Source organism: Anaerotignum sp. MSJ-24, assembly GCF_018918145.1.
Lineage (GTDB): Bacteria > Bacillota > Clostridia > Lachnospirales > Anaerotignaceae > Metalachnospira.
In genome coordinates, this window is record NZ_JAHLPX010000004.1 from 1 (window position 1) to 115343 (window position 115343).

Below are 115343 nucleotides of genomic sequence, written 5' to 3' on the forward strand. Positions count from 1 at the left end.
CCTCGATGTCGGCTCATCGCATCCTGGGGCTGAAGTAGGTCCCAAGGGTTGGGCTGTTCGCCCATTAAAGCGGTACGCGAGCTGGGTTCAGAACGTCGTGAGACAGTTCGGTCCCTATCCGTTGTGGGCGCAGGAAATTTGAGAGGAGCTGTCCTTAGTACGAGAGGACCGGGATGGACGAACCGCTGGTGAATCTGTTGCATACCAAATGCACAGCAGAGTAGCTATGTTCGGAACGGATAAACGCTGAAGGCATCTAAGCGTGAAGCCGCCCTCAAGATAAGATTTCCCATTCGAAAGAAGTAAGACCCCTTGAAGACTACGAGGTAGATAGGTCAGAGGTGTACGCACAGTAATGTGTTTAGCTTACTGATACTAATAGGTCGAGGGCTTGACCAAAGAAAAGATGTGTGATAGAATTGATGAAGTAAGTACATGTTCGGTTTTGAAGGTGCTTGAAAGAGCATAAAATTTCTGGTGGCGATGCGCCTGTGGGAAACACCCGTACCCATCCCGAACACGACGGTTAAGACGCAGGCGGCTGATGATACTTGGCTGGAGACGGCCCGGGAAAGTAAGTGGCTGCCGGATTCCATTAAAAAAATCCCGGGGTGTAGCGTAGCTTGGCTAGCGCGCCTGATTTGGGATCAGGAGGTCGCAGGTTCAAATCCTGTCACCCCGATAACTCTTTATGGTTATGGTGGGTATAGCCCAGTTGGTTAGAGCGCCAGATTGTGGCTCTGGAGGCCGTGGGTTCGAGTCCCACTACCCACCCTTGTTTCTTTAATTTTATTATGGGTCACTAGCTCAGTCGGTAGAGCACTGGACTTTTAATCCAGGTGTCTCGGGTTCGAACCCCGAGTGACTCATATGCAGACGTGGCGGAATTGGCATACGCGCTAGACTAAGGATCTAGTCCGGGTAAACTGGGTAGGGGTTCAAGTCCCCTCGTCTGCACCATCTGCGCGAATGGCTCAGTGGTAGAGCATCGCCTTGCCAAGGCGAGGGCCGCGAGTTCGAATCTCGTTTCGCGCTTTTACCTATCATATTTGAATGATGGGCTGTCGCCAAGCGGTTAAGGCACAGGACTTTGACTCCTGCACTCGGTGGTTCAAATCCACTCAGCCCAGGATTCAAAAAACTTAATATTTTTAATGGGCTGTCGCCAAGTGGTAAGGCAATGGATTCTGACTCCATCATGCGCAGGTTCAAATCCTGCCAGCCTAGTTTTTTTACTCGTAATGAGTATAATATGTATTAAATATCATTCAGTTTACGCAGACGTGGCGGAATTGGCATACGCGCTAGACTAAGGATCTAGTCCGGGTAAACTGGGTAGGGGTTCAAGTCCCCTCGTCTGCATGGTATTTAGTTCATAATATCGGGGTGTAGCGTAGTTTGGTTAGCGCGCCTGGTTAGGGACCAGGAGGTCGCAAGTTCAAGTCTTGTCACCCCGATTTTTTTATGCTTATTTTTATATATAAACAAAACGATCATCTTTTTGATATGTACCCTCTTTACTGGACAAACCAGTAAGGAGGGTATTTTTATGCGTTATAGTTATGAGTTTAAAAGAAAATGTGTTGAAATGTATTATCAAGGAAATTATCCTGATACTCCGGAAGGCATTAGCACAAAACGATTTCGAAGTAATATTAGAGAATGGGTTCGGATTGAAGAAGCATGCGGTCCTGACGCTTTGCATCATAAGACACATAATAAAAATTGGACTCCGGAAGCAAAACTTGAACTTGTTGCTAAAGTAATAGCAGGAGCATCCATTAGATCTGTTTCCGTTAGTGCTGGCATTAATGGTGGAATGTTATGTCAATGGGTTCGCAAATACAAGATTTACGGTTATAATGGTCTTATATCAAAACAGAAAGGACGTAAATCGAAGAATCCCGATATGAAAAAGATCGGCACAAGAAAACCACCAAAACCTAATGAATCCGAGTACGAAGAATTAATCCGATTAAGAGCTGAAAATGAATATATGAAAGCTGAAATCGAAGTGATAAAAAAAGAGATCGCCTTGAGAGAAAAAAAGGAAGCTGCATGACTCAAGGCGAAAAAGCAGCAATCATCAAAGAATTGCGTGAAGAAGGATACCAACTAAAGCATTTTCTTAAAGCCATGCATATGGCTAAATCTACTTATTATTTTAAAATAAGTAAGAAAGATGTTGTTGTTGAACGCAATCAGAAACTACTGGAAGAAATAAAAAGTATTTTTGATTTACACAAACGCAGATATGGCGTAAGACGAGTTTATCAAGAACTTAAAAACCGTGGATATAAGGTAAACCATAAACGTGTACAGCGTCTTATGCATGAAGCAGGATTAGCCGGAAAACGTCCAAAAGAAAAATACCATTCTTATAAGGGTGAAGTGGGCAAGATTGCTGATAACATAATAAATAGAGACTTCAGTACAACTGCTCATTTACAAAAATGGACAACAGATGTATCTCAGTTCAATTTTTCATGGGGAAAGTGTTATATATCTCCGGTACTGGATATGAATACGAATGAAATCATTTCATACGATTTATCAATGAGTCCTAATCTTGAACAGATAGAAAGGATGCTAAATAGAGCATTTGAAAAATTTCCTTCGGTTGAAGGTTTAATATTTCCTTCTGATCAAGGCTGGCAGTATCAACATGCCTATTACAGAAAAACTTTACAGGAACATGGAATTATTCAGTCTATGTCACGAAAAGGTAATTGCTATGATAATTGTATTATGGAGACATTCTTTGGAAGATTAAAAAATGAGATGTACTATGGCTATGAAAAAGCTTATTCTTCTTTTGAAGAATTCTCAAAAGCTGTTGAAGAATATATAAACTACTACAATAACAAAAGAATTCAGGCAAAAACAAAATGGATGCCACCTGTGCAATACAGGATAGCATCCATGTGTTCAGCTTAGTTCGTAAATATGTGTCCAGAATTCTGGGTACATATCATTTTTAGATGGTCGTTTTGTTTTGCTCATATTAATTTTTTATGAAGTAAATTTATTGCATCGATACATTTGCTTTCATCAACCAATATACACAGCTTTGTTTCAGATAAGCTTATAGCGGTAAAATTGATGTTATTTGCTTTAAGCACTTCAACTATTTTTATAAGCACTTCCGGTTTGGTATGAAGTGAAGTTCCTACTATTGAAATTTTTGCTAAATCAGTCTGTACTTCTGTTTTAATCTGTTCATTGATTGATTTTACCTTGTTTAAAATACTTTCAATTTCAGACTGTTTTGCGGAAAATGAAATACATTTATCAGATATGGAAACCATATCAATAATAGTTTTATTAGTACTTAATAATTTTAACAAACTATAAACGTCATTTAAGTTACTTATTGTTATGTATGCCTGTAATTTTTCTGCTGTAATACCGCTTATTGGCTTAGAATTAATCTCCGAGCAGTCTGTAACCAATGTTCCGGGATTATCCGAGAAACTGGATTTAACAGATATATCAATGCCTGTGTTTTTTGCAAGCTCAACTGAACGGTTATGCAGTACCTTGGCACCTAACGAAGAATAGTTAAGCATTACGTTATAATCTATGGATTCCAATAAAACCGCATTAGGAACAATTCTCGGATCGGCTGTATATATGCCGTTTACATCTGTGTAAATTTCGCATTTGTCAGCTTTAAGTGCCGCAGCTATTGCAACAGCGGTTGTATCAGAGCCTCCTCTGCCAAGTGTTGTTATATCCATAGAATTATTTATACCTTGAAAACCGGCTATAATAACTATTTTTCCGAGAGAAAGCTCATGTTTAATTCGTTCTGTATTTATTCCTGTTATTCTTGCGTTTCCATAGTCATCCGTTGTAAAAATTCCTGCCTGCCATGCGTTTAAGCTTATTGCTTTATAGCCGAGTGATATAAGAGCCATGGACATAAGAGCGGCAGACTGTTGTTCACCGGTTGATAACAGCATATCGAGTTCACGTTTCGGAGCGTCGATAATTATATTGTTTGCAGTTTCAATGAGCATATCGGTAGTGTTTCCCTGTGCGGATACAATTACAACAACATTATTGCCTGAATCATAAGAAGCCGCAATTTTATTTGCGGCATTAAAAATTCGTTCTTTATCTGCGACTGAAGAACCACCATATTTTTGAACAATTAACAAAGTAATCACTCCGTAAAGATTTTTATTCTTCAACAAAGCTTGCACCGTCAATATCGGGCTTCAACAATTTTAAATCCCAATGGTCGGGCAGCTTTTTAAAAGCATCAAGCATATTTTTTTCAAATTCTTCTGCTTTGTCATCTGTTATGATTGCCATAAGAGTAGGACCGGCTCCGCTGAGATATTCAGCAATAGATCCATTTGCTCTTGCTACCTCAAAAACCTCGTCATAGTCTCTTATAAGACTTTTTCTGTACGGCTGGTGAATTGCATCGTCCATAGCAACACGAAGGTTATCGAGGTTTCCTGTCATCATAGAGGCAACCATAAGTCCTGTTCTTGATGAATTAAATATAGACTGACTTCTTGTATATGAATCCGGGAGTACTGCACGGGCCTTTTTGGTTGAAAGAGTGAATTCCGGTATCATAACGGCAAACAAAATATTTTTAGGTACATTTAATTTTACATATTTCATGCCCTCTGAATACATAGCACTTATTATCATATCGCCGAATATTGCCGGATTTGAATTATCCGGATGGCCTTCGAGTTTAGCCGCTTTTTGTGCAAGCTCTTCTTTTGAATAATTTTTACCGGATAATATATTTGCGGCGATAAGTCCGCCTACGATACAAGCGGCAGAGCTTCCTAAACCTCTTGTCATCGGAATGTGGTCGTCCTGTATAAGTCTTATTCCGGGCATAGGAATATTCTCGGCTTCGTAAAAATCCCTTATGGTACTGTATATTAAATTAGATTCATCTTTGGGAATGTTTTCATTTGTTTTAGACGAAATTTCAATTCCCGAAGGGATTGTTTCTACCCATATTTCATTGTAAAGCTGTAAAGCTATTCCGGCACAGTCAAATCCCGGTCCCATGTTCGCAGAAGTTGCTGGTACTTTTATATGTAACATAGTTATGTCCTCCGTTTATATTATTCTCTTGCGATTATTTTAAGTGAACGTACTCCGTCAATATTTGCAACTTTATTTACGAAATCACCAAGCTCCATTTTGAGGTTTTGCGTTTCGATGGTTATAGTTACGTTTGCTATACCGTTAATGGGAATAGTCTGGTTTATTGTGAGTATGTTTGCACCGGCGGAGGCCATCGAGTTAAGGACTGCGGAAAGTTTTCCGGCTGTATTATCAATATTTACTGAAAATGTTACATTTTTGCCTCGACTGTGTTCATAGAGAGGAAAAATAGCATCACGGTATTTATAAAATGCACTTCGGCTTATACCAACGGTATTTACGGCATCCTGTACAGTTCTTTCACGTCCGCTTTCAAGTAAATTTTTTACTTCCATTACTTTAATAAATATTTCAGGTAAAACATTTTTGTCAATTATATAAAAATTTTTGTCTTCCTTCATGTAATATCTCCTGTTCATATATAATAAACATTTGTTTTTGATACAAGGAATGATAGCACATAATAGAATTTTTTGCAACCGTTATATTATATGTTAAATAAATAATATAATCGTTTTAATATTTAAAGTCTTTTAAGGACATTATATATCGGTCTGATCTTTCACGCATAAGCTGCTCCTTGTCGGCAGAATATTCATCATATACAGCTATTACTTCTGCACCGGAAAGCTTTGCACCTATAAGTGAGTTTGGAACGTCCTCAAATATATAGCACTGCTCCGGCTTAAGTCCGATTGCTTTTGCGGCAGCAATGTATATATCGGGATGTGCTTTGTTTTTGCCGATATCATCACAATAGATAAAAGCATCAAAATATTCAAAAACACCGTTGTTTTTTAGAACCGCATATGTAAGCTCCTTGACATTTGAGGTAGCTATTGCTATGGAAAAGCTGTCTTTTTTCAATTTTTGAATAAGCTCCTTTGCACCATCTTTTAACTTGATAGCGTGAGAGTATTCATAATATGCAAAATCAAAAAGCTCTTTGACTATTTCTTCCGGTGTTTTTCCGAGATTGAAACGAGTTGTTATGTATTCGGCTCCTTCAAGAAACGAACGTGATGTAACTGTCTGCCAGTATTCTTCATCGGGAATAAAATTGTATTTTTTTGCAAGCATATAATCGGCTTTTTCCCATACATCCATTGAATCTACAAGAGTACCGTCAAGGTCGAAAATAACGCCTTTTTTATCCATAAAATTAATCTCCTATTCAGTATTGTAATCAATATAATCAGTTAATTATATAATTTTTATCCTAATACGGCAATTATAATATTATTACAATGGATTTTTTGCTTAATTTGTTCAAAAAGTGCTTTAAATAAACAATATTTATAAAAATATTATTTGTTTTAAATATTAATTAAATCTGCTATAATACTACATAATAAAATTCAGGAGGAAAACATGAACTCTGATTTTGACAGGATATTTCAAATATTTTCAGATAAATTTAACAGAACTTACTCAAATATAACAGGAAAACAAAAGAAGGAGATAGCATATCTTTCTCCGACTGTTTTCGGACGCTGGTATTACAGCGCACTTTTTCCCGAAACAATTTTGTCACCTTCCATGATATTGACAAGCCAGAAGGAAAATATCGAAGAAAACGGATTTTATGATTTTAATGTGCATTTTAAGCATTTGAATGAAAATATACTTGATTTTGAATTTACAAAATACTTTTATTCATGTGAATGCCATCCGGTTATAGATGATATAGAAATGCTTATGAAATATATATCACCGTCTTTAATGCTCAGGAATATGGATAAGCTTGAAAATTCGGATATAAAAGCATTGCAGAGAAAGCTTTCTGTTTCCGACAGATATTATATTGAGTATTTGTATGAGCTTGCCAGAAGACTTGGATTGCTTAAGCGTATACCGTCATTATTTGATGTATGTATACAGCCAGACAACGACAATGAGTTTTTTAGGCTTACAAATGAGGAAAAGTTCAAAAGAATTGTTGAAGAATCCTATTCAATATGTGCCGACGGCCTTAACAACGAAATTCCCTTTGACTTATGCGAAGTAGAGCCGGAAATGATTAAGGAATATTTGATTAAGCCTATTTCGGTTGACGATATTTTTGTCGAGCTTTACGGAAATTCTGATGTAGACTTAAAGGATATATGGGAAAAATCTGAAAAGGAACAGCTTTCGGAAACTGATGCGGCAATATTGTCAACGGTATTTTATGTAGGTATATATTTCGACAGATTTTTTATAAATATATTTGGAATGTATCTCAGACTTATAAGACCGGTATATTCATTCCCGTTGAATTTCAGGGAAATAATAAATGCTCTTTATACTACAATAACCATTGACGGCGAAAGAGAAAATGAGCTTTTTATGCCATGTACCTCTTACAGCCATACTCTTGTCGGAAAGAAATTTTTCAATACATTTTCGGATAATGATAAAAAATATCCGCCTATACCAATGGAAAGAATACTGATGTCACTTGAAGGGATAGACATACTTGATCAGGCGGCAAGAGAAACCGTTGAAAGTGAGTTTTCTAATGTAAAGATATATAAATTTAAAGCAATTCTCAACAGAGATAAAAGGCTGTGGAAGAAAATCGAAATGGAAGGCGATACATCTTTATGTGTTGCGGCAAGCCATGCCTTTATGATGTTTATGCAGACGGAAAATACGGATATTAAAATTAAGCTCGGAAGCAATAACAAGGTTACGGCACAATATATTGCATCACCGAAAAATTCGTATTATTCTGAAATAAATACTACGTTGATGGATATTATACCGATTGACGGAGATACGATTATTTTCGGCAGTGGAGATAAAACAATCGAAATGCACTGCTATGATATTGAAAAACCTTGCAGAGAAATTATATATCCGAGAATTACCGAGCAGAGCAATGAAATAACACAGCTTGAACATGATATGTACGCATTTGAATAAAACACTTATTTATGAAAAGAGGAATATAAATGGAAACATTAATGCATATGCACGGCGGCGACCTTGATGCAATAGAGCGTGAATACGGAATACCGAAAAACGAAATTTCGGATTTCAGCGGAAATATAAATCCGCTCGGTTTTCCGAAAAAAGCGGCGGCAAAGCTTGCCGAAAATATTGCAATGGTATGCCAGTATCCCGATAAAAATTATTTTGCTTTGAGAAAAAGCATAGGGGGATATACCGGAGCTAATCCTGAGCACATTGTTGTCGGAAACGGCTCAACGGAGCTTATATCAACATTTATTAAATCTGTAAACGCAAAGAGAACGCTTATTATGGGACCGGCATATTCAGAATATGAAAATGCGGTAAAAACAATAGGCGGAGAATATACATATTTTGAACTTAAGGAAGAGGAAAACTTTGAGCTTAATGTTGAGCGTCTTTTAACGGAGCTGGACGGAGATGTCGGTCTGTTCATTGCCTGCAATCCCAATAATCCTACGGGAACGGCAATCAAAACAACAGATATGGAAAAAATACTTATCCACTGCAAAACAAAGGGCATAAGCGTAATGACCGACGAAACATATATCGAGTTCAGCGATGAGATAGATAAAATCTGCTCAATACCGCTTGTTGAAAAATACGATAATATTTTTGTTATAAGAGGAATTTCTAAATTCTTTGCAGCTCCCGGACTCAGACTCGGTTACGGAATTACATCAAGCAAAAAATTCCATGATATGCTTGCACAGAACCAGGATCCGTGGTCTGTAAACATTCTTGCAAGCTATGCCGGAGAACAGATTTTTACCGATACGGAATTTATAGAAAAAACAAAAAAGCTTATATCGTCGGAAAGAAAGAGAATGTATGATGAAATAAGCTGTTGGAAAAATGTTAAGATATATAAATCGGCATCAAACTTTATGCTTGTAAAGCTCCTTACCGATAAAGTTGATGCGGCGGAGATATTTGATTATATGATTAGAGAAAAAATGGTCATAAGAGATGCGGCAAGCTTCACATTTCTTGATGAAAGCTTTTTAAGATTCTGTGTGCTTTCTCCCGAAGAAAATACAAAGTTCCTTACAGAGCTGAAAAAAATAGTGGAATAAAATTAAAGGTCGGAATTCCTTTTAAGAGGTTCCGACCTTTGATATTATTATATATTTATTTTTGTCCGTAGCTTTTCATCATTTCCTGCATTGCCGCAATGTTTTCGGGTGATATGCCTGCCGGTTTTCCGCCGGAGGCTTCTATCATATATAAAATCTGTGCGGTCATTTCCAGTATTTTAGCTGTCTTGAAGGCTGATTTCATATCCTTTCCGAGGCATACAGCACCATGTGAATTGAGCAGACAGGCGTTGGCTTTTTCTCCGACAGCCTCGGCACAGTTTTCCATAAGTTCACGACTGCCGGGAAGGGCATATTTTGAACAGCGTATTGTGTCGCCGAGCACCTGTGCCGCCTCATCGGTTATTATAGGAATATCTCTGCCCTGTGTTGCAAATACCATTGAATATATCGGATGAGTATGTATAATGGCGTTGACTTCGTTTCGCTTTCTGTATACGGCAAGATGAAGATCCTTTTCGATGGTCGGCTTTCTGAAACCGTCTTTTATGTTTCCGTCTATATCACATACAACAACGTCATCTTCTGTTATTGCGCTGTAATCCATGCCGCTGGGTGTAAGATAAACCAGACCTGTGCTTCTGTCCATTGCACTTATGTTGCCCCATGTTTCAACGGTAAGACCTGAACCGACCATTTTTTTGCCGCTGTCAACAATAAGCTTTTTATAATTTATTTCTTCAGACATTATTTTAAACCTCCGGCTTCGGCTTTCTTTTTGAATATTTCCTTGAATGATTCTTCGTAAGGATATGTTGCTATGCCGTATTCGGTAACGATACCTGTTATAAGGTCGCAGTCTGTAACGTCAAAGGCAGGATTGAATACCTTAACTCCTTCGGGAGCCATACGCTTTTTGTACCACATTTCCGTTACCTCGTGTGCGGGACGTTCTTCTATTTTTATATCCTTGCCTGTCTTGGTATTCATATCGATAGTCGATGTAGGTGCACATACATAGAAGGGCACATTGTATCTTTTTGCGGCAAGAGCAACCATAGATGTACCTATTTTGTTTGCCGCATCACCGTTGGCGGCAACTCTGTCACAGCCGACAAATACTGCGTTTACCCAGCCGTTACGCATTACTGTTGCGGACATATTGTCGCAGATAACCGTTACATCTATACCGGACTGGGAAAGCTCAAAGCTTGTCAGTCTTGCACCCTGTAAAAGAGGTCTGGTTTCATCAGAGAAAACGTGGAAATTATAACCTCTTTCCTGTCCGAGATACATGGGAGCGGTTGCTGTTCCGTATTTAACCGTTGCAAGCTTCCCGGCATTGCAGTGAGTGAGAAGACCGTCACCGGGTTTTACAAGAGTAAGACCGTATTCGCCGATAGCCTTGCATACACGAATATCTTCTTCTCGTATTTCGACTGCTTCTTTGTGGAGAGCCTCAACTATTTCGGGAATTATCTTATCGCTGTTTTTTGTTACAATGTCCTCCATTCTGCGTAATGCCCATGAAAGGTTTACCGCTGTCGGACGGGCAGAATCGAGATAATCCTTAGCCTTTTTGAATTCGGCATAGAATTCGTCATAGTTGTCAGCCTTTATTTCTCTTGCGGCAAGATATATGCCTATTGCGGCGGCAACACCGATGGCAGGTGCTCCTCTTACCTGGAGAAGATATATTGCATTCCATATTTCCTTCTGCGTTGTAAGATAAAGTATTTCCGTATGGTACGGAAGCTGTGTCTGGTCAATTATGACAAGGGCGTTCTTTTCTTCGTCAAGAGCGACTGTATCATAATCCATTATTGTTTTTTCCTCATTCATTTATATTCACTCCTTATAAGGGATATTTTTTGACTGCAATGTTTATTGCACGACGGTAATCATCTCCGCATTTAAAGCTTTCACGGTGCATTATATAATCCTTTGCAAGAGAAACAACTATTTTTTCGGCTCTTGCACGTTTGTTTTCGTCGCTTATTGTTGTTATATCCTTTACGTTTGCCATGCCTACAATACGTCTTATGGACTCTATTCCGGCACAGCCTGCCGTATCCGACAAAATGCCGCTGAGATACCATTCCTTAAAGCCCTTTGTTTTTGCCATTGTGTCGGTTACATATTCGTCGTATATTGCATTATATTTCTTGATAAATAAATCTATTGTGTCACATATGGAGTCTATACACCATGAGCAGAAACGCTGTTTTTCGTCCTTGTCCTCTATTTCCGCATCGCCGTTTGTCCATGCAAAGAAAAGATTTGCGATTACGTTTCCTATATCATAGCCCATAGGGCCGTAGAAAGCAAATTCGGGATCGAAGAAATAGGTATGTTCCTTGTTTATGAATACCGAACCGGTGTGGAGGTCGCCGTGTATAAGTGCCTGTGCGTTGTTCATAAATTCAAATTTGAGCTTGGCTGCCTCAAGTCTTAATGTCTCGTCATCATAAAGCTCCTTTTTCATAAATTCCGCATTGGGAGGAAATACATGGTTTCTGTTAAAGCAGTCCGTATAAGGCTCGGTATATACAAGATCTTCGGTAATTCCGCAGAGGTCTGGATTGATAAAGTTGCCGACAAGCTTTTTCTTTTCCTTGTGATCCATTACAATATCCGAGGTTCTTAAAAGACAGTTAGCCATGAAGGTGGTCACATGGTCTGCAAAAAGAGGATATACTTCATGATTTAAAAGACCTGTACGCATCATTGTGTGGCCTATCATATCCTGCATTATCATTGCACACATTGTTCCGTCGTAAAGATATATTTTTGGAACAAGCCCCTCTGCATAGGAATTCTGTATAGAAAGAATTTCCGATTCTATTCTGCCTCGGTCGGTGGAAACGCCCAAATCCGGCTTTATTCTTGTTTCAAGTCCGGCCTGCTTAACGATTATGCTTTTTCCGTTTTCGTCCTGTACTCTGAAAACATAGTTTATATTTCCGTCACCGATTTCCGTACAGCTTAATTTTGCATCTTCGGAAAAATATGTAAGCTTTGACTGTACATATTTGGGTACGTCCTCTGTGGTCATTAAAAAATATTTGCTGAAATCCGACATGGTAGTCCTCCCTTTGGTTTTTATGTATTTTCATAGCCTCGGTATTGAAGTGCCTCGGCCGCATGAGCAAGTGTTATTTTTTTACTTCCGTCAATATCCGCTATTGTGCGTGAAAGCTTAAGTATTTTGTGATATGCTCTCGCACTCAGCTTAAGATTTTCAAAAGCGGTTTTTACAAATTCCTCCGCATCTTTTTCAAGCACGCAGTATTTTGCCGTCTGTGCCGCAGAAAGCTGTGAATTGAAGAAAATTCCTTCTTTTTTGTATCGTCTGAGCTGTATATCTCTTGCGGCGGCAACACGTTTTTTGATGTCGGCTGAGGTTTCGCACACTTCGTTGCTGTTCAGCTCGTCGTATTTTACATCGGGTGTTTCTATAAAAATATCAATTCTATCCATAAGCGGCCCGGAAATCCTGTTTCTGTAACGGCTTATTTCGCCGTTGGAGCAATGACAGCGTTCATCTCCGAGATAGCCGCAGGGACATGGATTCATTGCGGCAACGAGCATAAATTCCGCCGGATATGTAACTGTACCGTTTACTCTGGATATTGTAACTTTTCTGTCCTCCATAGGCTGGCGGAGTGCTTCCAGAACATCTCGTCTGAACTCCGGAAGCTCATCAAGGAACAATACTCCGTAATGAGCAAGGCTTATTTCTCCCGGACGTGGATTTTTGCTGCCTCCGGTCAATGCCGCCGCTGATATTGTATGATGCGGTGAACGGAATGGTCGGCTTTTTATAAGTGCGTCGGAATTTTTTAACAGACCGGAAACACTGTATATTTTGGTTATTTCTATGCTTTCCTCAAAGGATAAATCCGGAAGTATGGACGGAAGTCTTTTGGCAAGCATTGTTTTGCCTGTTCCGGGGTGTCCGGAAAGCAGTATGTTGTGATAGCCTGCGGCGGCAATCTCCATTGCCCGCTTTACATAAGCCTGTCCCTTTACTTCGGAAAAATCGGGAAGTTTTTCGTCATCGCATGAAAAAATGCTGTCTGTATCCACCTTATATGCGTCTATATTTATTTTTCCGTTTAGAAAATCAACGAGCTGTTTTATGTCCTTGACGGGATATATTTCCGCACCTTTTACAAGGGCGGCCTCATCACGGTTATCGTACGGAACAATATATTTGTTGATTCCGTTTTTATAGGAGCTGTATACAATGGGAAGTATTCCGCTTATGGGATTGAGAGAACCATCAAGCGAAAGCTCACCTACAACCAATGTGTTTTCAAGACTCTCTTGTCTGATAATGTCCATACATACAAGCAGTCCGAGAGCTATTGGAAGGTCAAACGCCGGACCTTCTTTTCGGATATCTGCCGGAGCAAGATTGACGGTTATTTTCTGTGCAGGTATGGAATATCCGGAGTTTTTTATGGCTGTTCTTACACGTTCCTTAGATTCCTTAACGGCAGAGCCGGGAAGACCGACAATTTCAAAGGAAGGAAAGCCGTTGGACAAATCGGTTTCAACATTAACAGTGAAACCGTCTATTCCGATTACCGTACTGCTCAAAATTTTAGAAAGCATTGTTTAACCTCCGTATCTTTTATAAATATATAATAACAACTGTGTCAATATGGTGCAACATATCTGTGAAATATATATGAAAAAATTTTTGTGGTTGAATTTATTTTAAAAACAATATATTATAAAACTCATGCAAAGGTGCACCCGGATAAGTATTGTTTATGTTTTCTGACGGGAATGATGAATATGAAAGAAATAAATGAAGAATATTTTATAATGTGGCTGAGCCGTGTTCATGGAATGGATAATAATATTATGGATAGGCTCATAGAATATTTTGGATCCGCAAAGGGAGTATATAATGCCTCGATAGGCGATTTATATGATGTTTGTGGAATGAAAACCGCAGAAAATATTTACGGTATGATTAAAAACGAAAGCCTGATAAAATATATAAATGACCTGAAAAGAACCGGAGTTGATTTTGTTTCCAAGTATAACGAGCTTTATCCCGAAGGACTTAAATATATTGACGATAAGCCAATGGGAATATATTATAAAGGGAAACTGCCGGATAAAGATGAGCTGATGGTTTCCGTTGTAGGTTCAAGAAGATGTACCGAATACGGAAAGACCGCAACGCTTAAGCTTTCAACTGATCTGGCAAAGCACGGAATAACAATAGTCAGCGGACTTGCGGACGGAGTGGATTCCTACGCATCTATGGCGGCACTTGATGCCGGAGGAAGAACGATAGGCGTTCTCGGAACGGCGATAAATAAATGCTATCCGTCAACGAACAGAGGACTTTTCGGAGCTGTTATAGAAAACGGCGGCTGCATTATTTCCGAATATGCGCCCGATATGATTACGAACAAATACTGCTTTATACAAAGAAACAGGATTATTGCCGCATTGTCGGAAATACTGGTTGTTACCGAGGCGGCAGAAAAAAGCGGAACATCGACAACCGTTGAGGCTGCACTTGAATACGGCAAAAGCGTATTTGCCGTTCCGGGCAGTATATTCAGCAAATACAGCAAAGGCACAAACAAAATGATAAAGGAAGGTTGTCCGCCTGTTACCTGTGCGGAGGATATTTTGTTTGAGCTCGGTTTTGAACCCGAAGAGGCAGAGGAAAATAAGAATAAGAAAAAAGAAATCATTAAAAATATAAATGAAAACGGAAAAAGAATAGTTAAGGTTTTGGAAAACGGAGAGGCAAACATTGAAAAGCTTATTTCCGAAACCGGGCTTACGGCTGCGGCTCTCCAGGCAGAGCTTGCCATGCTTGAGGTAAAAGGAATTATCCGAAGACAGCCGGGCCAGAGATATATTCTTGTATTGTAGGAGGAAATTAAATTGGCAAAAAAAGCTGCTGAGAATACAGTGACAACAGAGGAAAAGACAGCAAAAACTACAAAAAAAGCTACTAAAACAAAAACAACGACAAAAAAGAAAACAGCGTCAAAAGTTAAAAAAGCAAAGAAAAAGCTTGTTATAGTCGAATCACCGGCAAAGGCTAATACAATAATGAAGTTTCTCGGTAAAAATTATGTCGTTATGGCATCTATGGGACATGTAAGAGATTTGCCGAAGAGCCAGCTCGGTGTTGATCTTGAAAACGATTATGAGCCTAAATATATAACAATAAGAGGAAAGGGAGAGCTTCTCAGTGCATTGAGAAAAGAAGCGAAAAATGCCGACCATGTTTATCTCGCAACTGACCCTGACCGTGAAGGTGAGGCAATAAGCTGGCACTTGATGACAGCGTTAAATCTTGACGAAGAAAAAACAGACCGTATCACATTCAATGAGATAACAAAGGATGCTGTCGAAAAATCAATCAAGAGTGCAAGAAACATAGATATGAATCTTGTTGATGCACAGCAGGCAAGACGAGTTCTTGATCGAATTGTCGGATATCCTGTAAGCCATCTTCTCTGGCAGAAGGTTAAGAGCAGATTAAGTGCCGGAAGAGTACAGTCCGTTGCACTCAGAATGATTTGCGAAAGAGAAGATGAAATAAGAAACTTTATTCCGGAAGAATACTGGACAATCAGTGCGGTTGTAACTGACGAGGATAAAAATAAGTTTGATGCAAAGCTTTACGGAACAACCGATGCAAAGATAGAGCTTAAGAGTAAAGAAGATACGGATAAGGTTCTCAATGCCATAAAGGACAACGATTTTGTTGTTAAGGAAATAAAAAGAACGGAAAAAAACAGAAAGCCTTATCCTCCGTTTACGACAAGTACATTACAGCAGGAAGCAAGTAAATATCTTAACTTTACGGCACAAAAAACAATGATGCTTGCCCAGCAGCTTTATGAAGGTATAGAAATAAAGGGCAACGGCACAGTCGGCCTTGTTTCATATATCAGAACGGACTCGGTTCGTATATCGGACGAGGCATATGAAAACGCATCGGAGTATATAAAAGAAAATCTCGGCGAAAAATATCTTCCTGACGAAAGAAACATATATAAAACAAAGAAAAACGCACAGGACGCACATGAGGCTATACGACCGACATATGCTACAATGACTCCCGATAAAATAAAGGAATCACTTTCAAATGACCAGTATAAGCTTTATAAGCTCATATGGGAGAGATTTATTTCAAGCCAGATGGCTCCTGCCGTATATGAATCTATGACGGTTACACTTGAAAACAACGGCTATCTTTTCAGAATTAATGCGTCGGTTATAGCATTCAAGGGCTTCCTTGAGGTGTATAACCGAGTTGAGGAAACCGAAAATATAATCAAATTCCCTAAGATAGAGGAAAATAAAAAGCTTTCTGCAAACAAAATACTTCCGGAGCAGCATTTTACACAGCCTCCGGCAAGATATACAGATGCTTCTCTTGTAAAAACTCTTGAAGAGCTCGGCATAGGACGCCCCAGTACTTATGCACCCATTCTTGCTACAATAATTGCAAGAAATTATGTCACAAAAGAGAAAAAAGCCATATTCCCGACAGAGCTCGGAGAAATAATAGATAATATACTTAAGGAATATTTCCCGGACATTGTAAACGTAGGCTTTACTGCTGAAATGGAGTCCGAGCTTGATAAGGTTGAGGAAGGCAAAGAGGAATGGAAAAAGGTTATCCGTGACTTTTATCCTCATTTCGGCAAAGAACTTACCAATGCAATGGAAAAGCTTGAAAAGATTGAGATTAAAGATGAGGAAACCGATGTTGTCTGCGAAAAATGCGGAAGAAACATGGTTATTAAATTCGGCAGATACGGAAAATTCCTTGCATGCCCGGGCTATCCCGAATGCAACAATGCAAAACCATATTTTGAGGCAGTAGATGCCGAATGCCCTAAATGCGGCGGAAGAATACTTAAAAAGAAATCTAAAAAAGGCAGAGTATATTACGGCTGTGAGCATAATCCCGAATGTGATTTTGTTTCATGGGATATGCCGGCAAAGGAAAAATGCCCTAAATGCGGTTCGTATATGGTCGAAAAGGGCAAAAATCCTGTAAGACTTCTCTGCTCAAACGAAAAATGCGGATATACGGAAGAAAAAAAGACAAATGATGAAGAATAATTCATTATTTGATAAAAAAATCGTTGTAATGGCGGCGGTTTAGTGGTATAATATCTGCCGTAACTGATGAAAATCAATAAAACACACATATCGGAATTAACCGCATGGTTGCTCTTATACGCAGGAGTTTGCCGGCTTATCCGATGTGGAGGTAAAAAACCAGGAGGTAAATCATGAGCGTAATTTCAATGAAACAGTTATTAGAAGCAGGTGTACATTTCGGACACCAGACAAGAAGATGGAACCCTAAAATGGCTCCTTACATCTTCGCAGAAAGAAACGGCATCTACATCATCGACCTTCAGAAGACAGTTAAGAAGGTAGACGAGGCTTATGCAGCAGTCAGCGACATCATCAGCGAAGGCGGAGAAATCCTTTTCGTAGGTACAAAGAAGCAGGCTCAGGAATCAATCAAAGAAGAAGCTGAAAGATGCGGAATGTACTATGTAAACGAAAGATGGCTTGGCGGTATGCTTACAAACTTCAAGACAATCCGTACAAGAATCGCAAGACTTATCGAACTCGAAAAGATGCAGGAAGACGGAACATTCGAAGTACTTCCCAAGAAGGAAGTTGCAGTTCTTCTTCATGAAAAAGAAAAACTTGACAAGAACCTCGGCGGTATCAAAGAAATGACAAGAATCCCCGATGTTATGTTTGTAGTAGATCCCAGAAAAGAAAAGATTGCTATCCAGGAAGCACATATCCTTGGAATTCCTGTTGTTGCTATCGTAGACACAAACTGTGATCCTGAAGAAGTAGATTATGTTATCCCCGGCAACGATGACGCTATCCGTGCCGTAAAACTTATCGCTTCAAAGATTGCTGATGCAGTAATCGAAGCAAAGCAGGGCGAACAGCAGACAGCTGAAAGCACAGAAGCAGAAGCTGCAGAATAATCTATTATTTTACAGGAGGACGTAAAAATGGCTATTACAGCAAGCATGGTTAAAGAACTCAGAGAAATGACAGGCGTTGGTATGCTTGACTGCAAGAAAGCTCTTGCAGAGACTGACGGCGATATGGAAAAGGCTGTTGAATACTTAAGAGAAAAAGGTCTTGCCGCTTCAGAAAAGAAGGCCGGACGTATTGCATCAGAAGGTGTTTGCCTTTCATATCTTTCAGAGGATAAGACAACAGGCGTTATCGTAGAAGTTAACTCAGAAACAGACTTCGTTGCAAAGAACCCTGTATTCAGAGAATATGTTCTTCAGGTTGCTGAGCAGATTGCAGGCTCAACAGCAGCAGACGTTGATGCACTTCTTAAGGAAACATGGAAGTTTGATACAACAATGACAGTTGCTGAAGCATTAAGCAGCAAGGTTGCAGTTATCGGTGAAAACCTTAAAATCAGAAGATTTGAGAAATATGTTAAGGAAGGTAAGGGTATTATCGTTTCTTATATCCACGGCGGCGGAAGAATCGGCGTTATGATTGACATCGATTGCGAAAACGCAACAGAAGCTGTTGAAGAAATGGGCAAGAACATTGCAATGCAGATTGCAGCTCTTAATCCTAAATTCATCGCAACAACTGATGTTCCCGCTGAATTCCTTGCTAAGGAAAAAGAAATTCTTACACAGCAGGCTAACAACGATCCTAAGAACGGCAAGAAACCCGCTAACATCATCGAAAAGATGATTGAAGGTAGACTTAACAAAGAATTAAAGGAAATCTGCCTTATCGAGCAGCCTTATGTTAAGGATGGCGACCTTACAGTTAAGAAGTATATCGAATCTGTAGCTAAAGAAGTTGGTGCTCCTATCGCAATCAAGAAGATGGTTCGTTTTGAAACAGGCGAAGGTCTTGAGAAGAAGGAAGAAAACTTCGCAGAAGAAGTTGCTAAAGCAGCTAAAGGCTGATAATTGAAAAATTGATTTTTACAGTCCTGTGATTAAGTTCATAGGACTGTTTTTTGTGCATAAATAAATTTGGTCGGACAATTTGTGATAAAATATAAACAAAGTTAAGGCTTTTTTATTGTATTTGTACCTGTTTTGTAGTAAAATATCGGTATAACAACAGAGAAAATATAAATTAGGTGATAGGTATGGGTACGGATAAAAAAGAAGAAATCATGGAGGAATCGGCGGTTGACCAGCTTAAGGGAAAAGCCTATTCTAAAGTGCTTAATTTTGTTAAAGAAAATATAAGCAACGGAAAATTTAAGGTCGGAGAGAAGCTTCCGACAGAGCGTGAGCTTTCCGAAAAGCTGGAGCTTAGCCGAAATTCTGTAAGAGAGGCTTTGCGTACTCTTGATAATATGGGGATGATAGAGTGCAGACAAGGCTCCGGAAACTATCTTACGGGAGATTTGAGAAAAAATATTGAGCAGTCATTTGCGATGATGTTCATGCTCAAGCAGATTGATGATAAACAGATAAGTATGCTCAGACGAGCTGTTGATATTCAGGCAATCAGACTTGCTGTAAGAAATATAAGTGATGAAGAAATAGAAGAGGTAAATAATTTCTTTGCACAGTATATGTCTATTGAAAGGGATAAGGCCGCATTTGTCGATAAGGAATTTCATCTTATGATTGCTAAATATTCCAAGAATGAATTGTTCGTTATCATTAATGATGCTTTGTCGGAAATAATGGATAAATTTATTTTTAAAGCACGTAACCTTGTCATAAAAAATCAGGGTGATGTTATCACTGTTATGCATGTTGAGATGATGAAGGCACTTATAGAAAGAAATGAACAGAAGGGCGTTCTTGCGGTTAATACCCATTATGATATAATCGATAGATATTTATAATAATTAATAATTATGGCGGCAGACATTTTATGTGTCTGTCGTTTTTTGGTATTGACTTACAGAATGCTATGTTATATCATAATTACAAATGAAATTGATATTTTCCCCTTTAATAATATCGATTAGTAATTCCTGCTTAGATTTTTCTAACAAAAAGCAACTCCCGGTTTGTTTTACAAACCGGGAGTTGCTTTACTTAGTATCTGATGGATTGGGGAATATGGATACTAATACTGATTCATGGATATATAATGTTCATTAACACTTATTAAAATCGTTTGTTTTAATTATTTCTCGAAAAGTTCTTTAACATCAAACATTGCTTCGTTGTTGAACTTGTGAGCTTCGTGTTTTTCTCTTACTTCATTGTTGTGAGGTGCGTTGAATAAAAAGTTTACGTCGAATGTGTTAGAATTTGTGAAATGTCTCATATAAATCATCCTTTCAATTTAAATATGTATTAAAAATTTTTATTAGTTACAAAGTATCTACGTTCTTTCGGCTGCTCAGTAAAATCTGTTGAGCAACGAATCTGTCTAAGAGATGCAGGTGATAAATTATTTCTGATGTCATAGTACCCGATTGATGTTGTTGTCATAACTTTCGCCTCACTTTCTTAGTTGTTCTACCAATTTCCTTTTGATGAGTTAATGGTACTACCATTGAACTGATTTGTCAATACTTTTTTTGTTAATTTTTAAGTTTTTTTATTTTTTATTTTTTAGGTTAAAATATACATAAAACATAAAGCGTTGCTTGGTATAATATGTACAAAACAAACATTGTTTTGAGTTTTATGCTTTTATATTAATACTTTACCATAATTTCTACACTGCGAAAGATTTGCTTGAATAGTAATTTACTGTTCAAATTGTCTATACGGTGTTCGGATTGGTTCAACCACATTCTGTGGCTTAAAATAATAAATGTAAAAGCTTGAATGCTATTGTTGCCATGATACATAACAGTATAAGCGTGTATGTATATGCAGATAATTTATAAGTCATGTCTTCAAGCTGTTTTTTGCCTTTTGCTTTTTTCATTATGTATTACTCCTTTGCTTTTACAAATGGGGAAGATATATGTGCGGGTGTGTTGCACATATATCATCAGGTGTATTTAAACGGATGTCTTATTCCGATAATTCTTTGTTAAAAATATCCCTGCTGTTTTTATTTAAGCTGTTGTGATTTCTTGAAGAAGCTTTAGTGGGCTTATCAAATAAATAGTCAAGATCAAATGTTGTTGATTTTGTAAATAAATTCTTTTCTCTCATAATAATTGCTCCTTTCATGTATATTGGTTCTACCAATTCTTTAATTAAATGGTACTACCAATTATCGAACTTGTCAATACCTTTTTTGAAAATATTTTAAAAAAGTAAAAGCTTTAATGCACTATATAAAATTCTTTGATTTGACCAGAAAATGGAGTATAATATCTATGACTTTGCATTTAAAAATAAATGCTTATTTTGGAGAAATGAATTATGAACAGTACTTTAAAAATCAATCAAAACGAACTCCTTTTTTCTAAAGCGGATTTGAAAAAGCTTATTTTTCCTCTGCTTATCGAACAGCTTCTGACTGTTACGGTCGGCGTTGCCGATTCGGTTATGGTTGCTTCCGTCGGTGAAGCGGCTGTTTCGGCGGTATCTCTTGTCGATTCGATAAATATACTTCTTTTTTATATATTTTCATCGATTGCAACAGGCGGAGCTGTTGTTGCCGGACAGTATCTCGGCGGCAAAAGACCGAAGGATTCATGTCGTACCTGTGACCAGCTTTTAAATCTTCTCGTTATTGTTTCGGTTGCGATAATGATATTAATGTATGTTGGCAGAGGCTTTATACTGAATACACTTTTCGGACGGATAGAGCCTGATGTTAAGCATTATGCGGATATTTATCTTCTTATAGTTTTTGCGAATATTCCGTTTGTTGCTATTTATTGCTTTGGAGCGGCTATGTTCAGAGCTATGGGAAATACAAAAATATCCATGAATACCTCGATGCTTATGAATGTAATAAATATTGCCGGTAATGCGATACTTATTTACGGTTTCCACAGAGGAGTTGAAGGTGTTGCTATTCCTACGCTTGTTTCGAGAATTGTGGCGGCAGTTGTAATAGTAAGGCTTTTGAAAAACCAATCGCTTACAATACATATGAGTGAGAAACTCAATCCTAAGCTTGAAGGCGAAATGGTCAAAAGAATATTGTGTATCGGTATTCCCAACGGAGTTGAAAACAGCCTTTTCCAGCTCGGTAAAATTATTCTTTTGAGCTTTGTTTCGGGACTCGGAACAGTTTCCGTTGCGGCAAATGCTGTCGGAAATACAGTATGCACCTTCCAGTGTATGCCGGGTATGGCAATAGGCTATGCGGTTGTTACGGTTGTAAGCCATTGCGTCGGTGCGGACAGATACGATCAGGCTAAGTATTATACTAAAAAATTACTTAAGATTACATATATATTGATGATTATTGTAAATGTTGTTATACTTGCACTTCTTCCGGAGGTTGTTAAGCTCTATAACCTTTCGCCGGAAACCGGAGCGCTTGCCGAAAAGATACTTACGCTTCATGGCAGCTTTGCAATGGTAATATGGCCGCTTTCGTTTACGCTCCCCAATACATTAAGAGCCGCAAACGATGCAAAATATACAATGATAGTAAGCGTTATTTCAATGTGGACAATAAGAATAGGTCTTGGTATGCTTATGGGAGCATATTTCAATCTCGGCGTTATTGGCGTATGGATTGCAATGATTATCGACTGGTTTGTAAGAATTATATTCTTTGTTACCCGTTACAGAAACGGAAAGTGGATGAACTTAAAGCTTATTTAAAGAGAGGTTTATATGGAAAGAGCAAGCGGAATACTCTTGCCGGTGTTTTCTCTTCCCGGTGAATACGGAATAGGAACATTCGGAAAAGAGGCATATAAATTTGTAGATTTTTTGAAAAAATCCAAGCAGAAATACTGGCAGGTGCTTCCATTGGGAGAAACAGGCTGTGGAAATTCGCCGTATTCAAGCTATTCGACATTTGCACTGAATCCGTATTTCATTGATCTGGACGAGCTTATTAATGAAGGTCTGCTTACAAAGGACGACTGCAAATGCCTTGATACAGATGAGAAATATGTTGATTATGAGCGGCTTGATAAGCATAAGCTTGATGTGCTTAGAACAGCATATAAAAATGCAGACAGTGAATTGCTTTCATTGAGCAAAGAATTTGAAAAAGAGAATATATGGCTGCATAGCTATGCCTTATATATGGCACTTAAGGAAGAATTCAATATGCTTCCGTGGAACGAATGGCAGGACAATATTCGTTTGAAAAACAAAGAAACGGTTGCGTATTACGAAAATCTGCTTTCTGACAAAATACGATTTTATGTCTTTGTGCAGTATATAGCGTTCAGCCAGTGGAACAGGCTGAAAAAATACGCCAATGATAACGGAATAAAAATAATAGGTGATCTTCCTATATATGTTGCAATGGATTCAGCAGACGTATGGGCTGAAACCGAAAATTTTGCATTTGATAAAAATTATAAGCCGCTTGATGTTGCCGGAGTACCTCCCGATTATTTTTCGGAGGAAGGACAGCTTTGGGGCAATCCTTTATACGACTGGGACAAAATGAAAGAGGACGGCTACGGCTGGTGGATAAGAAGAATAGACGGTGCAAACAAGCTTTTTGATATAATAAGGATAGACCATTTCAGAGGTCTTTCGGCATACTGGGCAGTACCGTCCGATGAAAAGACAGCAAAAAACGGAGAATGGCGGAAAGGTCCCGGAATAGATTTTATTAATCGAATGAAGGGATGGTTCGGCGGAATAAATATAATAGCCGAGGATTTAGGCATACTTGATGATGATGTTAGAGAACTGCTTAAACAATCAGGCTTTCCGGGCATGAAGGTACTTGAGTTTGCTTTTGATTCAAGCAGAAACAGTGATTATCTTCCGCATAAGTATGATAGAAACTGTGTCTGCTATTGCGGCACACATGACAATGCTACATTAAAGGAATGGCTTACGGAAGGCGATAAGGAAGAAACGGACTTCGCAAAGGAATATTTCCGCATAGACGATAATTCGAATTTTAATTACGGGATTATTTTCGGAGGAATGGCGTCGGTTGCGGATTTGTTTGTTGCCCAGATGCAGGACTATCTGGAGCTTGGAGGCGAAAGCCGGACAAATATACCGGGAAAAGCCTTCGGAAACTGGAAGTGGCGAATGGAAAAACAGGCTTGTACAGACGAGCTTGCTGAAAAAATAGCAAAAATAACAGAGCTTTACGGACGATAAATTAAGAGAGGATTTGATTTTGTTGAAACTTGCTGACAGACTTTATAAATCGGTTGAGGACATATGGAACAGCTATCTTGAGCATCCGTTTGTAAAAGGACTTGCCGACGGAACACTTGATATAGAAAAGTTCAAATTTTATATGGTTCAGGATTACCGTTATCTGCTTGAGTATGCTAAAGTATTTTCGCTCGGCGTTGTAAAAAGCCGTGATGAAGAGCTTATGCGTAAGTTTGCACTTATGGTAAAGGAAACTCTTGACGGAGAAATGGATATTCATAAAAGCTATATGAAAAGACTTGGTATCACACATGAAGAGGTTGAAAATTCAAAAACTTCGCTTATGAATCAGTCATATACTTCATATATGCTTGATGTTGCGTTTAAGGGCGATGCACTGGATATTCTTGTGGCTGTTTTAAGCTGTGCATGGAGCTATCAGGTTATAGGCGAGAACCATATCAAGGTTCCCGGAGCTATCGAAAACGAAACCTTCGGCGAATGGATAGAAGGCTATACATCTGATGATTATAAGGCAAATACACAGGAGATTATTGATCTTGTAAATAAACTCGGTGAAAATATAACAGAAGAAAAAGAGGCTTATCTTAAAGAAGTGTTTGTTAATTGCAGTAGATTTGAATATGCTTTTTGGGATATGTCATATAAAATGGAGATATAATTATGCTTGAATTTAAAAATGTTTCGTTTAAGTATGATATTGATGAAGAGCCTATGATGACAAATTTAAGCTTTACAGTCAATGACGGCGAATTTGTTTCGGTAATAGGTGCAAGCGGCTGCGGAAAAAGCACGTTGTTCAGACTTATTAACGGGCTTGAAAAGCCGCAGGGCGGAGAAATATACGTTGACGGAAAGCTTATAACAGAGCAGAAAAATTACAGCTCGTTTATGCCTCAGAAGGACATGCTTTTTCCTTGGCGAACAATCGAAAAAAATGTATGTATTCCTATGGAAATAATGCGAGTGCCTAAGGACGAGCAGGAAAAACGCTGTACTGAGGTGCTCAATCAGGTAGGTCTGATAGATTACAGAAAGAAATATCCTAAGGATTTGTCCGGTGGTATGAAGCAGAGAGTGGCTTTTGCAAGAACTCTTGTTGCCGGTGCAAATATGCTGCTGCTTGATGAGCCGTTTTCGGCACTTGATTATCTGACAAGAGTAGATATGCAGGAATGGCTGCTCAAACAGTGGCAAAATTCCGGCAAAACAGTAATATTTATTACACACGATGTTGAAGAGGCAGTATTCCTGTCGAAAAGGATTTTTGTAATTCAGGATAAGCCATTTTCATCAATGGAAAGTGTTGAGGTCCCTATGGACTATCCGAGAAAAAGAGAAGCGCTTAAACGTCCGGAGGTTGCCGATTTGAAAGAAATGCTTATATCTAAGCTCAGAAGGAGGTATACATATGAAAAATAAATTAAATCTTCCTTCGCTTATACTTACATTCATATTGCTTATAGCGTGGGAATGTATAGCACTCGGCATTAATGCTACATATATACTTCCTACACCCATTGAGGTAATTAAAAAGCTTTGGGAGCTAAGAGTTCCGCTGTTTAAGGTTCATCTTCCGGCAACAATGGGAGTTACGCTTATAGGCCTTGCCATATCAATAGTTTTGGGCGTACTTCTTGCTGTTCTTATGGATGCATTCCCTAAGGCAGAAAAAGCATTGTACCCTATAATAATTGCATCGCAGACAATACCGACAACGGCAATAGCACCGTTATTCATACTTTGGTTTGGATATTCTATATGGAGCAAGGTGCTTGTAACCATATTGATAACATTCTTCCCTATAACAATAACTGTTTTTGACGGACTTAAAACCGCAAAACGTGAAATGGAAGAAATGCTTGTTACATATGGTGCATCTAAAAAGGATATATTCTTTACATTAAAGCTTCCGTCTGCACTTCCGAATTTCTTTTCGGCGATAAAAATGGCTATACCGCTCAGCGTAATAGGAGCGGCCATTGCGGAATGGCTCGGAGCACAAAGCGGACTCGGATATTTCAGTAAACGAATGATGACACAGCTTGACGGTGCAGGTGTGTTTGCACCGGTTGTATTGCTTTCAGTTGTTGCTATGATAGTTGTTCAGATTATAACTATTGTTGAAAGAAATGTTATCACATGGCGAAAAGAAATTTGATATACCGTTTATGTATCGAAATATGGATGTTTTTTGTCTAATTTGTATGTTTTTGAGGTTTTATGACATATGTTTATTTAATTGACAGTGGCATTTAATGGCTTTATAATCAATATTATCTTGAAAATGTTGATTTCTAAAATGTGAGAAATATGATGTATTTGCATATTTCTATAAATAATTATAATTTGCCGATACAAGGGGGTATACAGGTGTGGATAGTATAATTGTAGCATTCAGTAATGACAATAACCGCAACCGTATAGCTGAAATTCTTGAATCGGGCAATCATATACCGAGAAAACTATGCCGTTCCGGCAAAGAGGCAATAAGAACCGTTCGTGAACTGGGCAGAGGAATAGTCGTATGCGGCTATAAGCTTACCGATATGACAGCCGACGATCTGGCATACGATATTGGCGATATAGGAAGGGTGCTTGTTATTGCACCGCCGACAATGCTTGATATGTGTGAGAACACAAGCATATGCAAAATTCCTACACCGCTTAAACGCTCTGAGCTTTTGTCCAGTGTCGAAATGCTTATCGATCTTAATGTTTCAAAGTCAGCGTCTATTAAATCACAGCGTTCAGATGAGGAAAAAGAGATAATATTAAAAGCAAAAGCACTTCTTATGGAAAAGCGTTCCATGACCGAACCGGAGGCACACAGATATATGCAGAAAAGAAGCATGGATTCCGGTTTTAAGCTTATATCGACGGCAAGGCTTATATTGAGTGCATATGCGGCAAAAGCGGATTGACAACACAATATTTTTATAGTAGTATTTCTTTGGGTGAGTACCTACCGGCAGTTAGGCTAAAAAGTCTGACTGCCTTTTTTTGGATTTAAATGTGTCGAAATATGTTTTATAGGAGGATAACAGCGTGAATATTACAGTTTACCTTGGAGCAAATGAAGGCAATGATCCGATTTTGAAAAGTGCAGTCTGTGAGCTCGGCAAATGGATTGGTGAAAACGGAAATACATTGATTTACGGCGGCTCGGAAGCCGGTTTGATGGGTGAGCTTGCAAAAAGCGTTCTCAAAACGGGCAGTAATGTAATTGGCGTTGAACCGCAGTTTTTTATAGATGCAGGCTTTGAGTTTGACGGACTGACCGAGCTTATTATAACAAAGGATATGTCGGAGAGAAAAGCAAAGATGATTGAGCTTGGAGATGCTTTTATTGCGTTTCCCGGCGGAACAGGTACATTGGAAGAGATTACGGAGGTTATGTCCAAGGTTTCGTTAAAACAGCTTGATTCTCCCTGTATTGTATACAATTTGAATGGCTATTATGATGATTTAAAAAATCTGTTGAAACATATGACGGAAAAAGGACTGTCATCGGAGGAAAAACAGAAGGGTATTTACTTTGTTGAAAATCTTGAAGAGATTAAGGCGATTTTGGATAATAATTAATGTTTTTAACAGCCTGTTTTATTATGAGGTGGACTGATATGAAATTTGATAAGGAATTTTTGAAAAGTATTTTTGCGATAGCGATACCGATTGCTTTGCAAAATCTTATTACATTGGGAACAAGCATGATGGATACCATAATGCTTGGAAGGGCAGACCAGACCGGAGTTCTGCTTTCGGCATCTTCGCTGGCAAATCAGCCGTTTTTCATACTCCAGGTGCTTACCTTCGGCATTGCAAGCGGTGCGGCTGTGCTTTGTGCCCAGTATTGGGGCAAAGGCGATATGCAGCCGATACGAGATGTGTTTTCGTTTGTTATTAAGGTAGCTATACTGGTCGGAGTTTTGTTCGGTGTTACGGTTTTGACCGTACCGGAAAAGGTTATGCGTATATATTCGGTCAATGAGGATATTATTAATGCCGGAGTTAAATATCTTAGAATACTCGGCTATGCGTATTTTACGTTTGCCATAAGCAATACAGTTATATCAGCATTGAGAAGTATAGAGGTGCTTAAGGTTTCGGTTGTTGCATCGATAGTGTCGTTTTGTACAAATGTATTTTTGAACTGGGTGCTTATATTCGGAAATCTCGGAGCACCGAGATTAGGCATACAGGGTGCGGCAATAGCAACGCTTACAGCCAGAATACTTGAGTTTGCAATAGCACTGGTATATCTGTTTGTTATTGATAAGAAGCTTGGATTTAAGGTAAAGGATATTTTCACACATAACAGAATTCTTGCCGGAGATGTTATGAAAAGCGGTTCACCGGTAGTTATAAACGAATTGATGTGGTCGCTGGCAACATCGGCACAGGCGGCCATTCTTGGACATATTACATATGCGGCAGGCGATCCGGTTGCGGCAAACTCCATAGCCGGAGTAATACAGCAGCTTTCAACGGTTGTAATAATCGGTGTGGCAAATGCGGCGGCTGTGCTTGTCGGTATGGCAATCGGCGAAAACAATATGAAAAAGGCAATGGAAAGAGCGTCGGCACTGCGTTGGATTTCGGCAATACTCGGTGTGCTTGCCTGTGTGTTCATATTGAGCGTTAAAAAGACGTTTATCGGCTTCTATTCCGTTCCGGAGGAAACGAAAATACTTGCCGACGAGATTATAACGGTCTTTGCGTTTATCACTATATGTACGGCAATAAATATGTCGATGATTATGGGAATACTCCGAGGTGCCGGAGATACAAAATTCTGCATGACAACGGAAATCTGCTGTCTGTGGCTTTTGGCAATTCCGCTGGCACTTATAACGGCGTTTGTGTTCCACTTTCCTGTTCCGGTTGTGTTCTTCTTTATGAAGATAGATGAACCGGCAAAGGCGATAATATGTGCAATAAGAATGAAAGGTACGAAGTGGCTTAATCAGCTTACAAGAGATTTTTAAATAAGGAAACATTACGAGGACTTCATGGAAACATGGAGTTCTTTTTTGTTGCCTAAAAGGAGGTAATCAATATAGAAAATAAGACTTACGGTTACATTCGTGTTTCGAGCACAGACCAGAATGATGACAGGCAGATTATAGCATTGCACGAATTTGGTATAAATGACAGCTTTATTTATGCCGATAAGCAGTCCGGAAAGGATTTCAACCGACCACAGTACAGAAAGCTTATGAAAAAGCTTAAACCGGGCGATCTGCTTTGTATATTGAGCATTGACAGGCTCGGGCGAAATTATGAAGAAATACAAAACCAGTGGCGGATACTGACGAAGGAAAAGGGAGTAGACATATGTGTTATTGATATGCCGCTGTTGGACACAAGACAGGGCAAAGATTTGCTTGGCACATTCATTGCCGATTTGGTTTTGCAGGTGTTGTCATTTGTAGCACAAAATGAAAGAGAAAACATAAGAAAAAGACAAGCTGAAGGCATAGCCGCCGCAAAGAAAAGAGGTGTTAAATTCGGGCGTCCGGAAAAGCCGCTGCCGGAGAATTTTGAGGAAATACATAAATCTTGGAGAAATAAAGAGCTTACATTAAAGCAAGCAGCGGTGGCTTGTAATATGCCGGTCGGAACATTTTATGGAAAAGCAATAAAAATAGAAAGGTTGTAATACAATTTCTAAATGTGTACTTTTACAAACTTGGCTACAAGTTTAATTTATAATGATATTTTATAACTTAAATAGTATAAATTCAATAATAATCAGCTTAATTTAGTACATTTGGTAATTTTGTAAAAGTACACTATATGAAAATGATATTGTGTGTGAGTTGCTTATAACAGGAGGAAACAAAATGAAGCAATTAGTATGCGAAATGTGTGGAAGCAGTGAATTAATAAAGAAAGATGGAGTATTTGTTTGTCAGTATTGTGGCTGTAAATATTCTGTTGAAGAAGCTAAAAAGATGATGGTAGAAGGTAAGGTCGATGTTTCAGGAAGTAAGGTAAAGGTTGACAATGAACAAAAATTAAAAAATTTAAAGGAACTTGCTGAAAGAGCAAAAGAGTCAAATGATAGCAAAATGGCAGCTAAATATTATGAACAAATTTTGATTGAAGAACCAAACAATTGGAGAGCAAATTTTTATTCTGTTTATTATTCTGCTTGTAATATTAAAATTGCTGAAATAGCAAACGCAGCAAACAGATTAAGTAATAATATTGAACCGGTATTTAAATTAATACTTACTCAAGAACCTAAAGAAAACTATATGAAAGCGTGTGATGAAATAACAAGTAAACTTTTGTCTTTTTATACGCTTGTTTATTCTAATGTGGCTGACAGTCTTAGTCGTGTTTCATCATATGATTATGCTAAGAGCTTTTATACAGAACGTGTAGGAGCAGTTTCAGTGATGATTGCCAATTTAGTGTGTAAGCAATGTGAATATTTTGATGACGTGAATTATAATATGTTAAATGATATTTTAAGTGCAATTGAAAGAGGGTTAAATAGTGCAGTTGGGAATGATATTGTTATGATTAAATCACAAGTAGTTAAAATTAAAGAAATGTTAAAAGTAAAAAAATATTGGTCCGAGCATGCTGATGAGAAAAATAAATTGGAAAAAGAGAAAAAAGAAACTATAAATAAACAAAAAGAAATTATAGGAAAACTTGAAAATGACCCAAGATATAAGGAATTTAATCAGATTATGAAAGAAATAGAAGAAACAAAGAAAGAAAAAGAAAAACTATTGATTTTTAAATTTAAAGAGAAAAAGTTATTGGATGAAAAAATAAAAGAATTGGATGAAAAATCAAATGAAGTATTACAGCCTATAAAATATCTTATGGACGAACTTATTAAATTACAAGGACGTGTTAATGAAATAAATGAAGAATTGACAAAGGATAGATGATGAATATGAAATTTGTGAATTTTACTGAAGAAGACAAAATAAAAATGTTTGATGAAATAGCATCGCATTTTTATAATGCTAATTTTGGGCAGATGTCAAAAACTGATATTGAGTTATTGATGTTTCATTTCTATATCGAAAAAATGGTTTCTGAAAATAGTTCAGAGGATGGCATTATTGATTACAACAAATGTTCTGATTATAAGATTAGCCATGATCTTGGTATAACTCAGCAACGAGTAAGAAATTTGAAAATTAAAAATCAGTTGGTGTATCCTATTGAATATGATTGGAAATTAGCTCTTGCTAAGCTAACTGAAAATGCGAGATATGACAAAGTAAGTAAAAAAATTATAATGAATATACCTGACCCCAATTTATATTTGGAAATTCAAAATTTCATAGAAGAAAAAGGTGCTTATGTTGAAAAACAGCTTAATAGCAAAATACTTCAGATTCGTGTGGAATATTACATAGAGTTGGCGTTAGCTCTTGAAAATGTAGATAATCAGAAAAAGTTTATTAAAAAACTAAAACAATTTTTTAAAGATAAAGGGAAAAATGATAATGAATTTGACGAAAATAACATTGGAAAATCACTGATTGAAATGGCTGTAAATATAACTGAAATAGTTGCCAATATTAGTAATGTTATTCCTAACCAAAGTGTTGTATGGACTTCATTGTTTAAATTAATCACTAAATGAAAAATAGCTGTGGCATAAATTTATTTGCCACAGCTGTATTTTTTTACACATACAACCCTGCCATTATCGGTGCGATAACAACCGTCAGCACACCGGCGATAACTATTGCGAGCGAGCCCATAGCACCAACGAGGTCGTCGAGCTGAATGGCTCTTGATGTACCGATTGCATGGGAGGCATTTCCGACGGAAAGACCTAATGCAATGGGATTTGTTATCTTGAATACCTTAGAGAATACCGAAACGAAGGCGGCTCCGATTATGCCAGAAACAACAACGCCTACGCAGGTAACTCCGGCGATACCGCCAAGCTCGGAGGTTATGCCGAGAGCGATTGCAAGAGTAACCGATTTTGATGTAAGTCCGTAATATATTTCCGGTGGAAGTCTGAAAACCTTCGCCAGCACAAACATGGTGATTGAACAGGCGATTGCGCCGGAGAGTATGGCACATATGATAGCCTTGAAATTTTTCTTGAGCACCTCAAGCTGTCTGTAAAGCGGAACGGCAAGGGCGATTGTTGCCGGAGTGAGAAGAAACTGTATCATTGAGCCTCCGACTTTGTATGTATCATAGCTTATTCCTGTTGCCGCAAGAAAGGCTATGACGATTATTATTGCAATAAGCAATGGATTGAAAATGACCATTTTTGTTTTCTGATTTATCATCAGACCTATTTTAAAAGCCAGAAGGGTAAGTCCGATACCGAAAAAAGCAGTGCCGAAAAGCCCTGTATATAAATTTTCAAGCATTTTTATTTTCCTCCGAAGCATTGGATTTTTTGTTTATGATAGCCTGTGCGACCTTTCCTGTGGTGAAGAAACAGACTATTGTGGAAACAATTATTATTACAAATATTCCGATGATATTGTCCCTGATTGCCGGAAAGCTTTCGATAAGGCTTGCTCCGACCGGAACAAACATAACCGTCATAATGCTGAGGAGAAAATCTGCCGCATCTTCAACCTGTTCAAGCTTTATGACCTTTAAACAAAGAAGTATGAATAAAAGAACCATTCCCCATACACTTGATGGAACCGGAAGAGGTATAACCGCATGAAGAACCTCGCCAACCAACGAAAATCCTATGATTATACCAAATTGCATAAGGTATTTCATTTAAAACACTCCAATCATGTTAAAATTGTCCTACCAATAGTATACAACGCAAAATATTAAAACACAATATGTATATTTGACGATATTTTATGGTTAGTTTATTGATGATAATTTAATAGCACAAAAAAACGTAATATTTCAGAGCGCCGATTTTGTGCTTGCAGTGAATATATTGCTTGTGCTTTGGAGAAAAATGGTTTTTGTTAAAATGTGCTACGGCACATTTTGGGCTAAATTAAGGCAAAATTTATAGTACGATTTTAACAAAAATGGATAGTAAATAATTGGTATATTATCAAAAATGTATATTTTTTGAAATAGCTTTGACAGTGAAATAATTTGTCTGTATACTACTACCATACTTTAAATCAAGTGAGCAGACAAACAGAATTTAAACAGAGAAAATTGACAGACAATGGCGTTTGGTAAAACAAATGCCGTTGTCTGTTTTTTTTATTAAAGCTGAAAGGAATGATGAAGATGGCTGATATGCAAAACAGTAATGTTGAAATTATGCTGAAGGATATAGGAATGGTTTATAAAACAAATGACGGCCATGATGTTACTGCTTTGACCGGTGTAAGTCTTGATATTCAAAAGGGTGAATTCATATCATTGCTCGGACCGTCCGGCTGTGGCAAAACAACTCTTTTGAGAATAATAGCCGATCTTCTTCAGCCGACATCGGGCGAAATAAGCATTGCCGGTGAGTCACCGAGAGATGCAAGACTTTCAAAGAAATACGGAATAGTTTTTCAGTCGCCTGTGCTTTATGACTGGAGAACGGTTAAGAAAAACATAATGCTTCCGCTTGAGATAATGCACATACCAAAGGCAGAGCGGGAGGACAGAGCAATGAAAATGCTGGATATTGTAGGGCTTACAGAGTTTGCAAACCATTATCCGAACCAGCTTTCCGGCGGTATGCAGCAGAGAGTCGGCATAGCAAGGGCGTTGGCAATACAGCCGCAGATACTTCTTATGGACGAACCGTTTTCGGCGCTTGATGAGTTCACAAAGGAAAAGCTGCATGAGGATCTTCTCAGAATTTGGGCAAAGACAAATAAAACGATTATTTTCGTAACACATAATATCCAGGAGGCGGTTTTCCTTTCAAGCCGTATATGTGTGCTTTCTCCTCATCCGGGAAGACTTTCGGCAGTAATAGATGTAGATCTTCCAAGACCGAGAACAATGGATATAAAGGACACTCCGGAATTTACCGCATATGTGGCAAAGGTACGAAACAGCTGTGAAGGAATTTGACAATACATTTGAATTGACATTAAAGAGGGTGACATAAAAATGAGTGTATTAAAACGGTTAAGCAAATCAAAATATTTCAATACGGTTTTGTGGATTGTTATTTTGATTATTGTCTGGGAAATAGGAGCAACTGTGGTTGCGGCTACAAAAAGATCACCGGAAAATATTCTTCCGCATTTAAGCGGAATTATAGAATCGGTTGTCAGCAAAGACACAATAAACGGAAGCCAGACAGCGGTTCAGATGGTTCTGGAGAATGCAAAGGCAACCATTTCAAGAGCTTTGGTCGGCTTTGGGATAGGAACCGCACTCGGTTTTGTGCTTGCGTTGTTTATGAGCAGATTTAAAACGGTTGAGAAAATAGCATTTCCGTATCTGATGATAATTCAGATGATACCTATTCTGGGAATGGCACCACTTATATTTGCCATAACACAGGATATTTCAAAAAGCCGAATAATAATAGCGGCAATACTTACGTTTTATCCGGTTGCAACAAACACACTGGCAGGCTTTAAGGCAGTGGAAAAGGAAAAGCATGAGCTTATGATTTCGTATGCGGCATCAAAGTTTCAGCTTTATACAAAAACAATGATTCCGTCATGTATACCTTATTTTTTCACTGGTCTTAAAATATCGGCACCTATGGCGATAACCGCATCAATACTTGTTGATACATTGCAGGGCGGCATCGGACTCGGCTGTCTGCTTTCACAGGCACTTAAAGGTGCAATGTCCAGATATGTATTCTGGCAGATAGTTTTCTTAAGTGCATTTATAGGAATTTTCTCTTTCCTTCTTATGGGCATTATCGAATATATACTCTGTCCATATAAGAGAAAAGGAAACAAACAGGAAGAGTAAGGAGGTATGGAAATGAGCGAAAAAGCTTTAAAAAGAAAAAAGATAGATTTCAATTCCGTTTCGTCAGTTCTTTATCCGGTTCTCTTCGGTATTCTTATATTCGTACTTTGGGAATGCGGTGTGCTGAATACGGTGCTTAAAACAGACACAAACATACTTCCCGCACCGACAAGAATAGCCGGAATTATGAGTGAAAACTCATCTAAAATATCCGAAAATCTTTCAGCAACAATGACGGTAATAATATGGGGACTTATTGCAGGCTCGTTTCTCGGATATATGGCGGCGGTGTTTGCAACACGTTTTCCCAACTTCGGAAAAGGAGCATTGACAGTGCTTTCGGTGTTCAATGCTATACCGATAGTTGCACTGGCACCGGTTTTCAATAACTGGACAAAGGACGTAAGCAGTGAAGCATCTGTAAGAAGTACGGTTGCGAAAATATTGGTTGTTACGGTTGTATGTGCCGCATCAATGAGCATAAACGCTTACAGAGGTCTTACAGAGCTTAAACCGTTTTCGCTGGATCTTATGAAGTCATATGCAGCCGACAATATGACGGTATTTAAAAAGCTCAGATTTCATAACAGTATTCCTTACATATTTACGGCATTAAAGGTTTCCGTACCTTCAAGCGTTATCACAGCACTTGTAAGCGAGTATTTCGCAGAATACAGAATGGGAATAGGCAGACAGATACGAGATAACATTTCGATAGCACAGTATTCGGCAGGCTGGGCATATATAGCGGTTGCCTGTCTTATAGGAATATTGATGTACATAATTTTAATTATATTTGAAGGAATTTTTACAAAAAGGCATAGAAAATAATAAAAATATCCGAAAAACGGTTGTTATTTAACATTGTTTTAATGTTTATTTAAAGTTCACAAGGTATCAGTATTAAAAATTTATCTATAAAATCAAAGGGAGGCATTTATTATGAAAAAAAGAGCATTTACAACAATCACAGCACTTGGTCTTACTGCTGTTATGCTTGCAGGCTGCGGAAGCTCATCTTCTTCAGGCGATACAGCAAAAAACGACAATACGGCAGAAGAAACAACAGATTCATCGGCAGAAATGACAGATGAGGAAAGAATAATATCAGCCGCTCAGGAAGGAAAGGTAGGAAACTGGGGACTTGGAAACGAATATGAAATCCAGGCTCTTCTCACAAAATACGGACAGTCAACGGATTATCTCGTTGAAGACTTTACAATGGACGGATTTGATGACGATTCCATAACACTTGCTTCGGCAATGACTTATAACGAGCTTGGACTTGTTAAAAACGATTACGAAGGTGGCTACGGCTACGGAGATTCAGTCGGAATCATTGATATGAATGATGAAGGCGTAGCAATGCTTGAGGATAATCTTTTCTGTACAAAGGAATTTGCAGAGGCTAATCCCAATACAGTAAAAGCATTCGTCGCCGCATCACTCAAGGGCTGGGAATATGCCTGCGAAAATCCCGAAGAGGCGGCACAGATTGTTTATGAAGCCGGTTCATCTGTATCAAGCGACCATCAGGCGTATATGGCATCAGAGGTTAAAAAGCTTGTTGAAACAGATATGAACGGAAACACTGTTACAGAAATAGGCAAGATGGACGAGGATGCTATGCAGCAGACACTTGACCTTGCTAAGCAGTACATAAAGCTTGATGACTCTGCGGCAGCAGCAAAGCTCCAGACACTTACACTTGATGACATCAGAGATACATCATATTGGGAAGCGGCAACAGCAGGCGATTTCGGAACACCTGAAAAAACAGACATCAAGGTTCAGATGAAATGGCTCCCTCAGTGCCAGTTCATGGGATATTATGTGGCAAAAGCAAAAGGCTTCTATGATGAGGTTGGTCTTAATGTTGACATTATCTCAGGCGGTGGTGACATCGGAGAAACAACAGCAGTTCAGAACGGAACAGTTGATTTCGGTGTTACATGGGTATCAAACCTTATTTCGGCAGATGCGGCAGGCATGGATCTTGTTGAGGTAGCTCAGATTTATCAGAGATCAGGTCTTGTACTTGTATATAAGAAATAATCATAATTTTATCCGGTGGACAGTTAAATGTCTGCCGGAGCAATAAACAGACAACATATAAGGAGGCTGGTATATATGGATATGATTATAAAAAACGGAACGGTAGTGACCGCTTCCGATATGTTTAAGGCTGATATTGGTATTGAAAACGGAAAAATAGTTGAGATTTCCGGAAAAATAGATGAGAGTCTTGCAAAGCATGTCGTTGATGCCGAAGGAAAACTGATTCTTCCGGGAGCTATAGACGCACATACACATCTGGCAATGCCTTTTGGCGGCACAATTTCCTCCGATGATTATTATGCCGGAACAAGAGCGGCAGCCTGCGGAGGAACAACAACGGTGTTTGACTTTGTTCTCCAGGATTTCGGAGAAACAATGGTAGATGCGGTAAAGAGAAGAGATAAGCTTTGTGCCGGAGCTGCTGCGGTTGATTATTCATATCATGTGGCGGTAAAGGACGTAAGCGGTGAGCTTCTTGATTCCATAGAAGATTGTGTTAAATTCGGAGTTCCTTCATTTAAGGTGTTTATGGTTTATGACTTCGGAGTAACCGACGGCGTTTTTTACAAGGTTCTTAAAAAAGCAAAGGAATGCGGAGCACTTATCGGTGTTCATGCGGAAAACAATGAGATTATAAATACTCTTACAAGTGAATTTCTTGCGGAAGGCAAAACAAGTGCATGGTATCACTATATGTCAAGACCGGAATTTGTTGAGGCAGAGGCAGACACAAGAGCCATTCAGTGGGCAAAGGCGGTAGGAACAAAGCTTTACATAGTTCATCTTGCAAATAAGGACGGACTTGCCGCCGTAACAAAGGCAAAGGACGAAGGCTATGAAATATATGCGGAAACATGTCCTCAGTATCTTGAATTTACCTGTGATGTATATAAAAGAGAAGACGGAAGAAACTTTGTATGCTCACCTCCCATGAAGGGCGAAGAAAGCAGACAGGCGCTCTGGGAAGGAATCAAGAGAGGCGATATAGACACAATAGCAACCGACCATTGTCCGTTCCAGTCATATGAAAAGGATTGGGGCAAGGACGATTTCACAAAAATTCCTAACGGCTGTGCCGGCATAGAAAATATGTATCCTTATATGCTTTCTGCGGCAAACGAAGGAAAGCTTCCGTTTACAAAGGTAGTTGAGATATGCTCGACAAATCCGGCGAAGATATTTGGCTGTAAAGAAAAAGGCTCGCTTGCGATAGGCAAGGACGCAGACATAGTTATTTATGACAAGAATATAGATTTTACGATAACAAACGATAAAATGCACTCGGACTGCGATCATACAATATGGGAAGGAATAAAGCTTAAGGGTTATCCCGTACAGACCTATTCAAGAGGCAGACTTGTTTATGATAACGGAAAGTTTGTCGGAGAAAAAGGCTGGGGCAGCTTTGTGAAGTGCAAAATAGATTGATTTAATTTTTCAGACATTAAATTTTGACATCAGGTTAGGAGCAGTGGTAGTTATGATGAAAATACATGAGGAGGCGTCAAGATGTCTGCTCTGTGTTGACGGAGCCTGTTCAAGGGCCTGTCCGAAGGGCTTTGATCCGTCAAGACTGGTAAGAGCGGTAAGATTTGAAAACGATAAGTGTGCCGGACTTTATGCAGATAAAGAGGTTTGTGCAAAATGTTCCGGAGATTGTGAAAAGGCTTGTATACATTATGACCGGCCTATAAGAATAAAAGAAATAATAGAGCAAACAGAAAAAGCCGTTAAACACGATAAGAAGGATTTATCAATAGAATTTCTCGGTGTTAAATGTGAAAATCCGTTTTTCCTTTCATCTTCGGTTGTGGCAAGCGGATATGATATGTGTGCAAAGGCCTTTGATATGGGTTGGGCAGGAGTTGTATACAAAACAATAGGCTTTTTAAAGCCGGAGGAGGTTTCGCCGAGATTTGATGCAATCGGCAAGGAAGGAACACCGTTTGTAGGCTTTAAAAATCTCGAACAGATTTCAGACCACGGCTTGGAAGAAAATCTCGAGGTGTTCAGAAGGCTCAAGAAAAATTATCCGAATAAGGTAATTGTTTCTTCGATAATGGGACAGAGCACAGCAGAATGGACGGAGCTTGCGAGATTAAGTGAAGAGGCCGGAGCGGATATTATAGAATGCAATTTCAGCTGTCCTCATATGACGGGACACGGACTCGGTTCCGATGTCGGACAGAATCCCGATTTGGTTGCGGAATATACTGCGGCAGTTAAAAAAGGAACTAAGCTTCCGGTGCTTGCAAAAATGACTCCGAATATCGGAAATATGGAAATTCCGGCAATGGCGGCCGTTAAAGCCGGAGCAGACGGCATTGCCGCAATAAATACAATAAAAAGCGTAATAGGCTTTGATGTTGAAAATATGCAGCCGCTTATGCCGGTTGACGGAAAAAATTCCGTTTCGGGCTATTCGGGAAAAGCGGTTAAGCCGATAGCACTCAGATTTATAAACGATCTGGTTAAGTGCGATAAGCTCAAAGGCGTTCCCATAAGCGGAATGGGCGGCATAGAAACATGGAAAGATGCGGCAGACTTTATACTTCTCGGCTGTGGAAACATACAGATAACAACTGCTGTTATGCAGTACGGTTACAGAATAATAGATGATCTTATTGAAGGCTTATCGGATTATATGTACCGCAAGGGCATAGATAAGCTTGAAGATATGGTCGGAAGTGCAGCGTCAATGATGGTTTCACCTGATACGCTCAACAGAAAGACAACAGTATATCCTGTTTTTGATAAGAAAAAATGTGTCGGCTGCGGAAGATGTGCCGTTTCCTGTTATGACGGCGGCCATCAGGCATTGACAATGAAGGACGGAGCTCCCGTTCTTAACAAAAACTGTGTAGGTTGTCTGTTATGTAAGCTTGTCTGTCCTGTCGGAGCGATAGGAATAAGCAAAAGAATGGACAGAAGATAAGCGAAGAGCAATGTACGGAGGTGAATGCCTATGGCGGTAACACTTGACAAGCTGTATATAAGCATTGAGGAAAAATATAATATGAAGCTTGTTGCCGGAAAGGACGGACTCAAAAACGTAATTCGCTGGGTACATATGGTTGAGGACAGTGAAGTTCCGAACTTCCTTCACGGAAATGAGCTTATATTCACAACAGGTATAGGAAGGCTTGATACGGCAGACAAAATACTTGAATTTGTTCAGGGACTTCAAAAGCATAATGCGGCGGGACTTGTTATGAATTTAGGGCCGTATATAAAAAAGGTTCCGACTGTGGTTGTGGATTATTGCGAAAGAAACGGTTTTCCGCTTTTTACACTTCCTTGGGAAGTGAAGATAATAGACATAACCTATGATATGTGCCGAATGATTATAGAAAATGAAAAAAGCGAGATTTCGGCAACAGAGGCGTTTAAAGCGATTATTTCCGGCGAAAGGATTACCGATGAATATACCGACGCTCTCAAAAAAATGGGCTTTCATTCCAAAAACAAATACAGAGTTGCGGTAATGGATTTTATGCTTAAGGACAAAAAGGTTACGGAAACCTTTGTCGGGAACAATCATATAAGACTGTGGAAGTTGTTGTCACGTACAGCCGCATCAACTGCAATGTTTGTTATGCACCACAGACTTGTTGTAATAAAACAGAACTGCGGTGACGCACAGATAAAGCGTATGGCAGACACAATACAGAAAAGCATAGATGCCGGAAATATGACGCTTGTCATGGGTGTTTCCGATGAAAAAAGCGGTCCGGAGTCAATAAATGCACTCTATAAACAGGCGAGAGCGGCTTATTATACGGCATGCAGTAAATCAACAGGTCTTGAGTATTATGAAAATATCGGACTGAATCAGCTTATATTCGGAGTTGAAGACAAGGAAATATTGAAGAGCTTCGTAAACCGTCAGCTTGCACCGCTTATTGATTACGATGTGGAAAACAATACGGATTATGTGGAAACCTTCAAGGATTATCTTGAAAGCTACAGCAGTGTCAAGACGGTATCCGAAAAAAGCCATGTACACAGAAATACAATTAACTACAAAATCAAGCAGATTCGGGAAATACTCGGCGGAGAGCTCGATGCAGAGGCAAAGGCTGAATTTCTGATAGCATATAAAATTAAGGATTTACTTGATTATTTATAAAAATAATTAAAAACGGAGGTAATTATTATGAGTGAAAGAGCAGATAAAATCAAAGAGTACCACAAAAAATATAATTTACAGTCATGGAGCAAGCAGAAGGACATCAATCCTATTCCTATCGAAAAGGCAGAAGGAATATATATGTGGGACTTTGACGGAAACAGATATACAGATATGTCAAGCCAGCTTGTAAACCTTAATGTAGGTCATGGCTGCCGTCCGATAATTGACGCAATCAAGGAGCAGACCGAAAAATACTGCTACTTAGGACCGAGCTACGGTGCAGAACCGAGAGGCGAGCTTGCAAAGATGATTATTGACCTTATGCCGGACAACATGGGTAAGGTATTCTTCACAAACGGCGGTGCGGACGCAAACGAAAATGTTGTTAAGATTGCAAGAATGTATACAGGCAGACAGAAAATTTTCTCAAGATACAGAAGCTATCACGGTTCAACATACGGAGCAGGAAACCTTACAGGCGAGCCGAGAAGATACCCTCTTGAGCCCGGTGCTCCCGGATTTATAAAATTCTTCGATCCTTATGTTTATCGTGAAAAAATCAAATTTGAGTCGGAGGAAGAGGCAAGCGAATATTATGTAGGAAAGCTCAGAGAGCAGATTATATATGAAGGCCCGGACAGCATTGCCGCAATCGTAATGGAAACAATCACAGGCTCAAACGGTGTCATCATTCCTCCCAAAGGCTATCTTCCCGGAGTAAGAAAGCTTTGCGATGAATTCGGAATTATGATGATATGTGATGAAGTAATGGCAGGCTGGGGCAGAACAGGAAAGATGTTTGCTTTTGAAAACTTTGATGTTAAGCCTGATATTGTATCCTTTGCAAAAGGCGTTACATGCGGTTATGTACAGCTCGGCGGTGTTGTTGTAAGCAAAAAGATTGCGGAATTCTTTGATGACCACCTTCTTTCATGCGGACTTACATACAGCGGACATCCTCTTGCCTGTGCGGCAGGCGTTGCATGCGTAAACTATTATAAAGATGCTGATATTCTCACAAACGTAAATAAATCGGGTGCGGTTCTCGGAGAAATACTTGAAGACCTTAAGGCTAAGCATAAGAGCGTAGGCGATGTAAGATATATCGGACTTTTCTCGGCGATAGAGCTTGTTAAGGATAAAGCCACTAAAGAACCTCTTGTTGAATACGGCAAGGATCCCGAAGGCATAATGGGCAAGATAATCGGTATGCTTAAGGCAAAGAAATTCATGTGCTATTCACATGAAAACATGATTCTTATTTCACCTCCGCTTATCATTACTCCCGAACAGGTAAAAGAGGAAATGGTTAAGGTTGACGAAGTTCTTGATGAAGTTGACAAGATGATTTAACATAGGGAAGGAGTTTGTTTATGGCAAAGCATTACGAAAATATAACCAAAACGGCACTTTCGGAATATATAACACCGGACAAATTTCGTACGGTTATGCCGCCCCAGTGGGAATTTTCAGCCGGCTATTCAGAACTCCCTGTGGCAATCACCTTAAAGAAAAAAACAGCCGGCATGCTTAGCTTTGATGTGCCCTGGGACGGAATGATATACGGCTTTGTAAGAAGTAAATTTGATATTCAGAAAAAACTTGGAATGGTAAATATGCCTAAGCTTGTAAATATAAACGACTGGGAAACAAAATTTGTTCTTGTCTTTGAAGAGGACAATCCTAAAGAAACAAGGGCGTTTGAGATTACGGCAAAGGAAGTTATAGAGCTGCTGGAGAACTGCACAAGAACTCCCGAGCAGAAATCCAGATAAGAAAGGGTGTTTAATATGTATAAATGCAGTCTTGAAAGAATGACAGATAAAATAAAAACCTTCAGCAAATTCGGCGATGCGGGACATGGCGGTATCACAAGATACTCGCTTTCTCCCGAAGCAATAATGGCAAGAAACGAATTTAAAAAACGTATGGAGGCTATCGGAGCGATAATCGAGGTTGATGATGTTGCAAATATGTATGCAACACTTCCCGGCAGTGATCCCGATGCAAAAAGAATTGTGATGGGTTCTCATTGCGACTCCGTTAAAAACGGCGGCAACTACGACGGTATTCTCGGTGTTATGTCCGCAATGGAGGTTCTTGAAACCGTTGCCGATCAGAAAATTCCCCATAAGCATCCTCTTACAGCCATGATATGGACAAATGAAGAAGGTTCGCTTTATCCTCCTGCAATGATGGTTTCGGGCATTGTATGTTACGATTATCTTCCCGAGGATATAAGAGTTAAATTTAAATATGAGGATATGATGGCATCAAAGAGCATTCTCGACAACACAAGCACATTCGGAGAGGCTCTTGAAAAATCAGGATTTAAGGGTGACAGAAAATACAGAATTTCACCTGACAAATATCAGTATATGTTTGAAACACATATCGAACAAGGCCCTATTCTTGAAGACGCCGGCAACGATATAGGTGTTGTTGACTGTGTACTCGGTATGTTCAACTATCGTGTTAAATTCTACGGACAGACTGTTCATGCCGGAACATTCCCTATGCCGAAGAGAAAAGATGCGTTCTTTGCGGCGGCACAGGCACTTTGCTATATTCACGAAGAAATTGATAAGCTGAACATTCCCGAGCTTGTTTATACGACAGGTGAGGTTGTATGCCACCCTTGTGTACATACCTGTGTTCCCGATTATTTTGATTTCTCCATTGATGCAAGACATGAGGATCCTAAACAGCTTGAAAAGGTTCTTGAGGTCGTAAAGAGCTGTGCCGAAAAAACATGGGCAGGCTGTACCTGTGAAGTGGAAAGAGCATGGAACAGAGATACCGTTTACTGGGACAAAAAGCTTGTCGGTTATGTTAAAGAGGCTTGTGATGAGCTTGGAGTATCACATCAGTATATTCATTCCGGTGCCGGACATGATGCACAGTTTACATCATATATGCTTCCTACAACAATGATATTCGTTCAGTCAAAGGACGGACTTTCACATTGTGAGCCTGAATATTCATCACCGGAGCACTGTACGGAAGGCGCATCGGTAATGCTCAATGCGGTTCTTAAGGCTGATGCCGAATAATTTACCGAAGGAGTGATATAATGAGCGAATTTATTACACCTAAAAAAATTATATATGGCGAAAATTCTCTTGCTTTATCAGGAAAATATATTGCGGAGCTTGGCAAAAAGGCACTTATAGTTACCGGAAAGATTGTTGTAACGCTGGATATTTTCAAACAGCTTACTGATATGCTTGATTCGGAAGGCATTAAATATGCCGTATTTACGGGAATAACAGGCGAGCCGACAGACACAATGATAAATGAAGGTGTTGAAGTATATAAAAAAGAAGACTGTGATTTTCTCATAGGAATAGGCGGCGGAAGTCCTCTGGATTCCATGAAAGCAATAGGTGCACTTGTGACAGGCGGCGGAAAGATTTCTGACTATATGGGAAAGGTTATAGAAACGCCTCTTCCTCCGATGGCGGCAATTCCGACAACAGCCGGAACAGGCTCAGAAGCAACACAGTTTACCGTAATTACGGACAGCGAAAAGGATATAAAAATGCTTTTGAAAGGAACGGTCTTAATTCCCGACATAGCAGTTGTTGACGGTGAGCTTACAAAATCGTCACCGAAGGGAATAACGGCATCTACGGCTCTTGACGCACTTACTCATGCTGTTGAGGCATATACCTCGAAAAAGGCACAGCCGCTTACAGATCCTTATTGTATATCCGCTGTCCAGAAGATATTCAAATATCTTCCGAGAGCCTATAAAAACGGAGATGACATTGAGGCAAGAAACGGACTTGCGATAGCCGCATTGCAGGCAGGCATATGTATAAACAATTCGTCCGTAACTATTGTACATGGTATGAGCCGTCCTATCGGTGCATTGTTCCATGTGGCACACGGAACATCAAACGCAATGCTTCTGGAAAAATGTATGGCATTTGCCGTTGACGGAGCGTATGACAAATTTGCAGAACTGGGAAGGGCAATAGGCACAGCAAAGGCTTCCGATGATGACAAGACAGCCGCAGAAAAATTTATTGCGGCACTCGGAGATATTTGCAGAATATGCGAAATTCCTACGCTTGAGGAATACGGCATAGACAAGGACAAATTCTTTGAGGTTATGGACAAAATGGCAACGGACGCACTTGCCAGCGGAAGTCCGTCAAACACAATAAAAGAAGTGACAAAAGAAGATATTCTCGATTTATATAAATCACTCTGGTGATATTGATTATTGATATAATCCTGTTTCGGTTCTTAAAGGAATCGGGACAGGATTTATTTTTTATCCGCTTGCTGAAATTTACAGGGATATGTATAATTAAAGCATAGATATATTTGGTTCAAAAAGGAAGTGGACATCATAAAAGCTAATAGGAGTATTATAATTATTTTTATAGGATTTATGGTGTTTATTTCGATATATTGGTATACTTATAATAACAGGCGGAATGTAGAAGAAATTGTGTTTATTCCGGCTGAAAGCAGTGAAACAGATGAGAACGCAGATTCACCGAATGTCGTTGAAAGAGTTAATCTCAATGCGGCAGAGGCAGAGGATTTAATCGGTCTTATGTTTATAGATGAGGAGCAGGCGGAGCTTATAATTTCATACCGAGAGAAAAACGGAAGGTTTGAAAGTATTGAGGAAACGGCTCAGATTGAAGGCATACTGCCTGTTACATATAAAACACTGGAAGAGTTTACTTATGTTGATTGAACCGTATGGAGGTTATTATGGCATATAAAATACTTGTTGTTGATGATGAAAAGCTTATTGTAAAGGGAATAAAATTTTCTCTTGAACAGGACGAAATGGATATTGATGTTGCCTATGACGGAGAAGAGGCACTTAATTTAATAAAGAAAAATGACTATGATCTTGCTGTGCTTGATGTTATGCTGCCTAAAATGGACGGACTCCAGGTATGCCGTGAAGTAAGGGAGTTTTCAAACCTTCCGATAATTATGGTTACGGCAAAGGGCGAGGATATGGACAAAATAATGGGACTGGAATACGGTGCTGACGATTATATGACAAAGCCGTTTAATATTCTTGAGCTTAAGGCAAGAATAAAGGCTGTCCTCAGAAGAAGCTCAAAGCATACGGCCGAAAAAACACAGGTTAAGAACGAAATGAAAGTAAGAGATTTGTATCTTGATTTGGACAGCCGAAGAGTGTTTGTTGACGGAAAAGAGGCAAATCTTACGGCAAAAGAATTTGACCTTCTTGAACTGCTGATGAAAACACCGGGCAAGGTTTACAGCCGAGAAAAGCTGCTTGACACAGTATGGGGCTTTGATTATCCCGGAGATGTGCGTACGGTTGATGTTCATGTAAGAAGACTTAGAGAAAAGATAGAAAAGAAACCGAGTGCACCGGAATATATTTTCACAAAATGGGGAGTTGGCTATTATTTTGGCTAAAAGAAATATAAAACTGAAATGGACTCTTCTTATAACCTATCTTATCATAGGGCTTTGTCCGCTTATTATACTTTCGAACCTTACCTTTGAGTCTGTTGAAAAATATTTTATTGAGGAACGAAAAAAGGAGCTTCTGCTTCAGGCTAATGTTATTTCGGGACATATAAGCATTTCCGATTATATGCATGACGAAAGCAAGTCTATACTTTTTGATTACGATATTAACCAGACCAGCAAGCAGAGCGGTTACAGAATAATGGTGTTGGACAATACCGGCGTTGTAATAAATGATTCAAACAAAACGGAGGAAGGAAAAATATATTATCTTCCGGAAATCGTTGATGCACTTAACAATAAAGATGTTTCGTCTCTGCAGGCAAATGATACTATTCATGCGGCAGTGTCGATTATGGACGACCGCTCCAACTGTATAGGTGTTGTGCTTGTCTGTGATTCCGTTGCGGATATTGCCGAAAATGTGTCCGAAATAGAAAAAAGTGTTTTGAGCATTATTCTTGTGCTTGTTGTTGTGGTCGTGCTTATGACCATATTCCTTTCATGGTTCTTCACAAATCCGATAAACGGAATTATTGAGGTTATTAAAAAGATGTCGGAAGGACATTTTGACCAGAGAATAACCGTAAATGACTTTCTTCATACAGAGCTTGCGGAGCTTTCCGAATCCTGCAACAACATGGCGGAAAAGCTTGAACAGGTGGAAACAAACCGACAGGAATTTGTGTCCAATGTTTCGCATGAGTTAAAAACACCTTTGAGCTCCATAAAGGTTCTGAGCGATTCGGTGCTTCTTCAGGATCCCGATACGGTTCCGAAGGAGATGTATGTGGAATTCCTTGAGGATATAAACTCCGAGGTTGACAGAATGACGGCTATAATAAATGACCTTCTTACGCTCGTAAGGCTCAACCGACAGGAGGTTCCGCTCAATCCACAGCCTGTTGTAATATCCGATATGGTTGAGGATATTGTAAAAAGGCTTACACCTATTGCTGATGCGGAAGGCATTGAGCTGAACTATACAAAGGCGAAAAGCGTTACCGCAGAGGTGAACGAAACAAAGCTCTCGCTTGCAATAAGCAATCTTATAGAAAACGGAATAAAATATAATTCCGAAAACGGAAAGGTATCCGTAACAGTTGACGCCGATCACCAGAATGCCTTTATAACCGTTTCCGATACAGGCATAGGCATTGCGGAGGAAGAGCTGAACAAAATATTCGACAGATTTTATCGAGTTGATAAAAACAGAGACAGACAGACCGGAGGAACAGGCCTTGGCCTTGCCATAACACGTTCTGCCGTACTTATGCACAACGGAAGCATAAAGGTTTCCAGTACGGAAAACGAAGGAACAACCTTTGTTGTAAGAATACCGCTTAAACAGAAATAAATGGAAGAAAGGAGAGTAATCCTGTACTAAAAAAGAATATCCGGATTATATGTTGATATATGAAAAAATATTTAAGACATACATTATGTATATTATTAATGCTCGCTGTTTTGACAGGTCTGTTTACGGGATGTACTTCTTCGGATAATGTTGAACAGCAGCCATATGTAAGCGAAGACTGCTGCGAGATTTATTATATTGATAATATTACGCAGATGCTTAAAGCCGAAAATGTCATTATGGACTCCGAAAAACAGAATGAACAGGTACTGAGCCTGTTTAAAAAGCTGTCGGGTATTGCAAAAACAGAAGAAAGAAGCGGCGTTGTTCCAAGAGGACTTGAAATAAACAGTATTTATATTGATAACGGAACATTAACAATAGATTTTAATGCTGTGTACAATTCAATGACGTCAGGAGAAGAGCTTGCGTTCAGGGCGGCAGCTGTGTATACGTTCACATCGTTGGATTTTGTGGATTATCTTCTCATAACGGTTGACGGAAGTGAGCTTAAAACGGCAAAGGGAATGCTTATGGGCAAGCTCGGAAGAGAAGATGTAATTATGAACGGTGATATTTCCGCCGAACCTACAAATTATGAAATACTTACTCTGTATTTTGAAAATTCCGAAGGCTCGGCATTAAGCACTGAAATAAGAGAAGTTCAGGTAAACCCGAATCTTCCTGTGGAAAGGTATATTGTTGAACAGGTAATTGCCGGACCTGAGGACGAAAGTCTAAGAAGTACAGTGCCTTATGATACAAAAATAAGGGACATAAGTACTGCCGATGGTGTATGCTATGTGGATTTAAGTGTTGAATTTGTTAATAAACAGCTTGGGTTGGAAAAAGATGCACTTGCGGCTGTGTACAGTATTGTTAATTCACTCTGCGAAATAGAAGATGTTACAAAGGTTCAATTTTTGATTGAAGGCGAAAAGCTTGACAGTTATAGGAATGTTATAGATTTAAGTAAGCCGGTTGAACCGAACTATGATATACAGTTTTGATTTTAAGGCGGAGATTTTATGAAACGTCCGTTTTTATGGTTCCTTGTCGGAATTATATCGGGAATAGTTTTTGGCAGGTATGTCGATTGTACCTGCCTTAAGCTGTTCCTGTTTTTTGTTGTATATAAGTTGTTGGCATTTGCTTTGTTTAAAAAATTCGGTAACAAAGAAATGCTTGCAATTCCCATAATTGCGGTAATCGGAGCGGTTATGTGCACAAATGCCATGAATATGGACAAAAATATTGTAAAGCTTACGGATACCGACAGACAAATGCTTTACGGAACGGTTATAAGTACGGATATATCACAAAACGGAAGAACAGTAATTAATACTGACGTTGACTATATTTCCGATATGAAAAGCTCTGTGAGTAAAAGTGCCAAAATTAAAATATACTGCAATGAGGCCAAAGATAAATTTCAGCCGGGAGATGTCATAAAGGCGAACGGAAAAATTCTTCCCTATTCAGAGCTGACAAATCCGTATCAGTTGAATTACAGGTTTTGTATGTTTTCAAATGGATATGTGTCGTCATTCTGGGCTTATGATACAGAAAAAATAGGTTGTACAAACGGAATTATCTATACCGCCGAAAGAACAAGAGATAAAATAAACAGATTTTTCGATGAAACAATGCCGGAAAGAGAGGCGTCCGTTGCAAAGGCACTTGTTACCGGCTATAAATCCGATATACCGTCGGAAACAAGAGATACATATATAAGGCTCGGCATAAGCCATGTGCTTGCGGTTTCCGGACTGCACGTTTCTATTGCGGCACTTGCAGTTATTTATTTTATGACTAAGGTTCTTAAGCTGAATAAAAGAATTGCGGTTATACCCGCAGCATTTGTGCTTATAGTGTATTTGTTTATATCAGGTTTTTCGCCGTCGGCGATAAGAGCGGTAATCATGTCGGTTACGTCATATGTCGGAATATTCCTTTATCGTGAACGTGAAATGATAAATACATCTGCCTTTGCGGCTTTTATAATGTTGTTGATAAATCCGCTTTATCTGTGGAATACTTCGTTCCAGTTATCGTTTACAGGCGTTGCGGCGGTTATAACGGCGGCAAGGCTTACGGAGAAAAACAAGGAGCTGAATAAGGTCGGAAAATCAATATTGTTTTCTGTTATTGCGTGGATAATAACATCTCCGGCAGTAATGTACTTTTTCGGCGGAGTTTCACTTATCTCGGTTATTTCCAACATTCTGCTTGTTCCGATAATAAGCGCCTTGACGGTTGTACTTATGCTTGCCGGAGCATTGTCACTGCTTTTAAGATTTCCGGCAGAACTGCTCAGCATTGTTGCAAGGAGCGTCCTTACGGTTTATAATAACCTGGCAGAAAAATTATCCGGCTTTGATATTGTTTATCTGAATACGGCTAAACCGTCGTTTTTGGCTGTTGTCGTTATTTACATATTTATTTTCGGAATACTGTTAAACCAAAAGCATAAGAAACGGCAGTTAATGTTTTGCATTGCAGGAATAATATGCGCTTTGGTATATGTAAGCACATATATAAATATGCCTGCCGAGGCTGTGTTTTTTGATGCCGGACAGGGTGATGCCTCGCTGATAAATATTCCGGGAAGGTTGGTTGCCGTTGTTGACGGAGGCCCGTTAAACGCTACGGAAATTGTGGATTATCTTGAGGCAAAAGGAGAAAAGGCTGATTTGGTTTTCGTTTCGCATATGGACAGCGACCACCTGAACGGAGTGCTTAGGCTTATTGAAACAGACATGGCGGAATGTGCGGTGATTTCCGATGTAAGCCACGAAAATAAGGAAAATTACGATAAATTTATAAAAGCGGCATTTAAACATAATGTTAAAATAATAAAAATGTCGGAAGGCGACAGCATAAAGGTCGGAGATAATTGTGTGTTTAACTGTCTTTATCCTCCCGAAAATTATGACGGAGAGGAAAACGAAGGCTCACTTGTTATCAGCTTTGATTATTACGGAACAAAAATATTGTTTACGGGAGATATTAGCAGTGCATCAGAAAAGGAAATTGTTGAGGACGGAAAGAATATATCCTGTGATATAATAAAAATACCTCATCACGGTTCTAAATACTCTTCTTCGGAAATATTTATTGAAAAAACAAATGCCGGGTATGCGGTTATTGAGGCAGAAAAGAATAATCAATACGGCTTTCCGACACAGGAGGTTATGGACAGGCTTGAAGAAAACAATATTGAAAGCTATGTAACCGGCTTGGACGGAGCTGTTACGGTTAAAATGGATAAAGACGGAAATTATAAAATAAAAACTTACAGAAACGGAAACTGATTATGGGACTTGAAATAGACAATGATTTAAAAAACGGTTTGAAAAGCTGTTATCTTTTATACGGAGAGGATTCCGTAAGAAGAAAAATATATGAGGACAGAATAAAGAAAAAGCTTGTTGACGAGGCTTCCGAGCTTATGAATGTTTCGGTGTTTAATGACGCCAAAACAACAGCCGGACAGATAATAGAGGCTGCGGAAACATTTCCGTTTTTGAGTGACAGAAGAGTTGTTATAGTAAGAGAATGCGGCTTTTTTACCGAAAACAAAAAAACGGAAAGCGATATACTTGCCGAATATATGGCGTCTGTGCCGGATTATGTATGTATAGTTTTTTCGGAAATAAAGACAGACAAGAGATTTAAACTTTATAAGGCAATATCGAAAAAAGGCCTTTGCGAGGAGATAAAGCCCTTTGACGAAAAGGATATTGTCGATATAGTCGGAAGAAAGCTGACAAAAAATAAGCTCAAAATATCAAAGGCTTTATGTGTGCAGATGGTACGAAACGCAGGTGCTAATTTTGAGCTTTTAAGCTCGGATACCGATAAGCTCATAGCTTATATGGGTGACAGACAGGAGGTTACGGCAGAGGATATAAATGCCGTATGCACAAAGACACTTGAGGTTAAGGTTTTCGACATGATAAACGCCATGATTGACGGCAGAACGGAAAAGGCATTGGAGATATACAGAAACCTTTTGATATATAACGAACCTGTACAGAGAGTTTTTGCACTCATCAGAAGGCAGTTCGAAATAATACTTAACAGTAAAAGTATGTCGGAAAGCGGACTTCCCAATGCCGATATTGCAAAAAGGCTCGGAGTTATGCCATTTGCTGTTACGTCGGCATTAAGACAGGCGAATAAATTCAGCTATCCTATGCTTGTTAAGGCGCTTAATTCCTGTATTGATGTGGATTACAATGCACGAAGCGGAGGAACAAAGCTGGAAATAGAGATAGAAAGGCTCATAATAACAAGAGCAGGTACAATGTGATATTTAAAAGTCTTTGTTTCATATAATGTAACAGATTATATTTTGGAGCACTGCCCTATGAACAGAGAATTTAAAAAGCTTTGCGGAGCGATATTAACGGCCTTTGCCATGGGAATGCTTATAGCCAAGTTTTTTCCGTGGTGGGGCTTTATAGCCGCAGTGGTTCTTGCGGCTGTAGGAATATACCTAATATCTGATAGTTGCTGAAAAGAAAAATGGGTATGAAAAAGGCCATTTCAATAAGTATCGTTTGAAATGACCTAAATGTGCTTTATATTCAAAGACTGCGTTTTAGATAGCACGTGTAACTTTGCCGGAACGAAGGCATCTTGTACAGATGTAGATTGATCTAACTGTTCCGTTGTCGTTGATTTTAACCTTTTTTACGTTGGGTTTCCATGTTCTGTTAGCACGTCTGCTGACCTGGCTACGATTGATACTGATTCTGTGACCAGTACGCATACCCTTTTCACAAATTTCACACTTTGCCATTTATTACACCTCCTAAGTTACTATTGCGTGACATAACATCAGTATATTATCAGAAAACGGTTTGTTTTGCAAGAAGTTTTGATGCTTTTAATAAAATTTTTTTAATTTTGTACATTTATTAAGGGTAATATACAAAAATTAATTTTAATTTTATAATATTAGTGGTATAATAAAAAAGATTATATGAATATGGGAGGTAATAACATGTCAGCTAAACTTGAAAATCAATACGGCACCATCAATATTGAAAACGAAGTTATCGCAAGAATTGCCGGTCTTACAGCTATTGACTGCTACGGAATTGTCGGTATGGCGGCAAAAAATGTAAAAGATGATATTTTCCAGCTGCTTAAGGTTGAAAGCCTGACAAAGGGCATTAAGATCAGTGTTCAAGAAGACAGAATAGTTATAGATATGCACATTATCGTTGAATATGGCACAAACATAACGGCCATTGCTGAAAATACAATAAGTACAGTAAAATATAAAGTTGAAACTGTCTGCGGCATAAACGTAGAACAGGTTAACGTATTCGTCGAGGGTGTACGTGTCGACGGATGATCTAAGGAGGACTACCAGTGGTAACAAGTATTAATGGTTTATTGCTTAAAAGAATGATTATTTCGGGTGCAAACAGCCTTAATTCACAGAAGGATAAGGTTGACGCCCTTAATGTATTCCCCGTTCCTGACGGAGATACAGGTACAAATATGTCCCTTACAGTTCTTGCGGCTGCCAGAGAGGTTGAAAAAAGCCAATCTCTTAAAATCGGTGATGTTGCAAAGCTTGCCTCAAACGGTTCATTAAGAGGCGCAAGAGGAAACTCCGGAGTTATTTCTTCTCAGCTTATAAGAGGCTTTTCTAAGGAGCTTGACGGTGTTGAAGAGGCAGATACGGTTCTTCTTGCTAAGGCCTGTGTTAAAGCGGTTGAAACGGCTTATAAGGCTGTTATGAAACCGAAAGAAGGAACAATTCTTACAGTAGCAAGAATCATGAGCGAAAGTGCAATGAAGAACTGCTATAAAATAAGCAATGTTGTTGAATTTATGCAGGCAGTTCTTAAGGACGGACATGAAATTCTTCTTCAGACAAAGGAGATGCTTCCTGTCCTTAAACAGGCAGACGTTGTTGATGCCGGCGGTGTCGGACTTCTTATTTTCCTTGAAGGAGCAATGGCTGTTATTGAAAGCAATGAAGAGGTTAAGGTTGAAGAAAATACAGCCTCTGCCGCTAAAAAAGAATTTTCCGCACTTGCATCTGTTGACAATGAAAGCATTACATTCGGATATTGTACAGAGTTCTTTGTAAATGTTGATCATCCGGCTGATTCGATTGTAAACGGACTTAAAAACTATCTCAGCTCAATCGGCGATAGCCTTGTTGTTGTTGCAGATGATGAAATAATAAAGGTTCATGTGCATACAGATCATCCAGGTATGGCTATTGAAAAGGCACTTACAATCGGAAGTCTTTCAGGTCTTAAGATAGACAATATGCGTGAACAGCATACAAGCAAAATAGATTTCAAAGCAGAAGGAAAGGCAGAAAACAAACCTGAGCCTGTAAAAGAGCATAAGGCAACAGGATTCATTTCTGTATGCGTAGGCTCCGGTCTTGTGGATATATTCAAGGATCTTGGCGTTGACGAAATAATCGAAGGCGGCCAGACAATGAATCCCAGTACAGAGGATATTCTTAACGCTGTTAATAAAATTGATGCAGATAATATAATTATTATGCCTAATAACAAGAATATTATCCTTGCGGCAGAACAGGCAAAGGCAATGGCAGAAGGCAAAAAAGTATTTGTAGTTCCTACAAAGTCCGTTCCCGAAGCAATTTCGGCTATGCTCTGCTATAATCCCGAAGATGCGATTGAGGACGTTGTTGAAAACATGACATCTGCTATCGAAAGCGTTAAGACAGCAACCGTAACATATGCTGTAAGAGATACAAAGCTTGGCGATAAGGAAATAGCAACAGGAGATATTCTCGGTATGCTTAACGGCGATATTGCGGTTGTAGGCAAAGAGCTTCAGCAGACAACAAAAGACCTTATCGAAAAGGCTGCTGACGAAGACAGCGAGATAATAAGCATTTATTATGGCTGTGACGTAAACAAAGAGCAGGCAGACGAAATTGAAGCATTTATAAACGAGAAATTCCCTGACTGTGAGGTTGAGGTTCACTGCGGAAACCAGCAGCTTTACTATTACATCATTTCTGTTGAATAAAACGGAAATAAAACAAAGAACATATAAATAAAGGTGCACCCGGATGAAAAAACTTGAATTCTGAAATGCTGAAAAGTACGGCTGCTGTGTCAATTCACCTTGACAGCCTAAGTCAAAGAATGACTGCGGGAAGCTTTCTTGTATACGCAGACTTTCCGCTATTTCATTTTTTATGTTTTCTCATTGGGATACACCTAAAACCGCCGGGCAAATTTCAGCTTTGGCGGTTTTTAATTGGGGTGTGTATATGAGGCTTGAAGATCCTATAAGTACAGTAAAAGGCATAGGTGCGGAAAGAGAAAAGAGATTCAAAAAGCTTGGGATAGAAACGGCAGAGGATTTGCTTAATTATTATCCGAGAGATTATGAGGACAGAACAAAGGCTGTCCTTATTTCCGAGCTTAAAGAAGACGAAAACTCTGTTATACTGGCTGCGTCTAAAGAAACGGCAAAAACAGCATATGTCAGAGGCATGGCAATTACACAGGTAAGAGTTTATGATGCAAGCGGAAGTATAACTGTCGTCTGGTACAATCAGCCCTATGCAAAAAATATAATAAAGCCCGACATTATGTATGCAATTATAGGAAAGCTTACGGTCAAAAACGGCAGAAAGCAGATTATATCGCCCGATGTGGAAAAAATTCCTGACGATGAGGAATGGAAGGGCAGTATAGAACCCATATATCCGTTGTCGGCAGGTTTAAGCCAGAAGGTATTCCGCAAAACGATAAAGACGGTGCTTGATGAAACAGAGGCATATATAAAGGACTATCTTCCGATGGATATAAGAAAAAAATATAAGCTTGCCGGAAGACAGTTTTCCATAAAAAATATACATGAGCCGGAAAGCATGGAAAACTACGCAATAGCGAGAAAAAGGCTTGTATTTGAAGAATTTTTTATGCTCCAGATGATGCTTTTGAGAATGAAAAGCGTGAGCGACGGAAAAATAACCGGAGCAAAAATGAAAAAGGTTGACATGAAACCGTTTTTCGGACAGCTAACCTTTTCCTTTACCGATGTACAGAATAAGGTTTTTAACGAAATAAGAAAGGATATGTCCTCCGGAAAGGTTATGAACAGGCTTGTTCAAGGAGATGTCGGCAGCGGAAAAACCGCAGTTGCCATGGCGGCGGCATATACGGCGGTCAAAAACGGATTTCAGGTGGTTATGATGGCACCGACAGAGGTGCTTGCGGCACAGCATCTGGAAAGCTTTAAGGCTGTATTTGAGCCGCTTGGGATAAATACGGTTCTGCTTACAGGTGGACAAAAGGCAAAGGAAAAAAGAGAGGTTCTCGAAAAAATAAAAAACGGTGAGGCTGATATTGTTATCGGAACTCATGCACTCATACAGGACAGCGTTGAATATAAAAAAATAGGACTGGTAATAACCGATGAACAGCACCGTTTCGGAGTAAGACAAAGACAGATACTTTCGGACAAAGGAGATAATCCGCATATACTCGTTATGACGGCAACGCCCATACCGAGAACGCTTGCATTGATACTTTACGGAGATCTGGATATATCGATAATTGATTCACTTCCGCCTGGAAGAAAAGAGATAAGCACCTATGCGGTAAATACATCATACAGAACGAGAATATATAATTTTATTAATAAGGAAATAGAAAAGGGCAGACAGGCATATATAATATGTCCTATGGTTGAGGAAAATGAAAAAATAGAAGCAGAATCGGTTATGGAATATACCGATAAGCTTTATGATACGGTGCTTGCGGACAGGAGAATAAAATATGTTCATGGAAAAATGAAATCGGTCGAAAAGGACGAAATACTTAAATCTTTTTCGGAAGGAAGCATAGACATACTTGTGTCCACAACGGTAATAGAGGTAGGCATAAATGTTCCCAATGCAACGGTAATGCTTGTGGAAAATGCGGAAAGATTCGGCCTTGCACAGCTTCATCAGCTTAGAGGACGAGTTGGAAGAGGCAGTGAAAGCTCCTACTGCATACTTGTTACAGACGGAAAAAGCGAGGTCACGAAGGAGCGAATGAAGGTAATGAAGTCCACAACCGATGGCTTTAAAATATCCGAAACGGATTTAAAGCTGAGAGGTCCGGGAGAATTTTTCGGAGTAAGACAGCACGGACTGCCAAGTCTTAAAATAGCGAATATGTATACCGACCTTAGCATTCTGCGGTATGCACAGGACGCCGCCGTCGAGCTTATAAAAAATGACAGACTTCTTGAAAAAGAGGAAAATATTGACCTTGGAAGAGAGCTTGACAGATATGTTACAATAAGCAATATCGGTATCTGATTTTGACGTTTATAAGCAAAATATGCAATATAATTAAATTTTTATTGTTTTTTCAATATAAGTTTGATATACTCATTGTAGTTTATTCTGAGCTATCTGTATTATATGCAGAAATGCGGAGGTTTTGATATGAGGGTTATAGCCGGAAAAGCAAGACGTCTTCAGTTAAAAACCATTGAAGGCATGGAAACAAGGCCGACAACCGACAGAGTTAAGGAAACTCTTTTTAATATGCTTAATCCCGATTTATACGACTGCTGTTTTCTTGATTTGTTCAGCGGTTCAGGGGCAATAGGAATTGAAGCATTGAGCAGAGGTGCGTCCAAAGCGGTTTTTGTGGATAAATCGAAGGCGTGTACCGATGTTATAAAAGCAAACCTTAAGTTTACAAGGCTTGAGGAAGATGCAGAGGTAATAACAGGCGGTGTTTTGGAAACAATAGCGGCTCTCGGAAACAGAAACGAGAGATTTGATATTATTTTTATGGATCCGCCCTATGCCGGAGGTTTTTATGAGCCTGTTTTAAAGGAGATACTTAATGCCGGAATACTTTCCGAAGAAGGATATGTTGTTGCCGAATCGGCAAACGATTTTGATTTTCCGAAGGTAGCCGGATTTAAAATAAATAAAGAAAGAAAATGCGGCCCTGCCGTAATGACTTTTTTATTTTTGGGGGAAGAATGATGTTAAAAGCAATATATCCGGGGAGCTTTGATCCGATAACAAACGGACATGTGGATATAATAAAAAGAGCCTCGGCTATGGTGGATGTTCTCGTGGTTGGTGTCTGCGGAAATCCCAATAAACATTCTCTTTTAACTCCCGATGAGCGTGTGGAGCTTATCAAAGAGGTTACAAAAGAGATTGATAATGTACAGGTAATGAGAGTTGAAGGAATGATGGGCGAATTTGCCGTTGAGATAGGTGCAAAGCTTATTGTGCGTGGAGTTCGTGACATCAATGACTTTACAAACGAATTTCAGAGAGCAATAATCAATAAACAGCTTACGGGAGATGTCGAAACAATCTTCTTGGCTGCAAGTCCTGAAAATATAACTTTAAGTTCAAGCAGCGTTAAAGAAATACTGGCTTTTAACGGCAAACTGGATATGTTTGTTCCGGCTGTTGTTGAGGCTAAGCTTAGAGAAAAGACTGGAAGAGAGGGATAAGAATGGATGATACAGTATTAAAGCTTTTAGATGAGCTTGAGCAGGCGGTAGACGAAGGTCGTTCTTCACCTTTTTCAAATAAGGTTCAGGTTGATAAGGACGAAATTTTTGAGATAATTGATGAAATCAAAATGAAGCTCCCTAACGAAATCAAGCAGTCAAAATGGATTATTGAAGAAAGAAACAAAATTCTTGTTGATGCCCAGAAGGAAGCTGACGAAATGCTCAAGGAGGCGGAAGTCCGTCTTGGCAAGCTTGTTGAAGAGCACGCCGTAACAAAGAAGGCTTATGAACAGGCTGAAAAAATAATGACAGAAACAAAGAACAGTGCAAAGGAAATGCGTCTTGGTGCCATTGAATATGCCGATGACATTATGGGAACAGCAGAACAGCGCTTAAGAGAAATGCAGGAAACAATCGAAAAGGAATTTCAGGCAATGCTTGAGTTCTACAAAGAAAACATCAATGTTATCTTTGAAAACAGACAGGAACTTAAAGGAATAAAGAAAGACTGATAACTGATTTACATAAAATGGGATAGCTGTGCTATCCCATTTTTGTGTGCCTAAAAGCTTTGTTTGTTATTAACAGAAGAACACATAATGCTGTGGATAAAGCCCATGAATGAACAACAGGCGTTGGAGAAGATATTGTTGATACTGCTATGATTTCTTTTGCAAAGAAAACGTCGTATAAAGCCTGTGCGGTTATAAAGGCTGTTACCGCCGACAATGCTTTGCAGAATATATATTTCGGTATGCTCAACACATCATAGGCAACCGCTGCCGTCTGTAAATGTACGGATATTCCGCCCCATGAAAGAATGCAGGCAATCATTGAATATTTAAGCTTATTACCGTAATTAAGCACCGATATAAGCTTTACACCTCTTGTAAATTCGAATATTCCGCTGATAAAGGCTTTGGATATATCGGATTTAAGAGGCAGAAGGCTGAATACCGATTCGGATATAACGGAGAAAAATATCATACAGCTGCCGACCGTCAGTATAGTGCCTATTGCAGAGGATATTGCGGAATTGAAGCTTGTATGCGATAAGGCAGTCTTTGGTGCAATAACCTTTATGTTATCCTGTGGAAAAAGCAGATTATGTATAAAGCCTGTTAATAAAGCCGAAAAGACTGTGATCGATATAAAAAATACAGCCGCCTGTCTGTCTTTCAGCATAGATGAAGATACGGCGGAAATTATAAAAACAATGCCGCAGTTGTTGCAGAAAGATAAAAGCTGTTGTGCGGTTGATTTTGATATTTGTTTTCTGCGGTAAAGCTCTGCTGTTATTTTTGCACCCAGGGGATAGCCGGAAAGCAGACCGATAACAAATACAAGCATAAGCGATGAAGGAATGCCGAAAAGTTTTATACATATCTTATCGGCGATATTGTCGGTAATGCTTATATTAAAATCAAGCCATGAGGATATAATCATAAAAGGAAACAGCGATGGAATAACCGTATTGAACCACAGCATAAGTGTGTTGTATGCGGAAATAGTTATTCTGTCGGTAAAAAGAATTATATTTGCAATTATAAAAAATGAAACTATAAGCTTAAATATATTTTTCTTCAATAAAACACAAATCCCTGCGAATGCCTTTATTTAAGAATATGAGCATACACAGGGATTTTTTACATATCTTTTTCGACTATCAGCGGCATAGTGTAATCAAGGCCGAGCTTTCCGTTATTCGGTGCAAAATATATGTTTGTAGCCTTTTTCTCCAATTCCAGAAGCTTTTTCTGACTGTCGGAGAGCTTTTTTTCATCCTTGTTTATGTTCATTATCACAGGAACGGAGGCGTTCTGCGTAAGGCTTTTCACAAGCGGAAGTGCAGACTGTCTGAATCCGAGAACCCTTATATACGGCTCGAAATCTACCGGAGAAAACATATTTTCATGCTCCTTTGTTATTCCGAGTATTATGTGGAAAAGTGTTCTCATAAGCCTTGTATAGGTATAACGCTTTGTTTTAAGAGCTGTGCATATGTCACTTATTTTGTCGTACTCTCCGACTGTTTTGAGTATACGGTTTTCAAGACCTTCAGAAATGCTACTTATCTGCTTCAACTCTTCTGCCGAATAATATCTGAGAGCATAATTCAGATAAGGAGAAAAATTGTCGGCAAAAACAGAATTACAGCCTTGATATAATCTGAAACAGTTTTCCGGTACTGTGCTTTTCACAAGAGCAATCTGCTTTGTGTATAATGCCTTTCTTACGGCTGTTGCCGATGCTATATTTCCGCTTATTTCTTCCGAATTAAATTCCGAGGTTGTGCGGTGGACTATGACCGGCTCAATAGTGCTCGAAAAAAGCTGTAATGCCTTCATATATTCAACGGCAAGTATATTGTTTGGCTGTGAAAGAATACAGCCGGATATGCCGTTTTCCACAAGCGAAAGTGCTCTTGCGGCAGGAAAGGATAATCCGTCCGAAAGATGTGTCTTTAAAGAATTTCGATATTCCTCCGGCTGTCGGCAGAGAATATCGGCTGTTGCTTTCAGTGCCGTAATATCATCTGTTTCCGCTCCGAAGGCAAGACAATCGGCAATGCCGGATTCTTCTGCTATTTTTACCGCACCGGAGGCAAAACCTTCGGCTGATGAGGTTGAGTAAACAACAGGCAGTTCGATTACCATATCCGCACCACAGGAAAGAGCAGCCCTTGTACGGCACCATTTATCGAATACGGCACAATCGCCTCTCTGCACAAAGGACGAGCTCATAATAGCGATTACATAATCTGCGTTTGTCAGCTCTCTTGCTTTTTCTATATGAAATTTGTGTCCGTTGTGGAACGGATTATATTCTGCGATTATTGCTGTCGTTTTCATCGGTATCTTTCCTATCAATTTATTGTATAGTGCCTATTATAACCGTATTCAGGTATATTTTGCAATTGCTGTGGAAATTTTATGTATAGGACTGTAAAATCCGGTTGTATGGAGACAGAAAATAACAGGTTTGATATGTTATGTATTCATAAAAATACCGTCTATAACTATTATAGTAAAATTTTATGAGATTTTTTAAAATATTATGGATTTTTTATATAGAATATTTTCCGCTTAGGATATATAATAAAAATTGTATAATTATGAGAGCGGTATATATACCGTTAATTATTTTATTTCTAAATTTTTAGGAGGTTTTTTTGCAATGGATTTTTTAACAAGCATAAAAGAAAGAGCAAAGAAAAATAAAAAAACAATCGTTCTTCCCGAAGCATATGAAAGAAGAACTCTTGATGCAGCAGACATGATCCTCAAAGAGGACGTCGCTGACCTCATCCTTATCGGCAACAAGGACAAAATCCTTGAAGCAGGAAAGGGCTGCAATCTTGATGGTGCTACAATTATAGATCCCGAAAACTATGAAAGAATGGACGAAGTTGTTGCTGCATTCTGCGAAGCAAGAAAGAGCAAAGGACTTACTCCCGAAGAAGCATTAAAGACTGTTAAAGCAGACTATACATATTTTGGTGTACTCCTTGTTAAAATCGGTGTTGCAGACGGTATGGTTTCAGGTGCTATCCACTCAACAGCAGATACATTAAGACCTGCACTCCAGATTCTTAAGACAGCTCCCGGAACAGAGCTCGTTTCATCATTCTTCGTAATGTGCTGCAAAGACAACACATACGGAAACGACGGCGTACTTCTTTTCGCTGACTGCGCTCTTAACCAGAATCCTAATCCCGAAGAGCTTGCATCTATCGCAACTGCATCAGCAGCAAGCTTTGAAGCATTCGTTGGCGGAAAAGCAAGAGTTGCTATGCTCAGCCATTCAACAAAGGGTTCAGCTAAACATGCTGACGTAACAAAGGTTGTTGAGGCAACAAGAATCGCAAAAGAAAAACATCCCGAAATTATGCTTGACGGCGAGCTTCAGCTTGACGCAGCTCTCGTTAAGGAAGTTGGCGAGCTTAAGGCTCCTACAAGCGATGTAGCAGGTAAGGCAAACGTACTTATCTTCCCTGACATCGACGCAGGAAACATCGGATACAAGCTTGTACAGAGATTTGCCGGAGCACAGGCTTTCGGACCTATCCTTCAGGGCCTTGCAGCACCTGTAAACGACCTTTCAAGAGGCTGCAACGCAGAGGATATCGTAGCTTGCGTAGCTCTTACATCATTCCAGGCAACAATTATCTGATTGAAAAAGTTAACTAATAAACATATAAGATAAGGAGAAAATAAACATGAAAATTCTTGTATTAAACTGCGGAAGTTCATCACTTAAATATCAGCTTATCGATAGCGAAACAGAAGAATTACTTGCAAAAGGTCTTTGCGAAAGAATCGGTATCGACGGCGTTCTTAAGCATGAAGCAACAGGAAAGGATAAATATGTATCAAACGATCCCCTTCCCGATCACGCAACTGCTGTAAAGGCTGTTATGGACGCACTTGTTGACGCTGACCACGGCGTTATCAAATCAACAATGGAAATTGGCGCAGTTGGACATCGTGTTGTACATGGTGGAGAATACTTCGCAAAATCAGTTATCATCAATGAAGAAGTTAAAGATGCAATCAAGAAATGCTTCGACCTTGCACCTCTTCACAACCCTGCAAACCTTATCGGTATCGAAGCTTGCGAAAAGCTTATGCCCGGTGTTCCTCAGGTAGCAGTATTCGATACAGCTTTCCATCAGACAATGCCTGAAAAAGCTTATCTCTATGCTCTTCCTTACGAATACTATGAAAAATACAAAATCCGTAAATATGGCTTCCACGGAACAAGCCACAGATTTGTTTCACAGGAATGTGCTAACCTTATGGGCAAACCCATCGAAGAGCTTAAGATTGTTACATGCCACCTCGGAAACGGTGCAAGTATCTGTGCTGTAAGAAAAGGTATCTCAGTAGACACATCAATGGGCTTCACACCTCTTGACGGTCTTGCAATGGGTACAAGAAGCGGTAGCGTTGACCCTGCTGTTGTTCTTTACATCATGAACAAGGAAAACCTTACAACAGCTCAGATGGACCACATCCTTAACAAGGAATCAGGCGTTCTCGGTGTATCAGGCGTATCAAGCGACTTCCGTGACATCGAAGAAGCAGAGGGCGAAGGAAACGAAAGAGCTACATCAGCACTTGACCTTTTCGCTTACAGAGTTGCAAAGACAATCGGCGAATATGTAACAGCTATGAAGGGCGTTGACGCTATTGTATTCACAGCAGGTCTTGGTGAAAACTCAGCTACAATGCGTCAGGTTATCTGCGATTACCTCAGATACCTCGGAATTGAGCTTGACTCATACAACAACAGCCAGAGAGGCAAGGCTATTGAAATTACAACAAGACAGTCAAGAGTTCAGGTATTTGTAATCCCTACAAATGAAGAGCTTGTTATCGCAAGAGATACAAAAGAGCTTGTTGAAGCTGCAAAATAATCTTATCAAATAATTGATTTTTCCTTCTGCCTCATGTTTACGCATGGGGCAGAATAATTAATAAAAAATAAGATTGACAAATATAAATGTTATTAGTATAATAATTTGAGTGTGGCTAACAGGAGTGATTAAATATGATTATTAATATTTCTGCTGTTTCGGGCAGACGTGAGGCCAGCTTTGATTTTCAGCTTAACGAAAAGCTTGGCGATGAAGTCTTAGGTGCCGATGGAGCGGTTTTTACAACACCTGTCAGTCTTGAAGGAGAAGTAATAAAGGAACAGGATATTTACTATGTCGAAGGAACTGGTTCCGTTGGCATATGTATGCCCTGCAGCAGGTGTTTAGAGCCTGTTGAACTATCCGTGGACTTCAAACTAAATGAAAAATTCGGCAATAATGCCGGTGATGACGAAGAGATAGAAACTTTTTCGGGAGATTCCATAGACCTTAGTTCAGCTGTTATGAGAAACATATTGGCGGTTATGCCTATGAAAGTTGTATGCAGCGATGACTGCAAGGGTCTTTGCCCTGTTTGCGGACAGAATCTCAATGTGAAGGATTGCGGCTGTGATACGACATATGTTGATCCAAGGTTTGAAAGTTTACGTTCTCTTCTCAAATTCGATGAGGAGGTGTAAAAGAAATGGCAGTACCCAAAGGAAGAGTCTCAAAATCTAAAAAAGGTAAAAGAAAAGCATCTACATGGAAGATTGCAACACCTACATTAGTAGCGTGCAGCAAGTGTGGAGAACTTATGGTGCCTCACCATGTATGTAAGGCATGTGGTTCATACAACAAAAAGGTTGTTACACCTGTAGACTAAGCATAAACCTTAAGGCAGCTGCATGTTAGCTGCCTTATTTATTTATTACCGTATTGATAAAGAGGTGGATATGTTGGAAAGAAATATTACTGTTGCAGTTGACGCCATGGGCGGAGATAATGCACCCTATGAAATAGTTAAAGGCGTTGCGGAGGCTGTTAAGCTCTATCCTGTAAAGGTTCTTCTTGTAGGACAGGAAGAAGTTGTAAAAAAAGAGCTTGCGGCATATACATTTGATGAGGACAGCATAGAAATAGTCAACGCTGATGAAGTGATAAGCACCGAGGAAGTACCTACGGAGGCAGTCCGCAAGAAGAAAAACTCTTCATTGATGGTCGGACTTAATCTTGTTAAAGAAAATAAGGCTTCGGCTTTTATTTCAGCCGGAAGCACAGGCGCACTTTTTGTCGGCGGAACAGTAACTGTCGGAAGAATAAAAGGAATTGACAGACCGGCCCTTGCAACATGTTTACCTAATGCCAAAGGATATTCACTGCTTCTCGACAGTGGTGCAAATGTCGATTGCAAACCGCATTATCTTGAGCAGTTTGCAAAAATGGGTTCTGTTTATGCGGAAACCGTTCTCGGCATAAAAAATCCTACGGTAGGTCTTGCCAATATCGGTGTTGAAAGAGAAAAGGGAAATGCTTTGGTTAAAGAGGCTTATTCTTTGCTTGAGAATGCAGACATTAATTTTAAAGGCTATGCCGAAATGATAGATATTCCTTTCGGTGTGGTTGACGTAGTTGTATGCGACGGCTTTGTCGGAAATACTATTCTTAAGACAACCGAAGGCGTATGCAAGAGCCTTTTCGGAAGAATTAAAGGCGAAATAACAAAAGGCCCATATAAGCTTGCGGCAGCGGCACTTAAAACACCCTTCGGAAACATCAAGAATAGTCTTGATTCCGATAACGTCGGCGGTGCACCTTATGTCGGCTTAAAGTCGCTTGTTATGAAGGTACACGGAAGCTGTAAGGCTCCGGCTATAACAAATTGTATAAAGCAGAGCATAAGCTTTATTGAAAATGATACTGTTGCTAAAATCGAGAGTTTAATCCAGAAATAAAAGGAGATATTTTATGGATACATCTAAAGTTATAAGTATAATTGCTGAACAGCTCGGACTTCCGGAGGCTGATATTAACGAAAACACAGTTTTTGCCGATTTGGAAGTTGACTCATTTGATTTCTTTCAGGTGATTTCTGCACTTGAGGACGCATACGAAGTGACATTTGATACTGACGATACAGAAAAGATTAAGACAGTTAAGGACGCAATAAACTATATAAGCGAAATGACAGCGGAGTAAGATAATGAATAATACAGATTTGAGCATATTTGAAAATACAATCAACTATAAATTTAATAATATTGATTTGCTCAAAAAAGCGTTTACGCACAGCTCCTATGCCAATGAAAAGCATATTGAAAAGTATGATAATAATGAACGTATCGAATTTTTGGGCGATGCTGTTCTTGAGCTTGTTATAAGCGACTATATATATAAGCTTTTTCCGCATATGCCTGAGGGCGAACTGACAAAGCTCAGAGCCGGAACCGTATGCGAAGGAAGTCTTGCCGAAAGAGCAAGAATTATAGGCTTAAGCGAATTTCTTATGCTCGGCAGAGGCGAAGAGGCAACCGGCGGCAGAAAGAGAGATTCAATACTTGCCGATGCCTTTGAGGCTGTTATAGGTGCTATATATCTTGACGGCGGAATAGAGGCGGCAAGAAAGCACATACTCGGACAGCTTACCGATACGGTAAACAGGATAAGAGAAACATTGAACATCATTGACTGTAAAACACGTCTTCAGGAGGAAATCCAGAAGGTAAGCAAGGAACCGCTTCATTATGAAATAATAAATGAAGAAGGCCCTGACCATAATAAGGTGTTTACATCAGCCGTAAGACATGGCAAAGATGTTCTCGGAACAGGAAAAGGCAAGAGCAAAAAAGAGGCCGAACAGGCGGCGGCATTGAATGCTCTTAAAGAAATGAATATTATTAAATAAGATTAAGAAGAATGCACCACATTTCCGATTTGCAGAAATGTGGTGTTTTTTATTTGTGTACCTATTTGGTTGTTTGCCGATCAGGGAAAATGTCAAACCGATATGCTCGCATATCGGTGAAAAATGCAAGGCTGTGGATAAAGGTATAAATGCTAATGTTACAGTTATGTTACAAAATGCCAAAAACCCTTGACATTTTCCGGGGGGGGTAAAATGAACATATACTAATTGATAGATATGTGCATGTTGTACATTGTGCATAACCGTTTACCCGACAAAACGGCAGAAAACAAGGTGCTTTATGAATGTATCGGTCAATTTGTATAAGCCAATACGTACATTTAAAATTAAAGGAGGAAAAAAGATGAAAAGAAAATTGGCATTACTTATTGCAGCTGTTATGACAGTAGCAATGGTACCTGCAACAGCTTTCGCAGCAACAAAGGTTACAGTAGCTGACGAAATCCAGGTTGCAACAGATAAAATCTTTACATCAAGAGTTGAACTCAAAAGAGACAATGATGAAGTAAAACGTAATGAAGATTTTGATGTAACTGTTACACTTGTTAATGGTGAATTTGCTCGTGTTGATGACGACAGTGACAAAGATTACCAGATGCAAGTAAATGACGAAGGAAGAGTTGGCATCAAAAAGGTTGTTATCAAGGACGATGATAAAGCTGTAATTACAATCGATGCAGAAAAATATAACATGGTACAGAAAGGTAGCGCTTGCGTTATTCCTTTGATTGTTAAAGCTATCGGAGAAGGCGATGTAGTTGCAAAATTTACAAGTAACGTTGTAGAATTTAGCAAAAATGACGTTGTAATTGCAACAGCGCAGAAGGGTGATATCACTTATGAACCAGTAAAAGTTAAGACTTTTGTAGAAGATGCCGATGATGAAAAAGCAATCAACGAGATAACACTTAAAGAACTTACACCCAAAGTGTTTGAGGGCGGTTCAATCAAACTTAAGCTCAGCGGAAACTGGAAATTCACAGAAGATCAGGATGATGCAGAAGTTTCATTCCTTAACGAGAAAGGTGTTTCAGCTGAAATCAATGTCATTAAAGACAACGAAATCGAAATCGTATTCGATGGAACAGATTTCGAACCTAATATGTGCTCTGAAATGACTATTTCAAAGCTTACATTAAAACCTCTTAAGAAATGCAAGGTTGGCGATGTTGCTACAATCACAGTATCATCACTTGCTTCACCTAAGGAATTCTCAAACATTAAGCTTGAGGTTGCTAAGATGGTTAAAGAAGCTGTAACATACTCAGTTGAAGACAAAGAACTTCCTGTAATCTGGGCAGGTGCTTACAACGACGACACAAATACACTTAAGGTATCAATTGAAGAAAACACAGGCGATATTCTTAACACATCAAGAAAAGCTACATTTACATTCCCTGAAGGAATCGAAGTAGCAGATGTTGAATTCAAAGGCAACGGAAATGACGATTTTACAAGTGAAATCGACGGAAACGTTGTAACAATCAAGAACTACTCAAAGAACAACAATGAGTCAAATAAGACTGACCTTGATGTTAAATTCGTTCTTAATGCAGCACCTACATTTTCAGGTGATGTAAACGTTACACTCGGCGGACAGTTCGACGACGTAACACTTAAGGTAGCTACAGTTAAAGCCCCTTACACAATTACAGCTAAGACAAGCGAAGTACTTATTGACTACAGATATGTACCTGTAAACGATATCGTTATTACAGAAGCTGAAGAAGGTATCCTTAAAGAAGACGATCAGATCATCCTTGGCGTTGAAAAGATGGACTTCGAAGATGCTGGTAAAGCAGAAGTTACAGAAGGTGACATCGATGTTGATGTTGATATCGACGACAACTATCCTTCAGCTAACCTTTATGAAACAAGATTTGACAAAGCATTACTTACAGTAACAGTAAACGACGAGTCAACAGAGGCTTCAACAATCGTTATCAGCGGTCTTGAACTTTACCTTGACAGAACTCTTCCTGTAGGCGGATATGCTCTTCAGAACTTAGGTGGATACAGCAGACAGAATGATGGTGCTATCAACATTCTCTGGGAAAACTCTTCACCTGACAAAGATGAATATGATGATGAAGAAGCTGCAATCTTCAAGTACAAAGCAGTAACAGTAAATGACAGCTATGTTGACGTAATCACATCAGCTCGTGATCAGGATGACTCAACAACAAACAAGAAGATCATCATCACAGTTGGTGCTTCAACAATGGCAGTTGGAACAGAAACAGTTAACCTTGACGCTCCTGCATACATCAACAGCGAAAACTACACAATGCTTCCTGTAAGAGCAATCTCAGAAGCATTCGGTGCAACAGTTAACTGGGACAATGCAAGCAGAACAGTAACAGTACTCAGCGGACAGAGAATCATCTCTATGACAATCGGTTCAAGAACAATGTACATCAACGGTACACCTGTTGCTATGAACACAACAGCAGCTATCGTAAACGACAGAACATTTATCCCTGTAAGAGATCTTGCTAACTCACTTGGTATCAGTGCAATCAACTGGACAGAGGCTTCCGGCACAGTAACACTTAACTAATTGTTCTGTACAAATTAATTTAAGGTAATTAAAATTAAAGCCAATTTTAATTATATGGGACCGAGGTCTCCGGGAAACCGGAGGCCTCATTTTTTGGGGGCGTGTACGCCCTAAGGCAAAAACTAATCGTTTTTTGTTTTGTTTAAATTTGAATTAATAATTTCAATAAATTTTAAAAAATTTTTGAAATTATCAATTCTCCTCAGCGGGAATGAATCTCGCTTGCGGTTTCCTAATACCTTCCGCTTAAAAATGAACGTCTTACTAAACAATATGTCTTGCGGTGAACCGTATATAATGGTAAAGTTATATTAGATAAAACTAATTTTAAATATACTTAAAATCACCCTTGACAGAGCATAACAATGATGATAAAATATCACGCGGTATATAAGGAACGGAGGATTTTTATGGGGTATTTATTGAAAAATGCGACTGTATTTACAGATAATGAATTCAAGAAAACCGATATTTTTATAGAAGATAATATAATTGTTTCCGTTGGTGCCGGCTGTTATAATGACAGCGTTTCTTTTGATTTTAATAATTTGTTTATATTTCCCGGTTTTACAGATGTACATGTTCATCTCAGAGAGCCGGGATTTTTGTATAAAGAAACAATTAAGACCGGAACAATGGCGGCGGCACACGGCGGATATACTTCAGTCTGTGCAATGCCTAACCTTAAACCTGTTCCGGACAGCAGAGAAAATATTCTTGAAGAGGTTAAGGCAATCGAAAATGACGCTGTTATCCATGTTTATCCGTACGGAGCAATAACTGTCGGAGAACAGGGCAGGGAAATGGCTGACCTTGATGGCATGGCAGAATATGCCGTTGCTTTTTCCGACGACGGCAAAGGCGTGCAGAATGATGATATGATGCGTGCGGCAATGCTTAAGGCAAAAAGTCTCGGGAAAATGATTGTTGCGCATTGCGAAGATAATACACTGCTTAACGGCGGATATATTCATAAAGGAAAATATGCAGAGCTTCACGGACATAAGGGTATATGTTCGGAAAGCGAATGGAAACAGATTGAGCGTGACTTAAAGCTGGTTAAGGAAACAGGCTGTAAATATCATGTCTGCCATATATCCACAAAGGAAAGTGTTGAACTCATAAGACAGGCTAAAAAGGACGGACTTGATGTAACCTGTGAAACAGCACCGCATTATCTTGTGCTTGACGATATGGATATTCAAGAAGAGGGCAGATTCAAAATGAATCCTCCGCTCAGAGATAAGTCGGACAGGCTTGCGTTGATAGAAGGCATAAAGGACGGCACAATAGATGTGATAGCTACCGACCATGCACCGCATAGCAAAGAGGAAAAGTCAAAGGGGCTTAAGGACAGCCTTATGGGTGTTGTCGGAATAGAAACGGCGTTTCCGGTGCTTTATACGGAGCTTGTTGAAAAGAATATAATTTCTCTTGAAAAGCTTATGGAGCTGTTGAATATCAATGCAAGAAAAATATTCGGTATCGGCTCTGAAATAAAGGTCGGAGAAAAAGCCGATATTACGGTGTTTGACCTTAATGCTGAGTATAAAATAAATCCCGATGAATTTCTCTCAATGGGAAAAAGCACACCCTTTGAAGGAAAATCGGTAAAGGGAAAATGCGTTATGACTATGGTTGGCGGAAAAATAGTATGGAAAGCATGAGAATGGTGATTTTATGAAACAGAGTATTTTTGAAGTAAAAGCAAATACAAAAATAGCCGAAAATACCTATAAAATGGTTCTCGGTGGCGATTGCTCCGGAATAACGGCATCAGGACAGTTTGTAAATATAAAGCTTGACGGATTTTTCTTAAGACGTCCCATATCTGTATGTGATTATGATGATAACGAGCTTACACTCATATATAAGGTAGTCGGAAAAGGAACGGAATATATGGCAGAACTTGGTGCAGGAGAAAAGCTTGATATACTTACCGGACTCGGAAACGGCTATGACCTTTCCAAAAGTGGAAATGAGCCTGTGCTTATCGGCGGAGGTGCAGGAGTTCCGCCCATGTATAATCTTTGCAGAAAGCTTGTTGCGGAAGGCAAAAAGCCGCAGGTTATACTTGGCTTTAATAAAGAAAACGAATTGTTCTTTGAAAACGAATTTAAGGCTCTCGGTGCAGAGGTAACGGTAACAACGGCAGACGGAAGCTACGGAATGAAGGGCTTCGTTACAGACGCACTTAAAAACATGAAATATACCTATATATATTCGTGCGGCCCAGAACCTATGCTTAAGGCAATATATAATACAGCCGAAACAAGCGGACAGCTCAGCTTTGAGGAAAGAATGGGCTGTGGATTCGGTGCCTGCATGGGTTGCAGCTGTGCAACAAAATACGGAAATAAGAGAATTTGTAAGGACGGCCCTGTTCTTGAAATGGAGGAGATAATATGGTAAACACAAAGGTTACATTAAGCGGACTTGAGCTTGACAATCCGGTTATCCCTGCCAGCGGAACATTCGGCTTCGGTTATGAATTCGCAGAGCTTTATGACATAAACATACTCGGAAGTTTTTCGTTCAAGGGAACAACAAAAGAACCGAGATTCGGAAATCCTACACCGAGAATTGCAGAGTGTCCCATGGGAATGATTAATTCGGTAGGACTTCAAAATCCGGGTATTGATAAGGTAATATCCGAGGAGCTTCCTAAGCTTAAAAAATGCTTCAATAAAAAAGTAATTGCAAATATAAGCGGCTTTTCCGTTGATGAATATTCCTACTGTGCAGAAAGAATTGATAAGGAAGAACAGGTCGGAATAATCGAGATAAACGTAAGCTGTCCAAATGTGCATAACGGCGGTATGGCTTTCGGAACATCTGCTGAAAATGTGGCAAAGGTAACAAAAGCAGTTAAGGAAGTAACAACAAAGCCTGTTTATATAAAATTAAGCCCTAATGTAACGGATATTGTGTCCATTGCAAAGGCCTGTGAAGAAAACGGTGCCGATGGTATTAGCATGATAAATACACTTCTCGGCATGAGAATAGATTTAAAGACCAAAAAGCCTGTTATTGCAAACAAAATGGGCGGCTTTTCAGGAACAGCAATACTTCCGGTTGCACTCAGAATGGTTTATCAGGTTTATGAGGCTGTTAATATTCCTATTATAGGTATGGGTGGCGTTTCGACGGCAGAGGATGTAATAGAAATGATGCTTGCCGGAGCAACAGCTGTACAGGTCGGTGCGGCAAATCTTGTTGAGCCGTTCGCCTGCAAAAATATAATTGAAAACTTACCAAAGGTAATGGAAAAATACAAAATAGATGATTTGAAAAGCATTATAGGAGGTGCTCACTGATGGGAAAAGACGTAATAATTGCCTGTGACTTTAATTCGGCAGAGGAAACATTCGCATTCCTTGACAAATTTACAGGAAAGAAACCCTTTGTAAAAATCGGAATGGAGCTGTTTTATGCAGAAGGCCCACAGATTGTAAGAGAGATAAAGAAAAGAGGACATAAGATATTCCTCGATTTAAAGCTTCACGACATTCCCAACACTGTTATGAAGGCAATGAAGGTGCTTTCTTCTCTGGATATAGATATGGTAAATATCCATGCGGCAGGCACAATAGCAATGATGGAGGCGGCTCTTACGGGCCTTACAAGAGAGGACGGCACAAGACCTCTTCTTATCGCCGTAACACAGCTTACATCAACAAGCGAGGACAGAATGCAGAGTGAGCTTCTTATAAACAGCAGTCTTGAAAAGACGGTTATGCACTATGCTGAAAACGCAAAGAAGGCAGGCCTTGACGGAGTTGTATGCTCACCTATGGAGTCCGAGGCTGTTCATAATGTATGCGGTAAGGATTTTGTTACGGTAACACCCGGAATCCGTTTTGCGGACAGTGCAAAGGACGACCAGATAAGAATAACAACACCGGCAAAGGCAAAGGAAATCGGCTCGGATTATATTGTTGTCGGAAGACCGATAACACAGGCAGATGATCCGGTTAAGGCTTATGAAAGATGCGTTGAAGAGTTTGTAGGATAATTATAAAGGAGAATTTCAATGGAAAATACAGAAAGATTAATAGCTAAAGATTTACTTTCAATAGGAGCGGTATTCTTAAGACCGGAAGAGCCTTTCACATGGGCAAGCGGAATTAAAAGCCCCATTTACTGCGATAACAGACTTACACTTACAGCACCTAAGGTAAGAGATGATGTTGAAAACGCACTTGCGGAGGTAGTAAAAACACATTATCCCGAATGTGAGGTTCTTATGGGAACAAGCACAGCAGGTATCGCTCATGCGGCTATAACAGGACACATACTCGGAATGCCTATGGGCTATGTGCGTTCGGGCAATAAGGATCACGGCCGCAACAACAGAATAGAAGGAAAGCTTGAAAAAGGCCAGAAGGTTGTTGTAATCGAAGACCTTATATCAACAGGAGGAAGTGCCGTTGAGGTTGTTGAGGCACTTCGTGAGGCAGGTGCAGAGGTTCTCGGTATTGCCAGCATATTTACTTACGGCATGAAAAAAGGCCTTGATAAGCTTGCCGCAGCCAATGTAAAGAATGTCAGCCTTTCCAACTTTGACGTAATCGCAGAGGTCGCCGCAGAGGAAGGCTATATTGCAAAAGAGGATATAGCAAGACTTATGGCTTTCAGAAATAACCCCGATGATGAAAGCTGGATTGGAGGAAATAAATAATGAAAAGTCTTATAGATATTTTAGATTTATCAACAGATGAAATAGATGAGCTTATTGCCGTTGCCGATGATATAATTGCAGATCCTCAGAAATACGCAGAGGTATGCCATGGCAAAAAGCTTGCTACACTTTTCTTTGAGCCTTCAACAAGAACAAGACTTTCGTTTGAATCCGCAATGCTTTCACTCGGCGGAAGCGTACTTGGATTTTCGGAGGCCGCAAGCTCATCTGCGTCTAAGGGCGAAAGCGTTTCCGATACAGTCAAGGTTGTAAGCTGTTATTCTGACATAATCGCAATGCGTCACCCTAAGGAAGGTGCTCCGCTTGTTGCATCTATGAAGGCCGATGTTCCGGTAATAAATGCAGGTGACGGCGGACATAACCACCCTACGCAGACGCTTACCGACCTTCTCACAATTCATAGGGAAATGGGCAGACTTAACGACCTTACAATAGGTCTTTGCGGTGACCTTAAGTTCGGCAGAACGGTACATTCGCTTATTGCGGCTATGTCAAGATATACAGGAATCAAGTTTGTGCTTATATCACCGGACGAGCTTAAGCTTCCCGATTATGTAAAGGTGGACGTAATCGAAAAGAAGGGAATACCTTATGAAGAAAATCCCGACCTTGAAGCCGCTATGCCCGACCTTGACATTCTCTACATGACAAGAGTTCAGAAGGAAAGATTCTTCAATGAACAGGATTATATAAGACTTAAAGACAGCTATATACTTACTCCTGAAAAGCTTAAGAATGCAAAGAAAACAATGAGAATACTCCACCCGCTTCCGAGAGTAAACGAAATATCGGTTGCCGTTGATGATGACGAAAGAGCATGCTATTTCAGACAGGCACTTAACGGAAGATTTATAAGAATGGCGCTTATTCTTAAGATGCTTGGAATGGAGGTAAAATAAATGAAGATTGATTCGATTAAAAACGGTATTGTAATTGACCATATCAAAGCCGGAAAGGGAATGTATCTTTATGAGGTACTCGGACTTGAAAAGCTTGACTGCCAGGTGGCGATAATAAAGAATGCCGAAAGCAAAAAACAGGGTAAAAAGGACATTATTAAAATTGACAGCCTTATTGATATTGATTTTGATGTGCTCGGCTATGTTGACAACGGACTTACCGTAAACATAATCAAGGATGGCGTTCTTATCGAAAAGAAAAGCCTTGAGCTTCCCGAAAAAATTGTAAATGTAATTAAATGCAAAAATCCGAGATGTATTACATCTGTTGAACAGGAGCTTCCTCATATTTTCAAGCTTACCGACAGAGAAAAGGGCGTTTACAGATGTATTTACTGTGAAACAAGAGCAAAAGACAGATAATTGTGCATATAATCCCTCTGCTTTAAACAACAGAGGGATTTTTCAAAAAGGATGATTTTATGGCAGAATATATCGGACTTTTATTTTTTCTGACATTTGTGTTTGTTATGATAAGCCTGAGAAACATGAAATATCATTCCGACTGGGACGGAAAAAACCTTACGCCGCCAATCCGAATGCTGGTTTTTATGATTCTTGTATTCTGGTTTATAGGTGCGACATTGGATAAGTTTGCGTCCGAAGAAACATACATAAGGCTTGAGCTTTTGCTTGTAATACTTCCTATGCTGTTTTATTTTGTGGATTATTATACCTATAAAGAGAACAAAGAAGATAAGGCTTTTGCGGAAAAGACAGTCAAGGGTGCATTGACGAACCATATAGTTTATATTGCCATAACATATTTTGTTTTTGCTTTAGGTCTGTTCTGGAAGGTAAGACTGACCATAGCAGAGCTTTTTATGACGGTAGATATTATTCTGAGCAGTATGTTTTATGTGTTTTATTACAGTAAATACTGTGAGGACGAGGAATATACCGAAAGACTTTTGAAATATGCAAAAATAAACCAGACTGCGGCATCAATAGCAATGGCTGTGATTTTCTGGTATAAATACATATTTTTAATGAAATAAACGCTTATAAGAGTTGCCAACAGGCGGCTCTTATTTTTGTACATAAATAGCGTTGTGTTTTTTAAAGAATAATGCTAATATATATTAAATCAAAGGCGGTGAGCTTAATGGAAGATTTAACACACATAAACGAACAGGGCAGAGCAAGAATGGTCGATGTATCCGAAAAAAATATTACACTAAGAACGGCAGAGGCATACGGTGTTATCCATATGGACAAAGAAACAGTTGAAATGATAAAAAGCGGAGGTATAAAAAAAGGCGATGTTCTTGCGGTTGCACAGGTTGGTGGAATAATGGCGGCAAAAAGAACATCGGACATAATTCCTATGTGCCACCCTATAAATACAACGGGAATAGACATAAGTTTTAATATAAACAGCGATAACATAGAGATTTTCAGCAGGGTAAAATGCAAGGGCGAAACCGGTGTCGAAATGGAGGCGCTTACGGCTGTATCGGTGGCGGCTCTTACTATATACGATATGTGCAAGGCATTGCAGAAGGATATGGTGATAAGCGAGATAAAGCTCATAAGCAAAACCGGCGGAAAGAGCGGTGATTACAAATGGCAGAAGTAGTTTCTGTGAACATAAGCGAGAAAAAAGGCACAGTAAAGCATGAGGTTGATGAAATCCGGCTTAAAATAAATCATGGCATTGTCGGCGATGCTCATGCCGGAAACTGGCATAGACAAATAAGTCTGTTGGCAGAAGAAAGCATTGATACCATGCGTGGAAACGGCATAGAGCTTGTGAATGGAATATTTGCTGAAAATATAAATACAGTCGGTATTGATTTAAAAAATCTGCCAGTCGGAACTTGGCTCAAGGTCGGCGAAACGGTTATTGAGGTAACACAGATAGGCAAGGAATGCCACAACGACTGCGAAATAAAGAAAAAGGTCGGCAAGTGTGTAATGCCGACAGAAGGCATTTTTGCAATAGTCATTAAAGAAGGAATAGTCAGAAAAGGCGATATTATTGAAATATTGGAGAGATAGAATATGAAGCTTATAAAAACGGAAGATGCGGTTGGTCATGTGCTTTGTCACGACCTTACGAGAATAGTTAAAGACGAATTTAAGGGAGCACAGTTCAAAAAAGGACACATTATAACGGAAGAGGATATTCCTATGCTTTTGTCTATGGGAAAAGAGCATTTATATGTATGGGAAATGGAAGAAGGCATGGTCCATGAGAACGATGCGGCAAAAAGACTGTACAAGCTCTGCGATAACGAGAATATAAGACCTTCCGAAACAATAAAGGAAGGAAAAATAGAGGCTTTTTCAACAATAGACGGATATTTCGAGGTTGATGTTGATAAGCTGGACGCTATCAATTCGCTTGACGAGATTATGATAGCGACAAGACATGGAAATACAGCGGTTAAAAAAGGCGATAAGCTTGCCGGAATGCGAGTTATACCGCTTGTTGTTAAGGACGAAAAGCTTAAGGAAAGCGAAAAGATACAAAATGACTGTCCTATACTTAAGGTTACGCCCTATAAGCTGAAAAAAGCCGGAATAGTCACAACTGGAAGTGAGGTATTCAAAGGAATTATTAAGGACACCTTTACACCTGTTATAGTTGATAAGCTTAAGCAATACGGAATAGAAACAACGGAGCATATAACTGTTGACGACGGCATGGACAACATAATAGCCGCAATAAAGAAAATAAGAGAAAAAGGCGTTGATATTATACTTTGTTCCGGCGGTATGAGCGTCGATCCCGACGACAATACACCCGAAGCAATAAAAAACAGCGGTGCAGAAATTATTACCTACGGAGCACCTGTGCTTCCGGGAGCAATGTTCCTCTTGGGATATTTCGATGACGGAACGCCGATTATGGGACTTCCCGGCTGTGTTATGTTTGCCGGAGCAACGGTGTTTGATCTTGTATTGCCAAAGGTTGCCGCAGGGATAAAGGTAACAAAAAAAGATATTGTAAAATTGGGAAACGGCGGACTTTGTCTTGGCTGTAATGAGTGCAGATACCCTGTCTGTCCCTTTGGTAAATAATTAAATTTATAAGGAGAAATACAAAAATGAAGAAATTTTTATGTATGGCAACGGCTATTGTTATGGCTTTAGGTGTTGCCGGCTGCTCATCAAACACAACAACGACAACACAGGATACATCAAACAATGATGCGGAAAATGCGGAAACATCAACAGTTACAGTGTTTGCGGCGGCATCAATGACAGAAACACTCAGTCAGATTGCGGAAATGTATAAAGAGGTTGATCCCAGTGTTGAGCTTGTGTTTAACTTTGATTCATCAGGTACTCTTAAAACACAGATTCAGGAAGGTGCAGACTGTGATATATTCATTTCAGCCGCACAGAAGCAGATGAACCAGCTTGACGCAACACAGGACACAGAGGCAAATCCCGATGGTCTTGATTTTATTGATCACGATACAAGATTCAATCTTGTGTCAAATAGCGTTGTACTTATTGCGCCCGAAGGAAATCCCAAAGGCTTAGCAAGCTTTGAAGATGTTGGAACAGATAAGGTTAAGCTTATTGCTTTAGGAAATTCGGATGTTCCCGTTGGTCAGTATTCGGAGGAAATATTTACAAATATGGGAATTTGGGATCAGCTTAATGCAGACGGAAAAATCACATTTGGTTCAAATGTAAAAGAGGTTCTTGCACAGGTTGAAGAAGGTGCGGTAGATTGTGGCGTTGTTTACAGCACAGATGCGGCCACATCTGAAAAAGTAGATGTTGTTGCAACAGCACCCGAAGGAACACATAAACCTATCGTATACCCTGCGGCAGTGATCAAGAACGCACCCAATGCAGAAAAAGCAAATGAATTTTTAGCTTACCTTAAAACAGATGTTTGTGCCGACATATTTGAGTCAGTAGGCTTTTCTATACCCGAAGAATAAGAAGCGAATTTTTAAAGGAGTAAGAATATGGACTGGTTTCCACTTTATAATTCAATAAGAATAGCCGCCATAGCTACAGTTATAACATTTTTTTTCGGAATTTTTCTTGCGTATTATATTGCAAAGCTACCGAGAATGTTAAAAGGAGTATTGGACTGTATTCTTACTCTTCCTCTTGTTCTTCCGCCGACTGTAATAGGTTTTTTTATACTCAAAAGCATTGGGAAAAACGGTTCTGTAGGAAAAATGTTAATGCAGTTGTTTAATACCAAAATAACTATGACATGGTATGCATCGGTTATAGCGGTAATTATAGTTACGTTTCCGCTTATGTACAGAACGGTTAGAAGCTCGTTTGAGGCTTTTGACAAAAATCTTATCTATGCAGGAAAAACATTGGGGCTTTCAAATACATTTATATTTTGGAAAATTTTAATTCCGAACTGCAAGGAAGGAATACTTGCAGGTATTGTGCTTTCTTTTGCAAGGGGTTTAGGAGAATACGGTGCAACGAGTATGGTTTCAGGCTATACACCCGGCAGAACCGCAACTATATCGACAACAGTATATCAGCTTTGGAGAGAAGGTAATGACGCACTTGCGTATAAATGGGTATTTATAAATGTGGTCATTTCATTTGTTGTGCTTGTTTCGTTAAATCTTTTGGAAAAGAAAGCAAAGAACGGAGGACATAAGTAATGTCGCTTATTGTTCATATAAGAAAAAGACTTCATAATTTTGAGCTTATATCGGATTTTGAAACTGACGGTCAGCTTGCTCTTCTGGGTGCGTCCGGCAGCGGAAAAAGCATGACACTTAAGTGTATTGCCGGAATAGAAAAGCCGGACAGCGGATATATTGAGCTTAACGGAAGAGTGCTGTATGATTCGTCCAAACACATAAATATACAGCCGCAGAAAAGAAACGTAGGTTATCTGTTTCAGAATTATGCGTTGTTTCCGAATATGACGGTAAAAAAGAATATACTTGTTGCGATGAAGGCGGAAAATAAAACCGAAAAGCTGAATTCCCTTCTTGATGAATTCTATATTCGTGACATACAGGACAAATATCCCGGAGAAATATCGGGAGGCCAACAGCAGAGGGTGGCGCTTGCAAGAATATTGGCAAGCGAGCCGGAGGTAATATTGCTGGACGAGCCGTTTTCGGCTTTGGATAACTTTATAAGATGGAAACTGGAAATGACGGTTGCCGATACCATAAAGAAATTCGGTGTTATTTCTGTTATGGTAACGCATGACCGAGATGAAGCATACAGAAATTGCGAAGCGGTGTGTATTATAAATGACGGAAAAAGTGAGCCGGTGCTTGAAATACATAAAATGATGAGACAGCCGAACACAACAGGTGCGGCAAGAATTTCCGGCTGTAAAAATATTTTTGAAGCAGAAAAAACAGATGATAAAAAAAATGTAATATTTCTGCCAAAGCTGAATATATATTTAAAATCGGCTGAAAATGCGGAAGAGGACATAAAGGCTGTCGGCTTAAGATCGCATTATTTTTCTTTTGAGGTAACGGAAAACAAAATTGACTGTGTCGTTGAACGTCTTGTTGAGGACGTTTTCGGAGCAATAATAATGCTTAAGCCGATAAATGCCGAAGAAGGCAATCTGATAAGAGTCGATACCGACAAAAATATGCTTGAAAAATTATCGGCAGGTGATAATATAAGTATCTATATTAAACCTGTTGACGTTCTTCTTCTCAAATAAGAAAGGTGATTTTATGGAAGAAATTTATACAGCGGCGGTAATAACCGTAAGCGACAGAAGCTATAAAGGCGAAAGAGAGGATAAGGGTGGCCCTCTTGTTGCAAAAATGCTTGAGAATGATGGCTATAATGTCGTATTAACGGAAATTGTACCCGATGAAAAGGAAAAAATATCTGAAGCTATAATAAAAGCGGCGGCAAAGGACATAGCACTTATTGTTACAACAGGCGGAACAGGCTTTGCTCCGAGAGATGTAACACCGGAGGCAACAATAGCTGTATGTGAAAAAATCGTTCCCGGCATACCGGAGACAATGAGAATGCTGACTATGAAGTATACATCACGTTCCATTTTGTCCAGGGCTGCGGCAGGCATACGCAAGCGTTCACTTGTCATCAATCTTCCCGGAAGCCCCAAAGCGGCAGAGGAAAATTTTATGGCTGTAAATGAACCGGTAAAGCACGGTTTGAGAATTTTAAGGGGAGAACCTATGAACTGTGCTGAAATAATTGACGAAAAAAAGAACTGATATTAAGGCATATATACAAAATGTCATAAATTTTTGTATATATGCCTTATTTATGTACTAAGTTCTCATTGATTTATGGCTGTCGGTGATTTAAAATGGATAATGTAATATATTGTGATTTAAAAAAACACAGGAGGATAAAAAATGAAATTATTTATTGATACCGCAAACGTTGATCAGATAAGAGAAGCTAACGAGCTCGGAGTTATCTGCGGAGTTACAACAAACCCTTCACTCATTGCAAAGGAAGGCAGAGATTTTATTGAAGTAGTTAAGGAAATTACAACAATAGTTGACGGCCCCATCAGTGCAGAGGTTATCAGCCTTGAGCATGAGGGTATGGTTAAGGAAGCAAGAGAACTTGCTAAAATCCATAAAAATATTATCATTAAAATTCCTATGACTCCCGAAGGACTTAAGGCAGTTAAGATTCTTACAGCTGAAGGAATCAAGACAAACGTAACACTTATTTTCTCAGCAGCACAGGCTCTTCTTGCCGCAAAAGCAGGCGCAACATATGTTAGCCCGTTCATCGGAAGAATTGACGACATCGGCAGCGACGGTATGGAGCTTATCGAAGAAATCGTTGATATTTTCAATGTACAGGGAATTGAAACGGAAATCATTGCCGCAAGCATCAGAAATCCTCTTCATGTTACACATGCGGCTCGTATCGGTTGCGACATCGCAACAGTTCCTTTCAATGTAATCATGCAGATGACAAAGCATCCGCTTACAGACATCGGTATTGAAAGATTTCTTAAGGACTGGGAAGGCGTACCTAAGAAATAATTCGGGAGGAATAACTAATGAATATTGATCAGTTGACTATAAATACATTAAGATTTTTGTCGGTTGAAGCAATCCAGAAGGCAAAAAGCGGACATCCGGGACTTCCTATGGGTGCGGCTCCGGCAGCATATACTCTTTGGGCAAAGAATATGAAGATAAATCCTGCCGATTCAAAATGGGCAGACAGAGATAGATTTGTGCTTTCAGCCGGACACGGTTCAGCACTTCTTTACTCACTTCTTCATGTTTTCGGATACAATGTAACAATCGACGATATTAAAGAATTCCGTCAGCTTTCAAGCATTACACCCGGACATCCCGAATACGGAATGACAGACGGTGTTGAAATAAGCTCAGGTCCTCTCGGACAGGGCATTGCCGCTGCTGTCGGCATGGCTATTGCCGAAACACATCTTGCCGCTGAGTTCAATAAACCCGGCTATGATGTTGTTGACCACTACACATATGCGATGTGCGGTGACGGCTGTCTTATGGAAGGCGTTGCATCTGAGGCTGCTTCACTTGCAGGAACATTAAAGCTCGGAAAGCTCATTCTTCTTTACGACTGCAACAGCATAACAATCGAGGGAGATATTAAGACATCATTTGATGAAGATGTTCTCAAGAGATTTGAAGCTTATGGCTGGCAGACACTTACAGTTAAAGACGGAAACGACGTTGATGCAATCGACGCAGCTATAAAAGAAGGTAAGGCTGAAAAGAATAAGCCTACTATAATCAAGGTTATAACAGAAATCGGCTACGGTGCACCCAATAAACAGGGCAAGGCATCTGCACATGGTGAGCCTCTCGGAGAAGAGGAAATTGCACTTGCAAAGAAAAATCTCGGCTGGGAATACGAAGAAAGCTTCTATGTACCCAATGAGGTTAAGGAACACATTGCCGCAATCAATGCAAAGAATGCGGAAACTGAAAAGGCTTGGAATGAACTTTTTGCCGCATACGAAAAGGAATATCCTGAGCTTGCGGCTCAGTGGAAGGAATGGCATAGTGAAAAGCCTTCTGCAGACCTTATGAATAATGAGGATTACTGGACATATGAAGGAACAATCGCAACAAGAGCATCTTCAGAGAAGGTTCTCAATAAGCTTTCAAAGCTTGTTCCCAATCTTATGGGCGGTTCTGCTGACCTTGCACCTTCAAACAAGAGTGTAATGAAGGACAGAGAATATTATTCACCTGAAAACAGAGCAGGCTCAAATATGCACTTCGGTATCAGAGAATTTGCCATGACTGTTATTGCAAACGGTATGTATCTCCACGGAGGCTTAAGACCTTATATTGCAGGCTTCTTTGTATTCAGTGATTATATGAAAGCCGGCTTAAGAATGTCAGCACTTATGGGACTTCCCGTAATCAGCATATTCACACACGACAGCATCGGCGTAGGAGAAGACGGTCCTACTCATCAGCCTGTTGAGCATCTTGCGGCTCTCAGAAGCATTCCCAACTACACTGTATTCCGTCCCTGTGATTCAAGAGAAACTGCTGCTGCCTGGTGTGCGGCTCTTGAAAGAACAACAAGCCCTACCGGTATTGTGCTTTCAAGACAGAACTTACCTCTTCTTGACGGAACAGGAAAGGCTGCACTTAAGGGTGCTTATGTGCTTAAGGACAGCAAGAAAGATGTTCCCGACGTACTTCTTATGGCAACAGGTTCAGAGGTTGAGCTTATTTATAACGCATGGGATGTTCTTCAGGAGAAGGGCATTGATGCAAGAGTAATCAGTATGCCTTCATGGGAAGTATTTGAAGAACAGTCGGATGAATATAAGGAAAGCGTAATTCCTTCGGCTGTAAGAAAAAGAGTTGCTGTTGAGGCTGCTGTTGATTTCGGTTGGTATAAATATGTCGGACTTGACGGCGAGGTTATTTCAATGCATGGCTATGGTGCATCGGCTCCTGCGGCTAAGCTTTTTGAAAAATACGGATTTACGGTTGACAATGTAGTTGAAACTGTTTTAAAAGTAGTAAATAAATAATTTATAATGTATAATAAGGCTGTGCATTTATGCACAGCCTATTTTTATGTCTATCGGCGTGCTAATATACCTCTGAAAAAATAGACAAAAAAGTGTTAGAATGAAAAATTTACGTAAACAAAAGGAGAAAATTTTATTATGCGTACTTTTATAGCAATAGATTTTGAAGAAAAGACAAAAAGACAAATTGCCGATTTTCAAGACCAAATTAGGACAGATTGTAAGCACGGAAAGTTCACATACAAGGATAATATACATTTAACATTGCATTTTATCGGTGAAACAGACGAATATGACCTTGAAAATCTTGCGTCGGCAATAGAAGAAACGGCTGCACTTAACAGAAAATTTACAATGAATTTTACAGACTTAGGTTACTTTGATAGAGGAAAGGAGTGTATTATGTGGCTCGGAACCGATAAAAGTAAGGAACTTGTCAGACTACATCAGACGCTTGAAAAGTGTCTCGGAAAGCAGGGATTTAAGCGGGAAAGAGCACAATTTTCTCCACATATTACTATCGGACGTGAGATTGTTATGATTTATAACAAAAAAATTGCTGTTGAAAAGTTTAAACCGAAAATAGGCGAAATAATCGTCAAAGAAATAAGCCTTATGGAAAGTAAACGAGTTGACGGAAAACTTGTATACAAAAAGTTGTATAGTGCAAAACTTCTATAATAAAATTGTGAAATTCGGTTGAATATTTTTTTGATTAGTTAATTTGTAGTATATATCTCATTTAAAATGATTAGGTGTTATGCAAAAGCTGTAAAACGTAAATGGTATTTTCATTTAAGTTAATATAAAAAATGTGGATTTTTGTAAAACAAACACATTGACATATTATTAACAGTAGTATATTATATAGGATAGGCAAGGTCATAAAGATATAACATAGTATTTGTTGTAAATTGTATGACAACCTTTAATTAAAGTCGGCGGAAGGTTAAGTCGCAATTTGGGGAATGATGAATTCTGCAGACTTTGATTAACATCAAAACACGATTATGGTAATTTTGATGGTTTATATTTTTTTACAAGGATAAAGGAGGAAGTATTAATGGATTTTACGTTATCAAAAGAACACCTGTTATTCAGACAAATGGTAAGAGAGTTCGTAGAGAACGAAATTAAACCAGTAATGCAGGAAATGGATGAAACAGAAGAATTCCCCAGAGAAATTTGGGAAAAGCTCGGACCTGCAGGCCTTTTAGGTATTCAGTATCCTAAAAAATACGGCGGACAGGGTGGAGATTACCTTGCATACGTTATCGCTATTGAGGAGATTTCAAAATATTGTGCATCTATTACATCAGGTATTGCTGCACATTCATCACTTGCAACATGGCCTATTTACCAGTTTGGTACTGAAGAGCAGAAAATGAGATTCCTTCCTGAGTTACTCTCAGGTAGAGCTTGGGGTGCTATGGGTCTTACAGAACCCGGTGCTGGCTCTGATGCAGCTATGCAGCAGACAAAGGCTTACCTTGACGGTGACCACTATGTAGTAAACGGTAGAAAATGCTTCATTACAAACGCTGGTGAAGCTAAATATTATACAACAGTAGTTATGACAGATAAGACAAAGGGAAACAAGGGTATGTCAATACTCGTTATTCCTGCTGATGCTCCCGGTTTCACAATCGGTAAGCATGAAAAGAAGATGGGTATCCGTGCTTCTGCAACAGCTGACCTTATCTTTGATAACTGTATAGTTCCCAAGGAAAACCTTATCGGTAGAGAAGGCGACGGCTTCAAGATGATCATGCAGACTCTTGACGTTGGACGTCTTGGCGTTGGTGCTATCGGTCTTGGTATTGCTGAAGGTGCTATCGAAGAAACACTTAAATATGTAAGCCAGAGAAAACAGTTCGGAAAGACAATCGGATCATTCCAGAATACACAGTTCGAGCTTGCTGATATGAAGACAAGAGCAGACTCAGCTCAGCTTATCATCTACAGAGCAGCTTGTACTAAAGACGCTGGCCTTCCTTTCGGTATGTATGCTTGTATGGGTAAATACTACGGTGCAACAGTTGGTTCAGATATAACCAGAAGATGCGTTCAGTTATTCGGTGGATATGGTTACATGAGAGAGTACCATGTTGAAAGAATGATGAGAGATGCTAAGATCGTAGAAATTTATGAAGGAACAAGTGAAGTTCAGAAGATGGTTATTGCCGGTCATATGAAGGTTGGTAAATAATCTTACATAATTACGACAGTATGAATGATTCTCTTTGAATTTTATTATATAAATATGCGGAAGGAGAAAGACAATGAAAATAGTTGTTTGTGCAAAACAGGTACCTGATACCACAGAAGTAAAGCTTGATCCAAAAACAAATACACTCATCAGAGATGGTGTTCCCAGTATTATAAATCCCGATGATAAAGCAGGTATTGAAGCTGCTTTACAGTTAAAAGAAAAAGTAGGCGGAACAGTTACAGTTGTTTCCATGGGACCTCCCCAGGCAGATGCTGCATTAAGAGAAGCTCTTGCTATGGGTTGTGACGAAGCTATCCTTGTAACAGACAGAGCATTCGGCGGCGCTGATACATGGGCTACTTCATCAACAATCGCAGCTGCATTAAAGAAACTTGACTATGATGTAATCATCACAGGCCGTCAGGCTATCGATGGTGATACAGCACAGGTTGGTCCTCAGATTGCTGAGCACCTTGGAATTCCTCAGGTTTCATACGCTGAAGAAATCGTTGAAGCAGAAGAAGGCAAACTTGTTGTTAAGAGACAGTTTGAAGATAGATATCATATAATCGAAGTTAAAACTCCGTGCCTTATCACAGCATTAGCAGAGTTAGCAACTCCCAGATATATGACAGTTCACGGCATCTTTGACGCATACAGAGAAAAAGAAGTTAAAGTGTGGACACTTGAAGAACTTAAAGACACAGTTGATATGGCTAATATCGGTCTTAAGGGTTCTCCTACAAACGTTAAGCAGTCATTCACAAAACAGGCTAAAGGCAAAGGACTTTACTACAAAGATCTTTCACCCGAAGATGCTGTTGAAACAATCGTTGCTAAGTTAGAGGAAAGACATATTATCTAATTGATGGGAAACTAACTTCATAAGACTAATAATCAGAAAGGAATGGTAAGCTAATGAGTAAAGACGTATACGTATTAGCAGAACAGAGAGACGGAGAACTCCAGAAGGTTGGATTAGAACTTATAGGCAAAGCCACAGAACTTGCTGCTGACTTAGGCCAGCAGGTAGTTGCTATATTATTAGGCAGCGGAATCAAAGACAAAGCAGAAATCCTTATTCAGCACGGTGCTGACAAGGTAGTTGTTGTTGATGATCCTATGCTTGCTGAATATGTTACAGAACCTTACGCAAAGGCTCTTAACGAAATCATCAAAAAGAATGATCCCGAAATCGTTCTTTTCGGTGCTACATCTATCGGACGTGACCTTGCTCCCCGTGTATCAGCAAGAGTACATACAGGTCTTACAGCCGATTGTACAAAGCTTGACATCGGAACAATCGATTCAATGCCCGATACAAAATTATTACTTATGACTCGTCCTGCATTCGGTGGTAACATCATGGCTACTATCGTATGTAAAGACCACAGACCTCAGATGGCTACTGTACGTCCCGGCGTTATGAAAGCTCTTGCTAAAGATGAAGCAAGAAAGGGCGAAGTAGTAGATTTCAAGGTTGACTTTACAGATGCAGATATGAATGTAAAGATCAGAGAAGTTGTTAAGGGTGATTCAAAGGCAGTTGATATTACAGAAGCTAAGGTTCTTATCTCAGGCGGACGTGGTATCGGTTCACCCGATTTCTTCGGAAAACTTCAGGAGCTTGCTGATGTACTCGGTGGTGTAGTTTCTGCATCAAGAGCTGCAGTTGACGCAGGCTGGATTGAAAAAGACAGACAGGTTGGACAGACAGGTAAGACAGTACGTCCTGATCTCTATATGGCATGCGGTATTTCAGGTGCTATCCAGCACGTTGCTGGTATGGAAAGTGCTGAATATATCGTTGCAATCAACATAAACGATACAGCTCCTATCTTTGATGTAGCTGACTTAGGTATCGTTGGCGATGTTAAAGCTATCGTTCCCAAGTTAACAGAAGCTATTGCAAAGCGTAAAGCTGAAAAAGCTGCTCAGTAATTAAATTAAGTAGAATTCAATGCCCTTCCGTTTAACGGAAGGGCATTTTTTATGTATATTTTTGCTGTTTAAAGCCAAACATAAGCCTGAAAGAGGTGGAAATATTGAAACAGGCTTATGTATCGGACAGGCTCAATGAAAATGAAAAAACAATAAGAAATACGTTTGATAAATGTGATGACATAATAATAAGGCGGTTTAAAGCCGGAGCAGATAAAAATATAGATATGCTCCTTGTATATACTGACAATATCGTTGATACCGATGTAATTGAGCAGTCACTTATGACCAACCTTATGAACAGAACCGATGTCATAGGCGAAAACGGTAGTAATATATTGGAGATACTTATGTCAAAGGCTATAAGTGTAGGTGAAGTTGACCGGGAAAATGCTTTTGAAAATATTTATACATCTATATTGCTTGGCGATACGGCAGTATTTGCCGAAGGCGACAGCAATGCACTTATAATATCGACAAAGGGCTGGCCGACAAGAGGTGTTCCAGAGGCTGAAAACGAAGTAGTTGTACAGGGTCCGAAGGACGCTTTTGCCGAATCTGTAAGCAAAAATGTTGTTCTTATGCGGAGACGAATAAGAGATACGGCATTAAAGGTCGAAAGAAGCAAGATAGGCCGAAGGAGCAAAACGGATATTGCAGTCATGTATATTGACGGAATTGTGAGAAAGGATATTTTGGACAGGGTTAAGAAACAGCTCAAAAATATTGATGTTGACGCAATAATTGATGCCGGATATATAGACCAGATGACCGAAAAAAAGTGGTGGTCTCCGTTTCCACAGATACAGATGACCGAAAGACCGGATAAGGCGTCAGCGGCACTGTTTGAAGGCAGAGTTGTGGTTGCTGTCGATAATTCACCGTTGGTTCTTATGTTGCCGTCTACGCTTAATACATTTTTTCAGGCGGCAGAGGATTATTATGACCGTTGGGAGATAATGAGCTTTATAAGGATTATACGATATGTAGCGGCATTGATTGCGCTGATACTTCCGGGACTTTATATAGCAGTAACATTGTATAATCCGGAGCTTTTGCCGGCACAGGTTATTCTGAAAATTGCCGGAAGCCGTCTGGACGTTCCGTTTTCGACGGTTATAGAGGTTTTGATAATGGAAATAGCCTTTGAGCTTTTGCGAGAGGCCGGAATAAGACTTCCATCACCTATTGGCTCAACACTCGGAATAGTCGGCGGTATAGTTATAGGTCAGGCGGCAGTTGATGCAGGATTTGTCGGCCCTGTTGTGGTTATAATTTCGGCAGTTACCGGAATATGTACATTTGTTATTCCGAATCAGGCCATGGTCAACGGAATAAGGCTTTGCAAATATGTCGTTATTGCACTATCGGCTGTTCTGGGTATTTTCGGGCTGTGGATAGGAGTACTGCTTGTTATTATTCATCTTTGCGGAATTGAAAGCTTTGGAATACCTTATATGTATCCGTATTGCTCGGCGGCTGAAAACGGCTTTGATGATTTAAAAGACAGCATAGTGCGTTTGCCGCTGTTTATGCTGAAAAAACGTCCGGTATTTGCATCTCCGGAGGAAAGAATAAGAAGGAGATGAAAATATTATGAATACATTTGAAAATAGAAAAATATCGGTTAAACAACTGCAAACGATAATTGTTTTATGGACGCTGTCTTTCTCACTGTCGGCAGTGCCGTATTTTGTGAAAAATATATATTCGGTCATTATAGGAACGGCATTTTCGGTGCTTGGTTGTATATTTGTGGCTTTTGCGGCCGAAAAAATACAAAAAACTAATAATATAGTGCTTAAAATGATTTCGAAAAAATTATCGGCGGTAATTACATTTATGTATACTGTATTTCTTGTAAGACTTGTATGCAGTGCTGTAAACATATATTTATTACCGTCTGCACCTGTCTGGATATTGGCGTTGTTATTTGTAATTGCAGCAATGTACTGTGTATTTCTCGGTATTCAGATTATTGGCAGAAGTACCGAAATTATATTCATATTTGTATTGGTAAGCATGGTTACTGCTGTTATATTTTGTACAACGGATTTTGTAGAAGGACTGAAAACAAAAAATATATTTGACTTAAATAAAAGCTATGCTGATATGAGAGCATTGTTTTTATTCGGTTCGCCTGTAATATTGTATAACCTTATTTCCTACACAGACGGAACCCCAATAGTGTCATCAGCGGTAAAAGCGTATGTGATTGGATTGGTTATATCGGTTTTATTAATAGTATTTTCTATAGCCGAGTTTGGAAGATTTAATGAAAAAATTTTTCCGGTTATTTCTCTTACAAGCACAGTAAATATGCCACATATATTCGGTGATAAGGAAAATGTTCTTATGCTTAGAATATGGTTTTTGTCGGCTTTTGCCTCAACTGCAATGGGTATATATATTTCGTCGGAAATAATAAGGGCTGAAAGAAAGTATATTTTAGTTTTTTCGGTATTGGTTATAATAGCAGCGTCTTTCTTGAAAAATGTATCGTTTGCATTCGATATGCTTTATTTTGTCGGAATACTATCGGTTGTTTTTGCCGGGATAATAATTCCGGTGTTATCGCTTATTACGAAGGACGGTGCAAAGAAATGAAAAAGCTTATATTGATTATGTTATTGACGCTTGTGATAACAGGCTGTTACGGAAAGGCAGAGGCAGACGAAAGAAAATATGTAATTACTGCCGGAATTGATGTAGGCAAAAATAAAAAATACAGCATGACAATAGGTGAAGCACAGCTCAAAAGTGACATAGGCGATGAAACAAAGCCGGAAAAATGCAGTGTGGAATACGGTGACAGCATTATTGACATAAAAAACAAGGCAGACAACGGCTCGGACAGAAAAATGTACTTCGGACAGATGAAAACACTTGTAATAGGCAGAAAAATAATTGAGAACAGTGAGCTTTTTAAAATATTTTTATATGATGCGGAAAGAATGAAGGAGCTTAACACAAAGGTAATTGTTGTTGCGACGGACAATGCCGATAATGCGGTAAATGCGATAATGCAGAAAAACGACGGAAACGGTATGTATATATGGGATTTTTACAGCAATGGCGATTTGGCGGACAGCGATGCGGCATATATGGATATTGAAAAAATAATTTATAATATAAGAAATAGTAAAGGCTATATAATACCTAAGCTTTACTGTAATGACGGAGAAATTTATATTTCCGACGGATATGTTATGAATGGTTCAGAATATAAGGGCGATATTTCTGAAAATGATATAAAGGGAATAAAATGGCTGAACGGAGATGCAGATAAAAGTATAATAGAAAGTAACGGAATATATGCGGAAATATTAAGGCAGAATACGCATATCTATTTGAATGACAATAGATACAATATTAAAATATCTGCGGAATGCTCGATAGACGGAGCCGGAATAAATAATATATCGGCAGACGAAATAAGTAATTTAAAAGAAGTAATAAAAAATATAATACGGAATACGATAAATAAGGCGGCAGAAACAAAAACGGATTTTATCAATGCTGGGTATGATTTGAACGAATATCCGTCCGATATATCTGTGAATTTAAAAATTATATCAACAGGTGTTATAAAATAATTATTTAAGGCAATCCTCTCTTATATGAAAAAGGGAGGAATACATAATGAAAAATATAATAAATATTTTAAAAAAGAATAAAACGGATATTTTAATATCGTTTATATTTGCTTTTGTAATTGCACTTATACTTGCGGCAAATTCATATGCACAGAGAGTAACCGAAAACATAACGCAGTCAGTGGTAAGGTTCCATGTGTTGGCAAACAGTGATTCCGAGCATGATCAGAGTATAAAATTAAAGATAAGGGACAGCGTTCTTGAGGCAATAGGAGAAAGAATTGTGTTATGCTCCGACAGAGAGGCCGCAGAAGAATTTCTTTTCGAAAACAAGGAGCTTATAAAAGACGTTGCAGAGAAAACCATAAAGGAAAACGGTGAAAGCTATAATGTATCGGTTGAGCTTTCGGACGAATATTATCCTGTGAGATATTACGAAAATACAGAATTTCCGCCTGGATTGTATAAATCTCTGAGAGTTATAATCGGTAGCGGAGAAGGGCATAACTGGTGGTGTGTTATGTATCCGCCGCTTTGTCTTAACGGTGAGGCGGTCAAGCAGAAAAACAGTGAAATGCTGAAAAATACGTTATCAGATGAAAGCTACGAAATAGTTGTGCTTTCCGAGGAAAATAATAAAATTCCCGAATTTAAGTTCAAGGTTGTGGAGCTGTTATCCGATTTAAAATAAAACAAGAGGTGGTATTATGGCGGTATACTATTGGGGCTCAAGCGGAAGTACGGTTGCAAAAATACAGCAGAGATTGAAGGATTTAGGATATTATTCTGATAATGTTGACGGCATATTCGGAGAAAATACATATTATGCCGTAAACAGCTTTCAGGAGGCAAACGGAATAACTACAGACGGAATTGCCGGAAATACGACATTGGAAAGACTGGGGATAACGGTAAATGAATCTTTGGAAAATGATTTGAACATACTTGCGTCGGCAATATACGGAGAAGGAAGAGGAGAACCGTATACGGGACAGGTTGCGATAGGCTCAGTGATACTCAATCGTGTTGAAAGTGATCAATTTCCTAATACGGTTTCCAATGTTGTATACCAAAGCGGAGCCTTTGATTCTGTTCGTGACGGTCAGATAAACCTTACACCGAATGATACTGCATACAGAGCTGCATTGGACGCCATTAACGGCTGGGATCCGACAGACGGAGCATTGTATTTCTGGAATCCGTCAACGGCAACGTCAAAATGGATATGGTCAATACCTATCAAATTACAGATAGGACGCCACGTTTTCGGATAAAAAAGGTGCCGTTTGGCACCTCAGATTGTAAACAAAGTTATTTTTATACAGCGGAAGGTATTAGGAAACGAAGGGTTTCCTAAGTGGAATCCATACTGTCATGACTTTTGCTTAGAAAAAGCAAAAGCGGCTTTGCCGCCGCACTGTCTTGTGCGGTCAATAGACGGGATTCACTCCCGTCGAGGAGAGTAGTGAGTTTCAAGGCTTTTTAGCCGATGGAATGAGCTATTCATGCTTCTGTTTAAACAAGTCGAAATCCTGATTTCGACTTAGGTGCTTTTGGCACCTATTGATTTTGAGCTTCGGAGTTTTCGGCCGAGGCTTTTTTTCTGAACCGTTTAAAAAATTCGCCCATAGGTTTTGCACATTCCTCACGGAGTATTCCTTCGATAACATTGACCTGATGATTAAAACGAGGCTCATCAAGTATATTGAGTATTGAACCGGCACAGCCTGCTTTTACATTTCTTGTGCCGAAAACGACATTCGGTATGCGTGCCTGCACAATAGCTCCGGCACACATAGGACATGGCTCAACCGTAACATACAGTGTGCAGTCCTCAAGCCGCCAGTCTCCGATAAAATTTGCCGCTTCGTTTATGGCAGATATTTCGGCATGGCAGAGAGGATTTTTAAGATTGTTTCTTAAATTATGTCCTCTGCCTATTATGTTTCCATTATATACTATAACACAGCCAATCGGCACTTCTCCGCTGTTTATTGCTTTTTCGGCCTCGTTCAATGCTTCTCGCATATAATGTTCATGCTCTTTGAGCTGTTCTTCGCTTAATGCTTCTGATGTATCCAAAAGCTTATCTTCCTTTCGATTTAATTATTTATACGCAGCTCCTGTGTATTGGAATCGGAATTTCCGACAACAAGGGCATCGCTTTTTCCGTCGGCGTTAAAGTCGGAAATGTACCAGCGTTGACCGTAGTCTATATCATCATTTCCTGTGGATAAGCCGTTTTTGCCTATTATATATTTTGAGGTTGTTCCTGTTGAGTCGTATACATATATTTCCTTAACACCGTCATTGTTGAGGTCTGCGGCAGAAATATATTTTTCATAGCTGTCTATGGACATATGGGTGCTCCAGACGCATTTGAATACAGATATGGTCTTTTTATAAAGATATAAGTCCTGGCCGTCTGTGAATATAAATTCCGATTCGCCGTCACCATCAATGTCGGTTATATCCATTCCGACTATGCTCTTTCCTATATAATAGCTTATCTGTTTCGGGCTTACCGATGTTCCGTCAAGTGTATAAAAATCTATTGCTTCATTTCTTGAAACAATAAGGCATCCGTTATCATATCCGACAGAGTAGCAGTCAGAGGCATCTATAACTTCTCCAACCGGACTAAAGTCCGAATCGAATATAATTATTTCCTTTGGAACGGTAATAGGAACAGCTCCGCCTTCAGAGTATGTTTCGGTACCGAATAATACAGCCATCTGAGAAGAATTATTTATAAATGCTGCTGACATAGGAACAAGTCCGTCCGATGAGTAATCAATTACTCTGCTTGTATAAAATGAACTTTCGGGTGTACTGCGGTTTATGGTAAGCTTTGTTCCGTCTGTAAATGCTGTGTATACATTACTGCCGACTTTAATACTGTCAAAAACTCCTATAATATCAGATTTTGGTGCGTATTTCTTTGTATATACGTATTCTGCGTCGGTTTCAACCATAGATAAGGGTGATGCAACAAGATAAGGATTTCTCACATACATACTGCATGGGGTTGATATATTTTCTGGAATATAATATATTCCGGTCAGCTTATTGCTTATGAAATAAAAATAAACGGTTCCTGCTTTTTCACGATTAAAGTAAAGAAGATCGGCAGAAGCGTAAATACAGTCCGAACCTTTTTTTGACGACATATCGTATCCGCTTTCGGAGCTGGCGTTAAGTGCATCATCGTCAGTAGGTATTTTTCCGTTGTCGAATATTATTGAATCGCTGTCATATCTCCAGTAATATGAGTTAAGTGTATTTTCTATAAGCTGATATAAAGATGTTTCTGTCTGTTCAGACATTGTGAGAGCGGTATTTTCATCACTGTTATCGGCGGAACAGCTGCATAACAGCATTGCCGCAGCTGCAAACAGAACAGCAGTTTTTTTCAGTTGCATTAAATCACCCCATATAAGACAGCATATAAAACCGTTTAATTAAAAAATCCTGTCTTAGTCATTATATTTAATAATATCATATGGAGATAATAAATTCAATTATTTGCAAAAAATATACAGGTCAGTATGTATGATGCGGCAATACCGGATACATTGGCGATTATTGCGCATAAAACAGTATAGCGGCTTTTGCTTATTCCGGCGGCTGATGAATATACACTCAATGTATAAAATATTGTTTCGGTGCTGCTCATTATTATTGATGCGGAAATTCCGTAAAAAGAATCCGGACCATATGTTTTGAATATATCCAGAAGCATTCCTGTTGCTGCCGAAGAGGAGAACATTTTTGTTATGCTCATGGGAACAAGTGCAGACGGAAATCCGGTAAGACGGCTTATCGGTGATACTATTTTGCAAAGAAAATCCATTGCGCCGGATGAACGGAAAATGCCGACTGCTGTTATTAATCCTATCAGGGACGGTAATATGGATGCAGTCGTTTTTAATCCGTCATATGCACCGGAAATAAAAGCATCAAAAAGATCTACATTTTTTATATATCCGTGCATTAAGATAATAACAAGAATAATAGGTATTGTTATATTTGAAATGTAATAAATGATATTCATAATCGGGTACACCTTCTACATATAATTACTGACAAAATGCCGATGAGTGTCGATATTGACGTTGCGATTATGCCCGGAAAAACAATAGATGCAGGGGAAAATGAGCCGAATTCTGCACGGTATGCTATTATGCTTACCGTAATAAGCTGGACAGAAGACATGTTGATAACCAGAAACATACAAATAGAATCTGACGCTGTTTTAGAATGTCCGTTTAACAAAGACAGGTTCTTCATTGCTTCAAGTCCGGACGGAGTTGCTGCCCAACCAAGTCCGAATATGTTTGCTGTAACATTTGTACATATATGTTTGATTGCAGGGTGTGTTTTAGGTATTTCGGGAAACAATATAGACATAACAGGCATGAGAAGCTTTGTTATGCTGTCAATCAGACCGGAACGCTCTGCAATCCTGGTTAATCCGCACCACAAAGACATTATTCCGCAAGTTGCGAACGAAATTGTTACAGCTTCTTTTGCTGAATTTAGTATCGAATTGGTTAAATTTTCAGAATTTCCTGATAATAAAGAAAAAAATATGCCAGAAATTATCATAATTCCCCAAATAATGTTCATTTTTTCGCTCCAATTTATTTGTTTTATGTATAATATGAAACGCAAGTTAATATTATTAACATAAAAGTACAAAACATATTACAATTATTGACATATTGGACAAATATTGATATGATATTAAAAGAAAATATGAGTAAATAATTTTAGGAGGAAATAACGGATGAAATCAACAGGAATTGTAAGAAGAGTTGATGAACTTGGCAGAATAGTTTTACCTATCGAGCTTAGAAGAAACTTTAACATTAAAGAAAGAGATACACTTGAAATTTTTATAGATGATGAAAAAATCATTCTTAAAAAATATGAGCCTGCTGATATTTTTACAGGAAGCATGGATGATCTTATTGAGTATCAGGGAAAGAAAGTATCAAAGGAATCAATTCTTGAAATGGCAAGAATTGCAAATCTTAAGATTTCAGAGTAATTATAAAGCGTAATAAACATAACCGTTGACGATTAATTCGTTAACGGTTTTTTGTTTGAATAATATTTCGGTAAGAGGCAATAATATCAATGAGGGTGCTGAATAACCCCCATCAGACAGCGTCCTCTCTACTTCTTCCCCTTATTGTTACGCAAAGCCGCTCCTTTGGAGAGGCTTTGTTTTTTTAGTAAAATAAATTGGCTCTTCCGTTATTAAAACAGAAGAGCCGATTAATATTAGATTAATATTTTTCAATATCAATTTTAGCCGGAGTATATGTCTTTTTAAGTGTCTTAAGGCATATTTTTTCAAATTTATCGGTTATGTCACTGACATAAAATATATTTGTCGGTTTTTCCGAGCCGTCATTGAGCATATTGTTTTTTTCGAGTATTATTCTCAGGGCATCTGCCGTGTTTTTAGCCGGATCGACTATTTTAACGGCTTCGCCTATTGTTTCGCCTATACAGTGCTTTAAAAGCGGATAATGAGTACAGCCTAAAAGCAGAGTATCTATTCCGCAGGATATAAGCTCGTCAAGGTATAATTCCGCTGTCATTCTTGCAACATCGTTGTCATACCAGCCCTCCTCGGCAAGGGGAACAAATAAAGGACAAGGTTTTGAAAATACCTCTATTGTGCTGTCGGCATCGTGTATAAGTCTGCCGTACATACCGCTTCTTATTGTTGCCTCTGTGCCTATTATGCCGACACGTTTGTTTTTTGTCGTTTCGAGAACACTTTTTACGCCGGGTTCAACAACACCGATAAACGGAATATCGAATGTACGTCTTAATGCGTCAAGTGAATTTGACGAAACTGTATTGCAGGCAACAATTATTGCTTTTACATTTTTGGTAAGCAAAAAACGTACTATCTGCTTTGAATATTTTGTTACAACATCTTTTGATTTTGCTCCGTATGGTACACGGGCAGTATCACCGAAATAAACAATATTTTCGTTAGGCAGAGTTTTTATTATTTCTTTTGCAACAGTAAGACCGCCGACTCCGGAATCGAATATTCCTATTGGTCTGTTATCCATAATGTAAAACCTCCGATTATTTAACTCCGAATCTTTCAAGAGCAAGGTCTATAAGTTCGTCAAGAAGTACATTCATCGGTTTTCCGCAGGCATTCCAAAGCATACTGTACATGCTTATGGGTGTAAAGCCGGGAAGAGTGTTAAGCTCGTTGAATATAACTCTTTCCGTATCTTTTTCAACGAAAAAGTCAACTCTTGCAAGTCCGCTGCCATCAACGGCTTTGAATACTTTTATTGCCGTTTTGCGGATTTCGTCCTGTTTTTCTTTTGAAATTTCCGCAGGAACAACTGTCTTAGATGCACTGTTGTTATATTTTGCATCATAATCATAAAATTCCGCTGCCGCAAAAATTTCGCCGACACATGAAGCACTTATGTTATCTCCGTTTCCGAGAACGGCACATTCTATTTCACGACCGACAATTCCTTCTTCAACGACAATCTTTCTGTCGTGTACTGCCGCAAGCTTAAGTCCTTCGATAAGCTCATCTTTGTTGTGAGCCTTGGTTATGCCGACCGAAGAACCGGCGTTAGCAGGTTTGACAAAGCAGGGGTAGCCGAGCTTCTTTTCTATTTTTGTTGCAATGGATTTAATTTTATTGAAGTCCTCAGAATGAACCTCAACATATTTAGCCTGAGTTATTTTTGCATTTTTTGCAATTATTTTTGTAAATGCCTTATCCATGGAAACACTTGAGGAAAGCACACCGTTTCCTACATAAGGTATCTGTGCAAGCTCAAAAAGTCCCTGTATTGTGCCGTCCTCGCCGTATTTGCCGTGAAGCACGGGAAATGCAAGATCAATGGGTATGAGCTTTGCTTTGTCGCCGACAAGCTTTAAAAGACCTTTCTGTGATGCATCGGGACTTAAAATGGCAGGAGTGCCGAACTTCTCCCATTCGCCGTTTTTGATGTTTTCGATAGGTCCGTTGTATATCATCCATTTGCCGGATTTTGTTATGCCGACCGGAATGACATAATATTTTTCACTGTCAAGATTTGAAATTATTGATGAAGCAGATACTCTTGAAACCTCATGCTCCGATGACTGTCCTCCGAATATTACTGCTACTGTAAGCTTATTCACTATATCCCTCTTCTCCATATATTTAAACAGATAATCTGTAAACATTATTACTATTATATTCAAAAATAAGGTGGTTGACAATAGTATCAGTTATAGATTATAATATTTAAGCATTAAATTTATAGTGCATAATTTTTTTGAGATAAATCTGTTTTACAGATTTTATAAAAATTTCCATGCTAGCCGGGAAGGTAGCGGCGTCCTGTACCCACAATCCGCTATAGTGGGGGTGATGTCTGCTTTGAGGCTGTTCGATTTTGTGGCTGCCCTTTGGAGATGGCGTTGAAAGATTGAGTCTTGTGCAATAGAAACCTGTGAACCGTGTCAGATCCGGAAGGAAGCAGCACTAAGCAGTCACTTTTATGTGCCACGAGGTCGCTTGGTCCGAGCTGTCAAAAAAGGTAACGTATAAGAAAGGCAGTCAAGGAGCAGACGCATGGATTCCTATGAATAAACGCAGTTTGGTTTTCGGCATGGAAAGACCTTGCTGCTATTTTTTTGCTTATATTTTGCTGAAATGTCCTTATAATACGGTTGTCTTTGATACGAAAGGGGACGGATAAATATGTCTGAATATCAGGCTTTGTACAGAAAATACAGACCGCAGGGCTTTGACAGCGTTGTCGGTCAGGAGCATGTAGTAAAAACATTAAAAAACCAGCTTAAAAGCGGAAGAGTGTCCCATGCCTATCTGTTCTGCGGAACAAGAGGAACGGGAAAAACATCGGTCGCAAAAATATTTGCAAAGGCTATAAACTGCCTTAATCCTTCGGAGGACGGCGAGCCATGCAATAAATGTGAGCTTTGTGTTGCCGCAAACGAAGGCAGAAGCGTGAATGTAATAGAAATAGACGCCGCATCAAACAACAGCGTTGACAGTATCCGAGAGATAAGGGAAGAGGTTAAATACACTCCGACAGAGGGCAGCTATAAGGTTTACATTATAGACGAGGTTCATATGCTTTCGACGGGAGCACACAACGCACTTCTTAAAACTCTTGAAGAGCCGCCTAAGCACGTTGTTTTTATACTTGCTACAACAGATCCGCAGAAAATTCCGGCAACAATACTTTCAAGATGTCAGAGATTCGATTTTAAGAGAATATCGGCACAGGAAATAGCCGATGCACTTAAAAGCTATACCGAAAAGGAAGGCATAGATATTGAAGAGGACGCACTGTATCTTATAGCAAGGCTTGCAGACGGTTCCATGCGAGATTCATTGAGCATACTTGACCAGTGTTCGGCATTTTATTACGGTGAGCATATAACCAGAGAAAAGGTGCTTGAGGTAGCCGGTTCGGTTGACAATTCGGTATTCATAAGAGTTACCGATAATATACTTAATAAAAATGCACAGGCTCTTATACAGGAAGTTGACGAGATGATGATAAACGGCAGAGATGCCGGACAGTTTGTTAAGGATTATATTGCGTATCTCAGAAATCTGTTTATTGCAACGGCAATTCCCGATTCGGCGGCTGTTCTCGGAATATCCGGCGAAAGTGCGGCAGAGCTCGGTGAACAGGCAAAGAGAATCACAAGAGATGAGGTAACATATCTTATTAATGTATTTTCAAAGCTTGATTCAGATATAAAATATGCGTCCAACAAGAGAGTATTGCTTGAAATATGCCTTATAAAGCTCTGTGCGCCTGTTACCGAAAATTCATATGATGCTGTTGCCGCAAAGCTTTCTGGAATAGAAAGAGAACTTAAAAGCGGAAAATACACAAAGGTATCTGCACCTGCACAGTCCGGAGAGGTAAAAAAGGAAAAGCCTAAGAAAAAGCTCAATAAGGCTGTTACAGAGGATTATAAAAAAGCCGTTGAGGTATGGGCGGATATAGTTTCCGAATTCGGAAATCCTAATGACATAATATTAAAAAGAGCAGAGCTTAAACAGCTTGACGGAGAAAAAATATATGTTGTTTGTGCCAATGAATCAAACAGCAGGGTTATAGAGACAAAAACCGATAAGTTGAAAGATATGTTTGCGGAAAAGCTCGGCATTGATTTCGAAATCGAGGTTATATCAAAAAAGGATTTTGATAAACGTTATGAGCTTATCTACGGTACAACCGAAGAGGAAGAAGAATATGACGATTCAAGCTGGGATAATCTTATAAGCACTATGCCCGGTATTGAAATAGAGCAATAATTGATTTAAAATAAAGCTATAATTAATAACAGGAGGTATTTTAAATGGCAAAAGGTTTTGGCGGTATGGGCGGTATGAATATGAATGCCCTTATGAAACAGGCACAGAAAATGCAGAAGCAGATGGAGGAAACACAGGCTGCTCTTGCTGAACAGGTTATAGAAACAACATCAGGCGGCGGAGCTGTTAAGGTATCGGTTACAGCGAAGAAGGAGCTTAAGGCAATCACAATCAATCCGGATGTTGTTGATCCCGATGATGTTGAAATGCTTGAGGACCTTATTCTTACAGCCGTAAACGAGGCACTCAGACAGGCTGACGAGGTTGCGAACAACGCTATGTCTAAAATCGCAGGCGGAAGCCTTGGCGGTATGTTCTGATAAAGAGGTAGAAAATGAATTATTACGGTGATCCGATAACAAGGTTAATAGAAAAGTTTGCATCTCTTCCCGGAATAGGACGAAAATCGGCACAAAGGCTTGCTTTTCATGTTATAGCAATGGACGACAGTGCCGTTGCAGAGCTTGCGGAGGCTATAATTTCGGCAAAAAGAGATGTTAAATATTGTTCAGTATGCTGTAATCTTACGGATTCCGATATTTGCCCGGTATGTGCAAATCCCAAAAGAGATCACAAAACAATAATGGTTGTTGAAAGTCCCAAGGATATGGCGGCATACGAAAAGACTAAGGAATATAACGGAGTTTATCATGTTCTGCATGGTGCTATTTCACCTATGGCAGGAATTTCACCTTCCGATATAAAGCTTAAGGAACTGCTTGAAAGAATACAAAAGGATACTCCGAACGAAATAATACTTGCCACGAACCCCAATGTTGAAGGTGAGGCGACGGCAATGTATATCAGTAAACTTATAAAACCGCTCGGAATAAAGGTAACACGAATAGCAAACGGTGTACCTGTCGGCGGAGATTTGGAGTTTGTTGACCAGGTTACGCTTATGCGTGCGCTTGAAGGCAGACGTGAGCTATAATTAGGAGGAACAGATGAGTTACGCAGACATTGTTTTCAAGGAAAATTGCAGAGATATTATTGAAAACGGATATTCAACCGAGAATGAAAAGGTTCGTCCCGTATGGGAGGACGGAACTCCTGCATATACAATAAAAAAATTCGGCGTAGTGAACCGTTATGACCTTTCCAAGGAATTTCCCATACTTACTCTCAGATATACAAATTGGAAAAATGCCATTGACGAAATGCTTTGGATATGGCAGAAAAAATCCAATAAAGTTTCCGAGCTTAATTCACATATTTGGGATTCATGGATGGGTGAGGACGGCACTATCGGCAAGGCATACGGCTATCAGCTCGGTGTTAAGCATCAGTATAAAGAAGGAATGTTTGACCAGGTTGACCGGGTGCTTTATGATTTAAAAAACAATCCGTACAGCAGAAGAATAATGACAAATATTTATAATTTCGAGGATCTGCATGAAATGAATTTATATCCCTGTGCTTACAGCATGACGTTTAATGTTGTTGACGGAAAGCTTAACGCAATATTAAACCAGCGTTCACAGGATACGCTTACGGCAAACAACTGGAATGTCGTTCAGTATGCAGTGCTTGTTCATATGCTTGCACAGGTAAGCGACCTTCAGGTAGGCGAGTTGGTTCATGTTATTGCCGATATGCATATATATGACAGACATATTCCGCTTGTAAAGGAGCTTCTTGAAAGAGAGCCGCTCCCTGCACCTAAATTCGAAATTAATAAGAATATAAAAAATTTCTATGATTTTACTGTTGATGACTTTAAAATCACAGATTATAAATACGGAGAAAGCATAGGCAGAATACCTGTTGCTATTTGATAAATATAAGGGAATGGTAAAACAAATGAAGGTTTTATTGACTGCCCTGAACGCAAAATACATACATTCGTCATTGGCTTTGAGAAGTCTTAAAAAATATGCGGATGCTGAAGGAAAATATACAGTTGTAAAAGAATTTACAATCAATAACCGCATTGAAAAAATAGTCAGTGATATATATAAGGAAAAACCCGATGTTATCGGGTTTTCCTGCTATATATGGAATATTGAGATGATAAGGACAACGGCGGCAAGGCTGAAAAAGGTTCTTCCGAATACGCTTTTTGTTTTCGGCGGTCCGGAGGTGAGCTATGATTCGGCTGAATTTTTGAGAAACAATCCATTTGCCGATATTGTTATGAGAGGCGAAGGAGAGGAAACATACCGGAAGCTGCTTTCTGTATGGGTTACGGAAAAGCCGTATTATGATATAAACGGCATAACCTATCGCAGGGACGGAGAGATTTTTGAAAATCCAAATGCAGAGCCGCTTAAGCTTGATGATATTCCGTTTGTGTATGATGATGTTTCGGAGCTGAAAAATAAAATAATATATTATGAAACACAGAGAGGCTGTCCGTATAACTGCCAGTATTGTCTGTCATCTGTTGAAAAGGGTGTTCGCTTTTTATCGTTTGACAGAGTAAAGAGCGATTTACAGTTTTTCATAGACAATAATGTAAAGCAGGTTAAATTTGTTGACAGAACGTTCAACTGTAATCATGAGCATGCCATGAGAATATGGAAATATATTATGGAACATGATAACGGAGTTACCAATTTCCATATGGAGATTACGGCAGATATACTTCGTGATGAGGCAATAGAAATGCTGAAGAATGCCAGAGAAGGCTTGTTCCAGTTTGAAATAGGCGTTCAGTCAACAAATGAACAGACCATTGACGCAATCAAAAGAAATACAGCCTTTGGTGGCATAACCGACGTAGTCAAAAAAATATCCGTTTCGGGCAATATACATCAGCATTTGGATTTGATTGCAGGACTGCCCTATGAGAATTATGAATCCTTCGGAAAATCCTTTAATGATGTTTACAATCTTAAGCCTGAACAGCTTCAGCTTGGATTCCTTAAGCTTTTGAAAGGATCGGGGCTGAGGTATGATGCGGAAAAATACGGAATTGTATATGCCGACGAAGCACCGTATGAGGTTTTGTATACAAAAGAGCTGTCCTTTGATGAGGTGCTCAGACTTAAGGGCGTAGAAGAAATGGTTGAAACCTTCTATAATTCGGGAAAGGCTCTTACTGCGGTTAAATATGCGGTTAGCGTTTTGGGCAATCCATTTGGATTTTTTGAAAATCTTGCTAACTGGTGGGAAGACAAAGGCTATATGGATATATCGCACAGCAAAATGGAGCTTTATGCAAGAATATATGAATATTTTTCGGAGCAGAAGGTGTTTGAAGATGATCTTCCTGTGATAAAAGAGCTTTTGAGATACGATATTTATTTGGGCGATAACATGAAAAGCATACCGCAGACGCTTGAAAGAACCGCAACGGAAGAAGAAAGAAAGTTTGAACGTGATTTTTATACAGCAGAGGAAAATGTAAACAGATTTATTCCAAAGCTTAAGGAATATACGCCTAAACAGCTTTTAAGAATGTGTAGAATTGAGTTTTTTGAAATCAATCCTATGAGCCTTGAAAGAGGAAAAACGGCTGTTTTGTTTAATTATTACGGCAGAGATATTATATCCAATAAGGCAGATGTGGCTGTCGTATGGAAGGAGGTAATACCGAATGACTAAAGAAGAACGTGTTATAAAGGTTCTTGACCTTTTGGAGGAGCATTACGGTCCTGTAAAATGCTATCTTAACCATGAATGTGCATGGCAGTTATTGATTGCAACAATATTAAGCGCACAGTGTACGGATGCAAGAGTAAACATGGTTACGGAGGATTTGTTTAAGAAATATCCGTCAATAAAGGCTTTTGCGGAGGCTGATTTGTCCGAACTTGAACAGGATATACGTTCAACGGGATTTTATCATAATAAAGCAAAAAATATAATCGGCTGTTGTCAGATGCTTTTGAGTGAATACGGCGGAGAGGTTCCGAGCGATATTGATAAGCTTACGAAGCTTCCGGGTGTCGGAAGAAAAACGGCAAATGTTATTCGCGGAAACATATTCGGAATTGACAGCATTGTTGTTGATACTCATGTAAAAAGAATATCTAATATGCTTGGATTTACCGACAGTCAGGATCCTGTTAAAATCGAGTTTGAGCTTATGGAGCTGTTACCGAGAAAAAACTGGATTGCGTATAATACACAGGTTATTGCTCACGGAAGGAGCATATGTATAGCAAGAAGACCGAAATGCGATATCTGCTTTCTTGCAGAGCTGTGTGAGCACAGATGTAATGAACTGAATAAGGAAATATAATGAATTTATACCAGTAAAAATATATTTTAATTTATATAAAGTGCTAAAATATATTGATAAAATTTTGTCTAAAATTATGTTGACATATGATTTTAATAGTGATAACATTAACATCAAGTTAATAATAAGTCTTCAGGGCAGGGTGCAAGTCCCTACCGGTGGTATAGCCCACGAGCCGTAAGGCATGATTCGGTGTGATTCCGAAGCCGACAGTAAAGTCTGGATGAAAGAAGATTAGAATATTCATTTGCTGTTTTTTTGTATGTATATTTTGCCCTGAAATGTTTATCATTTCAGGGTTTTGTTTTTTATTGATGGCATTGGGTTGGCTTTTTATGTGCTCTGAATTCTTATTCAGAGCATTTTTTGTTGGAGGCGATGGCTTTGACTGATGAAGAATATATGAGAATTGCCATAAATGAGGCAATAAAGGGAACAGGATATACTTCACCTAACCCGTTGGTAGGAGCGGTAATAGTTAAAGACGGAAAAATTCTTAATAAGGATTATCACCATAAATACGGCGAATTTCATGCCGAAAGGAATGCAATATTGAACTGCAAGGAGGATATGCAGGGAGCGGATATATATGTTACTCTTGAGCCTTGCTGTCATTACGGAAAAACGCCGCCTTGTACGGATATTATAATCGAAAGCGGAATAAAAAGAGTTTTTATCGGTTCAGCTGATCCGAATCCTCTGGTTGCCGGTAAGGGAGCAGAAAAGCTCAGAAGTAACGGTATTGAGGTTATTGAGGGAGTGCTTAAGGACGAATGCGATAAAATAAATGATGTATTTTTTCACTATATAACACATAAAACACCGTTTGTGGCAATGAAATATGCAATGACCGCAGACGGTAAAATTGCAACAAGAACAGGTGCATCACAATGGATAACAGGAGAAACGGCAAGAGAAAATGTCCATAAAAGCAGACTGAAATATTCAGGGATTATGGTTGGTATAGGTACGGTGCTTAAGGATGATCCAATGCTTACCTGTCGAATAACGGGAGGTAGAAATCCTATACGAATAATATGTGATTCAAAGCTGAGAACACCGTTTGAAAGCAATATAGTTAAAACGGCTGGTGAAGTACCGACGATTATAGCAACGGTATCGGAAGATAAAGAGCTTATAGAAAAATATACGGACAAAAACATAACTGTTATACAAACATCCGATGATAACGGACATGTTGATTTAAATGAGCTTATGATAAAGCTCGGCGAAATGAAAATAGACGGAATTCTTCTTGAAGGTGGCGGAGAACTGAATTTCAGTGCTCTAAAAGCCGGAATAGTAAATAAAATAGAATGTTATATAGCCCCGAAAATATTCGGAGGAACCGAGGCAAAATCACCTGTCGGCGGTATCGGAGTGGATGTTCCTGACGAGGCATTTGTTTTTGAAAAGCCGGATGTGTCCTTCTTTGATGATGACATTCTCTTGGAATGGAGGCTGAAATAAGTGTTTACCGGAATAGTTGAAGAAATGGGAACGATAGTCCGAGTGGAAAAAGGAGCAAAATCTTCAAGGCTTACGGTTTCGGGCGACAAAATATTTTCGGATTTAAAGCTTGGCGACAGCGTTGCGACCAACGGAGTATGCCTTACGGTAACAAGCTTTTCCAAAGGCATATTCACTGCCGATGTTATGAACGAAACGCTTAAACGAAGCAATCTCGGAGAGCTCAGACAGGGCAGCATGGTAAATCTCGAAAGAGCAATGATTGCCAACGGACGCTTTGGCGGCCATATAGTTTCGGGACACATAGACGGAACGGGAGTTATAACAAAAATTGAGCAGGACGATATAGCTGTTTGGTACACAATAAGAGCCGACAGAAAAATAATGAAATATATAATCGAAAAAGGCTCGGTTGCCATTGACGGCATTAGCCTTACGATTGCAAAGGTAACGGACAATGACTTTTCCGTATCGCTGATACCGCATACGGCAAAGGAAACAGTTCTCGGATACAAGAAAACAGGCGACACGGTCAATCTTGAAAATGACGTTGTCGGAAAATATATAGAACATTTTTTAAGCTTTAAGGAAGAGCCGGAAACAAAGAGCTCGGGAATAACAAAGGAATTTCTTTTGAAAGCAGGATTTTAACAAGGAGGAATAAATTATGGCAGCAAAATTCAGTACAGTAGAAGAGGCACTTGAAGAACTCAGACAGGGAAAAATAATATTGGTTACAGACGATGAGGACAGAGAAAACGAAGGTGATTTCATCTGCTCCGCAGAAGCTGCAACAACAGAGAATATAAACTTTATGGCTATGCACGGTAAAGGACTTATATGTATGCCGATGAGCGAGGAATATATCAAAAAGCTTAAGCTTCCCCAGATGGTAACAAACAATACAGATAATCACGAAACAGCATTTACAGTTTCAATCGACCATGTTGATACAACAACAGGTATTTCTGCGGCAGAGCGTTCAATAACAGCAATGAAATGCGTTGATGACGATGCTAAGCCCGAAGATTTCAGACGTCCGGGCCATATGTTCCCTCTCCTTGCAAAGAAAAACGGTGTTCTCGAAAGAAACGGCCATACAGAGGCAACTGTAGACCTTATGCGTCTTGCAGGACTTAAGGAATGCGGTCTTTGCTGCGAAATAATGCGTGAAGACGGAACAATGATGAGAAAAACAGAGCTCCTTGAGCTTGCCGAAAAATACAATATAAAAATAATAACAATAGCCGCATTACAGCAGTACAGAAAGGTAAACGACAAGCTTGTTGAATGTGTTGCAAGAACAAAAATGCCTACAAAATATGGTCAGTTTGTTGCTTACTGCTATGTAAACAAGCTTAACGGTGAGCACCATGTTGCACTTGTTAAGGGCGATATCGGCGACGGAAAGAGCGTGCTTTGCCGAGTTCATTCGGAATGTCTTACAGGTGATGCCTTCGGTTCATTAAAATGCGACTGCGGTGAACAGCTTGCACAGGCTATGCGTCAGATTGAGAAGGAAGGCAGAGGCATACTGCTTTATTTAAGACAGGAAGGCAGAGGAATCGGCCTTGTCAATAAGCTCCGTGCTTATGAGCTTCAGGACAAGGGACTTGACACTGTTGAGGCAAATATAGCTCTCGGATTTAAAGAGGATTTAAGAGAATATTATATCGGCTCACAGATTTTAAGAGATCTCGGTGTTAAAACATTAAGACTTCTTACAAACAATCCGCTTAAAATCGAAGGACTTTCTGATTTCGGCCTTTCAATAGAAGAAAGAGTTCCCATCGAAATGGAGCTTACAAAATATGATGAATTTTATATGAAAACAAAGCAGAACAAAATGGGACACATGCTTCATTTCAAATAAAAATAAAAAGAACAAAATATATATTATTGCATAAACAGGAGGATATTAAAATGAACGTATATGAAGGAAGTCTTGTATCACAGGGAATTAAAGTAGGCATTGTTGCCGCACGTTTTAACGAATTTATTGTATCTAAGCTTGTCAGCGGAGCATTGGACGGACTTAAAAGACATGATGTTAAGGACGAAGACATTGATGTTGCATGGGTTCCCGGTGCATTTGAAATTCCGCTTATTGCATCAAAAATGGCTAATTCGGGAAAATATGACGCAGTTATATGTCTTGGTGCTGTAATCAGAGGAGCAACATCACATTATGATTATGTTTGCAATGAGGTTTCAAAGGGTGTTGCACAGGCAGGACTTAATTCAGGAGTTCCCGTACTCTTCGGAGTTGTTACAACAGAAAATATTGAACAGGCTATCGAACGTGCCGGAACAAAGGCAGGAAACAAAGGCTATGACTGTGCTCTCGGTGCTGTTGAAATGGTTAATCTTATCAAAGGCATGAGCTTATGATAAACATAGTTTTCGACTATGACGGAACACTGCATGACAGCTTGAAAATATATGCTCCGGCATTCAGAAAATGCTGTGAACTGCTTGAAATAGAAGGGCTAAAGGAGCATAGTGAATATACTGATGACGAAATAAAAAAATGGATAGGCATGGATGCAAAAACCATGTGGAATACATTCATGCCGAGTCTTTCGCAGAGCCTAAAGGATAAATACAGTGCCTTTATTGGCGAGAAAATGCTTGAGTATATCAATCAAGGCAGGGCGGTGCTTTATGACGGTGCATTGGATATTCTCGAAAAGCTGAAAGCCGATAATTACAGGCTTATATTTTTGAGCAGCTGCAAAAACAGCTATATGCAGGCACATATAAAAGCCTTTGGTCTTGATAAGTATTTCGATGATTTTTATTGTACGGAGGATTACGGCTTTATTCCGAAGTACGAAATATTTAAAGACATAAAAGGAAAATATAATGGAAATTTTATTGTTATAGGCGACAGATACAGCGATATGGAGGTTGCCGATAAATATGGTTTAAAATCAATCGGCTGTGCTTACGGCTACGGAATGGCTGATGAGCTGGAAGCGGCTTCGGCTGTGGCGTATGATGTTAAAGATATTTATAGGCTTGTCAAAACAATATATTAATCCACAAAAGTTCGTATTTTTTAATAAAATACGGACTTTTTTTATGCTATAATCATTTGGTAAATTCGTTTATATGAAGGAGGCTTTTGGATTGAAAATTAAATATAAAGCGGTGTTGTCGGCTTTGGTGATTATGTTTTCTATGGCTGGGTGTTCATCAAACAGCAGTGCAAACGACAGCATAGATACCGACGAGGCTGTGCTTATACATGAGGAAACGGTGTCACCAAATGAAAAATATGTTGAGTCTGAAGATGATATTATATATTACAATATAAATGTCTGGCAGAATAAAGATAATACTATTTTTGTAAATGCCAGCTCAAATACGCCGTTTTTTGATGATACACAGTATTCAGTCGATTGTGATGAACAGATAGATGAATCAGACATAACAATAAAGTGGACAACATTAATGGGAAGTACCGAAAGCTCGGAAAAAGATGAACTTGTTATAGGAAATGTAATTATTTCCAAAGACGGAAAAGAAATAAGCGACAAAAAGATTAATTTTATGGTTAAGGGAATAAATGCCGTTGTTGATGTTATAAACGAAAACAGCAAGAACAACTAAGTCGAAATCATGATTTCGACTTGTTTAAACAGAGGCATGAATAGCGCATTCCATCGGCTAAAAAGCCTTGAAACTACTGACCATGCAAGATGATATGGTGGCAAAGCTGCTTTTGCTTGCTAAAGTCATGACTATTGTTTCCTAATGCCTTCCGCTGAATAAAAATAGCTTTGTCTACGGTCTAAAACTGCCAACAGGCAGTTTTGTTTTTTTAAAACTAAAATTTAATAAAATTAATATTGACTTTAATAAAATTAAATGATATTTTAATTATATTAAAGAGGTGATTTATATGGTGAATGAGTCAAAAATATCTTCTTTGCCGATATGGATGACAAATCTAAATGATGAAGATATAGCTTTTATAAAACGGTTTGTGCTTTCCTCCGGCTCGCTTAAGGAAATGGCAAATCAGTATGAGGTTACTTATCCGACGGTAAGAAACAGGCTTGACAGGCTTATAGAAAAAATAAAGCTTGCCGACAGTTCGACTGAGAGCGAATATATTAAGCTTATAAAAAAGCTTGCCATTGACGAGCATATAGATTTTGAGGCGGCAAAGCTTTTGATTGAGGAATACAGAAAGATTAAGGAGGATAAATAAAATGAAAAGATTTACCGTTTTTATGTTTATCTTTATTATTATTATGTTCGGGCTTCTTGTTTTGCAAATATTTTTATCAAGAGCAAAAAATAAATTTTTGGGATTAATTATTCCTGCTGTTACACTGATATATTCTTTTATTGCAACATTTGGAAATATGATTTATGACGGAAAAAACACATTATCTATTGTTGTTGTTTTTATTGTTTTCAACATTCCTACTTTTATATTGCTTGCTGTTTACGGAGCAACAAAAAGCGGCATGAAAAAAGCTGAACAGGCAGAAAAAGAAAAAACAAAAATGAATATAAAGGATTTATAATGTAAAGAATATCCGAGAGGTGATATTCTTTGGCTAATAAATCGAAAAACGGCAGAAAAACAATATGGATAGGCATAATAACCGGCTTTGCCAATGGGCTTTTCGGCTCAGGCGGCGGTACTGTCGTAGTTCCCTGTATGGAAAAATATCTCGGCATAGACGCCCATAAATCCCATGCGACTGCCATTGCGGTTATACTTCCGCTGTCTGTGCTTTCCGCAGTAATATATTTTTTCAAAGCAAATATACCGTGGCTTGAAACTATAATCGTTTCAGCGGGAGGCGTTGCAGGAGGTTTTGTCGGAGCAAAGCTGCTGAACAGAATATCCGGAAGGTGGTTGCATATAATATTCGGTGCGGCAATGCTTGCGGCGGCAGTGAGGATGTTCTTATGATTTGGCTCGCAGTTGTAGGCTTTGCCTCGGGAATAATAAGCGGAATGGGAATCGGCGGCGGCACAATACTTATACCGGCGCTGGTTATGCTTACGGACATGAATCAGCAGGCATTACAGGGAATAAACCTCATATATTTTATACCAACAGCGGTAATTGCATTGATTACACATATGAAAGCCGGAAATGTAGAAAAAAGTGTTGTTAAACCTATAATAATGTACGGAATTATCGGTGCTGTTGCCGGTTCGATTATTGCAGTCGGAATGAATTCGGAAGTATTGAGAAAAATATTTGCTGTTTTTCTTGTATTTATGGGAATAAATGAAGTAAGAAAAAAGTAAGAAATATCCGGACTAAAATTATATTGCTTTGCAGGCTTTAAGTGTTATACTAAGAAATGAAAATAACATATAATTTAAAACAAAAAATTACAATATGACATATGGGGGTTTATATGATTGAGATTTTAAAGGCTATTGTATTCGGAATAGTTGAAGGCATTACCGAATGGCTTCCCATAAGCAGTACGGGACATCTTATACTTCTTAAACAGCTTATGCCGCTTAAGGTATCGGAATCGTTCTGGAATATGTTTGAGGTTGTTATTCAGCTTGGAGCAATACTTGCGGTTGTGCTCATATTCTGGCACAAAATTTTCCCTTTCAGAAAAGAACGTGGAAGATGGCATACTGATATGCGTATAATCAATCTTTGGATAAAGATTATCGTTGCATGTATACCGGCGGCAATAATAGGACTTCTTTTTGATGATAAAATCAATGCACTGTTCTACAATCCGACAAGCGTAAGCATTGCACTCATCGTTTTCGGTGTTCTGTTCATTGTTATTGAAAACAGAAACCGCAGAATGAGACCGAGAGTAACAAAGCTTGGTCAGCTTACATATCAGACAGCAATTATAATAGGCCTGTTCCAGGTGCTTGCGGCAGTGTTTCCCGGAACATCACGTTCCGGAGCAACAATAATCGGTGCTTTGCTCATCGGCGTTTCAAGAACGGTTGCGGCTGAATTTACATTTTTCCTTGCAATACCGGTTATGTTCGGAGCAAGCCTTCTTAAGCTTATTAAATTCGGTTTCCATTTCTCAGGATTGGAGATCGGAATACTTGTTGTCGGAATGGTTTCCGCATTCATAGTTTCGGTTATAGTAATAAGATTTTTGATGGGCTATATCAAAAAGCATGATTTCAAGGTGTTCGGTTGGTATAGAATTGTGCTCGGCATAATAGTACTTTTGTATTTCGGGCTTTTAGTAAAATAAATTTTATAGGGAACTTCTGCATTTATATATGTGCGGAAGTTCTTTTTTATTACCGAAAATAATAAACAATTGGCGTATTTTGATGTTAAAATTGTTAAGTGGTTTTTAAATTTTACGGTTATAGAATTTTGTTAAAAATAAATACAAATATATGTTATGTAAACTTTAGCCTTTTGTTGATGTATATATTATATACAGCTCTGTCACAGAGATATTAACATTAAAAAAGCCCGTATAACAGGTTATGCACAGAGTTATACACTTTATCCACAGAAAATAAATGTGGATTATGGGGAATTATGCACATTCGCACTTTAAATAGACATAATCGAGGAATGCCCTAAAAACGGCATAAATAGCACTATTAAATTTGACAATATTTTTTAATGCAATAATTTTAACGAATTATGTAAAGTTGACAGGAGGTTATATTCTGTTATTTAAAAAATTTTTGAATTAAATTTAAAATAAAAAGAGGATTTTTGAAATTTGTGCAGAATATATATTATATAAAATAAATAATATGTCGGTGATGTTTCTGGAAAGTAATTAAATTCGGAAAGCTGAAAAATATACTGCCGGATATAAATAATCGGTAAGTATTTTATATACAATACAGTATCACCCGAAGGGAGTTGTTAGTATGCGTTACAACATTAAAGGAAAGAACATGGAAATCGGCGAAAGAACAAAAGAAAAAGTCAGTGACAAGCTGGACAGAGCTAAAAAACTTTTTCCCGAGGATGCTGAAGCAACAGTTGTAATTAAAAACGAGAAACTCGAGTATATCGTTGAAGTAACAATACCGATGTCGAAACGTGTAGTCAGAGCCGAAGTATCGGCAGATGATATGATGACGGCTGTTGACAAAGCGGTTGATATAATCGAAAGACAGATCGTTAGATACAAAAAACGTCTTAAAACACAGATGAAGAAGAACGCTGCTTTTAAGGCTGAATATGATGCAATTAATATTCCCGTTGATGATGCGGACGATGATACATTATATAAGATTGAAAAGAGCAAGAAGTTCGAAATCAGACCTATGTCAGCTGAAGAAGCGGTTATGCAGATGGAGCTTCTCGGACACAGTTTCTTTGTATTCAGAAATGATGAAACAGAGCTTATAAATGTTGTTTATAAAAGAAAAGATGGATCATTCGGACTTATTGAACCAGAATAAGCCCGTTTAAATAAAGGTAGCGTATTGGTAGCCTTGGCACCGTCGGAGCATATGCTCCGACGGTGTTTGCGTTTTTAAATAAATTTTATTTCATACTTGTTAAGGTATATATATGTGTGTTAGAATACAATCTGTCAAATAATATTTAACTACATTGATTATTGTTATAAGGAGAAGAATATGAAGAATAAGTACGAAAGTCCTTTGAATCTCAGATACGCAAGCGACGAAATGTCATATTTATTTTCACCTGATTACAAATTCTCGACATGGAGAAAGCTTTGGATTGCTCTTGCCGAGTCGGAAAAAGAGCTTGGTCTGGATATTACAGATGAACAGATTGCCCAGATGAAAGAGCATATATATGACATTAATTATGATGTTGCCGAAGCAAGAGAAAAAGAAGTAAGACACGACGTTATGAGCCATGTATATGCATTCGGTGTTCAGGCACCTCTTGCAAAGCCTATAATCCATCTTGGCGCAACAAGCTGTTATGTAGGCGACAATACAGATATTATAATTATGACCGAGGCTATGAAGCTTGTTAAAAAACGTCTTGTAAACGTAATAAACGAGCTTTCAAAGTTTGCTATGGAATATAAGGATATGCCGACACTCGGTTTTACACATTTCCAGGCAGCACAGACAACAACGGTCGGAAAGCGTGCAACACTTTGGCTTCAGGACCTTCTTATGGACCTTGAGGATCTTGATTATCAGTTAAGCAAAGCAAAGCTCCTTGGTTCTAAAGGAACAACAGGCACACAGGCAAGCTTCCTTGAACTTTTTGAAGGCGACCATGAAAAATGTCGTGAGCTTGACCGCAAGATTACCGAAAAAATGGGCTTTAACGACTACTTTAAGGTTTCCGGCCA

At 39.1% G+C, this 115343-nt stretch carries 120 protein-coding genes, 9 tRNA genes, 2 rRNA genes, 1 other RNA gene and 1 riboswitch (1 of these 133 running past the window's edge); of the genes, 110 read left to right on the top strand and 22 right to left on the bottom strand.

Features of this window, described 5'->3' with window-relative positions:
- From KQI66_RS03130 to KQI66_RS03190, 13 genes are all read left to right on the top strand, one after another.
- Nucleotides 1–399 (top strand): 23S ribosomal RNA (locus tag KQI66_RS03130); the annotation flags it as partial.
- Between the two features lie 74 nt (nucleotides 400–473).
- Nucleotides 474–591 (top strand): 5S ribosomal RNA (gene rrf / locus KQI66_RS03135).
- A 16-nt stretch (nucleotides 592–607) separates the two neighbouring features.
- A tRNA-Pro gene (locus KQI66_RS03140) sits at nucleotides 608–682 on the top strand.
- A gap of 18 nt (nucleotides 683–700) precedes the next feature.
- Nucleotides 701–774 (top strand) — tRNA-His (locus KQI66_RS03145).
- Nucleotides 775–796: 22 nt separating this feature from the next.
- Nucleotides 797–869, top strand: a tRNA-Lys gene (locus tag KQI66_RS03150).
- Between the two features lie 3 nt (nucleotides 870–872).
- Nucleotides 873–960 (top strand) — tRNA-Leu (locus KQI66_RS03155).
- A gap of 3 nt (nucleotides 961–963) precedes the next feature.
- Nucleotides 964–1035 (top strand) — tRNA-Gly (locus KQI66_RS03160).
- A 22-nt stretch (nucleotides 1036–1057) separates the two neighbouring features.
- Nucleotides 1058–1130: transfer RNA gene (locus KQI66_RS03165), tRNA-Gln, on the top strand.
- Between the two features lie 25 nt (nucleotides 1131–1155).
- Nucleotides 1156–1227: transfer RNA gene (locus KQI66_RS03170), tRNA-Gln, on the top strand.
- 50 nt (nucleotides 1228–1277) lie between these two features.
- Nucleotides 1278–1362 (top strand) — tRNA-Leu (locus tag KQI66_RS03175).
- Between the two features lie 20 nt (nucleotides 1363–1382).
- Nucleotides 1383–1457 (top strand) — tRNA-Pro (locus KQI66_RS03180).
- A 92-nt stretch (nucleotides 1458–1549) separates the two neighbouring features.
- A complete protein-coding gene (locus KQI66_RS03185; protein ID WP_216427237.1) occupies nucleotides 1550–2062 on the top strand; it encodes a transposase in 513 nt (170 codons plus the stop codon).
- Entirely contained in the window at nucleotides 2059–2937 is an 879-nt protein-coding gene (locus KQI66_RS03190; RefSeq protein ID WP_216427238.1) for an IS3 family transposase, read from the top strand. The genes KQI66_RS03185 and KQI66_RS03190 overlap by 4 nt, the downstream gene beginning before the upstream one ends.
- A gap of 62 nt (nucleotides 2938–2999) precedes the next feature.
- On the opposite strand, the gene KQI66_RS03195 is transcribed toward KQI66_RS03190, so the two are convergent.
- From KQI66_RS03195 to KQI66_RS03210, 4 genes are all read right to left on the bottom strand, one after another.
- Nucleotides 3000–4163, bottom strand: coding sequence for an aspartate kinase (locus tag KQI66_RS03195; RefSeq protein ID WP_216427239.1), 1164 nt, complete (start codon nucleotides 4161–4163; stop codon nucleotides 3000–3002).
- Between the two features lie 22 nt (nucleotides 4164–4185).
- Nucleotides 4186–5082, bottom strand: coding sequence for a homoserine kinase (gene thrB / locus KQI66_RS03200; RefSeq protein ID WP_216427240.1), 897 nt, complete (start codon nucleotides 5080–5082; stop codon nucleotides 4186–4188).
- A 20-nt stretch (nucleotides 5083–5102) separates the two neighbouring features.
- The gene (locus KQI66_RS03205; RefSeq protein WP_216427241.1) at nucleotides 5103–5546 is read right to left on the bottom strand and encodes an ACT domain-containing protein; all 444 of its coding nucleotides are present in this window, start codon (nucleotides 5544–5546) and stop codon (nucleotides 5103–5105) included.
- 115 nt (nucleotides 5547–5661) lie between these two features.
- Nucleotides 5662–6303 carry an HAD family hydrolase gene (locus tag KQI66_RS03210; RefSeq protein WP_216427242.1) on the bottom strand — a complete coding sequence of 214 codons (642 nt, stop codon included), beginning with the start codon at nucleotides 6301–6303 and terminating at the stop codon, nucleotides 5662–5664.
- Between the two features lie 213 nt (nucleotides 6304–6516).
- Here KQI66_RS03210 and KQI66_RS03215 point away from each other — a divergent pair, with 213 nt between their 5' ends.
- Nucleotides 6517–8052: a hypothetical protein gene (locus KQI66_RS03215; RefSeq protein ID WP_216427243.1), complete on the top strand. Its 1536-nt coding sequence runs from the start codon at nucleotides 6517–6519 to the stop codon at nucleotides 8050–8052.
- A 29-nt stretch (nucleotides 8053–8081) separates the two neighbouring features.
- Nucleotides 8082–9176 (top strand): pyridoxal phosphate-dependent aminotransferase, encoded by a 1095-nt coding sequence (locus KQI66_RS03220; protein ID WP_216427244.1) that lies wholly within the window; start codon nucleotides 8082–8084, stop codon nucleotides 9174–9176.
- A gap of 55 nt (nucleotides 9177–9231) precedes the next feature.
- On the opposite strand, the gene KQI66_RS03225 is transcribed toward KQI66_RS03220, so the two are convergent.
- The 4 genes from KQI66_RS03225 to KQI66_RS03240 are packed head-to-tail and all read right to left on the bottom strand — an operon-like array spanning nucleotide 9232 to nucleotide 13757.
- Nucleotides 9232–9885 (bottom strand): class II aldolase/adducin family protein, encoded by a 654-nt coding sequence (locus KQI66_RS03225; protein ID WP_253287646.1) that lies wholly within the window; start codon nucleotides 9883–9885, stop codon nucleotides 9232–9234.
- Nucleotides 9885–10979, bottom strand: coding sequence for an S-methyl-5-thioribose-1-phosphate isomerase (gene mtnA, locus KQI66_RS03230; protein ID WP_216427245.1), 1095 nt, complete (start codon nucleotides 10977–10979; stop codon nucleotides 9885–9887). Before mtnA ends, KQI66_RS03225 begins: the two co-directional genes overlap by 1 nt.
- A gap of 13 nt (nucleotides 10980–10992) precedes the next feature.
- Nucleotides 10993–12219 carry an S-methyl-5-thioribose kinase gene (mtnK, locus tag KQI66_RS03235; RefSeq protein ID WP_216427246.1) on the bottom strand — a complete coding sequence of 409 codons (1227 nt, stop codon included), beginning with the start codon at nucleotides 12217–12219 and terminating at the stop codon, nucleotides 10993–10995.
- 20 nt (nucleotides 12220–12239) lie between these two features.
- On the bottom strand, nucleotides 12240–13757 hold the full coding sequence (locus KQI66_RS03240; protein ID WP_216427247.1) for a YifB family Mg chelatase-like AAA ATPase: 1518 nt from the start codon (nucleotides 13755–13757) through the stop codon (nucleotides 12240–12242).
- Between the two features lie 186 nt (nucleotides 13758–13943).
- Here KQI66_RS03240 and dprA point away from each other — a divergent pair, with 186 nt between their 5' ends.
- The 5 genes from dprA to KQI66_RS03265 all read left to right on the top strand — a co-directional run bounded on the left by dprA (nucleotide 13944) and on the right by KQI66_RS03265 (nucleotide 20025).
- Nucleotides 13944–15047, top strand: a complete 1104-nt coding sequence (gene dprA, locus KQI66_RS03245; RefSeq protein WP_216427248.1) for a DNA-processing protein DprA — start codon at nucleotides 13944–13946, stop codon at nucleotides 15045–15047.
- 150 nt (nucleotides 15048–15197) lie between these two features.
- On the top strand, nucleotides 15198–17261 hold the full coding sequence (gene topA, locus KQI66_RS03250) for a type I DNA topoisomerase (RefSeq protein WP_334300582.1): 2064 nt from the start codon (nucleotides 15198–15200) through the stop codon (nucleotides 17259–17261).
- Between the two features lie 173 nt (nucleotides 17262–17434).
- Complete coding sequence (gene rpsB / locus KQI66_RS03255) at nucleotides 17435–18160, top strand: 30S ribosomal protein S2 (RefSeq protein WP_216427249.1); 726 nt, start codon at nucleotides 17435–17437, stop codon at nucleotides 18158–18160.
- 27 nt (nucleotides 18161–18187) lie between these two features.
- A complete protein-coding gene (tsf, locus tag KQI66_RS03260; RefSeq protein ID WP_216427250.1) occupies nucleotides 18188–19123 on the top strand; it encodes a translation elongation factor Ts in 936 nt (311 codons plus the stop codon).
- A 188-nt stretch (nucleotides 19124–19311) separates the two neighbouring features.
- Nucleotides 19312–20025: a FadR/GntR family transcriptional regulator gene (locus KQI66_RS03265; RefSeq protein ID WP_216427251.1), complete on the top strand. Its 714-nt coding sequence runs from the start codon at nucleotides 19312–19314 to the stop codon at nucleotides 20023–20025.
- 287 nt (nucleotides 20026–20312) lie between these two features.
- On the opposite strand, the gene KQI66_RS03270 is transcribed toward KQI66_RS03265, so the two are convergent.
- The 3 genes from KQI66_RS03270 to KQI66_RS03275 form a co-directional block, all read right to left on the bottom strand.
- Nucleotides 20313–20456 (bottom strand): hypothetical protein, encoded by a 144-nt coding sequence (locus tag KQI66_RS03270; RefSeq protein ID WP_216427252.1) that lies wholly within the window; start codon nucleotides 20454–20456, stop codon nucleotides 20313–20315.
- Nucleotides 20457–20939: 483 nt separating this feature from the next.
- Nucleotides 20940–21068 (bottom strand): hypothetical protein, encoded by a 129-nt coding sequence (locus KQI66_RS11385; protein WP_256441568.1) that lies wholly within the window; start codon nucleotides 21066–21068, stop codon nucleotides 20940–20942.
- 89 nt (nucleotides 21069–21157) lie between these two features.
- Nucleotides 21158–21301: a hypothetical protein gene (locus KQI66_RS03275; protein WP_216427253.1), complete on the bottom strand. Its 144-nt coding sequence runs from the start codon at nucleotides 21299–21301 to the stop codon at nucleotides 21158–21160.
- Between the two features lie 213 nt (nucleotides 21302–21514).
- On the opposite strand from KQI66_RS03275, the gene KQI66_RS03280 reads away from it, so the two are divergent.
- From KQI66_RS03280 to KQI66_RS03330, 11 genes are all read left to right on the top strand, one after another.
- Nucleotides 21515–22876: an MATE family efflux transporter gene (locus tag KQI66_RS03280; protein WP_216427254.1), complete on the top strand. Its 1362-nt coding sequence runs from the start codon at nucleotides 21515–21517 to the stop codon at nucleotides 22874–22876.
- Between the two features lie 12 nt (nucleotides 22877–22888).
- Nucleotides 22889–24355: a 4-alpha-glucanotransferase gene (malQ, locus tag KQI66_RS03285; protein ID WP_216427255.1), complete on the top strand. Its 1467-nt coding sequence runs from the start codon at nucleotides 22889–22891 to the stop codon at nucleotides 24353–24355.
- Between the two features lie 19 nt (nucleotides 24356–24374).
- Nucleotides 24375–25037, top strand: a complete 663-nt coding sequence (gene tenA, locus KQI66_RS03290; RefSeq protein ID WP_330654986.1) for a thiaminase II — start codon at nucleotides 24375–24377, stop codon at nucleotides 25035–25037.
- A gap of 2 nt (nucleotides 25038–25039) precedes the next feature.
- Nucleotides 25040–25798, top strand: a complete 759-nt coding sequence (locus KQI66_RS03295; protein WP_216427256.1) for an ABC transporter ATP-binding protein — start codon at nucleotides 25040–25042, stop codon at nucleotides 25796–25798.
- Nucleotides 25788–26537, top strand: coding sequence for an ABC transporter permease (locus KQI66_RS03300; RefSeq protein WP_216427257.1), 750 nt, complete (start codon nucleotides 25788–25790; stop codon nucleotides 26535–26537). Before KQI66_RS03295 ends, KQI66_RS03300 begins: the two co-directional genes overlap by 11 nt.
- A 214-nt stretch (nucleotides 26538–26751) precedes the next feature.
- Nucleotides 26752–27300 (top strand): ANTAR domain-containing response regulator, encoded by a 549-nt coding sequence (locus tag KQI66_RS11485; RefSeq protein WP_216427258.1) that lies wholly within the window; start codon nucleotides 26752–26754, stop codon nucleotides 27298–27300.
- Between the two features lie 124 nt (nucleotides 27301–27424).
- A complete protein-coding gene (locus tag KQI66_RS03310) occupies nucleotides 27425–27961 on the top strand; it encodes a TIGR00730 family Rossman fold protein (RefSeq protein WP_216427259.1) in 537 nt (178 codons plus the stop codon).
- 38 nt (nucleotides 27962–27999) lie between these two features.
- Nucleotides 28000–29364, top strand: coding sequence for an MATE family efflux transporter (locus KQI66_RS03315; RefSeq protein WP_216427260.1), 1365 nt, complete (start codon nucleotides 28000–28002; stop codon nucleotides 29362–29364).
- A gap of 71 nt (nucleotides 29365–29435) precedes the next feature.
- Nucleotides 29436–30038, top strand: a complete 603-nt coding sequence (locus tag KQI66_RS03320; RefSeq protein WP_216427458.1) for a recombinase family protein — start codon at nucleotides 29436–29438, stop codon at nucleotides 30036–30038.
- Between the two features lie 184 nt (nucleotides 30039–30222).
- Entirely contained in the window at nucleotides 30223–31290 is a 1068-nt protein-coding gene (locus KQI66_RS03325; RefSeq protein WP_216427261.1) for a hypothetical protein, read from the top strand.
- A gap of 5 nt (nucleotides 31291–31295) precedes the next feature.
- Nucleotides 31296–31997: a hypothetical protein gene (locus KQI66_RS03330; protein ID WP_216427262.1), complete on the top strand. Its 702-nt coding sequence runs from the start codon at nucleotides 31296–31298 to the stop codon at nucleotides 31995–31997.
- A gap of 43 nt (nucleotides 31998–32040) precedes the next feature.
- Here the strand turns inward: KQI66_RS03330 and KQI66_RS03335 are convergent, their stop codons facing one another.
- Together KQI66_RS03335 and KQI66_RS03340 are read right to left on the bottom strand one after the other, a co-directional pair.
- Entirely contained in the window at nucleotides 32041–32748 is a 708-nt protein-coding gene (locus tag KQI66_RS03335; RefSeq protein WP_216427263.1) for an LrgB family protein, read from the bottom strand.
- Nucleotides 32741–33115 (bottom strand): CidA/LrgA family protein, encoded by a 375-nt coding sequence (locus KQI66_RS03340; RefSeq protein WP_216427264.1) that lies wholly within the window; start codon nucleotides 33113–33115, stop codon nucleotides 32741–32743. The genes KQI66_RS03335 and KQI66_RS03340 overlap by 8 nt, the downstream gene beginning before the upstream one ends.
- A 471-nt stretch (nucleotides 33116–33586) precedes the next feature.
- Here KQI66_RS03340 and KQI66_RS03345 point away from each other — a divergent pair, with 471 nt between their 5' ends.
- From KQI66_RS03345 to KQI66_RS03430, 18 genes are all read left to right on the top strand, one after another.
- Nucleotides 33587–34381 (top strand): ABC transporter ATP-binding protein, encoded by a 795-nt coding sequence (locus KQI66_RS03345; protein WP_330654988.1) that lies wholly within the window; start codon nucleotides 33587–33589, stop codon nucleotides 34379–34381.
- A gap of 39 nt (nucleotides 34382–34420) precedes the next feature.
- On the top strand, nucleotides 34421–35245 hold the full coding sequence (locus tag KQI66_RS03350) for an ABC transporter permease (RefSeq protein WP_216427265.1): 825 nt from the start codon (nucleotides 34421–34423) through the stop codon (nucleotides 35243–35245).
- A 12-nt stretch (nucleotides 35246–35257) separates the two neighbouring features.
- Complete coding sequence (locus tag KQI66_RS03355; protein WP_253287648.1) at nucleotides 35258–36076, top strand: ABC transporter permease; 819 nt, start codon at nucleotides 35258–35260, stop codon at nucleotides 36074–36076.
- A 111-nt stretch (nucleotides 36077–36187) separates the two neighbouring features.
- A complete protein-coding gene (locus KQI66_RS03360; protein WP_216427267.1) occupies nucleotides 36188–37300 on the top strand; it encodes an ABC transporter substrate-binding protein in 1113 nt (370 codons plus the stop codon).
- Between the two features lie 27 nt (nucleotides 37301–37327).
- Nucleotides 37328–38731 carry a dihydropyrimidinase gene (gene hydA, locus KQI66_RS03365; RefSeq protein ID WP_216427268.1) on the top strand — a complete coding sequence of 468 codons (1404 nt, stop codon included), beginning with the start codon at nucleotides 37328–37330 and terminating at the stop codon, nucleotides 38729–38731.
- Nucleotides 38732–38783: 52 nt separating this feature from the next.
- Nucleotides 38784–40238 carry an NAD-dependent dihydropyrimidine dehydrogenase subunit PreA gene (gene preA / locus KQI66_RS03370; RefSeq protein WP_216427269.1) on the top strand — a complete coding sequence of 485 codons (1455 nt, stop codon included), beginning with the start codon at nucleotides 38784–38786 and terminating at the stop codon, nucleotides 40236–40238.
- A 30-nt stretch (nucleotides 40239–40268) separates the two neighbouring features.
- Nucleotides 40269–41432 carry a PucR family transcriptional regulator gene (locus KQI66_RS03375; protein ID WP_216427270.1) on the top strand — a complete coding sequence of 388 codons (1164 nt, stop codon included), beginning with the start codon at nucleotides 40269–40271 and terminating at the stop codon, nucleotides 41430–41432.
- Nucleotides 41433–41459: 27 nt separating this feature from the next.
- On the top strand, nucleotides 41460–42788 hold the full coding sequence (locus tag KQI66_RS03380; protein WP_216427271.1) for an aminotransferase class III-fold pyridoxal phosphate-dependent enzyme: 1329 nt from the start codon (nucleotides 41460–41462) through the stop codon (nucleotides 42786–42788).
- 20 nt (nucleotides 42789–42808) lie between these two features.
- Nucleotides 42809–43210, top strand: a complete 402-nt coding sequence (locus KQI66_RS03385) for a hypothetical protein (RefSeq protein ID WP_216427272.1) — start codon at nucleotides 42809–42811, stop codon at nucleotides 43208–43210.
- Between the two features lie 15 nt (nucleotides 43211–43225).
- A complete protein-coding gene (locus tag KQI66_RS03390; RefSeq protein ID WP_216427273.1) occupies nucleotides 43226–44488 on the top strand; it encodes a Zn-dependent hydrolase in 1263 nt (420 codons plus the stop codon).
- Nucleotides 44489–44505: 17 nt separating this feature from the next.
- Complete coding sequence (locus KQI66_RS03395) at nucleotides 44506–45657, top strand: iron-containing alcohol dehydrogenase (protein WP_216427460.1); 1152 nt, start codon at nucleotides 44506–44508, stop codon at nucleotides 45655–45657.
- 240 nt (nucleotides 45658–45897) lie between these two features.
- Nucleotides 45898–46152, top strand: a complete 255-nt coding sequence (locus KQI66_RS11395) for a ComEA family DNA-binding protein (protein WP_216427274.1) — start codon at nucleotides 45898–45900, stop codon at nucleotides 46150–46152.
- 17 nt (nucleotides 46153–46169) lie between these two features.
- Nucleotides 46170–46859, top strand: a complete 690-nt coding sequence (locus KQI66_RS03405) for a response regulator transcription factor (protein ID WP_216427275.1) — start codon at nucleotides 46170–46172, stop codon at nucleotides 46857–46859.
- Nucleotides 46852–48270: a HAMP domain-containing sensor histidine kinase gene (locus KQI66_RS03410; protein ID WP_216427276.1), complete on the top strand. Its 1419-nt coding sequence runs from the start codon at nucleotides 46852–46854 to the stop codon at nucleotides 48268–48270. The genes KQI66_RS03405 and KQI66_RS03410 overlap by 8 nt, the downstream gene beginning before the upstream one ends.
- Nucleotides 48271–48329: 59 nt before the next feature.
- Nucleotides 48330–49280: a GerMN domain-containing protein gene (locus KQI66_RS03415; RefSeq protein ID WP_216427277.1), complete on the top strand. Its 951-nt coding sequence runs from the start codon at nucleotides 48330–48332 to the stop codon at nucleotides 49278–49280.
- Between the two features lie 18 nt (nucleotides 49281–49298).
- Nucleotides 49299–51584, top strand: coding sequence for a DNA internalization-related competence protein ComEC/Rec2 (locus KQI66_RS03420; protein ID WP_216427278.1), 2286 nt, complete (start codon nucleotides 49299–49301; stop codon nucleotides 51582–51584).
- 2 nt (nucleotides 51585–51586) lie between these two features.
- On the top strand, nucleotides 51587–52585 hold the full coding sequence (holA, locus tag KQI66_RS03425) for a DNA polymerase III subunit delta (RefSeq protein WP_216427279.1): 999 nt from the start codon (nucleotides 51587–51589) through the stop codon (nucleotides 52583–52585).
- Between the two features lie 57 nt (nucleotides 52586–52642).
- Nucleotides 52643–52792, top strand: coding sequence for a hypothetical protein (locus KQI66_RS03430; protein WP_216427280.1), 150 nt, complete (start codon nucleotides 52643–52645; stop codon nucleotides 52790–52792).
- An 84-nt stretch (nucleotides 52793–52876) separates the two neighbouring features.
- Here KQI66_RS03430 and KQI66_RS03435 read toward each other — a convergent pair whose 3' ends face one another.
- Nucleotides 52877–53077, bottom strand: coding sequence for a large ribosomal subunit protein bL28 (locus KQI66_RS03435; RefSeq protein WP_216427281.1), 201 nt, complete (start codon nucleotides 53075–53077; stop codon nucleotides 52877–52879).
- A 204-nt stretch (nucleotides 53078–53281) separates the two neighbouring features.
- Here KQI66_RS03435 and KQI66_RS03440 point away from each other — a divergent pair, with 204 nt between their 5' ends.
- The 6 genes from KQI66_RS03440 to KQI66_RS03465 all read left to right on the top strand — a co-directional run bounded on the left by KQI66_RS03440 (nucleotide 53282) and on the right by KQI66_RS03465 (nucleotide 59288).
- A complete protein-coding gene (locus KQI66_RS03440; RefSeq protein WP_216427282.1) occupies nucleotides 53282–53638 on the top strand; it encodes an Asp23/Gls24 family envelope stress response protein in 357 nt (118 codons plus the stop codon).
- A gap of 17 nt (nucleotides 53639–53655) precedes the next feature.
- The gene (locus KQI66_RS03445; protein ID WP_330654991.1) at nucleotides 53656–55311 is read left to right on the top strand and encodes a DAK2 domain-containing protein; all 1656 of its coding nucleotides are present in this window, start codon (nucleotides 53656–53658) and stop codon (nucleotides 55309–55311) included.
- A gap of 247 nt (nucleotides 55312–55558) precedes the next feature.
- Nucleotides 55559–57604, top strand: coding sequence for an ATP-dependent DNA helicase RecG (gene recG, locus KQI66_RS03450; protein ID WP_216427283.1), 2046 nt, complete (start codon nucleotides 55559–55561; stop codon nucleotides 57602–57604).
- A gap of 129 nt (nucleotides 57605–57733) precedes the next feature.
- A complete protein-coding gene (rsmD, locus tag KQI66_RS03455) occupies nucleotides 57734–58288 on the top strand; it encodes a 16S rRNA (guanine(966)-N(2))-methyltransferase RsmD (protein ID WP_216427284.1) in 555 nt (184 codons plus the stop codon).
- Entirely contained in the window at nucleotides 58285–58773 is a 489-nt protein-coding gene (gene coaD / locus KQI66_RS03460; RefSeq protein ID WP_253287651.1) for a pantetheine-phosphate adenylyltransferase, read from the top strand. Before rsmD ends, coaD begins: the two co-directional genes overlap by 4 nt.
- A gap of 2 nt (nucleotides 58774–58775) precedes the next feature.
- Nucleotides 58776–59288 (top strand): ATPase, encoded by a 513-nt coding sequence (locus tag KQI66_RS03465; protein ID WP_216427285.1) that lies wholly within the window; start codon nucleotides 58776–58778, stop codon nucleotides 59286–59288.
- A gap of 31 nt (nucleotides 59289–59319) precedes the next feature.
- Here the strand turns inward: KQI66_RS03465 and KQI66_RS03470 are convergent, their stop codons facing one another.
- On the bottom strand, nucleotides 59320–60363 hold the full coding sequence (locus tag KQI66_RS03470) for a hypothetical protein (RefSeq protein ID WP_216427286.1): 1044 nt from the start codon (nucleotides 60361–60363) through the stop codon (nucleotides 59320–59322).
- A gap of 59 nt (nucleotides 60364–60422) precedes the next feature.
- Nucleotides 60423–61628 (bottom strand): nucleotidyltransferase, encoded by a 1206-nt coding sequence (locus KQI66_RS03475; RefSeq protein WP_216427287.1) that lies wholly within the window; start codon nucleotides 61626–61628, stop codon nucleotides 60423–60425.
- A 325-nt stretch (nucleotides 61629–61953) separates the two neighbouring features.
- Here KQI66_RS03475 and pta point away from each other — a divergent pair, with 325 nt between their 5' ends.
- The 34 genes from pta (at nucleotide 61954) to sleB (ending at nucleotide 93270) form a co-directional block, all read left to right on the top strand.
- A complete protein-coding gene (gene pta, locus KQI66_RS03480; protein ID WP_216427288.1) occupies nucleotides 61954–62949 on the top strand; it encodes a phosphate acetyltransferase in 996 nt (331 codons plus the stop codon).
- 46 nt (nucleotides 62950–62995) lie between these two features.
- Nucleotides 62996–64195, top strand: coding sequence for an acetate/propionate family kinase (locus KQI66_RS03485; protein WP_216427289.1), 1200 nt, complete (start codon nucleotides 62996–62998; stop codon nucleotides 64193–64195).
- 134 nt (nucleotides 64196–64329) lie between these two features.
- Nucleotides 64330–64836 (top strand): YceD family protein, encoded by a 507-nt coding sequence (locus tag KQI66_RS03490; protein WP_216427290.1) that lies wholly within the window; start codon nucleotides 64330–64332, stop codon nucleotides 64834–64836.
- 5 nt (nucleotides 64837–64841) lie between these two features.
- Nucleotides 64842–65021: a 50S ribosomal protein L32 gene (gene rpmF, locus KQI66_RS03495; protein WP_216427291.1), complete on the top strand. Its 180-nt coding sequence runs from the start codon at nucleotides 64842–64844 to the stop codon at nucleotides 65019–65021.
- Between the two features lie 22 nt (nucleotides 65022–65043).
- Nucleotides 65044–66090 (top strand): phosphate acyltransferase PlsX, encoded by a 1047-nt coding sequence (gene plsX / locus KQI66_RS03500; RefSeq protein WP_253287652.1) that lies wholly within the window; start codon nucleotides 65044–65046, stop codon nucleotides 66088–66090.
- Between the two features lie 13 nt (nucleotides 66091–66103).
- Nucleotides 66104–66334, top strand: coding sequence for an acyl carrier protein (locus tag KQI66_RS03505; protein ID WP_216427292.1), 231 nt, complete (start codon nucleotides 66104–66106; stop codon nucleotides 66332–66334).
- Nucleotides 66335–66338: 4 nt separating this feature from the next.
- Nucleotides 66339–67040, top strand: a complete 702-nt coding sequence (rnc, locus tag KQI66_RS03510; RefSeq protein ID WP_216427293.1) for a ribonuclease III — start codon at nucleotides 66339–66341, stop codon at nucleotides 67038–67040.
- A 364-nt stretch (nucleotides 67041–67404) separates the two neighbouring features.
- A complete protein-coding gene (locus tag KQI66_RS03515; protein ID WP_216427294.1) occupies nucleotides 67405–69621 on the top strand; it encodes a copper amine oxidase N-terminal domain-containing protein in 2217 nt (738 codons plus the stop codon).
- Between the two features lie 410 nt (nucleotides 69622–70031).
- On the top strand, nucleotides 70032–71288 hold the full coding sequence (locus KQI66_RS03520; protein ID WP_216427295.1) for a dihydroorotase: 1257 nt from the start codon (nucleotides 70032–70034) through the stop codon (nucleotides 71286–71288).
- Between the two features lie 13 nt (nucleotides 71289–71301).
- A complete protein-coding gene (locus KQI66_RS03525; protein ID WP_216427296.1) occupies nucleotides 71302–72033 on the top strand; it encodes a dihydroorotate dehydrogenase electron transfer subunit in 732 nt (243 codons plus the stop codon).
- Nucleotides 72027–72938 carry a dihydroorotate dehydrogenase gene (locus KQI66_RS03530; RefSeq protein WP_216427297.1) on the top strand — a complete coding sequence of 304 codons (912 nt, stop codon included), beginning with the start codon at nucleotides 72027–72029 and terminating at the stop codon, nucleotides 72936–72938. The genes KQI66_RS03525 and KQI66_RS03530 overlap by 7 nt, the downstream gene beginning before the upstream one ends.
- Nucleotides 72938–73636, top strand: a complete 699-nt coding sequence (gene pyrF / locus KQI66_RS03535) for an orotidine-5'-phosphate decarboxylase (protein WP_216427298.1) — start codon at nucleotides 72938–72940, stop codon at nucleotides 73634–73636. The genes KQI66_RS03530 and pyrF overlap by 1 nt, the downstream gene beginning before the upstream one ends.
- Before the next feature lie 18 nt (nucleotides 73637–73654).
- Nucleotides 73655–74302, top strand: coding sequence for an orotate phosphoribosyltransferase (gene pyrE, locus KQI66_RS03540; RefSeq protein ID WP_216427299.1), 648 nt, complete (start codon nucleotides 73655–73657; stop codon nucleotides 74300–74302).
- Complete coding sequence (gene pyrB / locus KQI66_RS03545; RefSeq protein ID WP_216427300.1) at nucleotides 74302–75222, top strand: aspartate carbamoyltransferase; 921 nt, start codon at nucleotides 74302–74304, stop codon at nucleotides 75220–75222. Before pyrE ends, pyrB begins: the two co-directional genes overlap by 1 nt.
- Nucleotides 75223–75645, top strand: coding sequence for an aspartate carbamoyltransferase regulatory subunit (locus tag KQI66_RS03550; RefSeq protein WP_216427301.1), 423 nt, complete (start codon nucleotides 75223–75225; stop codon nucleotides 75643–75645).
- Between the two features lie 59 nt (nucleotides 75646–75704).
- On the top strand, nucleotides 75705–76280 hold the full coding sequence (locus KQI66_RS03555; protein WP_216427302.1) for a hypothetical protein: 576 nt from the start codon (nucleotides 75705–75707) through the stop codon (nucleotides 76278–76280).
- A gap of 107 nt (nucleotides 76281–76387) precedes the next feature.
- Nucleotides 76388–76861 (top strand): cyclic pyranopterin monophosphate synthase MoaC, encoded by a 474-nt coding sequence (gene moaC / locus KQI66_RS03560; RefSeq protein ID WP_216427303.1) that lies wholly within the window; start codon nucleotides 76388–76390, stop codon nucleotides 76859–76861.
- Nucleotides 76849–77283 (top strand): MOSC domain-containing protein, encoded by a 435-nt coding sequence (locus KQI66_RS03565; RefSeq protein WP_216427304.1) that lies wholly within the window; start codon nucleotides 76849–76851, stop codon nucleotides 77281–77283. The genes moaC and KQI66_RS03565 overlap by 13 nt, the downstream gene beginning before the upstream one ends.
- Nucleotides 77284–77286: 3 nt before the next feature.
- A complete protein-coding gene (locus KQI66_RS03570; RefSeq protein ID WP_216427305.1) occupies nucleotides 77287–78309 on the top strand; it encodes a molybdopterin-binding protein in 1023 nt (340 codons plus the stop codon).
- A gap of 26 nt (nucleotides 78310–78335) precedes the next feature.
- A complete protein-coding gene (gene modA / locus KQI66_RS03575; protein ID WP_216427306.1) occupies nucleotides 78336–79187 on the top strand; it encodes a molybdate ABC transporter substrate-binding protein in 852 nt (283 codons plus the stop codon).
- 27 nt (nucleotides 79188–79214) lie between these two features.
- Nucleotides 79215–79886, top strand: coding sequence for a molybdate ABC transporter permease subunit (modB, locus tag KQI66_RS03580; RefSeq protein WP_216427307.1), 672 nt, complete (start codon nucleotides 79215–79217; stop codon nucleotides 79884–79886).
- Nucleotides 79886–80923: a sulfate/molybdate ABC transporter ATP-binding protein gene (locus KQI66_RS03585; RefSeq protein WP_216427308.1), complete on the top strand. Its 1038-nt coding sequence runs from the start codon at nucleotides 79886–79888 to the stop codon at nucleotides 80921–80923. Before modB ends, KQI66_RS03585 begins: the two co-directional genes overlap by 1 nt.
- Before the next feature lie 13 nt (nucleotides 80924–80936).
- Nucleotides 80937–81452: a MogA/MoaB family molybdenum cofactor biosynthesis protein gene (locus tag KQI66_RS03590; RefSeq protein WP_253287653.1), complete on the top strand. Its 516-nt coding sequence runs from the start codon at nucleotides 80937–80939 to the stop codon at nucleotides 81450–81452.
- Between the two features lie 144 nt (nucleotides 81453–81596).
- Nucleotides 81597–82244 carry a fructose-6-phosphate aldolase gene (fsa, locus tag KQI66_RS03595; RefSeq protein WP_216427309.1) on the top strand — a complete coding sequence of 216 codons (648 nt, stop codon included), beginning with the start codon at nucleotides 81597–81599 and terminating at the stop codon, nucleotides 82242–82244.
- Nucleotides 82245–82261: 17 nt separating this feature from the next.
- Entirely contained in the window at nucleotides 82262–84247 is a 1986-nt protein-coding gene (tkt, locus tag KQI66_RS03600) for a transketolase (protein WP_216427310.1), read from the top strand.
- 138 nt (nucleotides 84248–84385) lie between these two features.
- Entirely contained in the window at nucleotides 84386–84928 is a 543-nt protein-coding gene (gene thpR / locus KQI66_RS03605) for an RNA 2',3'-cyclic phosphodiesterase (protein WP_216427311.1), read from the top strand.
- A 382-nt stretch (nucleotides 84929–85310) separates the two neighbouring features.
- Entirely contained in the window at nucleotides 85311–86456 is a 1146-nt protein-coding gene (locus tag KQI66_RS03610) for an acyl-CoA dehydrogenase family protein (protein ID WP_216427312.1), read from the top strand.
- 73 nt (nucleotides 86457–86529) lie between these two features.
- Nucleotides 86530–87324: an electron transfer flavoprotein subunit beta/FixA family protein gene (locus KQI66_RS03615; RefSeq protein ID WP_216427313.1), complete on the top strand. Its 795-nt coding sequence runs from the start codon at nucleotides 86530–86532 to the stop codon at nucleotides 87322–87324.
- Nucleotides 87325–87377: 53 nt separating this feature from the next.
- The gene (locus KQI66_RS03620; RefSeq protein WP_216427314.1) at nucleotides 87378–88400 is read left to right on the top strand and encodes an electron transfer flavoprotein subunit alpha/FixB family protein; all 1023 of its coding nucleotides are present in this window, start codon (nucleotides 87378–87380) and stop codon (nucleotides 88398–88400) included.
- Between the two features lie 95 nt (nucleotides 88401–88495).
- Nucleotides 88496–89989, top strand: coding sequence for a spore germination protein (locus KQI66_RS03625; protein ID WP_216427315.1), 1494 nt, complete (start codon nucleotides 88496–88498; stop codon nucleotides 89987–89989).
- Between the two features lie 7 nt (nucleotides 89990–89996).
- Nucleotides 89997–91007: a GerAB/ArcD/ProY family transporter gene (locus KQI66_RS03630; protein WP_216427316.1), complete on the top strand. Its 1011-nt coding sequence runs from the start codon at nucleotides 89997–89999 to the stop codon at nucleotides 91005–91007.
- A complete protein-coding gene (locus tag KQI66_RS03635; RefSeq protein ID WP_216427317.1) occupies nucleotides 91004–91996 on the top strand; it encodes a Ger(x)C family spore germination protein in 993 nt (330 codons plus the stop codon). The genes KQI66_RS03630 and KQI66_RS03635 overlap by 4 nt, the downstream gene beginning before the upstream one ends.
- A 46-nt stretch (nucleotides 91997–92042) precedes the next feature.
- Nucleotides 92043–92687, top strand: coding sequence for a stage II sporulation protein R (spoIIR, locus tag KQI66_RS03640; protein ID WP_216427318.1), 645 nt, complete (start codon nucleotides 92043–92045; stop codon nucleotides 92685–92687).
- A 16-nt stretch (nucleotides 92688–92703) separates the two neighbouring features.
- The gene (gene sleB / locus KQI66_RS03645) at nucleotides 92704–93270 is read left to right on the top strand and encodes a spore cortex-lytic enzyme (protein WP_216427319.1); all 567 of its coding nucleotides are present in this window, start codon (nucleotides 92704–92706) and stop codon (nucleotides 93268–93270) included.
- 286 nt (nucleotides 93271–93556) lie between these two features.
- Here sleB and tadA read toward each other — a convergent pair whose 3' ends face one another.
- The 4 genes from tadA to KQI66_RS11555 form a co-directional block, all read right to left on the bottom strand.
- Nucleotides 93557–94078, bottom strand: a complete 522-nt coding sequence (gene tadA, locus KQI66_RS03650; RefSeq protein WP_256441572.1) for a tRNA adenosine(34) deaminase TadA — start codon at nucleotides 94076–94078, stop codon at nucleotides 93557–93559.
- A gap of 20 nt (nucleotides 94079–94098) precedes the next feature.
- Nucleotides 94099–95418: an FG-GAP repeat domain-containing protein gene (locus KQI66_RS03655; protein WP_216427320.1), complete on the bottom strand. Its 1320-nt coding sequence runs from the start codon at nucleotides 95416–95418 to the stop codon at nucleotides 94099–94101.
- A 95-nt stretch (nucleotides 95419–95513) separates the two neighbouring features.
- Nucleotides 95514–96050 (bottom strand): spore maturation protein, encoded by a 537-nt coding sequence (locus KQI66_RS03660; RefSeq protein ID WP_216427321.1) that lies wholly within the window; start codon nucleotides 96048–96050, stop codon nucleotides 95514–95516.
- Nucleotides 96047–96625 carry a nucleoside recognition domain-containing protein gene (locus KQI66_RS11555; protein ID WP_216427322.1) on the bottom strand — a complete coding sequence of 193 codons (579 nt, stop codon included), beginning with the start codon at nucleotides 96623–96625 and terminating at the stop codon, nucleotides 96047–96049. The genes KQI66_RS03660 and KQI66_RS11555 overlap by 4 nt, the downstream gene beginning before the upstream one ends.
- Nucleotides 96626–96785: 160 nt before the next feature.
- Here KQI66_RS11555 and KQI66_RS03670 point away from each other — a divergent pair, with 160 nt between their 5' ends.
- A complete protein-coding gene (locus KQI66_RS03670) occupies nucleotides 96786–97049 on the top strand; it encodes an AbrB/MazE/SpoVT family DNA-binding domain-containing protein (protein WP_216427323.1) in 264 nt (87 codons plus the stop codon).
- Nucleotides 97050–97290: 241 nt separating this feature from the next.
- Here the strand turns inward: KQI66_RS03670 and murI are convergent, their stop codons facing one another.
- Nucleotides 97291–98094 (bottom strand): glutamate racemase, encoded by an 804-nt coding sequence (gene murI, locus KQI66_RS03675; protein WP_216427324.1) that lies wholly within the window; start codon nucleotides 98092–98094, stop codon nucleotides 97291–97293.
- A 16-nt stretch (nucleotides 98095–98110) separates the two neighbouring features.
- Nucleotides 98111–99199: a D-alanine--D-alanine ligase family protein gene (locus tag KQI66_RS03680; RefSeq protein ID WP_216427325.1), complete on the bottom strand. Its 1089-nt coding sequence runs from the start codon at nucleotides 99197–99199 to the stop codon at nucleotides 98111–98113.
- 156 nt (nucleotides 99200–99355) lie between these two features.
- On the opposite strand from KQI66_RS03680, the gene ffs reads away from it, so the two are divergent.
- The 20 genes from ffs to purB form a co-directional block, all read left to right on the top strand.
- An RNA gene (ffs, locus tag KQI66_RS03685) (signal recognition particle sRNA large type) lies at nucleotides 99356–99621 on the top strand.
- A 125-nt stretch (nucleotides 99622–99746) separates the two neighbouring features.
- On the top strand, nucleotides 99747–101342 hold the full coding sequence (dnaX, locus tag KQI66_RS03690) for a DNA polymerase III subunit gamma/tau (protein WP_216427326.1): 1596 nt from the start codon (nucleotides 99747–99749) through the stop codon (nucleotides 101340–101342).
- 44 nt (nucleotides 101343–101386) lie between these two features.
- The gene (locus tag KQI66_RS03695; RefSeq protein WP_216427327.1) at nucleotides 101387–101722 is read left to right on the top strand and encodes a YbaB/EbfC family nucleoid-associated protein; all 336 of its coding nucleotides are present in this window, start codon (nucleotides 101387–101389) and stop codon (nucleotides 101720–101722) included.
- Between the two features lie 14 nt (nucleotides 101723–101736).
- Nucleotides 101737–102336 (top strand): recombination mediator RecR, encoded by a 600-nt coding sequence (recR, locus tag KQI66_RS03700; protein WP_216427328.1) that lies wholly within the window; start codon nucleotides 101737–101739, stop codon nucleotides 102334–102336.
- A gap of 13 nt (nucleotides 102337–102349) precedes the next feature.
- Entirely contained in the window at nucleotides 102350–103180 is an 831-nt protein-coding gene (thyA, locus tag KQI66_RS03705; RefSeq protein ID WP_216427329.1) for a thymidylate synthase, read from the top strand.
- A gap of 13 nt (nucleotides 103181–103193) precedes the next feature.
- The gene (locus KQI66_RS03710; RefSeq protein WP_216427330.1) at nucleotides 103194–104951 is read left to right on the top strand and encodes a B12-binding domain-containing radical SAM protein; all 1758 of its coding nucleotides are present in this window, start codon (nucleotides 103194–103196) and stop codon (nucleotides 104949–104951) included.
- Nucleotides 104944–105591, top strand: a complete 648-nt coding sequence (gene nth / locus KQI66_RS03715) for an endonuclease III (protein ID WP_216427331.1) — start codon at nucleotides 104944–104946, stop codon at nucleotides 105589–105591. Before KQI66_RS03710 ends, nth begins: the two co-directional genes overlap by 8 nt.
- 124 nt (nucleotides 105592–105715) lie before the next feature.
- Nucleotides 105716–105830, top strand: a riboswitch (FMN riboswitch).
- Nucleotides 105831–105969: 139 nt separating this feature from the next.
- Entirely contained in the window at nucleotides 105970–107061 is a 1092-nt protein-coding gene (gene ribD, locus KQI66_RS03720; RefSeq protein WP_334300581.1) for a bifunctional diaminohydroxyphosphoribosylaminopyrimidine deaminase/5-amino-6-(5-phosphoribosylamino)uracil reductase RibD, read from the top strand.
- Entirely contained in the window at nucleotides 107062–107712 is a 651-nt protein-coding gene (ribE, locus tag KQI66_RS03725; protein WP_216427333.1) for a riboflavin synthase, read from the top strand.
- 16 nt (nucleotides 107713–107728) lie between these two features.
- Nucleotides 107729–108934 carry a bifunctional 3,4-dihydroxy-2-butanone-4-phosphate synthase/GTP cyclohydrolase II gene (locus KQI66_RS03730; RefSeq protein WP_216427334.1) on the top strand — a complete coding sequence of 402 codons (1206 nt, stop codon included), beginning with the start codon at nucleotides 107729–107731 and terminating at the stop codon, nucleotides 108932–108934.
- A 50-nt stretch (nucleotides 108935–108984) separates the two neighbouring features.
- The gene (gene ribH, locus KQI66_RS03735) at nucleotides 108985–109452 is read left to right on the top strand and encodes a 6,7-dimethyl-8-ribityllumazine synthase (protein ID WP_216427335.1); all 468 of its coding nucleotides are present in this window, start codon (nucleotides 108985–108987) and stop codon (nucleotides 109450–109452) included.
- Complete coding sequence (locus KQI66_RS03740) at nucleotides 109449–110102, top strand: HAD family hydrolase (protein ID WP_216427336.1); 654 nt, start codon at nucleotides 109449–109451, stop codon at nucleotides 110100–110102. The genes ribH and KQI66_RS03740 overlap by 4 nt, the downstream gene beginning before the upstream one ends.
- Nucleotides 110103–110193: 91 nt before the next feature.
- Nucleotides 110194–110676: a hypothetical protein gene (locus KQI66_RS03745; RefSeq protein ID WP_216427337.1), complete on the top strand. Its 483-nt coding sequence runs from the start codon at nucleotides 110194–110196 to the stop codon at nucleotides 110674–110676.
- 292 nt (nucleotides 110677–110968) lie between these two features.
- Nucleotides 110969–111280: a DUF2089 family protein gene (locus KQI66_RS03750; RefSeq protein WP_216427338.1), complete on the top strand. Its 312-nt coding sequence runs from the start codon at nucleotides 110969–110971 to the stop codon at nucleotides 111278–111280.
- Nucleotide 111281: 1 nt separating this feature from the next.
- Nucleotides 111282–111602, top strand: a complete 321-nt coding sequence (locus tag KQI66_RS03755) for a hypothetical protein (protein WP_216427339.1) — start codon at nucleotides 111282–111284, stop codon at nucleotides 111600–111602.
- A 29-nt stretch (nucleotides 111603–111631) separates the two neighbouring features.
- A complete protein-coding gene (locus KQI66_RS03760; RefSeq protein WP_216427340.1) occupies nucleotides 111632–111997 on the top strand; it encodes a sulfite exporter TauE/SafE family protein in 366 nt (121 codons plus the stop codon).
- Nucleotides 111994–112341 (top strand): sulfite exporter TauE/SafE family protein, encoded by a 348-nt coding sequence (locus tag KQI66_RS03765; protein WP_253287654.1) that lies wholly within the window; start codon nucleotides 111994–111996, stop codon nucleotides 112339–112341. Before KQI66_RS03760 ends, KQI66_RS03765 begins: the two co-directional genes overlap by 4 nt.
- Before the next feature lie 113 nt (nucleotides 112342–112454).
- Nucleotides 112455–113282: an undecaprenyl-diphosphate phosphatase gene (locus KQI66_RS03770; RefSeq protein WP_216427341.1), complete on the top strand. Its 828-nt coding sequence runs from the start codon at nucleotides 112455–112457 to the stop codon at nucleotides 113280–113282.
- Between the two features lie 643 nt (nucleotides 113283–113925).
- Nucleotides 113926–114465 carry a ribosome hibernation-promoting factor, HPF/YfiA family gene (hpf, locus tag KQI66_RS03775; protein ID WP_216427342.1) on the top strand — a complete coding sequence of 180 codons (540 nt, stop codon included), beginning with the start codon at nucleotides 113926–113928 and terminating at the stop codon, nucleotides 114463–114465.
- 180 nt (nucleotides 114466–114645) lie between these two features.
- Nucleotides 114646–115343, top strand: the beginning of a protein-coding gene (gene purB, locus KQI66_RS03780) for an adenylosuccinate lyase (protein WP_216427343.1). Its footprint extends 736 nt past the window's final position; only the first 698 of its 1434 coding nucleotides appear in the window; the start codon lies at nucleotides 114646–114648; its stop codon lies beyond the right edge, outside the window.

Coding starts and splice junctions, on each gene's coding strand:
- KQI66_RS03185 (WP_216427237.1), top strand. CDS start 1,550: ATGCGTTATAGTTATGAGTTTAAAAGAAAATGTGTTGAAATGTATTAT.
- KQI66_RS03190 (WP_216427238.1), top strand. CDS start 2,059: ATGACTCAAGGCGAAAAAGCAGCAATCATCAAAGAATTGCGTGAAGAA.
- thrB (WP_216427240.1), bottom strand. CDS start 5,082: ATGTTACATATAAAAGTACCAGCAACTTCTGCGAACATGGGACCGGGA.
- KQI66_RS03205 (WP_216427241.1), bottom strand. CDS start 5,546: ATGAAGGAAGACAAAAATTTTTATATAATTGACAAAAATGTTTTACCT.
- KQI66_RS03210 (WP_216427242.1), bottom strand. CDS start 6,303: ATGGATAAAAAAGGCGTTATTTTCGACCTTGACGGTACTCTTGTAGAT.
- KQI66_RS03215 (WP_216427243.1), top strand. CDS start 6,517: ATGAACTCTGATTTTGACAGGATATTTCAAATATTTTCAGATAAATTT.
- KQI66_RS03220 (WP_216427244.1), top strand. CDS start 8,082: ATGGAAACATTAATGCATATGCACGGCGGCGACCTTGATGCAATAGAG.
- KQI66_RS03225 (WP_253287646.1), bottom strand. CDS start 9,885: ATGTCTGAAGAAATAAATTATAAAAAGCTTATTGTTGACAGCGGCAAA.
- mtnA (WP_216427245.1), bottom strand. CDS start 10,979: ATGAATGAGGAAAAAACAATAATGGATTATGATACAGTCGCTCTTGAC.
- mtnK (WP_216427246.1), bottom strand. CDS start 12,219: ATGTCGGATTTCAGCAAATATTTTTTAATGACCACAGAGGACGTACCC.
- KQI66_RS03240 (WP_216427247.1), bottom strand. CDS start 13,757: ATGCTTTCTAAAATTTTGAGCAGTACGGTAATCGGAATAGACGGTTTC.
- dprA (WP_216427248.1), top strand. CDS start 13,944: ATGAAAGAAATAAATGAAGAATATTTTATAATGTGGCTGAGCCGTGTT.
- rpsB (WP_216427249.1), top strand. CDS start 17,435: ATGAGCGTAATTTCAATGAAACAGTTATTAGAAGCAGGTGTACATTTC.
- tsf (WP_216427250.1), top strand. CDS start 18,188: ATGGCTATTACAGCAAGCATGGTTAAAGAACTCAGAGAAATGACAGGC.
- KQI66_RS03265 (WP_216427251.1), top strand. CDS start 19,312: ATGGGTACGGATAAAAAAGAAGAAATCATGGAGGAATCGGCGGTTGAC.
- KQI66_RS03270 (WP_216427252.1), bottom strand. CDS start 20,456: ATGAGACATTTCACAAATTCTAACACATTCGACGTAAACTTTTTATTC.
- KQI66_RS11385 (WP_256441568.1), bottom strand. CDS start 21,068: ATGAAAAAAGCAAAAGGCAAAAAACAGCTTGAAGACATGACTTATAAA.
- KQI66_RS03275 (WP_216427253.1), bottom strand. CDS start 21,301: ATGAGAGAAAAGAATTTATTTACAAAATCAACAACATTTGATCTTGAC.
- KQI66_RS03280 (WP_216427254.1), top strand. CDS start 21,515: ATGAACAGTACTTTAAAAATCAATCAAAACGAACTCCTTTTTTCTAAA.
- malQ (WP_216427255.1), top strand. CDS start 22,889: ATGGAAAGAGCAAGCGGAATACTCTTGCCGGTGTTTTCTCTTCCCGGT.
- KQI66_RS03295 (WP_216427256.1), top strand. CDS start 25,040: ATGCTTGAATTTAAAAATGTTTCGTTTAAGTATGATATTGATGAAGAG.
- KQI66_RS03300 (WP_216427257.1), top strand. CDS start 25,788: ATGAAAAATAAATTAAATCTTCCTTCGCTTATACTTACATTCATATTG.
- KQI66_RS03315 (WP_216427260.1), top strand. CDS start 28,000: ATGAAATTTGATAAGGAATTTTTGAAAAGTATTTTTGCGATAGCGATA.
- KQI66_RS03325 (WP_216427261.1), top strand. CDS start 30,223: ATGAAGCAATTAGTATGCGAAATGTGTGGAAGCAGTGAATTAATAAAG.
- KQI66_RS03330 (WP_216427262.1), top strand. CDS start 31,296: ATGAAATTTGTGAATTTTACTGAAGAAGACAAAATAAAAATGTTTGAT.
- KQI66_RS03335 (WP_216427263.1), bottom strand. CDS start 32,748: ATGCTTGAAAATTTATATACAGGGCTTTTCGGCACTGCTTTTTTCGGT.
- KQI66_RS03340 (WP_216427264.1), bottom strand. CDS start 33,115: ATGAAATACCTTATGCAATTTGGTATAATCATAGGATTTTCGTTGGTT.
- KQI66_RS03345 (WP_330654988.1), top strand. CDS start 33,587: ATGATGAAGATGGCTGATATGCAAAACAGTAATGTTGAAATTATGCTG.
- KQI66_RS03350 (WP_216427265.1), top strand. CDS start 34,421: ATGAGTGTATTAAAACGGTTAAGCAAATCAAAATATTTCAATACGGTT.
- KQI66_RS03355 (WP_253287648.1), top strand. CDS start 35,258: ATGAGCGAAAAAGCTTTAAAAAGAAAAAAGATAGATTTCAATTCCGTT.
- KQI66_RS03360 (WP_216427267.1), top strand. CDS start 36,188: ATGAAAAAAAGAGCATTTACAACAATCACAGCACTTGGTCTTACTGCT.
- hydA (WP_216427268.1), top strand. CDS start 37,328: ATGTCTGCCGGAGCAATAAACAGACAACATATAAGGAGGCTGGTATAT.
- preA (WP_216427269.1), top strand. CDS start 38,784: ATGATGAAAATACATGAGGAGGCGTCAAGATGTCTGCTCTGTGTTGAC.
- KQI66_RS03375 (WP_216427270.1), top strand. CDS start 40,269: ATGGCGGTAACACTTGACAAGCTGTATATAAGCATTGAGGAAAAATAT.
- KQI66_RS03380 (WP_216427271.1), top strand. CDS start 41,460: ATGAGTGAAAGAGCAGATAAAATCAAAGAGTACCACAAAAAATATAAT.
- KQI66_RS03385 (WP_216427272.1), top strand. CDS start 42,809: ATGGCAAAGCATTACGAAAATATAACCAAAACGGCACTTTCGGAATAT.
- KQI66_RS03390 (WP_216427273.1), top strand. CDS start 43,226: ATGTATAAATGCAGTCTTGAAAGAATGACAGATAAAATAAAAACCTTC.
- KQI66_RS03405 (WP_216427275.1), top strand. CDS start 46,170: ATGGCATATAAAATACTTGTTGTTGATGATGAAAAGCTTATTGTAAAG.
- KQI66_RS03415 (WP_216427277.1), top strand. CDS start 48,330: ATGAAAAAATATTTAAGACATACATTATGTATATTATTAATGCTCGCT.
- KQI66_RS03420 (WP_216427278.1), top strand. CDS start 49,299: ATGAAACGTCCGTTTTTATGGTTCCTTGTCGGAATTATATCGGGAATA.
- holA (WP_216427279.1), top strand. CDS start 51,587: ATGGGACTTGAAATAGACAATGATTTAAAAAACGGTTTGAAAAGCTGT.
- KQI66_RS03430 (WP_216427280.1), top strand. CDS start 52,643: ATGAACAGAGAATTTAAAAAGCTTTGCGGAGCGATATTAACGGCCTTT.
- KQI66_RS03435 (WP_216427281.1), bottom strand. CDS start 53,077: ATGGCAAAGTGTGAAATTTGTGAAAAGGGTATGCGTACTGGTCACAGA.
- KQI66_RS03440 (WP_216427282.1), top strand. CDS start 53,282: ATGTCAGCTAAACTTGAAAATCAATACGGCACCATCAATATTGAAAAC.
- recG (WP_216427283.1), top strand. CDS start 55,559: ATGAGGCTTGAAGATCCTATAAGTACAGTAAAAGGCATAGGTGCGGAA.
- rsmD (WP_216427284.1), top strand. CDS start 57,734: ATGAGGGTTATAGCCGGAAAAGCAAGACGTCTTCAGTTAAAAACCATT.
- coaD (WP_253287651.1), top strand. CDS start 58,285: ATGATGTTAAAAGCAATATATCCGGGGAGCTTTGATCCGATAACAAAC.
- KQI66_RS03465 (WP_216427285.1), top strand. CDS start 58,776: ATGGATGATACAGTATTAAAGCTTTTAGATGAGCTTGAGCAGGCGGTA.
- KQI66_RS03475 (WP_216427287.1), bottom strand. CDS start 61,628: ATGAAAACGACAGCAATAATCGCAGAATATAATCCGTTCCACAACGGA.
- pta (WP_216427288.1), top strand. CDS start 61,954: ATGGATTTTTTAACAAGCATAAAAGAAAGAGCAAAGAAAAATAAAAAA.
- KQI66_RS03485 (WP_216427289.1), top strand. CDS start 62,996: ATGAAAATTCTTGTATTAAACTGCGGAAGTTCATCACTTAAATATCAG.
- KQI66_RS03490 (WP_216427290.1), top strand. CDS start 64,330: ATGATTATTAATATTTCTGCTGTTTCGGGCAGACGTGAGGCCAGCTTT.
- rpmF (WP_216427291.1), top strand. CDS start 64,842: ATGGCAGTACCCAAAGGAAGAGTCTCAAAATCTAAAAAAGGTAAAAGA.
- plsX (WP_253287652.1), top strand. CDS start 65,044: ATGTTAGCTGCCTTATTTATTTATTACCGTATTGATAAAGAGGTGGAT.
- KQI66_RS03505 (WP_216427292.1), top strand. CDS start 66,104: ATGGATACATCTAAAGTTATAAGTATAATTGCTGAACAGCTCGGACTT.
- rnc (WP_216427293.1), top strand. CDS start 66,339: ATGAATAATACAGATTTGAGCATATTTGAAAATACAATCAACTATAAA.
- KQI66_RS03515 (WP_216427294.1), top strand. CDS start 67,405: ATGAAAAGAAAATTGGCATTACTTATTGCAGCTGTTATGACAGTAGCA.
- KQI66_RS03520 (WP_216427295.1), top strand. CDS start 70,032: ATGGGGTATTTATTGAAAAATGCGACTGTATTTACAGATAATGAATTC.
- KQI66_RS03525 (WP_216427296.1), top strand. CDS start 71,302: ATGAAACAGAGTATTTTTGAAGTAAAAGCAAATACAAAAATAGCCGAA.
- KQI66_RS03530 (WP_216427297.1), top strand. CDS start 72,027: ATGGTAAACACAAAGGTTACATTAAGCGGACTTGAGCTTGACAATCCG.
- pyrF (WP_216427298.1), top strand. CDS start 72,938: ATGGGAAAAGACGTAATAATTGCCTGTGACTTTAATTCGGCAGAGGAA.
- pyrE (WP_216427299.1), top strand. CDS start 73,655: ATGGAAAATACAGAAAGATTAATAGCTAAAGATTTACTTTCAATAGGA.
- pyrB (WP_216427300.1), top strand. CDS start 74,302: ATGAAAAGTCTTATAGATATTTTAGATTTATCAACAGATGAAATAGAT.
- KQI66_RS03550 (WP_216427301.1), top strand. CDS start 75,223: ATGAAGATTGATTCGATTAAAAACGGTATTGTAATTGACCATATCAAA.
- KQI66_RS03555 (WP_216427302.1), top strand. CDS start 75,705: ATGGCAGAATATATCGGACTTTTATTTTTTCTGACATTTGTGTTTGTT.
- moaC (WP_216427303.1), top strand. CDS start 76,388: ATGGAAGATTTAACACACATAAACGAACAGGGCAGAGCAAGAATGGTC.
- KQI66_RS03565 (WP_216427304.1), top strand. CDS start 76,849: ATGGCAGAAGTAGTTTCTGTGAACATAAGCGAGAAAAAAGGCACAGTA.
- KQI66_RS03570 (WP_216427305.1), top strand. CDS start 77,287: ATGAAGCTTATAAAAACGGAAGATGCGGTTGGTCATGTGCTTTGTCAC.
- modA (WP_216427306.1), top strand. CDS start 78,336: ATGAAGAAATTTTTATGTATGGCAACGGCTATTGTTATGGCTTTAGGT.
- modB (WP_216427307.1), top strand. CDS start 79,215: ATGGACTGGTTTCCACTTTATAATTCAATAAGAATAGCCGCCATAGCT.
- KQI66_RS03585 (WP_216427308.1), top strand. CDS start 79,886: ATGTCGCTTATTGTTCATATAAGAAAAAGACTTCATAATTTTGAGCTT.
- KQI66_RS03590 (WP_253287653.1), top strand. CDS start 80,937: ATGGAAGAAATTTATACAGCGGCGGTAATAACCGTAAGCGACAGAAGC.
- fsa (WP_216427309.1), top strand. CDS start 81,597: ATGAAATTATTTATTGATACCGCAAACGTTGATCAGATAAGAGAAGCT.
- tkt (WP_216427310.1), top strand. CDS start 82,262: ATGAATATTGATCAGTTGACTATAAATACATTAAGATTTTTGTCGGTT.
- thpR (WP_216427311.1), top strand. CDS start 84,386: ATGCGTACTTTTATAGCAATAGATTTTGAAGAAAAGACAAAAAGACAA.
- KQI66_RS03610 (WP_216427312.1), top strand. CDS start 85,311: ATGGATTTTACGTTATCAAAAGAACACCTGTTATTCAGACAAATGGTA.
- KQI66_RS03615 (WP_216427313.1), top strand. CDS start 86,530: ATGAAAATAGTTGTTTGTGCAAAACAGGTACCTGATACCACAGAAGTA.
- KQI66_RS03620 (WP_216427314.1), top strand. CDS start 87,378: ATGAGTAAAGACGTATACGTATTAGCAGAACAGAGAGACGGAGAACTC.
- KQI66_RS03630 (WP_216427316.1), top strand. CDS start 89,997: ATGAATACATTTGAAAATAGAAAAATATCGGTTAAACAACTGCAAACG.
- KQI66_RS03635 (WP_216427317.1), top strand. CDS start 91,004: ATGAAAAAGCTTATATTGATTATGTTATTGACGCTTGTGATAACAGGC.
- spoIIR (WP_216427318.1), top strand. CDS start 92,043: ATGAAAAATATAATAAATATTTTAAAAAAGAATAAAACGGATATTTTA.
- sleB (WP_216427319.1), top strand. CDS start 92,704: ATGGCGGTATACTATTGGGGCTCAAGCGGAAGTACGGTTGCAAAAATA.
- KQI66_RS03655 (WP_216427320.1), bottom strand. CDS start 95,418: ATGCAACTGAAAAAAACTGCTGTTCTGTTTGCAGCTGCGGCAATGCTG.
- KQI66_RS03660 (WP_216427321.1), bottom strand. CDS start 96,050: ATGAATATCATTTATTACATTTCAAATATAACAATACCTATTATTCTT.
- KQI66_RS11555 (WP_216427322.1), bottom strand. CDS start 96,625: ATGAACATTATTTGGGGAATTATGATAATTTCTGGCATATTTTTTTCT.
- KQI66_RS03670 (WP_216427323.1), top strand. CDS start 96,786: ATGAAATCAACAGGAATTGTAAGAAGAGTTGATGAACTTGGCAGAATA.
- murI (WP_216427324.1), bottom strand. CDS start 98,094: ATGGATAACAGACCAATAGGAATATTCGATTCCGGAGTCGGCGGTCTT.
- KQI66_RS03680 (WP_216427325.1), bottom strand. CDS start 99,199: ATGGAGAAGAGGGATATAGTGAATAAGCTTACAGTAGCAGTAATATTC.
- dnaX (WP_216427326.1), top strand. CDS start 99,747: ATGTCTGAATATCAGGCTTTGTACAGAAAATACAGACCGCAGGGCTTT.
- KQI66_RS03695 (WP_216427327.1), top strand. CDS start 101,387: ATGGCAAAAGGTTTTGGCGGTATGGGCGGTATGAATATGAATGCCCTT.
- recR (WP_216427328.1), top strand. CDS start 101,737: ATGAATTATTACGGTGATCCGATAACAAGGTTAATAGAAAAGTTTGCA.
- thyA (WP_216427329.1), top strand. CDS start 102,350: ATGAGTTACGCAGACATTGTTTTCAAGGAAAATTGCAGAGATATTATT.
- KQI66_RS03710 (WP_216427330.1), top strand. CDS start 103,194: ATGGTAAAACAAATGAAGGTTTTATTGACTGCCCTGAACGCAAAATAC.
- nth (WP_216427331.1), top strand. CDS start 104,944: ATGACTAAAGAAGAACGTGTTATAAAGGTTCTTGACCTTTTGGAGGAG.
- ribD (WP_334300581.1), top strand. CDS start 105,970: ATGGCTTTGACTGATGAAGAATATATGAGAATTGCCATAAATGAGGCA.
- KQI66_RS03730 (WP_216427334.1), top strand. CDS start 107,729: ATGGCAGCAAAATTCAGTACAGTAGAAGAGGCACTTGAAGAACTCAGA.
- ribH (WP_216427335.1), top strand. CDS start 108,985: ATGAACGTATATGAAGGAAGTCTTGTATCACAGGGAATTAAAGTAGGC.
- KQI66_RS03740 (WP_216427336.1), top strand. CDS start 109,449: ATGATAAACATAGTTTTCGACTATGACGGAACACTGCATGACAGCTTG.
- KQI66_RS03750 (WP_216427338.1), top strand. CDS start 110,969: ATGGTGAATGAGTCAAAAATATCTTCTTTGCCGATATGGATGACAAAT.
- KQI66_RS03755 (WP_216427339.1), top strand. CDS start 111,282: ATGAAAAGATTTACCGTTTTTATGTTTATCTTTATTATTATTATGTTC.
- KQI66_RS03765 (WP_253287654.1), top strand. CDS start 111,994: ATGATTTGGCTCGCAGTTGTAGGCTTTGCCTCGGGAATAATAAGCGGA.
- KQI66_RS03770 (WP_216427341.1), top strand. CDS start 112,455: ATGATTGAGATTTTAAAGGCTATTGTATTCGGAATAGTTGAAGGCATT.
- hpf (WP_216427342.1), top strand. CDS start 113,926: ATGCGTTACAACATTAAAGGAAAGAACATGGAAATCGGCGAAAGAACA.